The sequence below is a fragment of the Anaeromassilibacillus sp. SJQ-1 genome (assembly GCF_046693725.1).
Lineage (GTDB): Bacteria > Bacillota > Clostridia > Oscillospirales > Acutalibacteraceae > Anaeromassilibacillus.
The window spans coordinates 162,843-259,022 of the sequence record NZ_JBKEIV010000009.1; the positions used below are offsets into that span (position 1 = coordinate 162,843).

The following is a 96,180-nucleotide window of genomic DNA, read 5'->3' on the forward strand; positions in this document are numbered from 1 at the left end:
AACTAATGCGCCGACAATAGCAACCATAATTTCTGTATTCATTATGTCCCATCTCCTCATAACATAACCCCAGATAATGTTTGTACTATATCCTGTCCAACAAATCCTATCACTCAATTTTGTTTTGTAATAAACTATAGGACTTTGCCTTATTCGTTGTCCTGTAAACCCGCATATATCTGGGCATAGCAAAAGACCGCCGACAAAAGTCGACGGTCTCCTTACAGTGGTCCGAGTGACAGGAGTTGAACCTGCGGCCTCTTGAACCCCATTCAAGCGCGCTACCAAAACTGCGCTACACCCGGATTTATAACATTATTTATCATAGCATATATCCCATTAAAAAGCAAGAGTGAACTTGCGCATTTTGGATATTCTTAAGAATTTCAGGCGGTTTTCATCGCACAACTAAGTCTCTTCTCTGAGGTCCCGTTGGGAGGATCAACCGCCTCACATCGCAACATCCACGCCTTTTTCGGAACAAGTTCCCGAAACCATAGTAGTGACAGGGATACCCTGCAATTGGGTGGGGGCTGTCATTTGATATATCCCCATTACAAATAAACAAACGGATATTAGTAATAGGGATAACTGTGATCAAACGGCAGCTTTAAAATGGCGGATGATCCCTCTGCTAATTGACTAATGAATATTTTTAATAGGGACGTCGCCGCAAAAGGTAGGGTAACCCTACGAATACTCTCTTTGGTTTTCATTACTTTAATGGAGCCCCCGAAGCGTCGGTAAAGCTCCCACAAGCGATCATAATCAGGTCCACCAACCAACCGATTCCAAATACACCGCCGGTCAACAGATAGACGATACCGCTTCCAATCTTCCCCACATAAAACCGATGGACGCCCAGTCCACCCAGAAAAATGCACAGCAACAACGCCACCCATCTGCTTGACGCAGAGATCACTTCCACATAAGGGGGAACGTTTAGCGGAGCATCATACGGAGGCGGAGGTGAATTCCACTGTGACCCCTGATACGCATACGGAGGCGGCGCACTCTGTGGTCCCGGCGGGGGGCTATTCTGTTCGTAAGATGCCTGCTGTGGGGCGGTCTCCAAAGGCGCGCCACATTCCTTGCAAAAATGGGCTTCTATTGGATTATCAAACCCACATCTTGCACATTTCATATTTAAAACTCCTCACATCCAATCGATCATTATATTCATCATACCATGCTGTGTGAAAGTATGTCAATCAAACAAAACCAAGCAACTCTTTCCAGTTCAGCTGCTATCAAGTTCCTCGCTTATTTTTTTACGAGTCTATCCAATCCATATGTCCATGAGATACAAAGTTCTGCGATTCTCCTAAAACATCTCCCTTTGCCCCACACAAAACAAAAGGAGCGTCCCGGTTTCCCGAAACGCTCCCAAACCCCTGTGCAGGGTATCTATCTTATTTCTTGAGGTTTGCCTTGAGGGTATCCAGCTGATCGCGGAGTTCCTTCGGCAGCTTGTCGCCAAACTTCTTATAGAACTCTTCGATGCCCTCTGCCTCCTTGGACCACTGGTCGTTGTTGACTTCCAGGATGCTCTTGAGGGTGTCGATGCTGAAATCCAGTCCCTCCAGATTGATGTCCTCTGCATACGGTACATAGCCGATCGCCGTCTCCTGTGCGTCCACTTCACCCTCGCAGCGCTTGATGATCCACTCGAGAACACGGAGGTTGTCACCAAAGCCCGGCCAAATGAAGTTGCCGTTCTCGTCGAGACGGAACCAGTTGACGTTGAAGATCTTCGGAGCCTTGTCGCCCAGCTTCTGGCCCATTTCAATCCAGTGCTTGAAGTAGTCGCCCATATGATAACCGCAGAACGGCAGCATCGCCATCGGGTCACGACGCACAACGCCGACCGCACCGGTCGCAGCAGCGGTTGTCTCGGAAGCCATGATGGAACCAACAAACACGCCGTTGTTCCAATCGCGGGACTGATACACCAGCGGAGTGGTCTGTGCACGGCGGCCGCCAAACACGATCGCGGAGATCGGCACACCAGCGCCATTCTCAAACTCAGAGCTAATGCACGGGCAATTCTTTGCAGGTGCAGTAAAGCGGCTGTTCGGATGCGCGCCCTTCTCGGTAGAGGTCTTTCCGTTCCACGGCTCGCCCTTCCAGTTCTCTGCATGCTCCGGCGGATTCTTATCCAGGCCTTCCCACCAGACCGTGTTGTCGTCGAGGTTATGCACAACGTTGGTGAAGATGGTCCCCTGACGGGTGGTATGCAGCGCGTTCGGGTTGGACTTTTCGTTGGTGCCCGGCGCTACGCCGAAGAAGCCATTCTCCGGGTTGATCGCCCACAGGCGGCCATCCGGACCAATGCGCATCCAAGCAATGTCGTCGCCAACCGTCCAAACCTTGTAGCCCTTTGCTCTGTAGCCCTCCGGCGGAATCAGCATGGCCAGGTTGGTCTTGCCGCATGCGGACGGGAAAGCAGCGGTGATATATTTTACTTCGCCCTTCGGGTTCTCGAGACCCAGAATCAGCATATGCTCTGCCATCCAGCCCTCGGTCTTGCCCTGATAGGAAGCAATACGCAGTGCAAAGCACTTTTTGCCCAAGAGCACGTTCCCGCCGTAACCGGAATTCACGGAGATAATGGTATTGTCCTCCGGGAAGTGGCAAATATAGCGCTTCTCCTCATCGATGTTGCACTTGCAGTGCAAGCCGCGCACCCAGTCGTTGCTGTCGCCGAGAACTTCCCAAACCTTCTCACCTACGCGGGTCATGATGCTCATGTTCATGACAACATAGATGGAGTCGGTCAACTCTACGCCGATCTTTGCAAACGGAGAGCCGATCGGGCCCATGGAATACGGGATCACGTACATTGTGCGGCCCTTATAGCTGTCCTTCGCAATGTCGAACAGCATCTTATAAGCAGCCTGCGGCTCCATCCAGTTGTTGGTGGGGCCTGCGTCTTCTTCCTTGCGGGAGCAGATATACGTTCTGCCTTCTACACGAGCTACGTCGTTCACGGCGGTACGATGCAGATAGCAGCCCGGCAACTTTTCCTCGTTGAGCTTAATCATCTCACCCGTGGAGCAAGCCTCCGCGCGCAGCTGGTTGAGCTGTTCCTCAGAGCCGTCAATCCACATAACCTTGTCCGGATTGACAAGCTTTTTCATGTTTTCAATCCAATTCAAGACGGATTCATTTTTTGTCATAAATGTTCTCCTTCCGGCCCAATGGCCATATTACGTTACTGATTAAAGTATAGTACATCGTTTGAAAAATATCAATTAAAAATTTGTGAATACATGGCCTTTTTTGAAAATTCCTGCAAGTTTCCTAGGAATCCCCTTCATCTTCTTGGGTTCTGTTGGGCTTGCGGCCCCTGAATCGGCATTTCTGCGCAAGCATTCAGGTCCAATCCGGCGGTATGCCCCGCCAAATACTCATAGTATCCCTGCGCTCCCACCATGGCCGCATTGTCGCCGCAGAGGTTCAACGCCGGTTTATACAAATTCCAGCCAGACCGGCTGCACTCCTCTTCCAGCCGGCGGCGCAAGAGAGAGTTGGCCGAAACGCCTCCGGCGATCACCAGTTTTTTCGCGCCGCTCTCCTGCGCCGCCTTTACAAAGTTTTGCACCAGACAGTCCACTACCGCTTTACGGAACGAAGCCGCAAGATCCGGGATCGGCAGTTCCTCTCCTTTCTGCTTCGCATTGTGAATCAGGTTGATCACCGCCGTCTTCAGGCCGGAAAAACTGAAATCATAGGGTGCACCGTCCACTTTTGGATGGGGAAGCCGGAATGCTTCCGGGTTTCCCTCCTCCGCAATCCGATCCATCTCTACGCCCCCGGGATACGGCATTCCCATCGCGCGCGCCGCTTTGTCAAAGGCTTCGCCCGCTGCATCGTCTCGGGTACGCCCAATGACACGCAAATCCGTGTATCCCTTTACTTCGACTATGTGCGTGTGTCCCCCAGACACCACCAAACATAAGAAAGGCGGCTCCAGTTCCGGCGATGTGATGTAGTTGGCGGCGATATGCGAGCGAAGATGATGAACCGGGATCAACGGCTTCTTTGCCGAAAGCGACAGCCCCTTTGCAAAGTTGACCCCCACCAGGAGGGCCCCGATCAATCCGGGGCATAGGTCACTGCGATTGCATCGACCTCTTCGAGCGTCACCCCTGCGTCGTCCAGCGCCTTTTGCGTAACCGGAACCACCGCCTCGGAATGCCGGCGCGAGGCAATTTCCGGCACCACGCCCCCGTATAATTTATGTTCCTCTACCTGCGAGGCTATCACCGACGAAAGGACATGCCTTCCGTCCTCCACGACCGCTGCTGCAGTCTCATCGCAAGAGCTCTCCAATGCCAAAATTCTCATATACTTCCCCCTTTATTGAACTCCCATCGCCTGCCGGGTCAAAAGCAACGCATCTTCATGGTTATTCTCATAAAAGTTTTTGCGCACACCGGCCTTGGCAAACCCTAATTTTTCGTATAAAGCAATTGCGGGTGTATTGGACATCCGTACCTCCAGAGTGATAAACTCCCCACGGTGTTCCTCCATCCACGCAATCATCCGCTTTACCAACTGTTCTCCAATTCCCTGGCGGCGGGCGGATGGCCGCACTGCAACCAAATCCACATAACATTCTCCACAGACGGCGTGCATCCCGGCAAATCCCAGGCAATAGCCTTCTTCTCTCCGCCACCCAAAAGTGCGCGGTATCACAGGAAAGTTCCGCCGCCAGCCCTTCCCGGCTCCACGGCATTGCGAAACAGAGCTGGCTGATCTCCGCCAATTCGTCCAGGTGGCGCTCTTCCATTGATACAATTTGAATCGTACTCATGCAGTCACCCCCGCGGGACGCTGCACCGGACTGTTGGAGAGCAGGTCCCAGAGGTGCTTTGCAAGCAAAATCAGGTTGATGAACACTGCAACCGCCAGAAGCTGCTGTGGATAATATGCCAGCCCGAAGAGATAATTGGCGGTAGCACAGGCGGACGCCCCGCACATAATCGCCGCTGTATAGACCTTCCTCGGGAAATAAAATGCAAAGATCACACTGACAATGTCCGCCAGAAAATAATACCGTTCGTGCATGTGCGGCAGGATAAATGGCAGTAAAATTGCAAACAGCAGCCCCATTGTCACAAGAATCTCCGGTGTGATCACATACGGCTTTCGATACAACACATAGAGCAACATCAATACCACTCCGCCTGCAAAAATAACGCCGGCCTTTCCGAGCGGCTCAGAAGCGACATTCCCCAAAAAAGCATACAGGTTTGGAATGGACATACACAGGCTCGTGTAAAGCTTTGATTGGGATACATACACGGTCAGCAGATCCCAAAGATTCCTCCCCATAATTGCAGCTGGTATAATTGACAAAATATATACACCAGGGATAATCAGTAAGCTGTGAAATTTGACTTTTCTCTTCAAGAACAGCAGCAGCAAGAGCGGTGCAAAAAAGATCGCCTGTAGCTTTAATACAAACGAGATGGCAAACGCCAACACCGCACGGTTCGGGCGATCGATGAGAAAGTAATACAGGCACGCCACCAGCGCGCTGGTGAACATTGCATCGCACTGCGCCCATGCTGCGGAATTCAGCACCACTGTGGGCAAGAAGAGGACCACAGCGTAAGCCATCATCCCATGGGGCCTCCCAGGATACCGAAGCCATACAATCCGCATTACATAATAAGCCAAGACGAAATCGGCTGCACAGGATACCAATTTTATCAGATAGAGATCCTGCCACGGCAAATAGGTCAAGAGCGCTAAAATATAAAAGTAAGGCGGCATATAATCGCCAATATTCATCCCAATCGCCGCCAGGCCGCCATTTTCTTTCAATGCTGGCAAACCATCCCTGTAAAAACTGATGATAATCGTTTGATTCAATGGGAAAGAGATAGAACCGTGTCAGCAGTGCGGCAGCTGAAATCAAAAAAAGAAATAGCACATCTTCCCACTGGATTTCATTCCGTGTATGTGTTGCAGCGTTCAAGCGCACCCGCTCCCTTCGATCTGGATTCAAGGATTTCGCTGATAAACTAAGAAGTGGAATTCGATCTGTGTATCCAGCTGCTGCGTCTGGCGCAGATGTTCGCTTCCTCCGCTCCTGTCTTCCAATAGTATGGGGTCATAGCAAACAGGTTTTGAATCGTTTGATAATCCACGATGGTGATTTCTTTGTGACAACCGTCCTCTGTAAAAATGCAAATCCCGCATATTCTGTATCCTTATATGTATTCTCATACGGATGCTCATACAGAATTTCCTTGAGGCCATAGAGATGCTTCTCCCCGGGACCGCTAAAATCAGATGACCACCCGGTTTTATCACGCGTGCCAATTCCCCTGGAACGATTGGCGCAAACACGTTCACTACCAAATCAGCGCCTGCTTCTGCAAAAGGAATTCCGAAGCTGCTACCACCGCAAAACGCAATCCCCGGTATTTCTTTGCCGCAGCCCGTACCGCACATTTCGATATATCAAATCCAAATACCCGCGCGTATTCTCCAAGCGCTTCTGCCAGGCGTCCCGTATAATATCCTTCGCCACAACCCGCATCTAGCACGACAGGCGATTCGAAAGGTTCTGTGTACTGCAAAGCCAACCGGTTTAGTTCCTCGCTGAAAGGCTGATACAGTCCAGTCTCCAGAAAAGCGCGCCGGGCAGAAACCATCTGTTTGTTGTCCCCAGGGTCTTTGCAAATGCTTCTTTATTGGGCGCCAGAAGATAAACATATCCCTCTTTTGCCAAATCGTAACTGTGACCCTTTGGACAGGAATAGGTCCTTTCCCCTCTCTGTAACAAATCCCCGCATACAGGACAGATGAACAATTTCCTGCACCCTCCTCGCCTTGTGATTTTTTCTGACGGCTCGGCGCCGGCTGGGCGGCCAAGCGCCCAGCCTAGTCATCCCAGTTTGGCGTCGTACCAGGATTTACCGGTTCCCGCATCTGCAAGCAGCGGAACCGCCAGTTCCGCTGCACCGCGCATTTCTTCTGTCAGGAGCGCAGCCGCCTTCTCCGCCTCCTCTTCGGGTGCTTCTACAATCAATTCGTCGTGTACCTGCAAGATCAGCCGGGACTTCATCCCCTCTTTTTTCAGCCGGTCCTCCACACGAATCATGGCAATCTTAATGATATCCGCTGCGGTCCCTTGGATGGGCATATTCCGTGCGACGCGCTCGCCAAACGCGCGCATATTGAAATTGGAAGAGGCCAGCTCCGGCAAATAACGCCTACGTCCGAACATGGTCTCAACGTATCCCTGATCTTTGGCTTGTTCTACGATGCGCTTCATATAGTCGTCTACGCCGCTGTAATGTGCTAAGTAGTCATGAATGTACTGCTCTGCCTCCTTTCGCGTGACGCCAATATTCTTGGCCAAAGAAAACGCTCCAATGCCATACACGATGCCGAAGTTGACCGCCTTTGCACGGCTTCGCATCATTGGCGTAACCATCTGCTCCGGCATATGAAACACCTGCGCTGCGGTGATGCGATGAATATCGTCGTTGTTGAGAAACGCCTGAATCATATTGGAGTCATTTGCCACATGTGCCAACACACGCAGTTCAATCTGCGAATAGTCCGCATCCACCAGCACACATCCCTCTTTTGCTACAAAGAACCGGCGCATTTCGCGCCCCAACTCTGTGCGCACGGGGATGTTTTGTAAGTTGGGCTCGGTAGAACTGATTCGACCTGTGCGCGTCTCTGTCTGATTAAAGTTGGAATGGATTCTTCCATCACCCGCAATCACCTTAGACAGACCATCACAGTAGGTGGACTTCAGCTTTGTCAAGCTACGGTAGTTTAAAATCATCTCAACCGCGGGATGCTCATAGCGCAGATTTTCCAAAATCTCCGCTTTTGTGGAATACCCCGTCTTCGTCTTTTTTCCGTGGGGAAGACCAAGCTTCTCAAACAGAGCATCGCCCAGCTGTCTCGGGCTATTGATATTAAACGCATAACCCACCGATTGATAGATTTCCCCTTGAATGCGGTCAATCTCGGTTTGAAGCGTCTCCCCAAACGCCTCGATGCCCTTTGCATCCACCAAAAAACCAATCGATTCCATATGGGCCAGAACCCGAGCCAACGGCAGCTCAATGGTCTCCAACAGCTCTGTCTGATGATTCCGGGCGATCTGTTCTGCCAGTTTGTCCACTAATTCGGGGAATACCGTCGCCTGTGCGCGGAACAGCGCTTCGGTCTGCCGGCGCTTTCCCTCTACATCCCCGCGTTTGAGGGGTTCCTGTTCCGGTAGTTCCAACGGTAGGTTGTATTCCTGTGCCAATCGCGTCACGTCATACGCTGAAGCCGACGGGTTCAAGAGATAGGCAGCCAACATGGTGTCAAAGGCGCCGCCCGGGATCTCTTCCCCTCCTAATGCTGCATACAGGGGCTTAATATCATGGGTGTTGATTCGGACCGCCGGCAGCGCACAGACCTTGCGCAGAAAATCCGTTCCCTCAAGCTCATATACCCGCATCCCACAACAGAGATATACACGATATACCGCGCCATTCTCATACCAGACGAGACAATCTGCGCGCCCCGATGCACGGAGTTCGTCCAAAAGGGTGTCAGGCGCTCCCACTATGAGTTCATGAACGGGTTTCTCCACATGTTCTTCCTGTGTGACCGCCGGAAGGTTCAATCCCAACTTTTCGATCAAAGAGAACATCTCCAGTTTTACCAATAGGCGCGCTGCAGCTTCCCGGTCGCCCTCCGTTGGGATATAATCCGATAGTTCCGTATCGATCGGCGCATCCGTGCGGATGGTTCCCAAATGGCGGCTCAAATAGGCGTTTTCTTTATCCCGAATTAACTTCTGGCGCATGCCCTCCTTGATTTCCAGCGTGTCGATATTCGCATAGATTTGATCGAGGTCGTGATATTTTTGGATCAATTCCCCTGCACCTTTGGGGCCAATGCCTGCAACCCCGGGGATATTGTCCGAACTGTCCCCCTGAATGGCCTTGATGTCGATCAGTTGCGGAGGGGTTACTCCGTAGTCCTCCATAATCTTTGCCTCGTCATAGAGGGTCACTTGCGGTTGCCCCATCTTCGTCGCCGCCAGCCGCACGGTCACCTGTCTGTTGACGAGTTGCAGGCTATCGCGGTCCCCTGTCGCAATCACACAGGTATCCCCAGTCTCCGTACATTTTGCCGCCAGTGTTCCCAGGATGTCGTCCGCCTCAAATCCTTCACACTCTACCAGCCTGTACCCCAACAGACACAGCAGTTCTTTCAGGTTGGGCAGCTGTTGCGCCAATTCCTCCGGCATTCCCTTGCGCTGTGCCTTGTAGCCGGCATATTCTTTGTGCCGGAATGTCGGGGCGCGCATATCAAAGGCAATCGCCACGGCATCCGGCTCGGTTTCATTCTTTAACTTTTGCAGCATAGTCATAAAGCCATAAATGCCATTGGTATACAGGCCGTCCTTCGTGCTTAACAGTCGAATTCCATAAAAAGCACGGTTCAGGATACTGTTGCCGTCCAATACAAGCAGTTTCATGATTTCTCTCCCGTCTAATCAGTCAATTGTTTTATTATATCACTTTTCGCATGGGAATTTAAGTGTTATAATAACTTCTATCCAATTCTTGCGCGATTGCGCACAATCTTGCGGTAGAATCTGCTCTGTTGAGCCCCTGAGCAAGAGAAAGGCCAACAATCCTGCGGCCGATCTGCCAACCGGAAATGTATTCGGAATGCATGCAGCAGGCAGGAACACCCTTTGACAATCCTCCTTATTTACTCTTTGACAAAGGGAATTTGGTCAACGTATTTTGAACCATTTTTTCCAAAAGGAGGCTCAATTCGGCTCTTTCCTCCATCGTCAATCCGTCTGTAAGCAGCTCCATACACAGATCCCCCTGTTGAATCAGCGTTGGATAAACATCCCAAGCTTTTTTTGTAGGGAAGAGGTTAAACGCTCGTTTATCTTTTGCATTTTGTTCCCTGGTGATGTATCCGGCTGCAATCAGCTTCGCAATCGCCTTGGCAACTACACTTTTTTCATACGAAAGCCGTTTGACCATCTCGTTCTGGGAGATACCGCTGTTTTTACAGGTTTCTATGATGATCGAAACATGCGAGGAATTCAGCCCCAATGGAGCGGCATGTTCGCTCCTCCAGGCATTAATCTTTCGATAGAGCATCAAAATAGCAGCAATATCTTTATCCGGCAGCAGCATACAATCACCTTTTCTGTTTGAAATGTGTTTCGATTATAGCGAAAAGCCGTGGCAAAAGCAACTATTTATTGACAAACGACCTTTCTAAGCTATAATAAAAAGTGTCATTTGCCACTATCTACATGTGTATTCGTCGAAGTGGCTTGACTCTTTCTGTGAGTGGCCCAAATGCTTAGCCACCCGATTCCACAATAGGTAACAGCGCTGTCGTACAGATTCTGCCCTAAAACCGTGCATACGTACGGATAAATCCAAAAGAAACACGGAGTATTCTATGATGAAAATTGGTAATGTGAATCTACAGGGCCGTGCCGTATTGGCCCCCATGGCCGGCGTGACCGATCGGGCTTTCCGTGAAGTCTGTGCAGGCTTTGGCGCCTCCTATGTAGTAAGCGAGATGGTCAGTTCCAAGGGACTACAATACAACGACAAGCACACGAGCCGGCTGATGGAATTGGGCGACGCAGAGCGCCCGGTTGGGATTCAGCTTTTTGGGGATGATCCCGCTGTGCTGGCTTTCGCTGCCAAAAAAGCAATGGCGTATCACCCGGATGTCATCGACATCAATATGGGTTGTCCGGTGCCAAAAGTCGCTGGAAATGGTTCTGGAAGCGCGTTGATGAAGAATCCCGCTCTTTGTGGCGAGATTGTTGCCGCCGTCAAAGAGGCGGTATCCGCGCCCGTAACGGTGAAGATTCGCAAAGGATGGGACCGCCATTCGGTCAATGCTGTGGAGGTGGCAAAAATCTGCGAAGCCGCGGGTGCGGATGCAATTGCTGTGCATGGGCGGACGCGCGATCAGATGTATGAACCATCCGCAGATTGGGACATTATCCGGCAGGTCAAAGAGGCTGTACAGGTTCCTGTAATGGGTAATGGCGATGTGACCAACGCGCAGGAGGCCGCCCGGATGTTGCAAGAAACGGGCTGTGACCTGGTGATGGTAGGCCGTGGCGCCTTGGGAAATCCCTGGATTTTTCAGCAGATCAACGCCTATCTGACCAATTCATGCTGTATCATCCCGGGGCCGGGGCTCTTCGAGCGCCTGACCGTCATGGTAAAGCATATGGAACGGATGTGCCAATATAAGGGCGAAGCCTCTGCGATGCGTGAAGCGCGCAAGCATGTCGGCTGGTATCTCAAGGGCATGCGCGGCGCGGCAGAATTCCGGCGCCGGGCGGGAACCCTGGAGACACGCGAGGATTTGAAAGAACTTGTGAAATGTGTTCTTGAAGCCAATCTGGTAGATGGGGAGGTATCCAAATGAGGAGACGGCCGAGCCGTACCACACGCCGCGTATCATCCTGGTTGGTTGTCGCGGCCATTCTGATTTTTGCTTCGATCAGTGGAATCCGCCTGCATTTAAACGATTCGATTTCGGATGTGGTAGACACAGGGGTCATTCCGGACGGAGCTACGTCCATCTATTATATCGATGTCGGGCAGGGGGACTGCGAGCTAATCCGTACGCCGGATGACCAAACGATTTTGATCGACGCAGGCACAAATGCAACCGGAGATGCGCTTGTCCATTATCTGGAAAAGCTTGGTGTCACACAGATTGACACCCTGATCGCTACCCATCCGCATGAGGATCACATTGGCGGTATGGATGAAGTAATCCATGCGTTTCCCATAGGTGAAATCTATCTGCCAAAGATTGCAGATAGCCAGACGCCGACCACACGGACATATGAACGCCTCCTGGAAGCCATTGACGATCGGGGGCTTTCCATTACGCCGGGCCATGGGGGGATGACCATACTGGATGAAAATGGCATCAAGCTGGAATTTCTCGCACCCAATTCTGATTCCTATGCCGAGTTAAACAGCTATTCCATTGTGGCAAAGTTGACCTGTGGGCAGAAAAGTTTTCTTTTCACCGGCGATGCAGAGGCAGACAGCGAGGATGAAATGCTTGAAGCCGGTTATTCCCTTCGCAGCGATGTTCTCAAATGCGGCCACCACGGAAGCTCTACGTCCACCAGTTCTGCCTTTTTACAAGCTGTCCAGCCAACTTATGCGGTGATTTCTTGTGGTGTGGACAATGACTATGGCCATCCACACCGGGAAACACTGGATAAGCTCGAAAAAGCCAATGTCGAAATTTACCGCACCGACGAGCAGGACACAATTCTGGCTGTATGCGATGGTACAAACATCACCTTCGAAACCGGCCTTGGGTCCCTTGTCAAGTAAAGGAGCACAGCATGTTTTTAAAAAACTTTAAGATTGATACCTCTCGCGCTCGGGATTCTTGGCCGCGCCACGTCGACCGCTTAGAGGATCTTCCTGCGCCCTACCGTCCACACATTGCGGAATGGATGCAGCGGGGTATGCCCATTTCACAAGTTCTCTTTGTCCGTCAAACCAATCATTGGGTAACTGAAAAGCCGGAATACGTCGTCGCTTGGCAGGAAAACCGTATTCTCTATTTGCAAAAGCAACTATTGGGCGGGGTGGTTCCCACCGTTTTAGATGCAGAAACGGTTTCCTATGCGTTGTATTCTCATCGTCTTTTGGATAACCGCCTCACAATCTGCTATCTCTCCGACGGAGAAGCGCATAAGTTGATGTTGCATTTCAATGCGGCCACCGAAGAGCTCTTTTATCCCCTCTTTTCCATCCTGCTGCACCATACATTTACCCAACCTAGTCCTGCGCGGGATGAAAACCTTGCGTCCATTGTCGCTTCCCTACGGGAAAAAACCTTCCGGATGTGCAGTTATGTCGAGCTGATCTATCGCTTTGATGACACCATTCAAGCATACTATTGGGATAAGAATATCACACCGGAACAGCAGAAACGCAACGAAAAAAGCCTAAAACGCATCGAAGAAACGGAATATCTCGCTGCCTTGACCGGCCAGGGGATTGCATTGGAAAAAATCGCAGAAAATGCAATCGACGTGGGATACTTCTTCCACAACGCAATCTCGCAAGTTTCTCTGGTATTCTCTGGAGAAAACAGCCTCGCTCTTTGTCTTTCAAGTGTATCTGGGGAATCCTTTTACGTGCCGGTAAAACCAGAGAACCATTCCGCTGCGGAGGCATTCGCGCGCAGCTATAAAAAATAATCTGCGGTTATTTTTCCTCTGCCTGTTCCGGCGCCTGCGATTGGTAAAAAGCAGAGCTATAGGAAGGTCATTGTATGGCGGAACAACAAAATTGCCTCCTTCCGAGGAAAACAAACCTTTTGATCCAAGAAAGTTCCCTACAGATTGCAACCTATTGTGGGAAGCTATAAAATCCCCTCTATTTTTCCTTATGAAAGATATACGTAAGGGGCAGCAGTCATGAGGATGTGCCAAAAGGCATGAAATGACTTTTGGATACCTTCGTTTTTTAGAAACGCAGATATTTTTCCAAACAGAAAGAGGATGCTCCTTTCCTATGAATCCAAAGATTCGTAGTTTGGGCACACCCTCTTGAAACAAATATGTTCGTGGTTTTATTAATAGGGATAGCAGCTATCAATAGCCATTGTAAAGCAGTAGGGTGCCCCAAACGAACATAAAAACTCTGATTCAAAGAGTTCTTTAACACGACCGATAAGTCATCTTTCAAACGAAGGCGCATGGCAAAACCAATCAGATTTGCCATGCGCCTTCGTTTGCCTTTTTATGCCATTCCATGAAAGCTTCCATACCCCAACACAAGCTTCCTAACGTAAGAAGGGCCATGAACTGTTTCCAGCCCACGGCCCCTACCATCATTCATCTTTTGGATCATCAAAGAAGGAATCCCAATCAAAATTGCCATTCTCATCCTTTTGATCCTTCATGATTTCTACCTTAAATCCGTAAGGGCTCTCCCCTACATCCTTTCCGTTGCCCGAAGACGTTTCACCCGGCTTACCATCTTCAACGAACCGCACATCCGGCTGGACAATCTCAAATTTTTCCTGTACGGGAACATTTTCTGACAACGTCGCTGTGGTAGGCGTTTCCTCTTCGGTCACAACCTCCTCGGCGATTTCCTGTGATACAGGCGCTTCTTGAGATTCTTCTGGCTGCCCTGTTTGCTCAGACAGTTCCTCTTGCTCCTCATCCGATGAGAAGAGATAGTCCTCACGCTGCTGGACACCGCTGCTATCAGAACTGATGTCTGTAAATTCTTCAATCTCTCCGGTGTCGTCAAAAGCGCTCCGTCTCCGCGGTGCAAAGAACTGCGCATAGACAAAGAATGCTATTCCACCTAACCCCAGCACAATCAAGGCAATTCCCAACGGCAAAATCCAGGAGAAAGAACCCTGTTTTTCTTCAGAGTTTCCATCACCATTTCCCTGGGGAGTGTTTTCAAAGGGTTTTGCGTCAGGAGATTGGCTTACTTCCCCGCTGGTAAGTAACTCGCTCCAATCTTGGGAAGAGAGTAAATCCGGATCGCTGGTTGCTTCTGCTGCTCGAGAAGCATTCTGGTTGATTTCCGCATTGTCCGTGTTGACCGAAACGGCCGGCTTCTGGCTTGCTGGCGGCTGATATGGTTCCTCTTCCGGATCTTCTTCCGGGGTGGATACTTCAACCTCTGAGGACTCCGGCTGGCTCTCCGTCCCATCTGGAAGAGACGTTCCATCCGGATTGGACGACGCGTTGGGGTCCGAAGGATTTTCTGCCGGCGGTACTTCCTCACCCGGCGATGTCACCGGTGCACTGGGGTCAAACGGCGGAGAAATACCTGAGTCTGATGACACTGCCGGTGCATTTGGGTCTACCAACGTCCCCGTATTGGGGTCCGTGGCAGGCGGAATGGTTGGATCAACCTGTGTATTAGGATCGGCGTCCGGAATGATCGGATTGACCGTAGAATCCCCCGGAATCCCCGGATCGACTGTGGACTCCACTGGCGCTGCCGGATCGGGAACCGGCGTAATCTCCGTCGCAAAGGCTGTGACAGCAAATGTAGAGGCCACAAAGACCAACACGGAGGATAGGAGGGCTGCCCGGCGCAGCATTCCATTGCGTTTCGATCGTTTCATATTCGTTTATTCGCTCTCCTGTCTGTAATCAGGCGTACGAGCCCTGAAAGGAAATCGTCGCATTTTCCTTAACATCATATCACAAATACACCTAAAAATACAACTGGTAAATCGTCGGCCACTGAGAAAGTTCCCATTGTTTCAAAAAAGCAGCCCTTCTGTCGCTGCTGCGTGTTGTGGATGCCTACCATAAATCGAAGCCATTTACCTATCGAAGGTCCGCTACTGAATGGTCTTGTCATTTTCCTCCCCTATCGAATATGTATGAAAGGAACCGGTACTGCATGCTTCTAGCTGGATGCTCTTTTGTAAGAGAATGGCAACGCTTGGCGAAATAATAAACCACTCCAGTGAACCCCCGCGGAGTATTCCGTCGTGCACCGGTAGGCTGTATCCAATGGGGCGTGCCGGTTCTAATCGTAGCATACCCCTCTCAACTTTTCTTTCCACGGGCTTTGTTGTCCTCTCGTTCTATAAGCAAGCGATCCGTTTTAAGCATGATGGTAACTGTCAAAACCCATTTCCGAACGGAAAATACCACTTGTAGATCCTCCTTCTACGAACCATGCGCGGACCGCCGTATTGGAAGGACGTCCTCTTTTTCCGGCGTTTCATGTCTGCTGTCGCACAATCACCTTTACAATTTTTTATAATTCATCATAAAATTACAAATTGTATAGATCAATCGGTGTCCACTGTATAGAGAACTCCATTTGTGCAAAGAATCCTAAAAAATATGCTGGAAAAGCTTGCGGGCCCTACTGGAACGCGCTATAATGAAGGCGCGTAAGCACGCCTCCTTGGAGGAATTGCAGATGGTATCTGCTCGGTTTTCGGCGCAGATGCCCGGAAATTGATCCGGGCAAAATTTTTGTGATGGGAGAATTTTTATCATGTGTACAGGAGAACCGGCCAGTATTATGCTCGGTACGGTGGAGGATCTGCCGCAGATTTATGCGGATATGGAGCAGCAGTTTCCGCCCGACGAAATGTACAAGTATAAAAACCTGCTTCATCTTCTTCATGGGGATAAATATAAAATCCTGCTGTATAAGCGGGACTCCGATGGCGAACTGCTCGGTTATGCATTGGTTTATACCGTTGAGAACTGTAATATTCTTTGGTTGGATTACATCGCCATCTTAAAACAGCATCAATCCCACGGATATGGCAATCAGCTGTTCAACGCCCTATGGCACAAATATTGCGGGCCGTTTGACGGCATTCTTTTCTCTGTGGAGCACGTCTGTAAAGAGAATCCGAGCTTGGCCAAACGTCAAGAGCGCCGCATCCAGTTTTATGAACATCTGGGTGCATACCGGCTTCACGCAGATTTTCAGCTTCCATGCGAAAATGGCGCCCTTCCGATGTATCTGTATTTTAAGCCGCGGCGTGGCTTATGCACCATCAGCCGTACCGTACAGATTCAGGCCATCCGCCAGATGTATGAGTATTGTTTTTTCTATCTGCATCATTACAAGGATCTTCTCGCCCGTTTTAAGCCGACGATCTTGGACGAACGGCTTCTTCCAGCACGCCGTCCTGTATGGCCACACGCCGCTGCGCCTGCTGCGCAATCCGCTCGTCGTGTGTAATCAGCAGGATGGTTCTGCCCTCTTCATGCAATCCATGTAAAATATTCATCACCGCCGTTCCCGATTTGGTATCGAGGTTTCCGGTGGGTTCGTCCGCCAAAATGATGGGTGGCCTTGCCGCAATTGCGCGCGCAATGGCCACCCTTTGTTGTTGTCCGCCGCTCATTTGATTGGGACGGTGACGCATTCGCTCCGTCAATCCAACCCGGCACAGGGCGTCCTCGGCCAAGGCGCGCCGTTCCTCCCGCGGAATTCCCCGATAGGAAAGCGGCAATTCCACATTTTCCAGCGCAGTCAATCCTGGGACCAAATTAAATCCTCTGAAAAATAAACCCGATCTTTCGGTTACGAATATCGGACAGCTGGTCCTCCGATAGCGCATCGACATTTTCGCCGTCGAGAATATATTCACCGGAGGTAGGTGTGTCCAAACACCCCAGTACATTCATAAGCGTTGATTTTCCCGAACCGGACCGTCCGACGATAGCGACAAATTCACCCTTTCCCACCGTGAGCGAAACACCGTCAAGTGCATGAACTTCATTTTCTCCCTGCCGGTAGATTTGTATAAAGGTTGCGTTACGATCATAATTGGTTTCATCATTTCACCCCGCAATATCATACCCCGCAATCTCGCAAAGATACTGACTGCAAAAGCTTTTACAAATCTGACGGAATCCGGTATAATAAAGGTAGGATCGGCGCCTTTTTCCATGGAAAACCGTCCGAAAGGAAAAGGAATGGTATCTTTTCTTTGCTGCAGAGTACAGTCATCGGCCTCCTTTGGAATGGCCCATGGAAACTATGTGTGATTTCGTAGGCTCAAAAGGACTTACGGAAGAAACAGACGGATCAGAATTCGGAATCCAAAATCTGTGGCGCGCAGGGAACTGGCAAAGCAATGGGAAAAGGCCGCTTTTCAGGCCTTCCAAAGTTTCCCAGTCCCCTTTAAAGGCAGTCTTCCGAGCGCCAGGGATTTTTGACAAAAATAAAAGGAGAGCGAACCATGCTGAATACCTATTGGAAACAATTTAAGAGTGGCACCGACATTCGCGGAGTGGCCAGTGAAGGCGTTGCCGGACAAGAAATCAACCTGACCGATGAGGTGATCGAAAAGATGGCAGCCGGTTATGTCCTGTGGCTGTCCAACGCAGTCAAAAAGGCCCCATCCGCGCTGACCATTGCTGTCGGACACGATTCTCGCATCTCCGCGCAGCGCATCCAGGATGCCGTGACGCGCACCCTGGTGGGAGCAGGTGTGCGGGTGTTGGACTGCGGACTGGCTTCCACCCCCTCCATGTTCATGACAACCATCGATCTGGCATGCGATGGGTCGGTGCAAATCACTGCCAGCCATCATCCATTCAACCGCAATGGCCTCAAGTTTTTTACCAGGAACGGCGGTCTTGACGGTTCGGACATCGAACAGATTCTACTTTTTGCACAGGAAGGGCAGACGTTGCCTTCCGGAACGGGGCATGTGGAGACGGTCCATTATATGGCTGACTATGCAAAGCGTCTGCGTGAAATGATTCAAGAAGGCGTCCATGCGGCCGACTATGAACACCCACTCAAGGGATTTCACATTGTAGTGGATGCCGGAAATGGCGCTGGCGGATTTTATGCGCGCGATGTGTTGGCGCCGCTCGGTGCAGACATAGAAGGCAGCCAATTTTTGGAGCCGGATGGTATGTTTCCAAACCATATTCCGAACCCTGAAAACGAAGAGGCCATGCAATCCATCTGCCAGGCGGTTTTGGATGCAAAGGCAGACTTGGGCGTCATCTTCGACACAGACGTAGATCGCGGTGGAGCCGTGGATGCACGTGGGGAGGAAATCAATCGCAACCGCTTGGTAGCGATTGCCTCTGCGATTGCCTTGGAAGGAAATCCCGGCGGAACCGTTGTAACGGATTCCATCACCTCCAGCGGCCTAAAAGAATACATTGAACAGACCTTGGGCGGCGTTCATCATCGCTTTAAGCGTGGCTATAAAAATGTCATCAATGAAGCGTTACGGCTGAACCAGGAGGGCGTGAACTGTCCGCTGGCGATTGAGACATCCGGTCATGCGGCACTGCGTGAAAACTATTTTTTGGATGACGGCGCTTATCTGGTGACAAAAATCATCATTCAGATGGCACGGCTTCGCGCGGAAGGTAAGACGCTCGACTCCATGCTGGAATCGCTCAAGGAGCCGGTGGAGACCGCTGAACTGCGGTTCCCGATCCTCAAGGATGATTTCCGTTCCTATGGGGAGTCTGTTATCGCCGGCGTGAGCGCCTATGCCAAGACCCACAGCTGGAATGTGGCCCCCGACAACCGTGAGGGTATCCGCGTCTCATTTGGAAAAGGACGTGGGGATGGTTGGTTCCTGTTGCGGCTAAGTGTCCACGATCCTATTATGCCTTTGAACATCGAGAGCGACACCGCCGGAGGAACACGCCTGATCGCAGAACAGCTTAACGACTTCCTAATGGAATGTCAAGGCTTGGACCGCAAGGCAATGGACAAATTTTTGGCCTAAGCGTCAAACAGATAAAAACAAAGAGGGTGCCCAAAAGTCATGAAGTGACGGAAGGAGCCCCTCTTTTTTTAGAAATGCAGATATTTTTCCAAACAGAAAGAGGATGCCCCTTTCCTATGAATCGAACAATTTGTAGTTTGGGTCACCCTCTTCTATATTGATGATCTGACATTGCAGTATGATCTTCCTCGTAAGGAAACCAACCTGTTGCCAAGGCAATTGATCGATCCTGGTGCGAATTCACCCATACCGCATCGTCCAGTTTTCCACATCTAAAAAGGGATCTGTGGAAACTCTGTACAACTGGGCAAAACCATCATAATTCTATCGGGGAAGCCTCTATATGGTTTTTACGACCACAATGGCTACTGCTTTACAATGCAATCCCGCTGTACCGGATGATTGTATCATCCGGTTACCTTACGCAAGTCTTTTTAACAGAGTTCAAAATCCTAAATACCTCTATACCACTCAAAAAGAATTCCATGGGACTTTCATTCTTTACAGAGAGCGTTTTATTCTTAAATCGATCGTGCTTTGGAAAAATAACGGATAGTCGGAACTGGGCGGCGATGCATAAAGGCAATCCATAGAACCGCCATCCTCTTGACCTTCTGTTCATACATCTGGGCTATGATACCACCCGCCTTTTGTCTGTCGATCACGCGCCCCTTCGGCTGTAGAAAGGGTAGAACTTTATGCAAAAGGGAGTTGGCCCTGCCTATGGAGAAACCTCCTAGAAGAACAAATCGATGGACCGTCTAGGGACGGGGACAACCATCCATGCATATTCTTTAAGAAAAGGACTTCTGCCAAATCCTCCGACAATCGGTATAAAAAATAGCGCCTCTTCCAGCTGTACATCTGGGGGAGGCGCTATTTTGCAGGTTGTGATGATAAACGATTCGATCTTCTTATACCTTCACGATTCATCATGCGGTGCGGTACCTAGCCCGTTCCGTCGTTTTTTCGCACTTCCATTCCAATCGGAGCTTTTCCACGGGACGGATCAACACAAAAGGTGTCTGTTCCCGGAAATTATTAGCGGGGTTATCTCGAACCATTGCAGTTAATATTTCGTCTGGAATGCGAAGGCCCTCCGACTTTCCCAGAATTTCTACGCCATAATCGTTGGCATCAACAATCATACAGGCGATACCCAACCGACGGGAAATCTCCGTGCAAACTTCTTCAGAACGCACAGGAAGAAGAATCCCAAATTCACCGTATTCTGGAAAAGCATGACTGTAAAAACCATCCAAGCCACTGACCTCCGGGCCTGCAATCTCATAGAAAATGCCGCGCCTGCAAAACAGCTTGCCAATGGCTGCCATCGCAGCTGCATAAAGGATTTTTTTCCTCCCGCACAGTTGAATGGCAATCTGCATCTTGTATGGATTGTTCACGCCAATGCCCGCTGTACTACGAGAGGCAAACCGCGATAAAAATTTCGCCAACAGGCTAACCCGTACATCTTTTTTATAAATCACGCGCTTCTGACAGAGAGAGATAATCTTTTCGCTGATGGAAAGGATATCCCCAGGCCGATAGAGCGGCGCAACATAGCGCCGCACCAGATCGATGTAATCCTCCCCCACGCCAATCCGATGGGTGTGAATAGCGTGGCGCATATACCAATTTCCTTCCACGTCGATGCAGACCTGCTTCCCTTCGTTCGCATAAAACTCCATAGGAAATGCCTCCTTCTTTTCCGATGGATGTAGTATACGGCAAAACATACGGGCAGTTGGAAAGGCCATCTTATCAAAATCTTTCGATTTCCTTACGAAATAGGGTCATCTTTTGCCTGCCATCCAATCCGGTAAAAATTGTATAAAGCCGGGCGATTCGGCCAAAATAGCAGGTAGATATGATAAAAAGGATGTGAACGGATTTGGACATTAAAGTCACAAAAACCGAATACCAACAGATGGCTCAAAAGGCCTCTCCAAACTCAAAGGTCTTGCGCAACTGTGTTGTGGCGTTTTTAATCGGAGGCGCAATCTGTACGCTTGGACAAGCATTGACTACGCTTTTTTTGTCGTTTGAACTCCCAGAAAAAACAGCCAAGGCATTTGTTTCCATCACACTGATCGCTTTGAGCGCCATCCTCACCGGTCTGAAAGTATATGATAAGATCGCCAAGCACGGCGGCGCGGGCACTCTGGTTCCAATCACTGGATTCGCCAATGCGATTGTTTCCCCTGCAATGGAATTCAAAAGCGAAGGTTATGTCATGGGCATTGGTGCAAAAATGTTTTCCATCGCAGGGCCTGTACTGGTGTATGGAACGTGTGCCTCCATCATTTACGGGTTGATTATCTTCCTCTTTAAGATGTATTGAAAGGGGGTGCTTCCATGCCGACCAGAATTGGAAAGTATACTCTACAGATGGATAAGAGCCCAGGAATTCTCGGTTTTGCCTCTATTGCAGGGAAAAAGAGAAAGAGGGGCCCCTGGGCGCCTTTTTTGACGTCAGCCATACGGACAACACCTTGGGAGATGTAAGCTGGGAAAAGGCAGAAAGCCAGCTTCAAACCGAAGCGGTGGAAACCGCACTCAAAAAAGCCGCTTTAGAGGGGAAAGATGTGGACTACATCCTTGCAGGCGACCTATTAAACCAATGTATTTCCTCTACCTTTGGCCTGCGCAGCCTGGGGATTCCCTTCTTGGGACAATATGGCGCATGCTCTACAATGGCCCAAACGCTGGGGCTCGCATCGCTGTTTGTCGAAACAGGAATTGCACGGCGTGCTGTCGCTGTTACGTCCTCCCACTTCTGTTCTGCGGAACGGCAGTTCCGCTTCCCTCTAGAATACGGCGGCCAACGCACCCCGACCGCCCAGTGGACCGCTACGGCGGCGGGTTCCGTTGTAGTGGGGGCCCACGGCCGTGGAGAAGTCAAGGTTAACGCGGTGACCTTTGGGCGCATCGCTGATCTGGGCATTAAGGATGCCAACAACATGGGGGCTGCAATGGCCCCCGCTGCTGCACAAACTTTGCACGACTATTTGACCGACACCGGCACCTCTCCCTCGGACTACGATCTGATACTGACTGGAGATCTTGGTGCCGTGGGGTGTGAGTTGATGGACGAAATTTTGGAAAAGGACGGCATCGACATCCGCGAAATACACAATGATTGCGGCCTGATGATCTATGAACGTCAAGCGCAAGACGTCCACGCCGGTGGTTCCGGATGTGGATGTTCCGCGGCGGTCCTGTGCTCGATTATTTTACAACAGCTTTCCTCTGGGGAACTCAAGAAGGTACTATTTCTTGGCACCGGCGCTCTGATGTCCACCACATCCTCACAACAGGGTGAAAGTATTCCCGGCATTGCCCATCTGGTGTTTCTGGAATCTCAGGTAAAAGCAGACTAATTTGTTTATTTCCTTCATTCCGAAAGAGAGGGTATCCCTTCCAGGCATTTCATGCCTTTTGGGATACCCTCTCTTTTGTTTGAAACCATTGTGCGCCAGAAACCGCCGCCCGCCAAACGCATCTCCTATGCGTTTTCGCCGGAGACCCCTCTCCGGCCCGGGCGCATTTGCGCCCGGCGGGCGGCTGCCTATGGCTTCACTAAGGTGGCCTTCACCCTCGGCCGTGATACTTGCGCAACGCGTTCATCCAAGCGCTGCTGTCCCACCGTATCCATAAAAAGCTTGTTCAAGCTGTTTTGATTTTCCCTGCCGCCCACCAGGGAGAACAATACCTCGAGCGACGCCTCCACACTTGGCAATTCGTCAAAACGAATCAGCATCTTCTCCGGGCTATACAGAATAAACTTGAGAACCCGGACGCTCGGCGTCTCTGTAAAACAGACAAATACTTTCAAAACCGGCCGGTCATCCTCATCCGTCGTCAAGCGGGCTGTGCTGCCGATGGCATACACCTCCCCATTGAGCGTGATGCATCCTTTGCGCGGGATTCCATCCATGCCCGCCACAATGAGATTTGTCTCCGCGCCATCCTCTACGATCAGGCGGCATTCTCCCGGTGAAAATTCCATACCAATCCTGGAAATGTTTGCTCCAAAATTGTTGGTCGTCCCCTGCAAGATCAGCGGCATCAAAGCCGCAGAACTATTCTCCAGCTGATACTGACAGCCGTTCCATTTGCGCAGTTCCGGAGGAACCGTAGGAACCTCCTGCTTTTCCGGAAACACACGCCTCCACATACGTGTCAAGGTGGATACGTGTTTCGGCTTTGGAGCCGTTTCCCGGATCGCATACAAATTTCCCAGTGCGCTGCGCAAAGAACGCAGCGCGCGGATGTCGTTGGGCAACGGACCATCCGAAAGTTCTTTCGCTCCATCGCCAAAATATTTCTCCACAATGTGGCATGTCTCGTCTGCAAAAAGGCTTGGGCTTCCGCTGGTGAGAGCCAACACCATATCCCGTTCCGGCAAAACAATCACATATTGCCCCAACATCCCGTTGAACTGATAGGCGCCTTTTGCCCCAAAACTCCAAATTTGGTAACCATAGCCGGTGGAATAATCCCCTTCCCGGGTGGGGGTATCCATCTTGGTAGATTCGGCAATCCAGCTTTCTGGCAGAAGTTGCTTTTCAGCACCATCCACTGTCCAACGGCCGCGCTGCAAATAGAGCTGTCCCAGTTTTGCCATATCCACAATCCGCAGCCAGAGTCCCCAACCACCTTTTTCAATTCCCAAGGGGCATACGTCCCAACTTACATGGTGAATCCCCAATGGATCGAACAGGCGCGGCGTCAGATATTCCACCAATCCCATGCCCGTCTTCCTGTAAAGAATGGCACTGAGCAGGTACGTATTCAAACTGTTATAACTGAATTCCGTTCCTGGCTCAAAGGAACAGTCCGACTGTAGAATTGCACGAACCCAGTCCTTTTCCACTGCAGAGTTCACTTCATTGAATTTTAGGCCCGAGGTCATGTTCAGCAGGTGGCGTATGGTAATACCGCTGATCCGTGCACTGCGAAACAGTACATTTTTATCCGGGAAGAAACTCGCTGCTGGATCGTCCAAGCTCAAAAGTCCCTCTTGCACGGCAAACCCCACCGCCATACTCACCACACTTTTGGAGAGGGAAAACATCATATGAGGATAACTGCCGGAATACGGCTTCCAGCTTCCCTCTGCGATGATTTTCCCGTGACGGAGTACCATCGCACTGTGCACATGAATGGACGGACAGGCATCCAACTCCTCAAAAAAACGCTGTATCTGGCCGCTTGGAATACCCTCGCGCTCCGGGATGGAACGCAAAAGTCCGCCCGAATCGGCGTTTGGAATGTTCTTGTGCTTCTGCGGCACAAACGGATAGGGGTTGATGTGCTGCATATCGCCGCGGAACAGCTTCATCAACAAGTCCACAACCTTCATCTGGGAACGCAAATCCATCATCGACCATCACCTCGAAAAGAAGGGCTCGATCAACGCCTCGTAGTCAACTTCCTTTGGAGGAGGCACTGGTGTGAGCCCAAATTTCTCTGCCAGGCGCCTCTGGGTGCCGGGCAGTTGAATCCGCAGCTCTTCCGGCAGGTCTGGCAGCAAAACGATCGCTTGGGTCCGGCTTTCCAGCAGATATCCACATGCATCAAAGCCAGTCAGGCGGCGTACATGTTCGGGCTCTCCGTGTTCATCCAAAGGGACGTGCAAAGCACGGAATACAGGCTCTGCACAGAGCAACCGACCGCCTTCCACTGCGCTTACCAAATAGAGCAACGGATATTTCTTTAAAAAGGAAGCCAACGCGCGGCACAACCCCTCATACCGTGCACTTGCGTTGACACCCTGCACTGTAACCCGCAGATTTGCTGCCGCTTTACGCACCTCCAGTTCACACAGAGAGGTGCGGTGCGCTTGAAAAAACAACAGCCCAGCATCCATATCTTCTTCCCTCCATTTCTTTGAAACAAGTTGGAACGCGGCTTACACCGCGTTCCCCTCCACCGGCATCCCTGCTAAATACCGCCGCACCATATCCAATGCATAATGCGCCGCACGGTCGCGCACCCAAGACCGGTTCTTGACACGGCCTGGCGGGTCCATCCGCCGCACCCAGGTATGCACCCCATCGCTCAGCGCCATATAGACCAGACCGACCGGCTTTTCGGGGGTGCCGCCGCCAGGTCCGGCGAGGCCCGTGATACCCAGTCCCAAATCTGCCCCGGCCTTTTTTCGTACGCCCTCTGCCATGGCGCGCGCCACTGGCTCGCTGACCGCGCCGTAAGCGGGAAACAGGTCCTCCGGCACTTGCAACAACATACTTTTGACCGTATTGGCATAGGTCACCGCTCCCATTTCAAAAACCTCCGACGCCCCTGGGACGTCTGTCAGCCTCTTTGCAACAAGTCCACCGGTACAGGATTCTGCGGTTGCCAGATGCAACCCTTTCTCCCGCAGGCTGTTCACCACTACTTCTTCGAGGCTTTCCACATCAATTCCATAGACGAAGTCTCCCAATCGCGCACAGACTTCCCGCACCACGGGCGCGCATAGAGCGGTAGCAACCTCCACCGATCCAGCCTTTGCCGTCACACGGACAAACATCTCATTCTCTTTTGCATACGTCGCCACGGTCGGATTGGCCCCTTGGGTCAGATCCCGTATTTTTTCCTCCGCGGCGCCCTCTCCAATTCCAAAGACCCGTACCATCTGCGAGACGATGACCGCCTGTTCCCGTTGGGCCAGATAGGGCACTGCATAACGCTGAAGCATCCGTTCCATCTCGGCCGGCGGGCCGGGCAGCATAATTACCACCTTGCCTGTATCCGTCTCCAAACCACAGCCGGGCGCTGTGCCCGCATCATTGGGAAACACCGTGCACCCCTTGGGAAGCATCGCCTGTTTATATTGATTTTCTCCGCAGTAACGTCCCTTAAAATAGGTCTCAATCCGCTGGCGGCTCTCCTCATGCAATTCAAGCTCTACCCCGGCCGCCTCCGCAATCGTCTCCTTTGTCAGATCATCCCCCGTAGGACCAAGGCCACCGGTGGTAATCACGACATCACTGCGCGAAAGTGCTTCCCGCAAGGCCGCACGCAGGCGTTCCGCATTGTCGCCCACCGTACAGGCAAAAAGCAGGTCAATGCCCAGGGCGGACAGCTCCCGCGCGATCAAGGTGGTGTCTGTATTAACCGTGTGTCCTAAAAGTAGTTCCGTGCCTACAGAGATAATTTCCGCATTCATTCCGATGTAAGCCTCCTCATGGCAAAACTTCCGATACTCCGCGCATCCATCTGCGCCCCATAAAAAGGGACTCCCAACGCCTCTTATGAGGAAACACATCCACCAGGTGATCTCCCCTTCTCAGGTACCGTTCCAAAGGTCAACGGTACGGCGTTATCTTTCGGAAGGTCGTACGCTTTACACAATCTTCCAAGAGCGCCTCTTTATCCAGCGCCGCCTCTGCCTCCAACAGTTTTTCCATCTCCGGACGGGTACGCGGGTGCTTGGGCGTAAAAACAGTACAACAGTCTTCATATGGCTGAATGGACAAATCGTACGTATCAATCCTGCGCGCCATGGCGACGATCTCGCTCTTGTCCGTACCGATCAGCGGACGGAATACCGGCATCATCGCAGCTGCATCCGTACAGACAATGGCTTGTAGGGTCTGACTGGCCACCTGTCCCAGGCTTTCGCCGGTAATCAGGGCTGAGCATCCTTCCTTGCGCGCAATACGCTCCGCCGCCCGCATCATAAAGCGGCGCATAATCAGTGTAAAATATTCTTCCGGGCACTTATCACGAATCTCCTCCTGAATCTTGGTGAACGGCACGGTGAACATAAAGATTCTGCCGGCATATTCGCTGACCTTTTGCAGAAGATCTACCACCTTTTGTTCTGCGCGTTCACTGGTATAGGGAGGGCTGGCAAAGTGTACCGCTGTCAATTCCAGACCGCGCCGAGCCATCTGCCAGGCAGCTACGGGGCTGTCAATCCCACCGCTGATGAGAATCGCCGCCTTACCGCCCGTCCCTACAGGAATGCCGCCTGCCCCGGGCAAAGCCTTCCCATGGATATAAGCGCCGAAATCGCGGACTTCCACCCGTACTTCCAAATCCGGGTTGTGCACATCGACATGCAGATTGGGGAACTGTTGCAACAAATATTCCCCCACTGCCGCAGAAATCTCCGGCGACTTGAGCGGAAAGTGCTTGTCAGAGCGCTTACTCTCCACCTTGAAACTCGAAATGGTACGAAGCTCGTCGCGCAAATAGTCCACTGTTGTTTTCAAAATGCTGTCCATATTCTTCTCTGCCATACAGGCGCGGGAAAAGGCGATCACACCGAACACCTTTCCGACCCGTTCTGCCGCAGCTTCCAGGTCAATCCCCTCTTGTAACGGCTCCACATAGATGGTCGACTGCGCCTCACGGATGTCAAATTTCCCCAATGGTTCCAGACGCCGCCGGAGATTGCGAATCAGGGCGAATTCAAAACTTTGGCGATTCAACCCCTTTAATACAATTTCACCCAATTTGATTAAAATAATCTCTTTCATCTTACAAATCCTTACATTTATTTTTTAACAGCCAAACTGGCCAAGCCTTCCCGCACGCCTTCCACCAAGGCATCCACATCTTCCAGCGTATTCAAGTGGGAAAAACTAACCCGCAAGGCTGCTTGAATCCGTTCCCTTGGAAGCCCCATCGCTTCCAAGACGGGGCTCTGTTTCCCCTTCGAACAGGCAGACCCGGACGAGACATAAACGCCACGTGCTGCAAGGAAATGCAGCATGGTTTCCGCCCGGACAGCGCCTACGCTGAAATTGACTATATAGGGCAATGCATCTTCTGGCGAATTGAACTCCACGCCGGGCAATGCCAGCAACTTTTCCCGGCAAATAGCCGCGAGCTCTTCAGCCTGCCGTAATCCTTCGTTCACAGGGGGAAGCGCTTTCACCGCCGCGCCAAAACCGCCGATGGCCGGCAGCCCCTCCGTGCCAGGCCGCATTCCGTGCTCCTGTCCGCCGCCAAAAGTGCGAGGTGCAATACGGACGCCTTTGCGTACATATAGAGCGCCAACCCCTTTGGGGCCGTGAATCTTATGCGCGCTGATACTCAGTAGATCAATTTTTCTCCGCTCCGGCCTTAAATCGAGCTTCCCGAATCCCTGCACTGCATCGACATGGAGTAATGCGGGCGCCTTCTTCGCTGCAATGGCCTGTGCCGCCGCATCCAGAGGCAGGATCGTCCCAACCTCATTGTTAACCGCCATCATTGTGACCAGCGTCGTATCAGGACGAACCGCCTCCTGTACAGCTTCGGGCAAAATGTGGCCTTCCCGGTCAGGTTGAAGCCAAGTGACCTCCCAGCCCTCCTTTTCAAGTTGGCGTACAGCATTTGTCACAGACGGGTGCTCAATCTGCGTGGTGACAATATGCATCCCCATGCGTTTTCGTGCATATGCTGCTCCAAAAATCGCAAGATTGTTGCTTTCCGTCCCTCCAGAAGTAAAAAACACCTCGTCCTCTTTGGCGCCCAAGGCTGCGGCGATATTGCGGCGCGCCTCGGTCAGCGCCTGCTCGGCGCGGAAGCCCAGGGTATGAAGGGATGAAGGGTTTCCATAGTTTTCCGTCATCAGCTCCATCACCTTTGCAGCAGCTGGCTCGCACACGCGGGTGGTGGAGGAATTGTCAAGATACGCTTCTTTCAAAGGACAGGACCTCCGATATATGAATTCATGAATCCATATTATACACCATCCTGGCAGCCAGAGCAACGCGCGCCATTGCATTTTTGCATTTTCCGTTTATAATAAGAATCAATCTAGGAAGAGGTTTTCGGGGACGCCCGCCCGGCAGAAGCCGGGCACTCCGGCATAAGGCCGGATATGTGGCGCAACATTTGCGCCACAGGCGTCCCCTCCCGGAATTTCCTCCGGTTGAAAGGAGTGCCGCCATGAAAAATACCAAACAGCGCGAGGCCATGCTGTGCGTTCTGCGTCAGAGCACAGAGCCATTGAGCGCCGAGGACATCTTTGCACAGATGAAGGCGGCGTTTCCCTCCCTGGCGTTGTCCACCATCTACCGCAATCTGGAACGCTTCGCTGCCAGCGCACTTGTTGAGCGCAACGACTTTGGCGACGGTATTGTACGGTATTCGTTGGCCCGGGAACAGCACGGCCATTACTTGGTCTGCACCGGATGCCATGCAAAAATAAAGCTCTGTGATTGTCCGCTCTCCGGGATGGAGCGCACCATTGCGGAAGAAACCGGCTTTACGGTGGAGAGCCATACCCTGACGATCTACGGGAAATGTCCCAAATGCGCAAAAAAAGAGGAACAGGAGGAAACTGTCCATGGAATTTGAACTGCGCCCCTGGCGGATGGAAGATGTGGAAGCCGTCGCCCGGTATGCCAACAACCCGAAAGTTGCCGCCAATCTACGCGACATATTTCCCTATCCATACACGCGGCAGGACGCCGAGGAGTTTCTTCAAAGCTGTATCCATGCAGACCCCTCCCGGCAATGTTTCCGCGCTATTGTGATTCAAGGGGAAGCGGCGGGCAGCATCAGTCTTTCGTTTGGAAGCGATATTGCACGTAGGTCGGCAGAATTGGGATATTGGCTGGCCGAGCCTTTCTGGGGCCAGGGGATTATGACTGCGGCTGTCCGGCAGTTCTGCGAGTACGGCTTTGCGTCGTATGATCTTGTTCGGATCCATGCGGAACCGTTCGTCTACAATCTCGCTTCGTGCCGTGTCCTGGAAAAGGCGGGATTTCAAAAGGAGGGCACTATGCGATGCAGTGTCTATAAACGCGGCGTTCTGTGGGATTCCTATCTATATGCACGGCTCAAAACCGGCTGCGTTTCCGGCGGCCCTCATTCGTGAGGTCTTGGTTCATACAAAACAGCGCCCTATGTAAACCTTATTTTTGGTTTAGATATTTTGCGAATGACACTGTATAAATATTCTTGTATTCAACTATTTTTAATAGAAAAGTGCCTTGTTGGAAGCCGCGACACATTTTCCTGTCATGCGAAGCTCCCTCCATTGCAGTAAATTCATGGTAAAATCATTTTTTAAATGTTAAGCAAACCTGATATAAAAATCCGATTATCTGCGTAAATACAGCGTTTAAGGACTATTCATCAACTAAAAAATCAACTATTTTACCACGAATTTACTATGATTGAATGAGCTTTGATATGACAGAAAAAGAGCAGGGCGATTGCACAAAAAGCGTGTATTTCCCTTGCTCTTTTATTGTTTTCTAAATTATTCCCAATCCATAGCCACACACGCATATGCCGCAGTTTCGATTGGCAAAACTTGTTCATTGAAGCATACTTTCGGATTATGATGCGCGTAAATAGTGTCTGAATCCTCTTTAGCTCCAATTACAAAGTAAGAAGACGGTATTTTATTTGCAAATATTGCAAAATCATCAGACGCAGTTATATGTAGTCCAGATACTATATTAAATTCTGGATTCATAGATTCTAACGCTTTGACGATTTCCTGGTTTCTTTTTTCATCACAACAGAGGACAGGTGTATCGGTTAAAGTATCTATTTTGCTTTCTGCGTGAAAGGCACTAGAGATATTTTTTACGATTTCATTAATCCTTGTAATTAAATATTGTTTTATTTCACTGTTAAATGTACGAAGTGTTCCCTGCAAAACAGCCGTTTCTGGAATAATGTTGCCTACTGTTCCAGAACTGAATTGCCCTATTGTCAATGTTACTTCCTTATCAGGAGCGCATTCACGCGCAATTAGCTCCTGCAATGCCTGATAAATGTGAACTCCAACATTGATAGGGTCTACTCCATTCTGAGGCATGGCACCATGCGTACCTTTTCCCGTTATCGTTATTTTAAAGCCCCAAATAGAAGCAGCCGTCAAAGTGCCATAAGCGATTGTTCCTACGGGAATAACGGACGCTACATGGGTTGCAAAAGCTGAATCTACCTTAGGATTTTCCAGTACTCCTTCAGACATAACAGCCTGTGCGCCTCCAAATGTTTCCTCCCCAGGCTGAAACAATAATTTTATTTTTCCTTTTAATTCCTTTTCGTGCTTTTTCAATATCTTGGCGGCTCCTAACAAAGCAGTCGTATGTATATCATGCCCACAAGCGTGCATATTGCCATTTTGTGAAGCAAAAGACAGATGACTTTCTTCACGCATAGACAATCCGTCCATATCTGCTCTAAGAAGTAAACATCTATCTCCTGAACCCACATAACCAATAACACAATTTCCGTTGACCTTTGTCTCAAATGGAATACCAAATTCTGTCAACTTTTTTCTCACAAAAGAAACAGTTTGAGGAAGTTCAAGTCCCAATTCAGGTATTTTGTGAAGTTCTCTGCGCCATTCTATAAGCTCATTATACATCACTGTACTTTCAGTATAAATTGAAGAATACATATTCTCACTCTCTTTCTTGAAATTTTTACAATAATTATTTTATCTCTTTTTTATATGTTTGTCTTAAAGTATAATTTTATATCAGTTATAACATATACATTATAACTGAAAGGAAATTAAAATTATGGAAATACATCATTTAAAACAACTCATTGCTATTTCTCAATGTGGTTCCATTAACAAAGCTTCACAAAGGCTGTATATTTCTCAACCCTCATTAAATAACATTGTAAAACGATGTGAGAAAGAATTAGGATTTACAATTTTTATGAGGACACCAAAAGGTGTGAAATTAACTGAAAAAGGAGAGGAATTTATCAAAATAGCTCAAAATATTATTGCAGAATATAAAAAAATAGAAGACCTGTCCTCCACTAATAATAAAACAGTTTCTATTTCATTTATTTATTTATCATATATTCTTGAAGCACTTCTTAAATTTCAAGATCAGGGCTTTTTAGTTTCTGATATGCTCCGCAGGACAGAGCCATCTGAAACAATAAATGACGTTGTATCTCAAAAGGTTCGTATAGGAATTATGCCAGTATATCAAGCAGATTTAAACGAATTTGCAGAGGAAATAAGGCAATATAGTTTGCAGTATCTTATGCTTTTTGAAGCCGTACAAATATACGCTATTGTTAGCCAGACTCATTCCCTTGCTGGTAAAAAAAGTATTTCTATCAGTGAAACCCTTGAATATCCTTTAACTTATTATACAGCAGTGCCTGAAAAATCTGTGCTTAGAAATATATATGACTCTAAGCGTTCTCTAAAAGTACAGAATAGAGATGAATTATTTTTAGTACTGAAAAATAATAAACATATTTCTCTTTTAACCCTTACATCTCATTCAAAAAATCCAGAATTTTATTATATTCCGGTAATAGGTAATGAGTTCAAGATGAATATATGTGCGATTTTTCTTTCTGATACTATACCTACTAAACAAGAAATTGAGATGATTAAATTTTTAAAAAGCACCATACATTTCATATAATTTGTTTTTATATAAACTTTAAAAAACTGTATTTTGCAATAATTTATTTTTAATATCCAACGCAAGGATAAATGTATCTATAATTTCCCAAAAAAGAAGAGGGTATCCCAAAAGTCATGAAGTGACTTGAAAGATACCCTCGCTTTTTTAAACGCAAATATTTTTCCGGAAAGAGGATGCCCCTTTCCTATGACTCGAAAAATTCATAGTTTTGGGCCACCCTCTTTTCCATGTTCCGCGGGTTCACCCGCTGTTTTCCATATGTAATCAGGAAACCACACCGATTTTCCCTCGACAAGGCAACCTCCTTGTCCATAACGTTTTTATTTTTTCTTGGTGGACGAATCCTTGCCGGTACTATTCACGCCTTTATAGATCATATAGACGATAAAGGCCAGCAAAAATACATCCAGACCGATCATCGGGGCGTTTCCATCTTTGATCTCAAACAGCATCAGGACCAGGACGGCAACCCCTAAAATACCGTAGCCAAACAGGCTGATTCGAAATTTTGGTTTCAAATTGACTCCCTCTTCCCATTCGTTAGTTTCTGTAGCAACAACAGGATATTTTTACAACAATCCGACTTGTCAAACGCTTTGCAAGCAGCGCGCATATCCGCCAAACGGCGTGGGTCCTGTAAAAGGGACCGCACCGCAAACGCACAGCTCGCACCGCTCTTGAGCCGAATCCCCATACTGTGCGCCTGCAAAAATTGTGCATTGTCCTCCTCCTGCCCCGGAATCGCATCAAATACAGCCATAGGTAACCCGCTGGCCAACGCTTCTGAAACCGTCAGCCCGCCGGGCTTCGTAATGAGCAGGTCGGACGCATGCATATACGTTTGTACTTCTGTTGTAAATTCGACCAAGTGGGTCGGTTTCGGACTGTTCGGCAGTTCCCTGCGAAATGCCTCATAAAGTTTCCGATTCTTGCCGGTAATGACAATCACCTGGAAATCCGTACCAAGCGTGGAAATATCGCGGTATACGCCTAGAATATTTTTCACTCCAAAGCTTCCCGCCATAATCAACACCGTGGGCAGATCCGGCGAAAGGTTCATTCCGCGCAAAAGCTCGGCCCGATCCTCCTCCCGATAAAAGGACTCGAATACCGGGATTCCAAACGGATAAATTCTCTCCTGGGGCGCGCCCATCTGTACAAAGTCATCGCGCAGGGACTCTGTCGCTACCACATAGGCATCCACCTCCGGCGCAAGCCACGCCATGTGGGGTCCATAGTCGGTCACAACGTTTACCAGAGGCGCCGAAACCCGGCCCTGCTCCTTTAAGCGGGAAACCATCTGCCCGGCAAAATGATACGTATCCAGGATCACATCCGGTTGGAATTCCTCGATCAATGGCAAGAGCTTCCGGGCCAACATTCCATTGACGCGCGGCAACAAACCGGCAAATTTGGTATCGCGGTTGGTGCTGTGGTACAGGGAGCCGAAGATTTGTGGAGCATGTTTTGCGGAAAATTTATATCCATCGCAACAGAGCGCGTTCACCGCGCGTCCCACATGCTGAAGCGCGTCCTCCACTCGGACCTGCGCACCCGGCAGATGCTCCTGAAAATAGGCCTCCATCGCCTGTGCAGCACGTTTATGTCCGCCCCCCGCAGCGGCATACAAAAGTAAGATTTTCATGGGGCGTTCTCCTTTCCGGTGAGTGAACGGATCAACCAGAGAATGTTTTTCCCGGATTGGGACTTATCAAAACGCTCGCAGGAGGAGCGCATATCCTCTAGCCGCCGGTTGTCCGCCAAAACAATGCGGATGGTCTTTCCGCAGCTCTCCCCTGCTTGAATACGCACCGCCATATTGTGGGAAAGCAGAAATTGCGCATTATCCTCCTCCTGGCCCGGGATAGCATCAAATACCGCCAGAGGGATGTCGCACGCCAACGCCTCTGAGACGGTCAGCCCGCCAGGCTTTGTCACCAAAAGATCTGCTGCATGCATATACTTGTCCACTTCATCGGTAAAGTAGACCAGCTTTGTCCGGCGTTTGCTCTTGGCCAATTCCTCCGCAAATGCCTCGTAGAGCTTTTGGTTTCTTCCTGTGATGACGATAATCTGAAAAACAATGTCCTGTGCGGCAATTTCGCGGTAAATATCCATGATTCCGGACACCCCAAAGCTTCCCGCCATGAACAGGATCGTCGGCACATCCGGCTCCAGTCCCATCTCCTGGAGCAGCGCCGCCTTGTTCTCCTTGCTGAAGAACACATCGTTTACCGGAATACCAAACGGATAGATAATATCGCGCGGCGCCCCCATCTCCACCATCTCCGGCACCATATCTTCATTGCTCACCACATAGGCATCCACTTGCCGCGCAATCCAGGCGCGATGCGGCCCATAGTCCGTCATCAAACAAATCAAAGGCGCCTGTACAAGGCCCTTCTCCTTCAAATGGGAGATCATTTCTGTGGCAAACGGGTGTGTGGATAAAATGAGATCCGGCGCCTGTTCACGGAGCATCGGCAACAACCGCAGGCCGAGCAGGCCGCTGAAATGCGTCATCAGTGTATTGAGAACGCTCTCCTCGTTTGTTGCACGATATAGTTGTCCAAAGACCTTTGGCGTTTTTGTTGCCAAGAAGCGGTAGCCATCGCAGCATGTCTTATCCAATAGGGACCCTACACATTTGAGTGCGTCCACCACTTCGACACGCCATTGCGGTTCGTTTTCCCGCAGGCATGTCTGAACGGCCTGCGCGGCGCGCAGATGCCCACCTCCTGTAGCGGCGGATAGAATCAATATTTTCACAATGACCCTCCTTCGGACAGCGAAACCCATTTTCTTTCGCGATTTTATTCCGCCCTGGATGATTTCGACAACTCTTTTGATTCCTTTATTATATCATATATTCAAGGCGATTCAACACGAACCAGGAAATCTTCTCAATATGGGGACTTTGGGAACTGTTTCCGTGCAATAGCTCGCCGGAATATTCCTGAGCCTTATTCATTTTTTCTCTGGATCTCCATCTTTTTCCTGCAAAAATGGAATGGTAAGTATTCCGCCAGGAATTGGCGTGATTAATGATAAAGCTGTAACTTTACTTTTTTTCAAAAAAGTTATATCATACTATTAAATCCGCAGGGACTTCCGTTGGCGCGCCAAAACGCGGCCGCGGACAGCTGATACAAGAGAGGGAGGCACCGAATGGGCGGTAGAAGATATTACAGAGGCCAAAAAGACAGTGGACGCGACATTTACTCCGGTGCGTCCCATCTAGACCGCAAAAAATGGTGGATTATCGGCGGCTGTGTTCTTGCAGCGGTCCTAGTGATCTGCGTGATCGGCGCCGGCATTCAGATGCTCGGCAGTCCACAGGATTCCTCCACTGAGCCAGGTGAAGGGCAAATCACTGAGCGAACCACATTCCCAAAGGGGATTGTAGTCGAAGGCATTGATCTCAACGGAATGACCTTGGAAGAAGCTACCGCGGCGGTCAAGGCCGTAGAACCTTCGCTGGCTATCTGCGACATCACTCTCACATATGGCGAGAAAAGTTGGGCTCTCACCGGGTCCGATCTTTCCTTTACGTATAACACAGATGCTGTGCTTCAGGAAGCTTTTGGGTTTGTTAAGCAGGCGGATGCAGCCACGCTCTCCGACTTGGAAACACAGCCTAAATCCTATGAAATTACAGCGACACCCGATACCACCTCCTTGAAAGAAACTCTGACTACACTCACGCAGGAGGTCAACCAACCGGCCAAGGATGCGACCGTTCAGTCGTTTGATCCGGCCAGCGAAACCTTTACCTTCGAGGAAGGACAGAATGGCGTTTCCGTAGACATCGATGCACTCACCGCACAGGTGGAGGCTCTCCTTCAAAAAGAGGAAGCCGGGACCGTCGCCATTCCTGTGGCAGAAACCTCCTATCAAGTTTCAGCGGCCGATCTCAAAGCCAATATGAAAAAACTGGGGACCTACAGTACCGTATCGACCAACACCAGTGATGGAAATATTAATATGAAGCTTGCATTAGAAGCTGTGAACGGCACTTGCATCCCCGCGGGGGGATCCTTTGATTATTGGCAGGTGGTTGGAAATACAACGCCAGAAAAAGGATACAAAAAGGCGAATGCGATTGTCAACGGCAAGTTTGTTCCATCCTATGGCGGCGGCGTCTGCCAGACGAGCACCACGATTTATGGAGCCGCTCTTCGGTCAGCTATGGAGATTGTTCAGCGCTCGTCCCATTCGATTAAGGCGACGTATTGCCCAATCGGCCAGGACGCTGCTGTTAGTTATCCAGATTTAAACTTTGTGTTTAAAAACCCAACAAATTACCCTTTGTATATTTCTGCAGGTATGAGTGGGAAAACATTGACCGTCACCATGTATGGATATCAATCTCCGGATTATGATAATATCGAGATTACATCCCAGTTGACAGAAACCATTCCGCCTGTATCCGAACCGAAGTATACCGTGGATAAATCCATGGCCAAGGGAACCAAGCATTACGATGCGAAACCGCGCGAAGGATACCGCGCCAGTGCGCAGCGTATTTATTACAAAAACGGCCAGGTAGTCAAGACCGAAAAGCTCCCGAATTCTTATTATCGTCCGGCGCCGGCTTACTACTCGATCGGGCCGGACACCGATCCTAAGACTGCGGTTCTGGTGGATTATACGGGCAAGCCAGTAAACGGCACGCCATCCAACAGCCAGTCGCCGAGTTCGTCGGCCCCGGAATCCACTGCGCCGCCAGCTTCTTCTACACCGGGGGCAACTACTCCACCGGCGACTTCCACTCCGCCAGCGGCGAGCAGTGAGCCCGCCGTTACGACGCCACCGACAACGGAACAGCCCCCTGCGGCGACAGATGGTACCGTTGTGCCCGCCGTTCCAGAAACGGGGACCTCTTCCGCAGCGGATGTACAACCGGACCCGGAGGCGTCAATCACCCCCGTCGGATAATCCCGTACGGAAGTAACCCGAGATCAAAGAAAGGAGGCCTGTCTAAAGATGGAAGCAAAAGCGCCCACGGTCAGCATTATTATTCCTGTTTATAACGTGGAAAAATTTCTGCGCAAATGCCTTACCAGCCTTGTAGAACAGACCTTTCAGGATCGTGAAATCATTGCTGTAAACGATGGTTCCACCGATCGTTCCCTGGACATTTTGCGCGAGTTTGAGCAAAAATATGAGTTTGTCACGGTGGTCGATCAGGAAAACCGGGGCATGTCCAAGGCGCGCAACCGCGGTTTAAGCCTTGCGCGTGGAGAATACATCTGTTTTATTGACAGCGACGACTATGTGGCGCCGAACTTTCTAGAGCGTCTTTACGGTGCTTGCGTTGAAAACGATGCGCAGATTGCCTGCTGTTATTACTATTATCAATATGCCAGTTCGGGGTTCACGATGGAATATCCCTTTCGATGCAGAGGGGTTTTGACCCGCGAAGAGGCGATGAATAAACTTTTGCGCGATCTACAGATTCAGAGCCTTGTGTGGAATAAGATGTACAAGCGTTCTCTGTTTACCGACTATAACATCCAATTTCCCAGCATTGCCTTTGAAGATATGGCTACTGCAAATCGTGTCTTTGCACATGCCGAACGCGTTGTCGTTTTGGATGAGCCGCTTTACTATTATGTACAGCGCAGCGGAAGCACGCTCGCCACCATCAATGCCAGTAAGATCAATGATTTTATCCGAGCTGTCGCAATGGTCCGCGTCTCTCTGGAAAAGAGCGGCCAGTTCGAAAAGTACCGCAAAAGCTATCTGGCATTGACGCGAAAGACTTCTCTATGTTGTTACTGGTATGTCCTTCGCATGCACAACGAAAAGAAATCCATCCGTGGATGTATTGCAAACATGCGGCGTATCAACCGCGCAATGCGGCACTACACTGCGGAAACTTTTGATCCTGTATCCCCGCAGTTGCCGGACGTTGTGTGTACACCAACGGATAAAAAATTGGAAAAGGACTATTCCGTCCGCTGATACGGACGTCATCGGCGATGCAGGCGTCTGCATCGCCTTTTTCTTGCGTAAAACACTGGAAAACAGTCCCGGTTATTCTATATTTTTCCAAGGGGATTCGCCTTCGGTACCCTGAACAAAAGGTCCTCTGTTGTTTTTCAACCGGACCGGATATAGGCGGTTTTCTTTCTTCTGAATGGAAATGCTAATCTATATTTCATGAATCTCAGGAAATTGGAACGAGAAAGGATGTCTATTATGAAAAATGACGGTTTCCTTCGAGTTGCAGCAGCTACTCCGCACATTCGTGTGGCTGATTGTGATTTTAACAAGGAGGCAATATCGGCGCTTTTGCATACCGCTGCCGAACAGCATGTTGGCGCCATTGTATTTCCGGAACTTTGCCTGACCGGATATACGTGTGGTGATCTCTTTCACGATACGACCCTGCTCCAGGCAGCTGAACAAGCGCTTGGTGAATTGTTGGAGGAGAGCAAAGCATACCCGCTGCTCGCCGTCGTAGGGCTTCCCGCCGCATTCGGCTCCTCTCTCTACAATGTCGCTGCGGTGTTCTGCCAGGGAAAACTTTTGGGCCTTACTGCCAAAAGCCATATTCCGAACTACAGTGAATTCTATGAGGCGCGTCACTTTGCTCCTGCGCCCCATACCCTGGTTCCGGTCACATTTTGCGGGCAAGAGACCGTTTTGGGATGTGAACTCGTCTACACTTGTATGGAAACGCCGGAATTCACCGTGGGAGTTGAGATTTGTGAGGATCTTTGGGTGCCAGAACCGCCTTGCGCCCATATGGCCCAGGCAGGTGCAACGCTGTTGCTGAACACCTCTGCCAGCGATGAAGTCATCGGCAAGGCAAATTACCGCCGCGGCCTGGTGCGCGATCAATCCGCACGCCTCTTCTGCGCCTATGCCTATGCGGATGCCGGGGAGGGGGAATCCACCACCGATCTGGTCTTTGCCGGTCACAATCTAATCGCAGAGAACGGCGGCATCCTTGCGGAGAGCCAGCCATTCACCACAGGGCTAACCTGCGCAGAAATCGATCTACAGCGTCTGATGCAGGAGCGCCGGCGCGCCAATACTTGGAACAACCGTTTCGATGGACCGGCTCCCATTCCTTTCTCGTTGGAACTTCCGGACTTTCCCATAACACGCTCATTTGCGCGTTTGCCATTTGTCCCACAGGATGCACAGGACCTCTTTGGGCGCTGTGAAATGATCCTGCACCTGCAAGCGGCGGGATTAAAAACCCGCCTGGAACACACGGGTGTTCGCCACGCAGTGGTAGGCCTTTCCGGAGGATCGGATTCTACTCTGGCCTTATTGGTAACGGTGCGGGCCTTTGACGCGCTCCAGCTTCCGCGCAAGGGCATCCTGGCTGTCACGATGCCCGGTTTTGGGACAACCGGGCGCACAAAAGGCAATGCAGAACAGCTCGCCGGTCTCCTGGGAGTGGCCTTCGACACAGTATCCATCCACGATGCTGTGCAGCGGGCATTTTCGCGACATCGGCCACGACCCGTCTGTGCACGATGTAACCTATGAAAACGCACAGGCGCGCGAGCGCACGCAGATCTTGATGGATTTGGCCAATCAAAACGGCGGCCTGGTCATCGGTACGGGGGACCTCTCAGAATTGGCACTCGGTTGGGCGACCTACAACGGGGACCACATGTCCATGTATGCGGTCAATGCATCCATCCCCAAAACTTTGGTACGCCATCTGGTGCACTATGCGGCCCAGCAAGCGGGCGGAGCGCTCTGTGATGTATTGGAAGATATTCTGGACACGCCTGTCAGTCCGGAACTGCTTCCCCCTGTGGATGGCGTAATCTCACAAAAGACGGAGAACCTTGTCGGTCCTTATGAGCTGCACGACTTTTTCCTTTACCACATGCTTCGCTTTGGATTTTCACCGGCAAAAATCTATCGCATGGCGCTTCGCACATTTGCCGGCACTTATGATGCAGAAACGATCCAAAAATGGCTGCTTATTTTTTACCGGCGTTTCTTTGCGCAGCAGTTTAAGCGCTCTTGTTTGCCGGATGGACCAAAGGTGGGCAGCGTAGCGCTCTCTCCACGCGGCGATTGGCGCATGCCCAGCGATGCAAGCGCAAAGCTGTGGTTACAACAAATCGAGGCACTTTCCAATCGCACACCAGAAAGGGTATCAAATTAGTCTATCAGGGGGAATCTTGTATGAAAAAAGTACGGATTACCGTATTAAAAACCACGTTGGACAAAGAATTGGCAAACGAGTATGGAATAGAAGGTCTGACTGCCTGTCCCATGCTGAAGGCAGGGCAGGTATTCTATGCGGATTATGCCAAGCCGGAAGGGCTCTGCGACGAAGCTTGGAAAGCCATTTACCAGTACGTATTCGCTCTAGCACATGGCGCTGGAGAGGGCCTCTTTTACTATGGCGACTGGATTCGCAAGCCGGGGGTAGCCATTTGTAGCTGCAACGACGGCCTACGCCCAGTCATCTTTAAATTGGAGGCAACGGAAGAAGAGGCCGTTATCGACTACATACCTGTGCGGTAATTTCCGCTACTTTCGACCGCCCGCTTTCCTGGCGCTACCAAAGGCAAGCCCCATAGAGCAGAGCCCTCCCGTCAAAAACCTACTACCGGTACACAAACGATGCCCTGCGGAATTTCCCGCTGGGCGTCTTTTTTATTTCCATTCTTCCACCACTCCGCCTTTTTGGGAACGACATCCTGTTTTCCTTTTTAATTTGCTAGCCGTTTTCCTTTCCGATTCCTTTTTGGTCTCCCCTTTCCCCGATCTCCCGAAGGCCACTTTTCACCGCCTTTCCCCTCCGTTCGTCCAGTCGGTTTCTTTGCGATGTTTTCCGGCCGCCCTTTTGCACTTTGTATTCCATTTTGAAAACCTTTGTATTGTTTCCTGAATGAATTACTTACTGTTTCTTTGTGGGAACCCTGCATAAAGCCGAAAGGGGCGGAGCCGTATGGCCCCGCCCCTCCCGGTTTGGATAAGGAAGAATTTATGAAAAAGAGTCTTGTAAGCAATTATTGGCCACTGGCCTGTACCAGTGTCACTTCTGCAGTGAAAGTCTTACCGGTTAAATCGTTGACGACTGTCAGGGTTACCTTATCACCTGGCTTTTTCTTGCTGACATAGGAGGTGATGGTCGTACTGTTGGTAACTTCCGTATCGTCAATCTTGGTGATGATGCATCCCTGAGTGATCCCCGCATTCGCAACGGACTCATTGTTGATGGATGCCACATACATGCCCGGCGTCAAACCGTAGAAACGGGCCGACATGCTGTCCAGATATTGGCCAGTAATCCCGAGCACCGCTCTGTCTTTGACATAACCGTACTCCTTCAGGTTGCTGATGACAGATTGGGCATCGTCAATCGGGATAGCAAATCCCAATCCCTCAAAGCCCTCTGCCACGATCTTACTCGAGTTAATGCCGACCACTTGGCCGTACATGTTCACCAGAGCACCGCCGGAATTTCCGGGATTGATCGCTGTATCCGTCTGAATGCAGTCCATGGTGTAACCTGAATCGCTGCTGGTGATCTGGCGGTTCAACGCTGAAACAATTCCTTGCGTTACGCTGGAACTCAGTTCCAGACCGCCTGGATTGCCAATTGCCATCACAGTATCGCCAACCTCCAAATCGCTGGAAGAACCAAATTCAGCGGCTTGCAAACCGGTGGCCTCTATTTTGATGACGGCCAAGTCTGTGATATTATCGCTGCCAACCAGCTTTGCCTCATAACTTTTGCCGTCAGACATAATCACTTTCAGAGAAGAGGCTCCTTCTACCACATGCGCATTGGTGATGATATATCCATCGCTTGTGGCAATGATTCCAGAACCTTCGCTTGCCGGGGATACTTCATCGCCGGCCTGCCCATTCTGCGGTACCCCATTAAAGAAGTACAGAATGTTGCTATTGTTGGTGTTTTGATAGTTTTGGATACACACGACGGAAGGAATGACTTTCTTCGCCACCTCCTGGGGTGTGAGTTCCCCCGAAACCGTGCTAGTCGGTTGACTGTTTCCCACCAATTTATTGATGGTAAACGCGGGTTCCGTAGAACTGCCAGAGTTATTGACGGAAATGTATCCGTTGTTGATGAGGGCAACAAAGCCGCCGATCGAACCAACCGAAACCATCAAACACGCCATAACCCCTGCAAGAACCTTCAAGGCGGTTTTTTTACCCTTGGACATCGGCTTCTTTTCTCTCTTAGGTTTTTGCGGCTTTGGCGCGGCCTGTGCATATGGGTTTTGGTAGCTGTGGTAGTAGTCGCCCTGCCACATCACCTGATTCTGATGGCCGCTGTACTCATGCTGCCCGTTTGCATTGGGATAGGCGCCATAAGTGTTTTGATAGGGTCCATTCCCCGGTTGATTGTTGTAAGCATTGTACGGCTGCTGGCCATAGTTTGCCTGATAACTGGTATAGCTGGCTGGATTCGTATAAGCAGAATGATAAGACGGCGCCTGCGGCTGTCCGGCAGGCATTTCGTTTGAGGCCGGTTTTGTATGGCCTTCCTGACCCTGTACAGCTTCCGGAGCTGTCTGTACCGGCTCGTTCTTTTCTTCCGCCACAGCCTTTTCAGCGGCATTCTGCTCTGTGGAAGCGGCGTCCGCCTCCAACTTGTTTTCCTGCGGGATGTTTAACCCTTCGTTTTGAGTATTGTCCATTTCATTCGGATTATACATAAGCTCATTTCCTTTCCCAGAGAACCTTTATCGCAAGTCGATTGTTTTCTTCATGCACCCTTGGGTTTCTTTCGTTCCCCTCGGTGTGCTTTTATTATGCCAATACAATGTGACCGCTGTGTGAAGGCTATTTTATGTTTTTCTGATAACTTGCGGAAGAGTCTCTGTCGAAAGAACTTCTTCACTCCATTGTTTCCAGACACTCTCTTCACTTATGATACCTATTATAAAAGCTATTTTACGGCTACTTTTGAAAAGGACGCCTTACCAATTTCTTAAATTTTAAGGGAGAATTGTATTTCCTACCAAATTGTGCTATTCTAAATTTTGTTGGACCACTGTGACAATCGGCAGTGTATCCGAAATGGAACCCATACAAACGAAAAGGTTTTGTTTCTATGAAGGAGGTAAAACAGAATGTCTGTAAAGCAGAGTTCCCGGTTCGTTTCCCTAATGCTTATATTGACCCTAGTATTCGGTACATTTTGTGGTACGGCCGCTTTTGCTGCGAGTTCCACAACCGTGACGATCTATCATACCAACGACATCCACGGAAAAGTGAACAGCACTTATGCGGAGGACGGGACGCTCACACAGATCGGTATGGATGTATTGAAAAACGTCAAGGCCAACACGCCGAACTCCCTGCTGATCGACGCGGGCGACGCCACCCAAGGCGTTGCCTTGGCTACCTACAGCCAAGGCGCAGACATCATCAAACTGATGAATGCGGCTGGTTACGACGGTATGACATTGGGCAACCATGAATTCGATTATGGCCGCGATGCGGCACTGTCGAACGCCAAGTTGGCCGGTTTCCCCGTTGTGGCTGCAAATGCAATGGACAACGGCCAGACTCTTCTAAAAGGGGTCAACAGCGCCAAGACAAAGGGTTCGGGAGACCTCTATGATGAAAATGGCGGCTGGTTTATAAAAACTGTCGCAGGTAAGAAAATCGGTTTCTTTGGTATCTCTACCACAGAGACCGCTTATAAAACCAATCCGAACAACCTAAAGGGTGTAACATTCGCCGACGAAATTGCAACTGCAAAAGCCCAAGTTTCGGCCTTACAGGCGCAGAAAGCAGATGCAATCATCGGCATCATGCATGTGGGAATCGACGGGGCCAGCAAGCCCACCAGCCATGAAATCGCGCAACAGGTGGCAGGAATTGACGCGATTATCGATGGGCATAGCCACAGCACCGAAAGCACCAAAGTCGGCAATACGGTCATCCAGCAGACGGGTACCGGCGCCGCCAACCTTGGAAAGATGGTGCTCTCCTTTGATTCGTCCGGCAATCTGACGATTACGGCGTCGAACCTCACCCCCGCCGAGGTGGGAAAACAGTTCCAGGCAGACGCAACCGTCACCGCCCTGTATGATCGTATGGCTGAGGCTCTGGCTCCCACGCTGGAGCAGGAGGTCGGTTTTACCGATACCAGCTTGTATGGAGGCACCTACCATGGAATGAACATTTGCCGTGTGGGTGAGACAAACCTTGGTAGCCTCATTGCGGATGCAATGATCTATGGAGGAAAAGAGCTGATTGCCGGTCAAACGCAGTATGAAAACCTGCCGATGGTCTCCCTGGAAAATGGTGGCGGCGTGCGTACGACCATTCCCGCCGGAAAGATTACCGTCGGTGATGTCATCAATGTCCTTCCTTTGGCAACTCCTTGTCTGTGAAGGAAGTGACGCCCGATAAACTCTATGCTGCTTTGGAAAATGGCGTAAAAAATGAGGCAAAAGATGGCGCATTTACCTCTGCCGAGGGTTCGTTCCCGCAGGTCGGCGGCATGCGCTTTACCTTTGACATCGCCAAGCCAGTCGGAAGCCGTGTGACCGAAATTGTGTTGTTGGATTCCAATGGAAAGGACACCCAAAAATTGAACCGTAACGACACAACCACAAAACTCCTACTTGTCTCCAACGATTTTGAGGTTGCCGGAGGCGATGGTTATACCATGCTGGCCGGTCTGCCCTATGTGGCGGAAGGTTCTGCGTTGGACCTTGTCACGGCAGATTATATCCGCCAACTTACCGAGCAGGGTGGTGGAAGTTTTACCTATGCGTTACAAAAGCGCATCCGTATGGTGAACAACGGTCAGATCCCCGCCAATTATGAAACAACCATTCAAGTGATGGACGGTTCCAGCCCGCTGGGCAATGCTACCATTTCTGTACAGGTAGATGGCGGAAAATCCGTCCAGGCCAAGACCAATTCTGTGGGCAAGATTCTGGTCAAGAACCTTTCTTCCGGTGGCCACAACATTTCTGTGACATACAATGGTAAATATGGGGATGCGTTCGTCAGTGACGCCGCACAGCTCACAGAGGGCCAGGCGAACCTCAGCCGCCGTGAATTCACCTGCTAAACAGATAAAGGCCGTTAGCGACACTACTGCTCCGGTTTCTTTGCCAAAAAATGCGGCCTACACTTTGAAAGTAACGGTACCACAGGGAACTACCCCGCATTTTTCGGTTGGCAACGGTGAAGTGCTGGGCGCAACCATCGTTCGCCGCTCCGGTAATGATTACTACTACCAGATTCACGCGGTTGGCAACCCCGGAGAAAAGACCGGCGTCTATTGTACATTCGACGGGCAGGCTGCTCAATTGCTTTGCTATGCGTCAGTCGCATAATCTAAATTCTTTGCCGGCCTTCCAACCACTTGTTGGAAATCTAAATTGGCTAACCGTATTTGCCTATTAGGATATAGGCAAATACAAGTCATAACGGATTTGACGATCGGACTCGCTTGCCTACATTCCGATATAGGAAAACCTGACACGCCATCGTGATAGTCTGTCTTGCTTGCCTCTATAGGCAAATTTATCCAACTACCATGATCGCATCATAAACACAAGATATTGTAAAGGGCGCCTTCCTTCGCTTTTAAGCGGTTGGAGGGCGTCTTTTTTGTATATATTTTTTGCAGGCGTATTGGCAGAAATTCGTCGCACCAGTTGCGTTCCCTTCCAAGGGTAAAGAATTTCCTTTTACTGAACCACATCCAACCAAACCCCGCCACGAACGTCCATTGTTCAGAAAAATGGAAACCTCCCCTTAGTATTTTGGGCTTCGATCCAGGAGCAGCCGGCGGCATATCGAAGGAAGTGGGAAACCCCCATTCTACGGCTATGGGAGGACCGCTCCATGCCTCTCTGGCACAGTACAACTTCAAAACCGAATCGTTTTTGTGGAAATATTTTCCCGATAGGAACTGCCTTTACACACAAGTGGTTTTGAAAATCATCTGTATGCCGGTTGTTGCGTCTGACCGTACACCCTTGTATAAACCCGCTCTTTATCTTATAATTAATAAAAGCAATTCCGTTGGATGATCCCGAAAGGGTTTCCCTCCGGCCACAGCGAATGCTTCTCCATAGGAGGATTTTGTCATCCTATGAAAAGTTTGGGCCGGATCGCTTGTATTATCATTAGAGGAGAGGAGGACGCAAGGTGGAACATAAGGAGCAGGCGGAATTCGCCGAGCTGCTGCAAAAATATTCCGCTATGGTACTGCGCATCGCTTTCTCCAATGTAAAGAATTTACAGGACGCTCAGGACATTGCTCAGGACGTCTTTATGAGTGTATTGACAAAGCAGCCTCATTTTGACAGCGAAGAGCATGAAAAGGCATGGCTCATACGTGTCACCATCAATCGTTGCAAAAACCATGTTAAGAGCTTTTGGAACCGCCGTACCGAGGGCCTTTCTGAGGATCTTAGTTACATGCCCAAGGAAGAAACTGGGGTGATGGAGGCGGTCCTTGCTTTGCCACAAAATTACCGCAACGTAATTTATCTTCACTATTACGAAGGTTACAGCATCAATGAGATTTCAGAAATTCTACATAAAAAGCCCGCTACAGTGGGCACTTGGCTTGCACGCGGCCGTGCAGCCTTAAAAAACACATTGAAAGGAGGGTTTGACGAATGAAGCCGGAAGAAAATCATCGTTCTCGAGAAAACATAGATCGGTATCGGGCTGCAATGGATCATCTCCGATTGCCGGAGGACTTTGAACAGCGCACTTTGGAGCTGGCAAAACAGCATATGGAATGTACTAAGGGAAAACAATCCTCTCGTGACATCTGGCGCGCCAAGCCCTTCTATCGCCGGCCGGCCGCACAGGTGTGCTTTGTTCTACTGTTATTCCTGGTGATCGGCATATTTCCGGTATTGCACTTCACACAGCCTTTTCTGGCCACACGTAGTAACGATTCCGCCGCCGTTACACAGTATGACGGTGGGGAAAACGGTGCTTTATGCGGCGGCGTTCCCTCCGGCCCTGTAAGCGGCGAAATCGAGAGAACCGATGGCACCGCAGAGGCCGCGAACGCCAGCGAGATTCCCACAGAAAACAGCGCTTCGAGCGCTAATTCCCCAGAGACTGCCTCTGCGCCAGCAGCCGGCGCTGGAATCGAAAGAGCAAGCGTTTCTGGCTGATCCGGATGAACCTGCGGAAAAACGCTCTCGGAACACAATTCCCGGCGACGGAACAATGGATACGGACACGGGGCTGCCGTCTGACGAATCTGTACCATCTCCGTCACAACCGCAACTATTTCAGGAAAATGGCGCTGCGTCCGCCCAATCAGGGCAAAATACCGGCGAGGACAGCGCGCAAACACCTGCTCCCAGCGCATTGCTTCGTTCCGCCCCAGAGAATGCTTATGAAGAACCTGGATTACCATTGGTTGCTTCCGACGGAGAAAAGCTGTATTTTCAGCCGTATCCATCCCAGAAGAACGGCGGTTCTTTGATGGTATGGGATGGGACGGCTCTATCTTCCACAGGAATTTCGCATGCGGACAGCCTGATCGCTGTCAATGGCGGATATTCTTATACCATCGAGAATAAACTGTATCATGGATCGTCGCTGGTGCGCGACTTTTCCGACGAGGCGCTTCTTGGGACTCACGCTTTCTCACTGCGAGTATTTGGCTCCGACAGTTCTTATTTTTATCTTTATGCGAACGCTGCCGACTCGGTTTCCGGGGAGGTTTCCCCTATGCCATCCTGCGCGTATCGCTCGATGGTCAAGCGGAACAGCTTTTGTTTGGCGCCGATGGTCTTTCTACCGGCGGACGGATCTCGCAGGCCATTCTGGCGGAAAACACGGTGTATTATTCTTTATCAGCGGGCAACAGCGGCATTTATGCATTGGACTCTGCCGGTGGGCAGCCACGGCAGCTTTCCTCCATGAGTGTGTCTGGTTCCTTCTGCTATTGGAATGGCGAGTTGATCTTTACCGATACAGGTACAAACTTGTGTGCTATGCAGTCGGAGAGCGGCAGCAATCGACAGCTCGTAGAGGGCGGCGTTCTATCTCCGCCGGTAGTCCGCGGCGGAACGGTCTATTACAGTGCAAAATCTCCGAACGCCGCCACAGGTGCAATCTATGCATACGACCTGGCGGGGGGAGAATCCCGTCGATTGCTGGAAGAACAAGGCACGGCCGGTGGCTTTTGCCAGCTTCTCCCCGCATCCGACGGCCTATTCCTGGTAAACGCCTCCGGAGATGTATTCCACTATCATATACAGACAGGGATTCTCACCGAAATTACCTGATGGGAGGCCATTATGGAAAAGGGATTGATACACATCTACTGCGGCGACGGCAAAGGGAAAACCACCGCAGCCGTTGGCTTATGTGTGCGTGCCTGTGGATGCGGCAAGAAAGTCCTGCTCGCACAGTTTTTGAAGGACGATTCCTCGGGGGAACTTGTTTCTCTTGGCTTGCTTCCTGGCTTCTCCAGGATACCAGCGCCCAAAAGAGTCAAATTTACCTTTCAGATGAACGAGGAAGAACGCCGGGAATCGGCCAAACGGTGTGCACAAATGTTGCAAGATGCACGCCGTGCCGCAGAAGCGGGCGCGTGTGACCTGTTGGTTTTGGATGAATGTTTTGGCGCGCTCTCCACTGGCATGTTGAATATGGAAGCGCTGCTGGATTTTGTCGAGCATAAGCCGCCAAAGCTCGAGCTGATTCTGACTGGACGCAATCCACCGGAGGAGTTTATGGCCCTTGCAGATTATGTATCCGAGGTCCGCAAGGTCAAGCATCCCTATGATGTTGGGACTCCGGCACGGCGCGGAATCGAATACTAAATGAGCAGGAAATAAGGGAAGCCCTTTGGGGCGAATGGGGAGAGCGAACCGACATGCAAATGGATATGCGGGGTGCCGCTTGGCGCAGATGGGCCATCGCGGTACCCATCCTTGTTTTTGCCGTCGTCGTGACGGCATTTCTTGTTGTAACCCTTGTCAACAGCCACCAACCAGAACCACAGGATGGTGTATATCCGGAGGAAGTTTTTGGTATCCCAGTACATACAGAATTGATTCCGGAAACCTTGCCAGCCCGCCCCTGTGAAAAGCGGACCATCAAATATGTGGTTATCCACGAGACTGGGAATACCGCGGAGGGGTCGAACGCCGCAGGCCACAGCGCCTATCTACTGAGTGGAAAGAGCGGCGATACCTCTTGGCATTATACGGTGGACGACCACGAAATCTATCATCACATTCCCGACGATGAAATCGCTTGGCATGCGGGGGACCGGCGTACACGTGACGGCGGTAATCTCTGCGGAATTGGGGTAGAACTCTGTGTCAATGCGGACGGCGATTTTGAAAAGACCTTCGACAATGCGGCACGTTTGACGGCATATTTGCTTCAAACCTACGGCCTCAAGCTGGGAGCCGTAAAACAACACGCCGACTTTATGGACAAAAACTGCCCGCAGACCATACGGGACAATGACCGTTGGCCAGAGTTTCTGGAAAAGGTTCACGAATACAAAAATCTACTATACGATACGGAATCACAGGATGTTGCCAAAGCAAAGCAACCGTCATCCCCTGAATGAAAGGGGTAATCCCCCCGGGCGCCTGGAACCTGGCCAGCTGGCCGGATTCCAGGCGCCTTTTTTGCAAAGACTGTACTAGGAATATTAAACAGCCGCTCCTTCTAAACGGATAAGCCCCCAACAGATGAACGCGGTACAAAGCCCTTTTGTAGGACTTATTTCCAAGTCAATGTCTGGAATAGGTTGACAAATCCGTTTTCTTAGAGCGAATCGATCATACGATAACTCACCTGATTTCCCGACTTAATACCCAGCCAATTTTCCTGTGGATTTATCAAAACGTCCGCAGCTGGTACATAGACCAGCTGCGGACATCCTCTTTATTTTACTCCTGCACTCCTTAAAAAAGATGTTCCAATTCCTTTTGGCTTTTTTAGCCCCAGCTTTTTTAGGAGCGCAGTCTTTTGATTGGCAATCGTTTTTTGCGAGGACTGTAGATGTACATCTCCCCCCAGCATGATGGAAAAGACCGATCGTTCGGCTGGCGACAGGTCGGCCTGTATCAGTGAAAAAATCAGCATCTCCTGTGGTGTAGGCCCTTCTGCGGTCTTTCGCACCGTTTCCGTAAGAATGCTAAATTGACTTTTAAACACATATGCGGAAGCAAAGGAACGTTTACAAGCATCGGTCACAATATGTTGCGACTCAAACGCCGTCACCAAAATCACTTTTGCATAGGTAGTCAACCGAATCTTGCGGGCTGCTTCAATGCCATCCAATTCAGCCAAGGAAAGATTTAGGTCCATCAGGACAATGTCCGGTTCCCATTTCTTGGCAAGTGCAACCGCCTCTTCCCCATTGGCAGTAGTGCCCAATATCCGCATGCCGGGTTCTCTTCCGAGCGTATTGCGGATTAAATAACAGAAATCCTCGTCATCCTCAACCACTAGAACTCCAATTGTTCCATCCTTCATCCTCATATCCCCCACTTTGCCCTTTCAGTTCCTTTTTACAATACTGAGAAGCTTTTCACATTCTCTTCTCCCACCTATTTCTGTTCTTGGATTGTAAAAAGTTATAAGCCGGGAAATCGCAGAACAAAAGTCGTCCCGCGCCCCTTATTTTGCTTTGCCTCAATGCTTCCGCCATGTTTAAGCATCACATTACGGCAATAATAAAGCCCCAATCCCATGTGATGGTTGCTAGTCTTTGTTGTGTAGTATGGCGAAAAGAGCTGTCCCCATTCTTCCTTTGGAATTCCGTCGCCTGTGTCCGATACACAGATCGCATAGCCAGTTTTCCCAAACCGTTTCCCCTCTATAACAATGCTACCCTGTCCGTGCATAGCTTCATCGGCGTTGCTCAAAAGGTTATTCATCACTTCTGTCAAGTGCGCACGGTCACAAAGCAGTTCATCCGTTTCATCGCAGAGGATTTCGACCTCTATGTCAGGCGACAGCTTGTGAAAATCCGACACGCAATCCCGCAAAAGCGGCGCGGCCAAATACACCTGCCGGTCCAGAACAATGTCCTTCGAATAATCCAATGCCTTGGTAGCCAAACCTTTGAGACGGGCAGTTGACCGCAGAATGATGCCGGCAAAGTCTGCGGATTCTCCATAGGCGGATTCCTGAATATTTTTCGCGCACCACTCCACTTTAATCACTTCATTTTTCAGCATATGCTGTAAAAACTGCGCGCTCTGATTGACCAGCTTTCCATCCTTATCCCAATCATAGGCCTCATGCTTGAAGCGCGCCCCCATAAAACCACCCTTAAAGGCATTGTATAGATAGAAGATAATCAAAATCAATATGATTAAAAGGTTTCCCTGCCATGCCTTGAAAAAATCTTTTAACCCCAACAGGTGAATCAAAAAGGCGCTAATCAATTCATACCAAATCGGCACCAAAACCAGGACCGATACCATCATCTTCTGCCGGTAGACAGGGGTCCCCCTTTCCCTCCAAAGGGTTCCCAACAAAAGGACCGTCAATAGAACCCCATATATCCAGTTGTAAATCGCTGCACAGAGATAATACGTCCGGTCATACAACTGATAATAGCGCGTATCCCAGTATGGATACAGGATGCCGAATACAAGAGCTGGCACAAACACCAAGACGCGCGCCCAGCGAAATAGGATTGGCCGGCGTTCCTCCATATGGCTGAAATAGAAACCAAAAACCAGCGCGGCCGGCATTGCAAAATAATATAGAACCGCTGTGAGTATGGAATAAATCCGCACAGAGAGCGCCTCGGTCATCCAACCAGGCCATACCTGCATGATATAGGGAAACAACGTGAAATAGAGGTATTCCTTGAATACCCCCATACTGAAACACATCCCACTGATAAAACACCAGCGATTCAATTTGTTTTGCCGGTTTCCCAGATAGATCAGGAAAAACAGTACCCAAATGAGAACAGCAAACAGCAATAGGAATTCGCCCGGTAATCCCTTCGAAGTTCCAATCAACATTCCCAACACCCTCAAATGGTTTTCTTTCATTATACACGATTTTTCAAACTTCCGGGTCCGGGGGATGTAAAAAAGAGGGACTGGTATTCCCAAAGTTTTTAGGAAGACAGAAATAAAAAGATATGCTATAATGAAGTCCGCTAAATGGACAACATGTTTCGACACTTTTCAACGTCTCCGGTACTGTAAAAAGCGTATGACCAAACATTATTCACATTTTTTCGGTTGAAATTCCTATCTTTATCCGATATGATGAAGTGTACAGGAAATGAATGATACGATTTGATGTAGAAGGTGAAACACAGGATATGAACAACAAGTGGATGCTTCTCCCATTGGCGGCGGCCCTTCTTTTGACTTCCTGCCAAAGCGCCAGTGGCGCTGTAATCTACCACAACCAATCGCTCGCGCTTGCAGAACGGGTGGAACAAACAGTCCGCAAATCGACCGAAATTCAGCTATCTGCCAACCTGGGGACCGGCAATCCGGATGCACCCGAACAGGAGGCTTTTTCTTCGTGTCTGCACTTTGTGGAAGCCAACCGTGAACGCTACTTGCTTTATCAAGAGGCGCATCCCGATTTAAATGAATGGGATATTGTCACGCAGGTGAATATCGGTTTGGACCATCCTTATTATACAAACGTCCAGACGGTCAGTGACCCCAACAGCCTGCTGGTGTTGTGCAACAAATACTGGAAATTGCCGGATGGATACGAACCCTCGGACCTGCGCAAGCTTTCTTCCAAAGTTGCTGTGGGGTCGGCTAACCAGATGCGAGCAGAGGCGGCTGACGCATTCGAGCGACTCTGTGCGGATGCTAAAAAAGAGGGATATACCATCTTCGCACAGTCCGCCTACCGCAGTTATTCCCGGCAAGTCTCCCTGTATAATCAATATGCTGCCCGGGATGGCATTGAAGGAGCGGACACTTACAGTTCGCGTGCAGGCCACTCCGATCATCAGACAGGTTTGGTGGTGGATGTCAAGAATGCAAGCCTGCCTTACAACCGCTTTGGTGAGACCGCAGAATATCAGTGGGCCAAGGACAACATACACAAGTACGGTTTTATCATCCACTATCCCCCTGGGAAAGAGGGAATCACCGGCTATCAGACCGAAGAATGGCATTGGCGTTATGTGGGCCAAAAGGCTGCAACGGAAATCTACAACCTGGGGTTGACGTTGGATGAATACTGCGCAATCTTTTTGGCCAATTCATCCGACGAGATTCCTTCCCTGCTTTCAGATACACCGGATGCCCTCACCCTTTCACAGGGAAGTTCCTATACGTTTTCTTTCCAGCCGGCCGGTGCATTGGCTGTTCCCACTTTCACCACCGGCGATGGAACCATCGTAACTACGTCTGGTTTTCAATATCGCAGCGGCTCTTACTTGCTCTCGGTTCAGGGATTGGCCCCAGGAAGCACCAATCTATATGCTACTTTTGATGGACAAGCTCCTATCCGGCTTTGTTCCATCACGGTAAGAGCATGAGCCTCTTGAATAGGGTGCGTTTTTTGTCTGGAATTCTTGTTTTTACGCAGAAGATCTGCAAATACAACTTTTTAAATAGGCGGTATAGCCATGCGGCTGTACCGCCTATTGGTTTCCTGGAAAAGGGATCGTACTGTAGTTGATCAAATGCGAAGCCTTTTCTACGCCCTTGACAAAACCGCATTTTTCGCAAATAATAGAGGCATACCCCCAACCGTATAGGAGGTGTTAAGGATGAGACAATGTATGGATGCTGACAATTTGCATCGCCGCCTGAAAAAAATTATTGGGCAGGTGCAGGCCATTGATCGAATGGTCGACGAGGACGTCCCGTGCGAGGATATTCTTTCGCAAATCAACGCAGCAAAATCAGCGCTGCACAGGGTTGGCCAAGTCGTTTTGGAGGGGCATATCCAGCACTGTGTGCGCGATGGAATTGAGCATGGAGATGCGGATAAGACCATTGAAAACTTCACGAAAGCTGTTGAACGTTTTTCAAATATGACTTAATAAGCATATATTCGCTAAACTGACCGTTTTTAATCGGTCAGTTTTTTGTTTATATAGAAATTTAATCATTGGCCGTTCATCAATATCATATACTCCTTGGTACAAATGCAAGAATCTTTATAGAAATACGTTTGTTTCTTGACAACCCATACCCGTATAAGTATAATATACATATACCCCCATAGGTATAGAAAGGATGACGTACATATGCATACGTTAGAGCGCTTTTTGGAATGGGGCGGAACCAAAAAGGATGTCACCTGTCTGGTGATCTCCGGGCTTGCACTAATCGTCAGCATCTTGGATCGATTCCCCCTGCCCTTTGATGCAGCCTGGATCGCAATTATCTTATGCGGCATCCCTATTCTCTTGGAAGCCTTTATCGGTCTGGTGACCGCCTTTGACATTAAAGCAGATGTTTTGGTTTCCATCGCCCTGATTGCTTCGATAGGTATTGGGGAGGCCTTCGCTGCTGGGGAAATTGCATTTATCATGCAGCTGGGCGCTCTCTTGGAAGATTTAACCGTGGCAAAAGCACGGGCTGGTATTGAAAAACTGGTACACTTGACCCCGCAGACAGCCCGCCGGATAATCGGTGGCACAGAGCAGGTCATCCCTGCCGAGGATGTCCATGTAGGAGATTTCCTCCGAGTACTTCCCGGGGAGACCATTCCGGTCGATGGAGAAATTCTTTCGGGTGAAACCTCTATCAATCAGGCGGTGATGACGGGAGAATCCCTCCCCGTGGATAAACATGCCGGAGATTCGGTTTCCAGCGGTACAGTCAATCAGTTTGGTTCCTTCGATATGAAGGCGACCAAGGTAGGAGAGGACAGTTCCATTCAGCGGATGATTCGTCTGGTGCAATCTGCCGATGCTGGAAAAGCAAAAATTGTCGGTATTGCGGACCGATGGGCTACTTGGATTGTAGTCATTGCCCTAAGTACAGCTGCTCTTACCTGGTTGATTACTGGGCAGATCATTCGGGCCGTAACCATTTTGGTTGTCTTTTGCCCGTGCGCTCTGGTTCTCGCCACCCCAACCGCCATTATGGCCGCTATTGGGAATGCCACCAAACACAGTTTTTTAGTGCGGGAAGGAGATGCTCTTGAGCGTTTGGCAACGGTTTCAAACATTGCCTTTGATAAGACAGGGACGCTCACCTATGGAAAACCGGAAGTCACCGCCATCCAAAACGATTCTAACGAACTTTCTGACGAGGATTTATTCTTTTATGTGGCCAGTGTTGAATCTCACTCGGAGCATCCGCTGGGAAAAGCCATCGTCGCCAGTTTTCGTGACTCCCAACACCGAGGACTTGCTGCTGTAGAGCACTTCCAATTGCTCCCAGGACGCGGGGTGAAAGGCTTTGTCCATGGAAAGGAAGTTCTGGCAGGAAACCTGGAGATGATGGCAGAAGAGGCAATTCCTGTTTGTTCTGCGGATCTCGCTAAAGTTACCCCATACCTCAACCAGGGGTGTACCGTTATTTATTTAGCCGTCAATCGTATTTTGGTTGGATTCGTCGCACTTGCCGATACACTGCGGGAAGATTCCAAGGAGACAATTCATGCGGTCAAAGAAACGGGAGTAACACCTGTGCTTTTGACTGGCGACCATGAAAATGCAGCGAAACACATTGCTGAACAACTGCAGATTAGCGATGTACATGCAGGTTGTTTGCCTGAAGATAAATTGAAGTGGATCGACATCTATCAGAAGGAGCAAAAATATGTCTGTATGATCGGCGATGGAATCAACGATGCCCCCGCACTGAAAAAAGCTTACGTGGGCATTGCCATGGGTGGTGTTGGAAGTGACATTGCGGTGGACGCAGCAGACATCGTTCTCGTAAACGACGATATTAAGGAGCTTCCCCATTTACTCCGCCTCGCAAAACGGATGATGATTACGATCAAATGCAACCTGACCTTCTCCATGACACTCAACTTCATTGCCATTATCTTGGCAATGACAGGGATTTTAAATCCCGTAGTGGGGGCGTTGGTTCATAACGCCGGTTCCGTATTGGTAATCGTCCATTCCTCCCTGTTGCTAAAGTGGGGAAAAAGACGTAAACGGTACGGGGACAGCCAATTGGCACAGCTTTAAAGGGACGAGCAGCTGTTGCAAGATTTTCGATGGATTGGCGGGACAAAAACAATTTCACGATACAATTGTAAGATGAGGGTATCCCAAAACTCCAAATTTTTAGATTCATAGGAAGGGGGCGCCCCCTTCTATCTGCAAAAATATCTGAGTTTCTAAAAAGCGAGGGGCTCCTTCGTCCATTCATGGCTCTTGGGACACCCTCACCTTTTCTACATTATGCAGATAAAATCCGCCGGTGATTCCAGCTTTTTTGCGTTCCTGTTTTCAAGTTGCGCTATCAAAAACACAGTCCTTTCTACCCGTCATAGTTTTTCCCTCTGGCACGGTGTCCAGATCCCCATTTCTGAGTTTCCAATCCTATTCCTTCTGCAACGGCCAGTCCATCTCGTGTTTCATGGTTTGAAATCCGTACCGTTCGTAAAGGGGGCGTCCCATCTCCGTTGCCTCCAAAGATATAGCTGCTATTCCTCTTTTACTGACCTCCTGCATCAAGAGATCCAACGTATGCAGGGCGATGCCTTTTCTGCGGTAGGCTAGGGCAGTGTACATATTCATAATATAAGCTTTCTTCCCTGAGGGGTTCCGATAAGTCGGCATCACTTGATAAAAGCTGACTCCGCCTGTCCCCACAACGGTATTCGAATCCCAGACCAAAAGTGCAATATGCTGACCGTTTTGAAGCGATTCCTTATAGTACCTGCGTGTATGTTCCTCCACTTCTTGTAATCCAACAGAGGAGTCCAATCGATTGGCTGCCCGAAGGACTTCTATTCGTGTCTTTACCAGAAGTTCCAGTTCCTCAATGGCCGCTCTTTTGTAGAGAAAATGCATTGTCTTTTCTCCTTTCTTTTCATTTAGAATAAATCATACATATGGATATTGCTTGTACGGATGGATAACCAACCCGGCATCCGTATCGTTCTTCCGCTTTTCAGCCACCGCTGAATCGCTTCAAATTGTAACGAAAGGTTGCGGCAATTTTTTTGTGCTATACAAAGATACGATTCGTAATCCCTTTTTAAATGGGTGTCCAAGCGGTCATACAACCGCAAGAGCCTTTGTCAAAAAACGATTCCCTATAAAAAATCCCCTGCTGCAATCATGCAGCAGGGGATTTCACCTGTTGTATCATAAAGGGATATGCCTGGAAATTGCACGAAATTATTCTGCGATCTCGCCCTTGGAGAGCTTCTCCAAGTGCTCGTAATTCTCTTTTGCAACCTTCTCTGCTTCCGTGAACAGCTTCTCAGCACGCTCCGGGAAAGCACGAGTCAAGGAGTTGTAACGAACTTCACCCATGATGAAGTCACGATAGCTGGCGGTTGGCGCCTTGCTGTCGAGATGGAACGGGTTCTTGCCCTCTTCCTTGAGTCTCGGATCATAGCGGAAGTTCTGCCAATAACCGGCCTCAACCGCCTTCTTCTCTTCTCTCTGTGCAATGCTCATGCCACCCTTAATACCGTGGTTGATGCAGGGAGCATATGCGATGATGAGGGACGGGCCGTCGTAGCTTTCTGCCTCTGCAAACGCCTTGATGCACTGGTTGTAGTCAGCACCCATAGCGACGTGTGCAACGTAGACATAACCGTAGCTCATTGCGATGGCCGGGAGGTCCTTCTTCTTGGTCGCCTTACCGGTCGCTGCAAACTGTGCAACAGAACCGATCGGAGTGGACTTGGAAGCCTGGCCGCCGGTGTTGGAATAAACCTCGGTGTCGAACACCAGGATATTGACGTTTTCGCCGGAAGCGATCACGTGATCCAAGCCGCCGAAACCGATGTCATATGCCCAACCGTCGCCGCCGAAGATCCACATGGACTTCTTCGCAAGGAAATCCTTATCTTTCAAAGCCTTCTGAGACAGCTCACAGCCAGCCGCAGCAGCCTTTTCCAGCTCCGGAATCAGAGCGTCGGTTGCCGCGCGGTTCAGCTTGCTGTCGCTGAAAGTATCCAGATAGTTCTTGCAGGCTTCCTTGAGCTCTGCGGAGGACTTATCGGAAGCAGCGATCTCTTCGACATACTCGGCCAGTCTGCCGCGGATTGCCTTCTGGGCAAGCGTCATACCATAGCCGAACTCTGCGTTATCCTCAAACAGGGAGTTGGACCATGCCGGGCCGTGACCCTTTTCGTTGCGGGTGTACGGAGTAGCCGGTGCGGAACCGCCCCAGATGGAGGAGCAACCGGTTGCGTTGGCAATATACATTCTATCGCCAAAGAGCTGAGTGACCAGCTTTGCATACGGCGTCTCACCGCAGCCTGCGCAGGCACCGGAGAACTCAAGCAGCGGCTGCTTGAACTGGCTGCCCTTGACGGTAGTCTCCTTGAACTTGTCGATGACTTCCTGCTTCGGGCCAATCTTGCGGCCATAATCGAAGCCCTCCTGGCTCTGCAGCTGGGTCTCCATCGGCTTCATGACGAGAGCCTTCTCACCCTTCATGCCCGGGCAAACCTGTGCGCAGGAACCGCAGCCGGAGCAGTCCATCGCGGAAATGGTCATCGCGAACTTCATGCCCGGCATACCCGTCATGTCCTTATACTTCTGACTTGCCGGTGCGTTAGCAGCCTCTTCCTCGGTCAAAGCAACCGGGCGGATAACTGCGTGCGGGCAGACATAGGAGCAGAAGTTACACTGGATGCAGTTCTGCGGATTCCATTCCGGAATATCGATTGCAATGCAGCGCTTCTCATATGCAGAAGAGCCAGCCGGAGCAGTGCCGTCCTCCATGCCGAGGTCGACAAACGCGGAAACCGGCAGATCATTGCCCTTATACTTATTGCAGGGATTCAGGAAATTCTTGACATATGCCACTGTATCGGCATTGCCCTCGAGAGCGACGTCGGCCTTTGCCTCGTCCACAGCGTTCTTCCAGGACTCCGGCACATTGACCTTGTGGTACTCGTTTGCACCACGCTCAATCGCCTCGTGGTTCATGGCGACAATCTTTTCGCCCTTCTTGCTGTAGGACTTGGTGGCGGCATCCTTCATGTACTGGATGGCCTGGTCCTTCGGGATAATGTTTGCAATGCTGAAGAAAGCGGACTGTAGAATGGTGTTGATGCGGCCGCCCAGACCGATCTCCTTGCCCAGCTTCACGCCGTCGATGGTATAGAAGTTGATGTTGTTGTCCGCAATATACTTCTTCATCTTGGCCGGCAGATGCTGGTCAAGCTCTTCATCGCTCCAGAGGCAGTTCAAAAGGAAGCTGCCGCCCGGCTTGACATCCTGAACCATGTCGTACTCGTTGACATAGGACGGCTTATGGCAAGCTACGAAGTCTGCCTGGCTGATATAATAGGTGGACTTGATCGGCTTGTCGCCAAAACGCAGGTGAGAAACCGTCAGGCCGCCGGATTTTTTGGAGTCATAAGCAAAGTAGCCCTGTGCGTACATTTCGGTATGGTCGCCGATGATCTTGATGGAGTTCTTGTTTGCGCCGACCGTGCCGTCTGCGCCCAGGCCCCAGAATTTGCAGGAAGTGATCCCCTTCGGCGTTGTGTCCGGATTCTCCTTGATCTCAAGAGAGAGGTTGGTCACATCGTCGACAATGCCGATGGTGAAGCGCTTCTTCGGGGACTCGGACTCCATGTTGCGGTATACAGCAACGATCTGGCCCGGGGTGGTGTCCTTGGAGCCGAGACCATAGCGGCCGGTATAAACCTTTACCGTGCCAAACTTCGTCCCGGACAGAGCTGCCAGCACATCCAGATACAACGGCTCGCCGATAGAACCGGGCTCTCTGGTGCGGTCGAGCACGGAGATAGCCTTCACAGTCTCCGGCAACACGCCTGTGAGGAAGTCCGCCACGAACGGACGATACAGGTGAACCTTTACAAGGCCGACCTTGTCGCCAGCAGCGTTCAAATAGTCGACCACCTCTTCTGCGCATTCGCAGACAGAACCCATCGCAACGATCACGCGCTCTGCGTCCGGTGCACCATAGTAGTTAAAGGGCTTGTAATCGGTGCCGATCTTCGCGTTGACCTGATTCATGTAGTCAACCACAACTGCCGGCAGATCATCATAGTATTTGTTGCCAGCTTCGCTCGCCTGGAAGAACGTGTCGTCGTTCTGTGCCGTGCCGCGGGTAACCGGATGCTCTGGATTCAGAGAACGGCGGCGGAACGCATCAACCGCATCCCAGTCCAGCATATCGGCCAGGTCCTTGTAATCCCATACTTCAATCTTCTGAACCTCGTGGGATGTACGGAAACCGTCGAAGAAATGGAGGAACGGCACGCGGCCCTTAATGGCAGCAAGGTGCGCCACAGCGCCCAGGTCCATAGCCTCTTGAGGGCTGTTGGAGCAGAGCATCGCATAGCCAGTCTGACGGCATGCATACACGTCGGAATGATCGCCGAAGATGCACAGCGCATGTGTCGACAGCGAACGTGCGGAACAATGAATGACACTCGGAAGGAATTCACCCGCCATCTTATACATGTTCGGGATCATCAGGAGCAGGCCCTGGGAAGCGGTGTATGTGGTGGTCAATGCGCCAGCTGCAAGGGAGCCATGCACTGCGCCGGCTGCGCCCGCCTCGGACTGCATCTCGGTAACCTGTACTTCTCTTCCGAAAAGATTCTTTCTGTTTGCAGCAGCATACTTGTCCGTCTCATCCGCCATCGGGGAAGACGGGGTGATCGGATAGATCGCAGCAACATCCGTAAACGCATACGATACATGCGCGGTGGCGGTGTTGCCGTCCATAGTTTTTCTTTGTCTTGCCATTATGATATTTTCCTCCTTTTAAGGATCTTGATATTTCTCCCGGTACAATACACCCACACTGTACCAATCTAAATTTTAGCATCTTTTATGGCGCATGTAAAGGAAAAAACCGCATTTATCCAGAGAAATAAACAGAATATCGTCCATATCAGAGGGAAAGATTTTCCTAAACCATCTGTCAACTGCAAGCTTCCTGTTCGCGCTGCTGCCAGGGGATGATTCCTTCGCAAAATAGGTCTCTCACACATTCTACAGGGCCGTATGACGATTGACAGCAACCCATCGTATAGGATAAAATAAGAATTACCATAATAACATTATACTATGCAGGTTCTGCCTGCCGAAAGGGGAAAATTTATGCCTCCGGAACCCGTAGGCCATTTATGGCCGCTGTCTACAAGCGTGCAAACGGCTTCGGCCCAAACGTCCTTCTCTGCCTTTTCCATTGTGCTCCTGATTGTTCTCATTTTAATCAACGCTTTCTTCGCGGCTTCTGAGATTGCGATTATCACATTGAACGACAATAAGGTGCGTAAAATGGCGGAGGATGGCGACAAACGCGCCAAACGTGTCCTCAAGCTCACCAAGGATTCCAGCCGGTTTTTGGCCACCATTCAGGTGGGCGTCACGTTGGCGGGCTTTTTGACCTCAGCAGCGGCTTCCCAGACGTTTGCCGGAAAACTGGCAGACGCCTTTGCGTTTTTGCCAATTCCATATGATGTGCTCTTCGGTATATCCACGGTATTGGTCACTTTGTTCCTGTCCTATTTCTCACTGGTCTTTGGCGAGCTGGTTCCGAAGAAGATTGCCATGCAGCGTGCAGAGGCGCTGTCCTTTAAATTTGCAGGCATCTTGAACGGCATCTCCTCCTTCTTCCACCCGTTCATTTCCTTTTTGACGGTTTCTACCAACCTGGTCCTCAAACTGATGGGATACGACCCACACCAAAATGAGCAGACTGTCACCGAGGAGGAAATCCTGATGATGGTCGATCAAGGGGAAGAAAAAGGTGTGATCGGCGAGAGCGCCAAAGATATGATTTCCAATATTTTTGATTTCAGCGATGCAACGGTCGATGAAGCCATGACCCATCGCACCGACGTCACGGCGGTCGAGGATACGGCGACGATTCAGGATGTGGTAAACCTTTCCTTGGAAGAAGGCTTTTCCCGCATCCCCGTGTATCACGAAGACCTCGACAATATCGTTGGAATCCTCTATGTGAAAGATCTCCTGAAATATGTAGGAAAGCAAACAGACGATCACATTCCGTTGACCAGTTTGATGCGGAGTGTTTACTTCGTCCCGGAAACGAAACAGTGCAGCCAACTCTTAGCGGAAATGATCGAGCGCAAGCTGCAAATCGCCATCATTGTGGATGAATACGGCGGTACCGAGGGTTTGATTACCATGGAAGACCTGTTGGAATCCATTGTAGGCAATATCCAGGATGAGTATGACCACGAAGAGGAGGACATCTACCAGGTTGGGGAAAACAAGTTCACCGTGGACGGCACCACGCCGATCGATGAGATTTCCGACCTGGTGGGCGTAGAGCTTCCGGAAGGGGAATACGACACGGTCGCCGGCCTGATTGTAGAAAATCTGGGCATATTCCGAAACCGGAGGAGCATCCGAGCATCGACATCGACTGTCTGACTTTGACGGTTCTCGCGGTGGAAGACCGCCGGATTGCAAAAGTTTTGATTGAAAAGCATGTCCCGTTAAGGACTGGGGATGAGGAAGAACGCTGATGGGAGATCCCTTTCCTCACATCAAAATCAACCCCGTTTTTGATTCGATCTGAAATTCCCTGAAAAGAAATGCCGGACACAGAGCATTCTGTGCCTGGCGTTTTTTCTTTGGACACTTTTGCGCAAGTTTCAGCTTGGGTACATTCCCCCTTTTATACTCAATTTGCTCTTTCCATGGAAAGGCAATGTTTACCGGCTTTTTCTGCAAAATCCTTAATGAAATCTTTATACATATCTTGCTTTTCTCTACGAATTGTAGTACATTAAAGGGACTGCTCAGGGTATTTTCTACTGGGCTGAGCAGGGTCAGTCGCAAGCTCCTGACCTAAAAGAAAACTACGGAGGAATCACAAATGAAAAAACAAACTCGCAGCGCGGTCTTCTTGGCGCAGGGCGCCATGATTGCCGCCATCTACACGGTACTGACGCTTCTAGCCGCTACCATGAACCTCGCCTATGGACCGGTACAATTTCGGTTTTCTGAGGCGCTCACGATCCTGCCGATGTTTACTCCGGCAGCGGTCCCCGGCCTGACGATCGGGTGCCTGCTGAGTAATATCTTCAGCGGATACGGGGCGGCTGATATGATCTTTGGAACGCTTGCCACCTTATTGGCGGCGATTTCCACACGGATGTTGCGAACTGTCCGGATAAAGGATATTCCCTGGCTTGCTCCACTGCCGCCGGTGCTGTTCAACGCCGTAATCATCGGGGCGGAAATCGCGTTTTTTGCCCCGGAAGGCTTCCTTTGGACTGGATTTGCAGCTTCCGCCCTCTCGGTTGGCCTGGGAGAACTGGCCGTCTGTTATGTGTTGGGGCTTCCACTTGCGATTTTCTTGGAACGTTCGGGCCTCAGCCGCTATCTCTCCGAAGGCCCTTTACGCCTCTCCAATCGTTGACTTTTCCGCAAATGCTTTTAATTTTATGAATAACATCGCTGTCCGCTCAGGAATGTGTGGGCTGTGTATTTCGGGGTGATCGAATTGCAGGAGGGCTTTCCTTTAACGAAACGTCTAAAAAACATGCCGCCTGTCCGTCTCATCGTCTCCAGCTTTTTTGCCGTCATTCTCTTGGGCGCTGTTCTGCTTACGCTTCCGATCATGAGTCGGAGCGGTAACGCAACATCCATGATTGATGCCCTGTTTACGGCGACATCGGCGACCTGTGTGACTGGTTTGGTTCCTTTTGACTCCTGGACGCACTGGAACGGTTTGGGGCAGGTTGTCATCCTGTTTCTCATTCAGATTGGGGGCCTGGGCGTTATCACGTTTACCACCGGTTTTACGCTGCTTTCGCGCCGGAAGCTTGGCCTGCGGGAATTACAGCTTGCAACGGAAAATACCGCGGGCAATGCTATGGATATTTACCATTTGGTAAAGATCATTTTGACTTTTACCCTCAGCAGCGAACTGATCGGAGCGGCTATTCTTGCCCTTCGTTTTGTCCCGAAGTTTGGGCTTCATGGAATTTGGATTTCCATCTTCACCGCTGTTTCGTCCTACTGCAACGCCGGATTCGACATCCTTGGATTTGAAAAACCGGACAACAGCCTCATCGGGTATGCCAACGATCCGTTGGTCTGTATCCCGGTGGCCCTGTTAATTATTGTGGGCGGCCTTGGCTTTATTGTCATCAGCAATATTTATTTTGCCAAGCTTTCCCCGCTTTTTCACAAGAAAAAGCCCACCTCCTTGAACCTACATTCCAGCATTGTTCTTCGTATGACCCTGATCCTTTTGGTAATCGGTACCATTGGCTTTTTGTTCTTTGAATGGGATAATACCTTAGAAGGTAAGAATATCTTTCAGAAAATTTTGACAGCTTTTTTCAATCCACCAGCGCCCGTACCGCCGGCTTTGCCTCGGTTGACATTGCCAGCGAACACGACATCACCAAACTGTTTACGGTCTTTCTGATGTTTATTGGCGCCGCGCCTGCCGGTACCGGCGGCGGTGTCAAAGTGACTACCTTTGTTGTTTTGATCGCAACGGTAATCAGCGTTATGGCTGGTAAAGAAGATACAACCTTACACCATCGCCGTGTGGAAAAAGGGACGGTATACCGTTCCCTTGCCATTGTAACGGTCGCGATTCTGGTTGTCGTCTGCACAACCGGCGTCATTCTTTCCACCAATGCGCATCCCATCAGCGCCATTGACGCGCTATTTGAAGCAACTTCTGCATTTGGAACCGTGGGACTGACGGCTGGATTAACCCCCTCTTTGAGTGCTATCTCAAAATTTGTACTTTGTTTAACCATGTTTATCGGGCGTGTAGGGCCGATCTCCTTGGCGCTGGCCATAGCAATCAAACGTGCACACAACAAGGGCGCTGTCCTTCCCGAAGGAAAAATTATTGTCGGATAGACATTTGATGTTGTTTCCCGTCGTGTATCCTTACCGTTTATTGGGCTTTTAAGATGGGACTCGACACAATCGTTTCCGTAAGATCGATCTACAGGCGTCATGGAGGAAACATTTGAGCATGGATTTCTTTTTTGGGTGTATGGCAAGTCCTGTCTTTGCAAAACCAGAAGAAGCCGTTTGACAGATTCGGATATGTATTGCCTTTTATAGTTAAAATCATACGACAAGAGGGTGTCCCAAAAGTCATTTCATGACTTTTGGGACACCCTCGCTTTTTTAGAAACTCAGATATTTTCCAAACAGGTAGAGGTTGCCGCCTTTCTATAAATCGAAAAATTTGTCGTTTTAGGGCATCCTCTTTATTCACGCCTGAAAATTTCCTGGATAAAGGCCCTTTTTCTTTCAGCCCCCGGCACTTTCAGCATTTTTTACCATCTTCTGCCGGTGCTTACCGCGATATTAAGCAAGTGTATTGCCGGATACCTGTCCAATATAGATTTCTTCTGCCTTTCCAGTATTCTGCACTTCTACTTCTGCGGTACAATCCTTTGCCGGATCACTCAACATGCCCGCCAGGCCGCCTACATAGATCTTTCCTGCTGTACCCGTGCTTTGATTGGTTACCTTTCCCTCTACATGGGAATCGGTAGCCGTTCCAAGCAGCCATCCAGCCAAACCGCCTACAGCGATGGTCTTGCCTTCCTTCGTACTGCCTGTCATCTGAACATTTCCAGTAAATGTGCAACTGTCAATGGTTCCAGAGTAAAGCTCTCCAACCAGACCACCCACATTTACGGTCGATTTCGCCGTTCCTATAGCCGTCACTTCTGCGGAAACAGAACAGTTCTTTGCAATTGAATCCGAACCGATGAGATCTCCTACTAAGCCGCCCAGTTTACAAGAACCTTTTGTATCGTCCCACACGATTGTACCACCATTTACCGTGCAGTTCTCTATACGGGTATTATTTGCACACCCTACCAAAGCGCCGCCAAATTCACTTGTTTTTACCTGAGGCGCTTCGATAACAATATTCTTCAACTCTGCACCATCACAATAGGCAAACAACCCCGCATATTTCGGCGCGCCCGATTGGCCGCTCGTTTTAACGCTCCGTCCAGTTTGCTCGTCCTGCCCAATATTCAATCCTGTAATCTGATACCCACATCCATCGAAACCGCCGGTAAAGGTTTCATCCGTTTTTTCTCCGCCAATCGGTTCCCAGTTATAATCGGAAAGGTCAATATCCCCTCCAAGACGGTAGAATTGATCCAAGCCATTGCCGATACTCATCAGTTCTTCTGCGGAACGAACCCAAATAGCCTCTTCCGCAGAGCTGCCATCCCCATCTTCTTGAAGCTTCACCTCAAAGGAAACCGTCTTATCCGTCTTGGACACCACTTTCGAGGCATTCGGATCTACCAGTTCATATCCTGCGCCGAGCTTGCTCAAATCCGGCGTCAAAGTCATCGTGGTTTCGCCCTCAGGGAACAGCACCAGATAGGAGCCGATCACCTTTCCGTCCATGACCCACTGTACCGTCGCCATATCCGCTGCGCCCGCACCTTCATCGGTCTGGAAAGCATTTACCACAACATTTCCATGGAAGTGCTTTCCCTGATATGCGTTGCCCGCGGTATCCGGCAAATAGGCACCGATCACATAGGTCTGTGTGCCGCTCGCCGCTGGAAGTACCATGGCCGGCGTATAGGGTTTTCCGTTGGAATCGGGGTTCAAGTTATCTGATACGACTGTCCACGAGCCATTGACCTTTTCAAACAGCACCAACTTCAACACATCGGCCAAGCCGTTTGTACAAGCAACGCGCACATTCGAATGGTCCGGGCTATAAGCCTGCTTGATCGTCTCTCTGCCCTGGGCATCCTTGACAATCTCGATCTTCTTCTCCCCATTCTCCGGGCATTCTACATCTTTCATATCCAGAGCTTCCACCGAAAGCTCTATGTAAACCGGAAGAGTCCCTGCGTTGTTAACAACCACTGGCTGGAAATAAACCGGTTTCGGATCATAGCCATCTACAGATACATTGCCATTGCCCGCTTGATTGATCTCTGCCAGAAACTTTTCGTATTCCATGGGACGCAAATTGTCAAAGCTCAAAGGTGTCTCCGCATCTTTGCCCGGCTCTACCGTAATGTCTAAAACACCTGCTGTGAAGTCCGCATTTACCTTTTCCGTATCCGTAAACCATGCCATGGTTCCACCTGCTAGCAAGCAGAGCATCAACAGAATGGATACTCCCGATAACAGCAACCTTCTCTTTTTCATGTCTAGTCCTCCTCTTTCAATCATTGTTTCTACAGCAAATGGAGCTGTAGTTTGAAAAAACTGCATTACATATTCGCTAATAAATATGCATGTAAATTTATAGGGATATTTTACCATTCCATAGACAGTCTGTCAATCCTGCAAATTTTTTGTATGTTTAGGGTGTATATTTTTGTTTTATTATATAATATTTATAAAATATTTTTAAATACCACTGGAAAAACAGCGAAAAAAATAAACAAACGAAAGGGCACATGTGCATTTTTATGCACATGTGCCCTTTTGGGCGTTTATCTGCGTTCCCGTAAAATCTTTAAGAGTTGTTTTTGACTCTTGCCTTCACACACCGCGACTATTTCATCATTCGCATGAATCACTGTATTGCCGTTTGGAATCATCATAGACTCCCCACGAAGAATGGAGATAACCAGTGAACTATCCGGTAAATCAATATCCTTCAGCATCACACCCTCCAAGGCTGTATCCGCTGGAAGCGTCATCGCACAGATTCCCGCGCGCCCTTTGTTCAGGGTTGCCAAAAGATGCATTTCCGCCACATCAACTTCTTGCTCAATCAAATTTGTGATGATTTCTGTGCTGCTGTACGGCAATGTCCGCCCCCAAAATACGCAACGCATCCATGTTTCTCGGGTCGTTTGCGCGGGCAATCACCTTTACTGCCTTAAACTGCCTTTTCGCCAACTGTGCTGCTACTAGATTGTCTTGGTCTTGACCGGTAACTGCGATAAAACAATCTGCGTTCTGCGTACCCGCCTCTTCCAGCGTTTCGATTTCTGTTCCATCGCCACAGATCACTTCTACGTCCAGTTCATTTGCCAATCGCATACAACGGAGTTTATTTTTTTCGATCAAACGAACGTCGTGTTTGCTCTCCAACATATTCGTAGCCAGATGATACCCTAGCTTTCCGCCTCCAACGATCACAATTCGCATCGTTTTTCCTCCCGAATTATACGGTTTGTATATTTTATTTATTTAATACAATTCATTAATTCCCTATAAAAATCAGGCCGTTTTCCCCGAGGGCCCTTTTATCAAACATGCGCTTACCTTTTATACATTTGCGCACAGCAAAGTTTTCCACACATTCTCTGCGATAAAAGTTATACGAGGAAGTCTTTCCTCATTGTCAATCAATAATGTTGGAGAAGACCAAACGGTCATTTTCTCCGATCAGCTGATCGTGTCGCCCCGTATTGAGCACCATTGTGCCGTCCGCATGAACCAATCCAAAGAGCTGTTCCCCATCTTTTACAGGGAATTGGCTGAGCGAAAGTCCATACCAAGAGCGGTCTGCCTCCTTCACATGGAAAGCCACCGTTGCCGTTCCGATGGTCAGCTCCTTGGAATCCCAAGGCTGTGTCAATGCCGTAAACATTGCGTCTCCCGCCAATTTTGTATGGCACACCGTCTTGAGGCCAAAGCGCTTAAAGACCTTTTCGCGCGCGGGGTCCGAAATGCGGGCCACTACATTGCGCACACCAAAAAACTCCTTCGCAATCTGCGAAATGGTGATGTTTAAATTGTCATCCGGCGTACAGACTGCCACCGCATCGCAGCTTTCAATCCCTGCATTCTTCAACACTTTGGTATCCATTGGAAAACCGGTAACGGTCATCCCATTAAAATCCTTCTCCAACATGCGAAATGCATCCGCATCCGAATCGACTACAGCGACATCATGTCCATGGTGATCCAGCAGTTCTGCCAGACGCCTCCCCAGCCGACCACATCCAATTACTAAAACGTTCACCCAGAATCTCCTCCCGGTATTAAAATAATCCTTTTCTTCCATACCGCGGTATAAAAGCGGATGCTTCCACACCGCCTATTCTCTGATGAAATTCTCTAAAAATGCCCCGATTGCAATGATTCCTCAAAGCGGGCCAACCAAGGCCCCCATGTTAAAACGTTTCCCCTCAAAAAGTTCCACACAATAAAAATACCCTCTCCTACCAAGGGAAAGGGTTTCCAACATGGCGCAATACGCCATCCTCTATACAAAATTGGCTCAACCGGTTGCACACGGAGCAACCGCTCTCATCTGCTTTTTTCTCCTTTGCGCAATACAAGGCTACGTCCTCCATTCCTTGTACACGGCAGTTTCCTTTTTCCAACGGCTTTTTCCGTTGAATCAACAAACGTCCGGAGAAATATCCTCGTGCTACAACCGCCAAACCCAATGAAATCTCTATATTCGCGGCCCTGCACAATCTCCCGTTTCCAAGAATACCGTCCCCTTCTCGCCTGAATCCTTTCAGATTCAGGCCGCCCATAAAGAGGGCAAAGAAGGAGCACGCTGTGTGAAACTTCACACACATATGGCCCGCCCGGAGGGATTCGAACCCCCGGCCTTCAGAATCGGAATCTGCTGCGATATCCAGCTTCGCTACGGGCGGATATGAAAACTGATAGTAATTATAACACGCTGTAGCATAAATTTCAATCATTGTTTGGAGAAACCATCCGATTTTTCCATTCTTTTGCCCAAGCGCCAAATAAAGAGTAGCAGAAGCCATTCAACCTCGGAAAACCGATGCTGCTGCCTTCTGCCGTTCTTTTATAAAAATGGGTTAAGGAAGATGAAAAAGAAAAGGAATAAGTAAATTGATTTGATGCTCCCTTTTCCTGGTTGCCGCCCGGAAAATCCGGGCGGCCCCAAGAGAAAAGCAGCTTTGCTGGGCAGTAGATTTCTGTTGCCGATCAACCGCGCCCAGCCTAGAGAAGTCCTTACGCTGCAATGGTTACTACACAGTGCTGCTGTGCGGCCTGACCTGTCAACGTGGTGTACACGCCGGTGGACTCGCCCACATCACCGATTGCCCAAATGCGGAAGTAGTAGTCATTGCCAATCTGCGTTACAAACTGAGTCTTAAATACGCTGCCATCGCCAACGGTGAAGAGCGGCAAAATATTGCTGCCATTCACCAGTGTCATCTTGAAGCAGATGCCTGGCCCTGCTTGACTGTAAACGGAAGCGTCGTGTCAGATTTCACATATGGACCAGTGACCGTTGTACCAGTACCCGTTCCTGGTGTTGTTGGCACACCGCTTCCGTCTTCACCATAGGTACTATCCGCAGGCACATAAAACAGTCGTGGAACCGCCGCCAGAAGAGGAAGAACTGCTTCTCGGAACCAACGCCTTGATGGCGTCGTTGATCGCCTGTACGGCAGCATCCACTGTGGGCTGTGTTGCTGTAGACGGCAGGGCCTTTGCTGCTGCAACCGCCTCTTGCAATTTTGCCCAAGAGTCGCTGGTATACTTGCTGGAAGAGCGGGATTCCGCATCCTGAATAGCTTCATTCAGATCTGTGAAGTCTGCATCGAAGATCTGATACGGATAGTAGACGATGTTCGCTCTGCCGTAAGAGGCATAGCTTGCATCTCTTCTTGGATAGACGGTGGGTTCAATGCTGCCGTCGATGATGCCTTCTGCACAATTCATCAAGTCATCGAGGTATTCCTCTGTGAACGGCTCCAGGTTTTCCGCGTGGCCGGTACGTAGCATCATTTGGCGGCCGTTTACCTTATCGATAAAGTGCTGCAAAGACTTGGTGTAGGTCTGAATCGAACACATGCCGATCTGCATCCATAGGTCTCCGGAACCCACAGCGTCGCCGGTAAATACGTCCTCATCGCCATAGAACAGAACAATGGAGCCTGCCGTGTGGCCGGGAACTGCGACAACCTCTAGGTTTTCACCGTTACCAATACTGATAAAATCACCATCTTTGACAATGGAAACTTTATCGGCATCCGGTCCCATCTTCTTAATGATTGCGTCCTTATCTCCCTCTGCGACATAAACGTTCTTCACCTGGTCCTTGCCGACAAAGTCGTCCAGACATCCGATGTGGTCACCATGGTTGTGTGTCAGAACCACATTCATGTTCGCATTTTTGTTTTCCAGGACATTGTTGACAATGTAATCAAACAGATCACCTGCGCCCATACCGGTATCGATTACCGTGGCGCCATCCTTGTTTTCGAGCACCCAAATCTGGCCGAGTTCATAGTCGCGCACAACCGTCATACCCGGTTTGATTGTCTCCTTGGTGTACTCCAAGGACGGATTCTGTGTATGATTCTTCGAACGGCTCAACGACTGCTGGAACAGCCAGTTGTACGGTGTGCCATTGCGGTCGCTGTACACATACTTCCAAACCTGATGCGGGTCCGGAGTGGTAGAGCCGGCACTGTACTCTTCATACTTGATACACTGGCTACCAACTGCCTTTCAGAGCCTCCACCACTTTGCGGGTATTTTCCACCGGAACAGTGCTGTCATCCGCATTGTGGAAGGTCCAGATTGCCATATTTTTGATCTTCTGGAACGCTTCGTTGTTGTTTGCATAGTAGCTATCGTCCACGCCACCGCACATCGGCATTGCTGCTGCAAAGATTTCCGGATGGTCGAGGATGATCTTCCAGGTGCCGTAACCGCCCATAGACAGGCCCTGGATGTAGATGCGATCTGTGTCGATGGTGGCTGCATGCTCTGCGATGAACTCATCGAGCATCTGCATGACAAGCGCTTCGTTGTCCTCCTGAACCCAGCCTTCGGCCATGCTCGGGCACTGCGGCGCCAGCACATAGCACGGGTTCATGTCCACACGGTCTGCCGAAACGACGGCGCCCTTGTTCGCGATGATATGGGACAAATTATTGTCGCCGGATTCACCCGCTCCGTGCAGGAAGATTACCACCGGATACTTGCCGTCTGCATCCTTACCAGCGGACTGGATCGGGTCGTAGTAACGATATGGGATCGTCTTGCCCGCTTTGTTCGTAACTTCTGCCTCCTGGAAGTCGTCCACGGTCAGGTTCGTAATCGAAGTATTTGCATAGGTCCCGCCTGCTGCTACAGTCTCGCCGTTGGCCAGCTCGACATCGCGCAGCTGGGTAACCTCATAGGAAAGGTCAAACATGAAGGTCTGGAACGCATCGTAATCGAAATAACTGGTGCCTGCGATCGTCTCGGTGGGGTCGAGGGAGATCGTAACCTGATTCCCATCCACCTGCAGCACACCGGTGATAGTCCGCATGCCGACGTTGTTAAAGGTTGGGTTATCCGCTGTCTGCTCCGCACGTACCTGATAGGTCGCTGTAGAGATAGAATCCGGATTGACATCTTCTGGGTAGGTGACAACCGCTTCGATTACCTTCTGGCCGTCGTCCATCACCTTCGTGACGAGTTCCACCTCACAGGTGTCGGTCACCTTCGCAGGATCATAAACGATGGAAGCCGTGCCATAGGTTGCGATCTTCGCATCGCGGACATTGCCGCGGATATACTGCTCACCTTCGATAGATCCATCCACAATTCCCTTCGCACATTCGAGAATATCGCGGACATATTGGTCGGTCATTGTGCCGCGATACTGCGTGTGGCCGCCATAAACGGTCAGGTCACGGTCGCCGATGGAATCGTTGAGGTGCTGCAGGGAGTTCACATATTCTTCAATGGAGCGCATGCCGATCTGCATCCAGACATACCCGGAACCAATCGCATCACCAGTGAAGAGCTTGTCTTCGATCATGTAGCCAACGGAACCAGCCGTATGTCCCACAATATCGATGACCTGGAAATACTTGTCGCCGAACGGGATCTTATCGCCGTCGTTGACCGCTGTAAGCTTCTCAGTGCTGACGCCCTGACGCTCCATCATCGATTTCACTGTGGCTTCGTCCGCTGCGCCGATGTAGATATGTTCCACATCTTCTTTATCTGCGAACTGATAGGCCTGAGCAGTGTGGTCTCCGTGGCTGTGGGTCAGTAGGACATCAATCTTGGTCACTGTTTCGGGCAACATGGCCTTGAGCTCGTCATAGAGATTGCCCTGGCCCATGCCGGTATCGATCAGAACCGCGCGGTCACCATTGACCATCACATACATCGGATCGACATCGTAATCCCAAATGGCCTGTACACCGTCGCCATAGTCCTTGACCGTGTAAAGGGTCTTCGGGTTGATCGTGCCATTCTCGGTTCTGGACTTATTCTGTTCGAACAGCCAGTTATAAATTTCTTCATCTTCATACACGGCCTTCCAGCTGTGATGATGATTCGGCCAAATGGATTCCGGCAAATATTTATAATATTTTACAGAAGTGTTGCCGTGTGCCTGTAAGGCTGCAACTGCATCGTCCGAGCCCTGAACGTTGACGGACGGGTCATCCTCTGCATGGGCAACCCAAATCGGCATATTTGCCAATGCGTCAAACTTCTTGCCGCCATCTTCATAATAGCTGGTAGAAACACGCCCGCAAATCGGGATTGCTGCTGCGAAGAGGTCCGGGTGTTCCAGGATCATTTCCCAAGTGCCCATGCCTCCCATCGACATACCCTCGATGTAGATGCGGTCCGTATCCACCTGCGGATGTTCCTGGATAAATTCCTCCAGAATTTGAACCACCAGGTCCTGGTTTTCCTTGTTGATCCACCCAGAGGGTTCGGTCGGACACTGCGGCGCCAATACATAGACCGGATTGCGCGCAACGCGGTCCGGCTCTACCCAAGCGACGGCGCCCTTGTTTGCGATCAAGTGGGACAAATTGTTGTCGCCCTTTTCTCCGCCGCCGTGCAGGAACAGGATCAGCGGATATTTGCCATCCTCACTCACACCATTGACCTTGATCGGGTCATAATAGCGATAGTTGAGGGATCTTCCGTTGACATTGCCGCCCGTTGCACTCTGGAAGTCATCTACAATGCGGTTGGTGATGGAGGTATCCTTGTATTTTGCGGGTTCAACAGTCCCCTCCGCTGTTTCGATTTCTCCCTTTTGTGTTACAAGATACGAAATATCGTACGGGGTCGTCAAAGAACTATAGAAGCTTGTCACGGCTGTTTCATCCTCGGGATCGAGTTCAATGGTCACAACATTGCCATTGACATCGATGTCCGTGATGGTGCGGTAACCTTCCAGATCGTTGGAACCGTCTCCATAGGTAAGGGTTGCCTTGATCTTGTAATCATCCTTGGAAACGCTGTCCTCATCGACTGCACTGTCGTAAGTCAAGTTGATTTCGACTACGCGCTGCCCATCGTCCAGTACTTCTGTGACGATTTCTGTGGGAATGTCGCCATAGGGGATATTATACGACATCTGCAAATCGTCCTCGGTCAGGTCGAAGGAATCCAGGTTTGCCGCCATCATCAGGCGGTCGCGCGCCGGATAATCGGATTTTGTTGTGCAGACAGCCGCTACGCCGTCCTCCACGTCCTTAAAGTGCATGAATGCACCGTTCGTATCCGAGGTACATTCTTCCCAAACCGGGAGGCCCTCCCCATTTGGATCGCCGGTCTTGACAAAGTTTGCCCAGTAGGTGGACATCATATCGCCCAACTCGTGATCCGCATCGGTCCAGTTGCGTTGGCCTTCAATGTCGTCCCGCATGGAGTTGAACATATACCACAGCTCACTGGAATGGAAGGAACCGTAGAAATCCTCATCACGGTTGCCTACGATCTCCGGATCGTGTGGCGCCGAGTCGTGATCGAAATAGTAAACATAAGCGTTGTGATCTTCGTTGTGCGTCTTGCCGTATTCAGCGGAGATCCGGTACTTCGCCAAACTGCTGTCGCTGGTGGAACGCAGGTTCATGCGATAAGCCTGTTTCTCGTTGAGCGCATTGTAGATGGAGCGATTGTACAGCTCTCCGTACTGATTTTCCATCTTTTCCTGGAATGCTTCGACATCCATCGTGCCATCCGGCGTACCGGACAGGGAGGTATACTCATCCGCCGTACCGCCGATCATGATGTCGATGCCGTCGAGCGCACCCTCAAGGGTCAAATCGATGGATTCCTCTGTAAAGACATAGTTATCCAACGTATTGTTGCCGGCCGCACTCTTGAGGGAACTGTAAACGTCATCCGCCAGGAAATCTTTCGCATCCTTTGCGCGAAGCTCTTCCAGGGTGACGCCCTCTCCGAATGCTTTTTCAATAGCGTTTTGGCAAGTTTCTTCCTTCTCCTCCAAGGATTTATAGCTGCCAGGTGCTGCATAACCGCCAAAACCACTCTGGATAATCGCACGGTTAAACAGCCCGTCCGTCATATCTGTGGAAAGCAGCGCTGTTACAGACATGGCGCCTGCGGACTGGCCGCAGATGGTGACGTTCTCTGGATCGCCACCGAATCCTGCAATATTCTCATTCACCCATTCCAGCGCCTTGATCTGATCCAATGTACCGTAGTTACCGGAAACGCCTTCCTCATTTTCTGCGCTGAGTTCCGGCAGAGCCAGGAAACCAAATACATTGACACGGTACTGGATACATACCACGATGATCCCCTGCGCTGCCAATTTGGAAGCATTGAACTCCATTTCGGATGCATGGCCATGGTCGTAACCGCCGCCATGAATCCAAACCATGACCGGAAGCTGCTCGTCTTCCGCATGTTCCGGTGCATAGACGTTCAAATACAGGCAATCTTCGCTGATTTCGGGATTGTAATCTTCGTCAAAATAGAACTCGTCGCCCCAGAATTCGCCAACGGGGTTCAAGTTTTCTGGCTGCATCGCCTGGTTGCCCCATTTGTCGCAAACGCGCACATCATCCCACGTCTCTGTGAGATCCTGCGGCGCTTTCCAGCGCAATTCTCCCACCGGGGGCTCCGCAAATGGAACACCCTTGTAGACGGTGACACCCTCCGTATCGGATGGGACGCCCTGAATCTTACCATTTACATTGTCGCCACTGCGAATGGTGACAATGCCCGGTTCTTTCATCTCCGGTTCTTCCGCGCGCGAGGTTGCTGCAAATGCGCTGGTACACGTGCCCAGCAGCATTGTAAAGGTCAGAACCAATGCCCAAATAGATCGATGGATCTTTTTCATTCTGCTTTTCTCTCCTTTTCCTAAAATGTAACCGTTAACTCTGGTCCGCTCGTATGTCCTGCATGGGCATCCCTCCATTCTAAAAAAATGTGTAAAAGAAAGCCTGCCAAAGATTTGCTTTTGACAAGCATGGGTGCGCGTATATAATGCTATCCATAAATGGCCTTTCGGCCCGATCCTTCGTCTTTCATCCAGCGAATGACGCCGCTGTAAAACGGTACTTCTACTTTCTACGATGAACGTCGCTCTGCCAACCAGTGGTCTAATTGTTTTTGCTTCTCTGCAAGGATTTTGTCAATACCCGCTGCTCTGAGTTCTTGGTTCATACGCGGCAATGTGACTGCCGGGTCGAGAGAACCACATTCCAGGGCATTACGATATTCGTCCAACACCGCATTGCAGGCGCTGACCTCTCCAAGCACCTCGGTGTTATCCCATACAAATCCGCGTGCTGGGGATGGGTGTGCCTCTTGATTAAAGGTCTCCACCTGCTGCCAAACATCCGGCGGATCTTTCTGCCATACATGGGCGATTAACTCATTAGGCCATGACCAAATAATAAACCCATAGGGTACATTGTCACTGTCAATCCCCTTTGGAAATCCGACAATATTTTGCTCATGGTCCAGTATTTGATAGGTTTTCCCCTCAATTCCATAGGTGAGCAGGTTTGCCAGTTCTGGATTGGTGTACATCTCGTTGAGTACCCGCATGGCTTTGTCGGGCTGCTCGCTGGTATGACCGATGCTCCACATCGAAGAAACCAATGTGGTCTCGCTATACGGCGGGACAATTGAAAAAATCCCAATTTCATATCCCACACTCCGGATGACCTCACCATATTTATCGGGTTTTACATTGGCAAAGTGCCCAAATCCCTTTCCTGCCCGCATCAGTGAAAACTCGTTGTCCGTATTGGACGCGCCGTCCGGCATCAGCAGACCTTTCTGCGCCCAATCCCACTGGAGCTCCACCATCTGCCGGTAGGAATCCGTCTCAAACAGATTGACAACCTCCGTGGAATCCGTAAAGCTGTTCTCCAGCACACCTAAGTCGTCTCCCAACCGGTCATATGGCATTGGGAGCCTTGCCAAGCCACTGCTGGTAACGACCGGATACATGTCCGGATATGCATCCCGTACTTTTAGCAGAAGATCTTCAAGATCCTGTATGGTCTGCAAATCCTCTTCCTGATACCCCAACGCCTCTGCTAAATCTTTCCGGTAAACAAACCCGCGCCCGGTCGCTTTCTCCCGGTTCATCGGTACGCCACAGATCATTCCATTGAACGTGACGCACTGCCAGTCCTCCGGTGAAATGTCCTCTTGAATCTCCGGGCCACACAAAGACAGATAATCGTTTAAGGGGGTAACCAGGCCATAGTTCACCATAACAGCCACGCCCGTTTCAAAAGTCGGGAAAAGGTCCACTTTTTTTCCGGTGGAAACCGCCAGTTTCACCTGTTGGAGGCAATTTTCCTTTGTCCCCTGATAGGTCAAACGGATCTTGGCCTCGCAAGATTCTTGAAGGATGGCGTTTGCACGCTCTTCGATTTCTTTTCTCAGCGGTTCAGAAGCCCTTCCCAACGCATACACATCCACCGTATAAAAATCCTCAGAAGAACTCTGCGAAGAAGGTGTTTGCTCTGTCCCAGTTGTTCCATTTGTACAGGCTGTCAAATTCCACAGTAGAACTCCCGCCAGCAACATCGCCAGCCATCCTGTCCGCTTCATGATTGGCCCCCTTGCTCTCTTTTTATCGGGGCAACTCTCCAAAATACTATCGGAATTCCTTTTTGAAGCCTCGCAAGGTTTCAGCCGTTTGTTTTGCAATCCCCCTTTTTTCATTTGATCTTTTTGATTCATTGTATTTATATTATACTCGGTTGATTTTTTGATTTCTGCCAAAATCCTGACCTCCACTATCAAAAAACTGACAACTTTTCTATAATTTTCTGCCTTCGAACCATTCATTATCAAAAATCCGACCTCGTCTTATCACAAATCAGACCTACTATGTTTGTGATTGGGATCTCCTCCCGTTTCACCGTGTCTATCATATCCTGGCGGTTCCCATTACAATGATTTATTACTCGATAAGCAATAGGAGCCGCTTCCCGTTTTATAGCCGTCCTTTGATGACGGTTGCCTTAGTCACATCTGCCCGTTTGCCCATCTGCGACAGGGATATGAGGCAATAGTAGGGCTCATCCGATTGCGAATATACTTCGACAGTTTTATTTTAATGCAAAAGAGGGACAAATTGAATAACTTTTTCAAAAGCAAAATCTAGGAAAAAGGTTCCATATGAAGAAGGGCCGTTTTAACAATATCCACGGAGACAACAAAAAGCCCACCTTCCAGCATTTTACTGGAAGGTGGGCTTTGAAATTTCATGGGACAGTGTACTCAATTAAGAAGCATAAGCATCCTGCAAGATCGAACGTACTACGAACTCGCCCGGTGCATTTGTGGGACCCTCGACAAAAGTCTTTTCTGCGGAAACACGGTGCTTCTCCAAAATATAACGCAGGATGCTCCATCCAGCATCCAAAACACAGATTGCGTATACGTGGCCGCTGCATTTATCGCGGATACATTCCGCAATGGATGCGACATCCCCTTTGTGCTCGCCATCGCGAATCTGCGGAATGACCACATGATATTTGTCCTCCAACTCTTTGAGGTCCGAAATTTTTGTCCAATCGCCTGGATATACCATCAGGACGGTCGGTCCGTCCGCCTTTCCAATCTCAACAAAGTTCATATGATAACGCTCCCTTTTCGTCGATCCGGTTCTATCACCGGTATGATTTGATTGGATCTCGATTCGTCGATCCATTTTTACATTCCCACACAGCGGGCGGACTGTCCCTCAAACAAGTGGACATTTCCGCTCAAACAATACTGCTGTAGTACGGACCACAGCTTTTCTATATCGTGTTTTTCCATCGCACACAGCGGTGGCCTACACGGTCCTACGTCCATTCCCATCATGCAGAGCGCCTGCTTTACAGGGATGGGATTGACGTCCATAAACAAAGCCTGCATCAGATTCGTATATTGCAGCTGCAATTCACGACTGCGGGCAACATCTCCGTCAAAGAAACTCTGGCAGATCGAATGCATCACACTCGGCGCCAAATTCGATAACACAGAGATGATTCCCTTTGCCCCCAGCGCCAAGGCGGGAAGCGTCTGATCGTCGTTTCCAGAATAAATGTCCAGACGGTCACCACACAGGGCAGCAATGGTTGCCATTTGCGAAAAGTTCCCGCTGGCCTCCTTCACTCCCACAATGCGGTCATTTTCACAGAGCGCCAAATACGTTTCTGGCTGGATATTGACGCCTGTACGCGATGGAATATTGTATAGGATGACCGGCAGATCGGTTGCGTTTGCACATGCATTGAAGTGCTGCACCAGCCCCCGCTGCGATGCCTTGTTGTAATAAGGCGTCACATGCAGAAGCGCATCTGCACCCGCTCGGGCCGCCCCCTTTGAAAGCTCCACCGCATGTGACGTGTTGTTGGAGCCTACGCCGGCGATCACCGGAATCCGGTGGTTGACACGGCGTACAGTGTGTTCTACCACTTCACAGTGTTCTTCATCGGTAAGCGTGGACCCTTCTCCCGACGTACCGACCACCACAATGGCGTCCGTATGTCCGGTGAGCTGGCGGTCAATCATTTGATCCAGCATGCTGTAGTTGATGCGAAGGTCCGGGTACATCGGGGTGACCAGCGCCACTCCCGCGCCTTGGAAGACCGTTTTTCCCATCTGTGCTGACATCCTTTCTAGGGTGGCCACAGTTTTTCTCTGTCTGGGGAGGCGTTCTTTCATACAGCGGCTATGGAAAGCCCCAATCGCCCTCAAATCTTCCCCAATGAAGATTGAGGCTGTCACCGCCATCCCGCCAGATCTTTCTGGCCATGCCCTGACAAAGCTTTTTGGCTTTCTTTCCTAAGGGAAACCCCTCAGAAATTGCCCCTATTATACGTCCGTCCTTCCAAAAAGGGAATCAAGAACACATTAAGAACCCTTCTTCTTCATAAAGACTTCATTAAAATTTGCTGGCCTTTCCGTTCTTCTGATAGGTCTGTCTGTTTCTTCCAAATTATTATCCAATTCCTTGTTCGTTTCCCATAAAAGGACTGGTGAATGACGTGATTCATGTGTACCCAAAAGAATTTTTTAACCCGCTTGCCCTTTGCCTAAAAAGCTTCTATTGGACAAATCGTCATGAATACAAAACGCTTCGATAGATTTGAAACAATAAACATTGAGCTATATTTTATGAAATCTGAAGCGGTGGAACTACAAGGCCGATCAAACGTCTTGGGCACCCATAAGACTGCTTCAAGACACAGGGCCCTTATAATCGTGATACAAATCGTATCCGGCTTTCCAAACTACCCCGAAAGGTTATAAACCATTATTAAAGTGTTATAATGGCGCGGCGAGACCCCACCCTTGCGATCCTTGTCTATAGGCCATCCTTTGGTGTCCTGGATGTGTTACACCACCAAACATTTCTTTCATAAACAAAAACGTAGTATCTTATCTAGGGTTTCGGTGTGTCTATCAATTCTTTATTTCCATCCCCCTTTCCCTATCATGCAACAGGGTTCGGTAGCTAAATGGGATGATCCAAAGCCTCATAAAAAGATTCCATTTCGTCCTGTGTTGTACGATATGTGATTCCATTCTGAGCGGCAAAGAATCCCATCAAATTGCCTCCATCGACTTTTACAAAACCAATCTCTACGAAATAGAAACGCAATAAAAACAGGGCAGGAAGTACGAGCAAAAGGCTTGATTTTGTGCATTTTCCAACATGTTCCATACATATGGATAAATATTACTCTGGTCGTGTTTTTCTCTTCAAACAATAAAAATTGCGCTGCGAAAACCGCAGCGCAATTTTTATTGTTTCATTCATTTTATCAGACGATAAAAGCCATCACTTCTGATTTTTCGTAAAGTTCCAGGAATCCCGGCACATATCGTCCAACGTATATTTGGCTTCCCAACCGAGCTCCTTCTTTGCTTTCGAAGCATCCGCATAACACTCCGCGATGTCACCCGGACGGCGCGGTGCAATCTTGTAATTGATCTTTACACCGGAGGCCTTTTCAAAGGCTTTTACGACATCCAGAACCGAGCTGCCTTTTCCAGTGCCCAAATTGTAGATTTCCGCCCCCTGGACGCTGTCCAATTTTTCCAGTGCCTTGATGTGGCCGACTGCCAGGTCGCACACATGGATGTAATCGCGTACACCGGTGCCATCTGGGGTTGGATAGTCATCTCCATAAACCGAGAGGCACGGCAGCTTACCAGCCGCTACACGCGCAATATACGGCATAAGATTGTTCGGAATGCCGTTTGGATTCTCACCAATCAGCCCGGACGGATGGGCGCCAATCGGGTTAAAGTAGCGCAACAGCGCAACCTTCAGGTCCTTATCCGCAACACAGACATCCTGCATGATCTGTTCGATAAAGAACTTCGTGGTGCCGTATGGATTCGTGGTGCCGCCTGCCGGCATATCCTCCTTAAACGGAACCTTGTTGTTCATCCCGTAGACGGTCGCAGAAGAACTGAATACGATCTTCTTGACCTGATATTTGCGCATGAGATCGAGCAGGTGCAATGTTCCCGTGATATTGTTGTGGTAATATTCCAACGGCTTCTGGACAGATTCGCCCACCGCTTTAAGTCCTGCAAAATGGATCACTGCGTCGATCTTGTGCTCTTTGAAAATCTTTTCAAAGTTGTCGTAATCGAGCATATCACATTCATAGCTGGGGAAGGTCTTCCCTGTGATCTTCTCTACGGCACGCAGTGCGTCGGGAGAGGAGTTCACATCAGTTATCCATCACAACAATGTCAAAACCATTGTTGAGCAGCTTGCCACACAGGTGTGGGAACCGATAAATCCGGCGCCGCCGGTCACCAGTACTGTCATAATCAATCATCCTTTCTGGTATCCGGCCGTCATTGGACGCCCGACACACTTTTGCGCCAGGGGCGGCAACCGCCGGTAATCTGATCTTGATGGACCATACAGCGCATTGCTTTCAGCCAACCATTTTTACACGCCAGCTGCCCTACAAGCGCCATCTTACAATTTTATTCGCCCTTTTTGCTTTCCATAAACTTCGCGTACGCTGCGCGGAGTTCCTTGGAAGTTTCCTCTGGGCAGGTCGGGTTGCAGTGAGCCCATGCGCCCGTCTCGCTGGAAGCGTTAAACTTCTGCTTGTCAGCACTGCGCATTGGTGGGAAGAACTCAATGTGGAAATGGAAATCCTTGGAGTAATCGCCCGAATTGACCGGCGCATTGTGCATGCACATCATATAGGGGAAACGGTAGTCAAATAGGCTGTCGAGCATCCCCACGGTGTCGCGGATAGTAACACCAAGGCTGTACTTTTCTTCCTCCGTAAGGTCTGTAATATACTGCACATGGCGGTTTGCCATGATATAGACGCCATAGGGATATTCGCAATAGAACGGGAGATAAACCGTGAAGTGCTCATTCTGGAAGATGATGCGCTTTTCTGCCTCGAGTTCATGTTTCAACGTATCACAGAACAGGCAGTTGCCGGTTTTTTCCAAATATTCCTTTGCGGACGCGGTTTCCAGCGCAAGCTTCTTCGGAATAAAAGAATAACCATACATCTGGCCGTGCGGATGGGGCATGGTCACACCCACCACTTCGCCGCGATTTTCAAAGGGGAACACATATTTGATCTTTTCGTCGGAACGCATTACATTGAACCGTTCACACCACAGGTCCACCAGCTTCTTCATGTGGTCATAGGACAGCTCCGGCATGGTCACCGTATGGCCGGGAGAATACAGGATGACTTCACACTTGCCGTAGGACGGTTTTACCTTGAAAAAGTCGTTTGCAATCCCCTCGTCCGGCTCCGGCGGATTTTGGGAAAGCGCCGGGAAGTCGTTGTCGTACTCCAACACTTCATAATCCGGTACATTGCCAAAGCTGGGGCAAAACGGGCAGTAGTCCTTGGGCATCTGGGGGCGTCCCTGCCGGTTCGACGCAATCATCACCCAGTCCTGAATCAACGGATGCCATCTCAATTCTGCCATAATTCATTTCCTCCTATATCCCTATGTATTTGAAAATATAAATTTGATACAAAAAGCAGGTCTGTATTACAGGATACGCGTGCCGCCTACCGGGCGGATGCGCAGGTTGTGGCAGCTCCCCTCTCCGGTGACCGCCTCCATTGCTTTCACAAACTCTGGCAGATAATCCACCGGAACAAAGGTCTGCACGGTGCCGGCAAAACCGCCGCCGTGTACACGGTAAGCACCGCCGCGCTTTTCCAACAGGCGCTGGGCAAGCGCCAGGACAATCGACACACCCTGCTGCTGCGGATGGCTCGCCGAGAACACATTCTGCAAATACATGTAGCTGGAATAGCCGGATTCGACAATCAGCTTTTTAAACGTATCAAAATCATTTGCCTTCAGAGCCGCGGCTTCGTCGAGCACACGGGCGTTGTCCGCAAAGAAGTGCATCGCACGCAGCACGCAACGGTCGCCCATCTTCTGGCGAAGCGCTGCAATATTGGCATAAAACTCCTCTTCATCGACTTCGCGCAGAACCTCTTTGCCAAAGAATGCCGCAACTTCTTTCATCTCTGCCGGCACCGCCGCGTAATCGGGCGTCAGGTCGGAGTGGCTGCCCTTGGTGTCAATGATGCAGAGTGCATAACCGCACTTTGTGAAGTCAAAATCCACTTTCTGCGCTTCTGGATGGTCTTTATCTTTGAAATCAATCTGGACAAAGCCGCCCACCGAACTGGCCGCCTGGTCCATCAGCCCACAGGGCTTTCCAAAGTATACGTTTTCTGCGTACTGGCCGATCTGAGCAATGGAAAGCGCGCTTTCCTTTCCCTCGCAGAACAATTCATTGACGATGGTCCCTACAAGCACTTCAAAAGCCGCGGAAGAAGAAAGACCGGAACCCGTCAGAACATTGGACGTCGTGTAAGCGTCAAAGCCGCCCACTGTATAACCCAACTGCTGATAGCGTGCACAGATCCCACGAATCAAAGCACGGGACGTATTCATCTCAGAGGGATTGACCTCCTGGTTTTTGGCGTCGATTTCATCCCCTCTGTGACCCTCGGACTTGATACGCACCTTGGTGTCCGGGTTCAACGCTACAATAGCGATGACATCCAAGTTGACGCTCGCCGCCAGCACGCGCCCGCGCTGATGGTCGGTATGATTCCCGCCAATTTCGGTGCGTCCAGGTGCGCTGAAGATCGAGATATCGCGGTCTGCGCCATCGAGTTCTTCAAACGTCTCAATCGCATGTACGAATCTCTCACGATAGCCAGCGACATCCGCCGTGCTGCAAGCGTAGATGTAAGCCATCTTTTCATCCAGCCCACCGCTGGAGATCATTTTTCTACTTCTGCTGAAAGCATGATTGGTACCTCCCGTTTTCATATGTTTTTCCAGAGCGGAACGCGCGATCCGCCATCCGGTTTATTTCCCTTTGTCTTGCTTTCATTGTATCCCCATTGGGACGCGCAAACAAGGGCAATCCGTATCAATTTTATGGATATTTGATGCAGGATTCCAGTTTTTCCCCGATATGCACCATTCCCTCCTACAAAGGGACGCACTTTTTGAAAAAATGCTATATTTATTAAATTATACCATAATTTCCACAGATTACCACTGCTTTTTAGAAAAACATCTCATCCTTTCCCGTAAAATGGTCGATTCTTCCCAGAACCACTGTATTGATCTATCCAAATTTTTATCTGTACTTTTTCCCTATATTTTTTTGTATATTCTGCGATAAATCGGTAAAGAACTTGCTTCGTTGTCAATTTATGATAAAATAATAGAAATCGGTAGAATAACAGGAGAGGAAACGGCACGTGCGCTATGAAAATTCACATTTCCTCCAAAAAGCAAATTATTCAGGTTTTGATGCTCTTTGTTGTGCCCCTGGTTTTGTTCCTGGTCGGTTACAATTTTTATACGATGCAGGCCATGAACGAGCGCGTGGCGGAGAGCAACCGCAGCACGGTATACCTATATAAGAGTTCTCTGGAAAAAGACCTACAGGATATTGATCTCTTCCTTGCCAACCTTGTGGTAGGCGATACCAATTTTCAACGTTTGCGCAGTCCCATGGACCCGCTGGAAGCACACCTCTGTTCCAAGCAAATCATCAACCGGTATCAGGAAATGATCGCTACCAAGCGGATCATCGGAGGTATGTTCCTTTTCACAGAGCCGAACGGACTGCATCGGGAAGCCTATGGCGGTTCCTACACCTACACCGTCAAAGAGCAGCTGCGCTCCTATCTGGAAGAACTCACTGGCTCCGGAGAGATAGACCGCAGCCGTTGGCAGATCTATTCCATGGGAGACGAGGCCTTTTTGCTGCGAATTCTCGGCAGCGGTGGGGTCTATTCCGTCTGTGCTGTGGATCTAAATCGGTCGCTGCGGCCGCAGGATTCCACGGACCCACAGAATGGCGTATTGTTGTATGCGGCTCCGGATGGGCAGCTGTTGACTTCACAGGAATGGGCAAAGCAGGAGGAGGTTCAAATTCAGTGGACTTCGGATTCCTTCTATCAGGCTGGAAATGGCCAATATCTCGCTGTGCAACAGTACTCCGAGGTGGCAGGGGTCTGGTTCGTCTATCTGACCCCCTATCGAGATCTTCTTCACCATATGGATTTCGCTCAGCTTTTGCTGTTGATGGCTTCGATCGCCCTGCTGGTACTTCTTCCATCTGTTACTATATTTTAAAACGGCTGTTCTTTAAGCCTATGGAACAGTTGGTACAAACCATGAACGCTATTAAATGTGGCGACTTGGATGCTAAAATGGAAACCGACTATCGTGTGGTGGAATTTAAGCAGTTGAGCGATACCTTCAATGGCATGATGGAGGAGATTAAATCCCTCAAAATTGCCGTCTACGAAAAAGAATTGGAGCTACAGAAGGCACAACTACAATATTTGCAGATTCAGATACGCCCGCACTTCTTCTTGAACTGTCTAAAAAATCTGTATGCACTCGCGCAGGAGAGGCGTTTTGAACAGATTCAACAGATGATTCTGGCCCTGTCCGACTATCTGCGCTATCTATTTTCTGATAATATGACACTGGTCCCTCTGCGGGACGAGCTACAAAGTGTCAGGCGCTATCTGCTTTTACAACAGATGAGCGCCTCCTGCCCTCCACCTGCGACATCGACGCGGATGAACAACTTTTTGATTTTCAAGTGCCTCCGATGTCCATTTTGACCTTTGTGGAGAATTCTGTTAAGCATGCCTCTCTACCTGGCGAACCCCTCGCAATCTATATAAAGGTCATGGCTGTAGATTTGTAGGTAAAATACAAAACTAGGAAAATAGGCGTGAAAACCCGTGATAACTGTTGATAAACCGAAAAATGGCTTTAGACCGGCGTTTTTGGGGCGTTAGAATTGGTGACATCTTGGAAAATGTCGTATTTTTTGTATTTTATATGCAAAGTTTTATAGCCTGTTTTGCGTCGAATCCAGGCGAGTATATCACGCAGTATCGAATTTTAAACAATCTTTTTAAAATGTTTAAAATCGCTTAAAATCAGCAGGAATGAATTTAACACGAAGGCTCATAAACCGCATAAAACTGCGGCATGTGGGCCTTTTTTGTTTTTATAAAGTTGATTTAAATAATTAGAATAGTATGGCCTATATCTTACTTGGAGGCGCTCTTGTACTCTCCGTTTTAATGGGAAATAGGGGAAGTCCATATAAGGCTTAATGGGAAGTGCTTCCCATTAAGTATTCATGCGGGTTTGTCACGTATTGATTCTAATTATGAATAAAATTGTTGGCAGTTTTAAAAATGTATATTTTTTGAATAATATGTATAAATATTCTTTAGCGTTTTGCTTGTCTTAGTTTGTGAATAAAATTTACTTTGTTCTAATATTTAATAATATTTTATATATGTTTATTTTTGATAATAATATATATATTAGGAAATAAAAGGGTGTATATATTGCATAAATTGTCAAGGCTAAAAGTGTCCCTAAATTGAAAAAATTGTCGTTATTAATATATAGGATTTGGCCATATCCTTACTACATATTGAAAGGGTAAGGGTTATGAAAAAGGTAATGAGTACAGATCGTTTCCGGCGGATTATGCGCTTACGCATCCATGGAAATGTGGTCCGCATTGATTTTAGAGACGGGAAAAGCTGTATCGAGGATCAGCGCGGCAGACTGCAGCATACCAACCTGGACGGGAGTAATATCGTCATCCTCGCTAATCCCTCGATACAGCAGAAATCTTGTAAATAGCCTAATCTCAGCATCTGTGAATTTGTCGAAAATATCGCCCTCTGCCTCTGCTACTGTTGGGGTAGAGGGCATTTGTTTGTCTAAAATTGTACTCTCAACATCAGCGTGCAAGGCATCGATCAAAAAATCTTTTTCTGAGTCACTACCATTTGCAATAGCGCGATGCAATTCGGTCACGATGTCAAAAATCAACTTTTGTTGCCTAGAATTGCACTTGGCTATAGCATCAGACAGATTTTTTAATACAGGTGGAAGGGATTGGCGCACGGCCTCCATTGATTCCGTATCGTCCCATTTGAAAGGGGGATCTCGTTGGTCGCTCTCCCCTCTTAAATAAGCACCTGACACACCAAAATAATCTTCCAGCGCGGCCATTGCCTTTGAGTTTGGCTCTCGTTTTCCGTTTTCATACCCGATAATAGTGCTATATGCAATCCCAGTCTTTTCAGAAAGTTGTTTTTGTGTAATCCCTTTTTCTGCTCTCAATGTTTTTAGACGTAGAGCTACTGATGATAAACCATTGTCCATTTTTGTATCTCCTTTTTGAAAGATTATATCATTCAACTTGTTCAAATGCAAAACAAAACGCAACTTTACCGCTTGACTTATGCATACGAATAAGATATAATTGTTATACAGCTTAGTCGAACGAACAAGAAAAGGAGGATAAACATTGTTTGTAATCCCCAGAATTAATGAAATTGAAAAACGCCGTAAAGAACACGGATGGTCACAACATAAGCTCTCCTTACGTGCAGGATTAGCTGGTTGTGCAATTTGCCGCATTGAAAACGGCAAAACAAAGAGAATCAACCACCTGCGCGCCAGGGAAATTGCTAAAGCTCTGGATTGCCAGGTAGAAGATATATTTGTCAAATCGAAAGGAGTTTAATCATGGATGAAATGCAAGTATTTAAGAACAGCGAATTTGGAGAGCTCGGAGTACTGGAAATTGACGGTAAGCCCTATTTCCCGGCCACAGCGTGTGCAAAGTCCCTTGGATATAAACGCCCTGCTGATGCGATCACCGCCCATTGTAAGGGGTCGGTAAAATACCGAGTCCTTACAAATGGAGGAGAACAGGAGCTGAAGTTCATCCCGGAGGGCGATTTGTACCGATTGATTACCCATAGCAAACTCCCAGCCGCCAAGCGGTTTGAGATGTGGGTGTTTGACGAGGTGCTCCCGACAATCCGCAGGCAAGGCGCGTATGTGCCAAACCTAAATGAGGCCATCTCCAAGACGGCTACCGCTGTTGTAACGGAGGTTATGAGGCAGCTAATCCCGATCATAAAAGATGTCGTAAATCATGGGACCAGACAGAGCTACTGCGGACCGGACGCTACCGGACTGTGTGATCTGAGTAACCGCTGTAAGCTGGAGACCTTCCCGCCGGACGTTGTTGGACAGGTAGATGCAATGCTTGAAGAAATGCTCCAGCAACAAAGCCTCAATTTTAGTCTGATCGCGCGGTACTGCACGGTTAATGGATACGCCATATCGTCTCCGTCAGTAAAAACCTACTTTAAGCGCCGTTTCGGTCAGAATTAAGGAGGTCTATCATGGCAAGAACATTTGAGATCACTACAGAAGGAAACGCCGCCAAGATCGTTGTTGACGGCAACGAAATCAGCGACGTTATTGAGTGTAATCTCCGCAAAAACAACGAAGGAACCATACTGGAGATTAAGATTGCAATTACTGGAGATGTATCATACAACCATAAACCAATTAAAATCCCTTGTGCGCAGACCTATGGTACAACTTCAGAGGAGATCAGAAGAGCCATTTTAGACTGGAGAAAGGGATGCTTACATGAAAACGGGTAATCATGGACTTATCTCTCCTATATCAATATCTCTTTCGAGCAGTGCAAGCCGAAACGCCCGAAAGGGCGTCCACTAAGGGATGGCCTCCTAGTGCTGATGATGGCAGGCCGGAAGACAGGTGACAATATGATCAAATTATCCACGAGAGAGCTTGCAGAGCTTAAGGGATGCACGCAGCGCAATATCAAGCTCTTAGCGCAAAGTGGTAAACTTTGCGGAGAAATTGCTAAAAACGAAAAGAATAGACCCGCATATCAATTTGCGCTGGATGCCCTTGAGCCAGAACTGCAAATTAAATATTACCGGCAACACGGTATGGAGCTCCCAAAGGAGCTATGCAAACCAAAAAAGCCGCAGCCGGTTAAGGAGTCCAAACCACTAGACGCATACACCGCTGCCCAGCGAGAGGAGATCAGCCGCTGGATCAATATCCTCAAGGACTGGCAGAGTTATCGTGCCAATCGCAAGGACAAAGAGTCTGTGGACGCGGAGTACATAGCACAGTGCCGGGATAAATATCCGGACGTGCATATCTCCCGTGACATTCTATACAGCCGCCAGCGCGCGTATAAGGCCAACGACTACGATGGGCTTGTGGACAAGCGAGGTATTGGACGCAAGGATAAGTCCTCTTTCCCGGATGAGATTAAGGATCTATTTTTGTACCTATATTTGGACGAGAGGGCACTCCCGATCTCCAAATGCTATGAGGCAACAAAGCTGGCGATTGGTCAGCAGAGACCAGAGTTGTTAGGGCGTATGCCCAGTTACGACACCATGTATCGCTGGGCAAACGAGTACAGCAAGCCAGTAGCCTGTCTCGCTCGTGAGGGCGACAAAGCCTTTAATGATCGGTACGGTATCTTTGTCGACCGATTTTATGATCATATGGACAGCAATGATTACTGGATTGCCGATGGCCACACGATCGATGTCATCAGTAAGGCGGATGATGGTAGTGACCGGCACCACCGCATGACGCTGTCGGCGTTTTTGGATGCTCGCAGCGGCATCTATGTAGGTTGGGTTGTGACGGATCATCCAAGTAGTGATGCTACCATTTTTGCGCTGCGTAAGGCAATCCAGCGATATGGTATCCCTAATCATATCTATGTAGATAATGGCCGGGAGTATCTCAATATCGATATTGGAGGGACCGGGCACCGGCGAGCAAGCAAGGTCAAGATCGACTTGCCGACTCCGATCTTACAGCGGCTAGGGATCCAGATGACCAATGCGTTACCACGTAATGCGCAAGCAAAAATCATTGAAAGAGAATTTCGAAATTTTACATTTTTGAGCCGTCTATTTGACGGCTATTGCGGAAGCAACGTCGTCGCAAAGCCGGAAAAACTCAAACATAAACTCAAGGCGGGCAATATTCCCACGGACGGGGAGCTGACACAGGTCATCAATGAGATGATCGACGGATATTTTAATGCGCAACCTTACAATGGCAAGGTTGTAGCGGACCGCGGAAAGACCAAATTGCAGGTGTATATGGATCACCTGCCACAAACCGTACGCCGTGCCGCACCTGACGATCTATATCTGCTGATGATGCGTAGTACCCGCGCGCAGACGGTTGGCAAAAATGGTGTATATCTCACGGTATGTGGTGAGCGGCTCTATTATCATAGCGACGAGCTGCTCATCAATTGGACCGGGAAAAAGGTCTATCTGCGATACGACCCAGAGGATCTCCGGAGTGTCCGCGTATACGACGCGGACGAGAAGTACATCATGACGGTGCCTCTCATCAGCGAGCTAATGCTCGACTATGGGGCCTCCAAAGACGAGGTACGCACCGCAATGCAGCAAAAACGACGCTGGCGCAACCAGGCAAAACACCTCGCCGATATCCAGCGTGAGCAGGCTGTAGCACAGTATGGACCACTCAACGTCTTGGATATCTTTGTTCGGGCAGCTCACGTCAATAACGAAGGACTGCTGTTGCCATCCGATGACAATACAAACAATATTACAGAGATTACACCAGTGCCACAATCTGAGCGTACCCGTGTAGCAGCCGGGGACGGCGGCGTGGTAATCGACATAGAGCGGATGATCCGCAACAGACTCAAAAGAGAGGGGCAAACAAGATGAGCAAACAATACGATCCGGAGCTCCAGCAACGCCTGGAGGATTACATCAAGGAGGTTGGCAGCCAAAGTGAGGCCGCCCGAAGGATTGGAGTGAGCGTTGCGGTAGTAAGCACTTACCGCAACAGCAAATATGCAGGCGATGTAGCGGGGTTCGAGACCCGACTCCGCCAATTTTTGGCCACCAAGGAGGCGGCAGACGAGCTATCCAATAGTGTTGTGGAGTATGTACCGACATCTATAAGCGAGTCGGTCTATCATACAATCCGCATATGCCATCTAAAAGGCGGCCTCGCAAATGAGTGTGGGGACGCCGGAATTGGCAAAACCAAGGCGGCGTTGAAATATGTGTCGGATTACCCGAGTCAGGCAATCCTGATTACAGCTAATCCGTGTATCAGCAGTGTGACAGCCTTTTTTAAGGCGCTTTGCAGGCGCCTTAAAATATCAGCTGCTCGTAAGGACGATATGTGGATAGAGGTGGACGAGCATCTGCGAGGCGGACGCAAAGTCCTCATCGTGGATGAGGCTCAGCATCTCCCGATCAAGACTGTGGAGGCTATCCGAGCTCTCACAGACAGCAATCCGGAGCTGGGATGCTGCATGATCGGCAATCCTGAGACAATTAATGTCGGTACACGCCGCCCGGCGTTTGCCCAGATCCGCAACCGGACAAAGATTGTGCAGATCAGGCACACTGGGGAGATAACCAAAGCAGATATCGCCTTGCTCTTCCCGGCTTTGGCAAGTCAAGACAAAGAGCTTGAATTGCTATGGGCTGTCGCCCGTAGCGAGCAGGGAGTCCGCGGGGCTGTAAATCTCTATAGCAACGCGGAAGATAACGAGGATATATCGTATCAGGGGCTGATGTCAATGGCCAAATACATGAAAATCGTTGCCTATTGAGGAGGATGGTAATGCGTAAAATCATCTATTACATAGGACCGTGGGCCTTGGGATTACTGTGCGGCATCGCCGCAATGCAGCTGAGGGACGGAGAATATCTACTTGCTGCTACCTGGACATTGCCGGTTATTGGTTTGGGAGGGGTTTTGCTTGCAGGATTAAGCGAGAATGAGGACCCTCCTACCTCTACAATGGGCGGTTAAACCGCCCATATCCTTAATGCAGCCGCCCATAAGGGTGACGGTCACAAGCCCGCAAATGCAGAGTGGGGATAATAAGGAGGTGATGATATGCGATATCCCAAAAAACTTGAGCAACACGCTGATGCTATCTTATCATCCCGCCGCCGGGAGGCGATCAGAGAACAAGAAGAGGTCCAAAATTGGCTACGCACAACGCATCCGGCTATTCTGGGCTGTCAAAATAAGCTTTCTCGCTTGCTTGCGCGGTTGGGGATAGCCAAAATACGGAGATCATCATGCGACAAAGAGATTGAGGCACAAATTGACGCTACGCGCAAAGAACTGCACGATCTGATGACCGATGCACAGATGTCTGAGGATGATCTATTGCCAAAATACACGTGTCCTGAGTGCCAGGATCGTGGATACATAGACGGCAGACCATGCCCCTGTAGGCAGACGATCCTCAACCGGCTGGTGTATGAGCAGCTATGCGACGTCTCCCCAGCGCAGAGCTGCTCTTTTGACAATTTTGATCTGCACTATTATGTGGACCACCGTCAAGACATGGCCAAAACCCTTAAAAGCTGCGAGAGATACGCGAAGGATTTTAGCAAAAACAGCAAAAATCTACTGTTTTATGGGGATCCGGGTCTTGGCAAGACCCACTTGTCATTGGCAATCGCCGGAGAGGTAGCACGCTCCGGCCATCTTGTAATGTATGCGTCCGCGCCTCATTTGATGGCGCAGTTAGAGGACGCAAAATTTAGGCAATCTGAGGCTGGGATGGAGTACCGGGAAATTATCTATGGCTGTGATCTATTGGTGATCGACGATCTCGGAGCAGAGTTGGTCACACGATACACACAATCAGAGGTGTATGACCTGATTAACACCCGCCTCAATATTGGTATCCCGACCATCATCAATACCAATCTGACAATGAACGGGATTTATAAGCTGTATACCAACCGTGTGGCCTCGCGGATTGCCGGGACATACACGGAGGTACAGTTCCAGGGCCGGGATATCCGGCTCCAAAAAAGAGTAGAGGAGATGGAGGCGCATGAGCAAAAAGCACAGACATCGCACATATGGAGAGCAGCAACGTCATATCCTTGCGGTAAAAATCCGCAAGATGACGGACGAGCAGTTATGTGAGTTTGTCAACCAGACTGTCCCGTCATTTGGTGTAAGCCAATACTTGGATAGACTAGAGGAGCTGTCTGGTACCGGAAACGGCATCGGATCCGGGATGGTGGACAAGCTACGCAACATTGCACTAAAGGAGGGATATATATATGCAGATTGACAATTTGCCAGATTGCCCCTGTTGTGGAGGAGAGGCCGAGTATATAGAGACGATGTACGGAGCGGGGATGCTATTGTCGGCATCCATACGATGCCGTGATTGTGATCTCCACATTGAGCACAGAGGTGTAGCGGGTAAAATTGCAGATACCCGCGCTAAGGTTATCGCGGCATGGTCGTGCCGTGTGCCAAAAAACAAGCTTTGCCTGATTGTATCGCAATACTACTACAGCAGGTACTGCTTTTTGGCGGTTTACAATCCGGACACATTCCGCGCGCAAGCGATGGCCTGCGTTGCCGCTTTGGAGGATTATAAGCGGCCGCAGGGTGATCCCAGGTCAATTAATTACGGAGACCTCAGTGATGAGTGGTACCGTAAAGGCGCAAGGAGATACAACGTCAACGACTCCGGAGACATCTATTTTGTCATGGGAGATAGCGTAGATGAGCTTTTGCCTGAGATACGGGACTATTATCAATCTGCCGAGCGAGAGAGACATCTTGACCGGCGTAAAGGTACGGCCAAAAAAATAGCCCTGCACCATCAAGCAAGTGTTGTATATGGGATTGTAAAATCAATTTTTAATCTGATTTAGGAGGATAACATGGCACACAAAAAATTGACGTCAAAATGTGGTGTGACAATACCCAAAGATATCCGCGCTCAGGTCGGTTGGACACCGGGTATGGCGGTGGACATTGAGGAGGCCGGAGATCACAGTGTTATCATCCGTCCACATGTACCAGTTTGCCGGTTTTGCGGTACGGTAGAGCATGTGATCGAGGTGTCCGGTATTAGCTTATGCCGGGATTGTGCGGAGGCGCTGAGAGAGGAGCTGGACAAATATGGACTCGCGTAAAATAGACCGTCTTGTCCAGATCAAGGATGAGATTGCAGCATTAAAGTCCGAGCAGGATCGCTTAGAAAACGAGTTTCTCCTGCAGGCCAAACAAGACCTGCAGGATACAAAATATAAGACCACCGCTTATGTAAGCGGCAGTGGAAATAAGGTAGTAGCGACTACCGCAAGGTCTGTCAAGATTACATATCCCTCCCGCTTGCGCCTTATTTTTGGCAGCACCTATCCGGATGCGGTAACGGAGCAGACAACATACAAGTTATCTGCTCCAGCCGGTCGGATGCTGGCCGGATTATGGTCCGGTGAGTATGTCGAGCAGACGCTGGCAGCTGCTATACAGTCTTTGCCTGTTGAAGATAAAGCAAAAAAACTCTTGACAAAAAAGCTCCACGGGATCAATTATGACGGAGATGTCCGTAACCTCCAGGTGATTGGCGGCATGGATGAGCAGCAGGCCCAAGAGTGGGCATATCTATTACAGGAGGCTGCTGTATGGGATGATTTTAGGCAGCTGCTGATGGGCGCACCATCTGGCTGCAACGACCCGGAACACATCCTCGATCTGATACACGGAGCAATGGTGGTCGAGGAGACTACCAAAATCCAGGTTGTACCAATACAAAAATAATGGCAAGCGGGTGCATAATGGGATACTGTCCCCTTTGCGGTGACATCGTTTGGGAGGATGAGTGGGACCTTGTTGAGGACAAAATTGTCCATGATCACTGCAAAACAGAATATATTAAACGTAAATATCATTTATCCGATGCACAATTTTTTCGTATGCAACAATTACAACAACTAGAAGAAAATTTGTTGGGCTTAGAGACTAAAATAGATGACATAAAAAATGATGTTGACC

82 protein-coding genes, 2 tRNA genes, 1 other RNA gene and 6 pseudogenes (1 of these 91 cut by a window edge) are annotated in these 96,180 nt (G+C 49.6%); 42 read left to right on the forward strand and 49 right to left on the reverse strand.

The genetic code is table 11. The annotated features are described in order from the left end of the window. The 11 genes and pseudogenes from ACGCCZ_RS02530 to ACGCCZ_RS02580 all read right to left on the reverse strand — a co-directional run. On the reverse strand, nt 1–42 hold the 5' end (the start) of the coding sequence (locus ACGCCZ_RS02530) for a hypothetical protein (protein ID WP_411655201.1). It extends 384 nt beyond the left edge of the window; the window shows 42 of its 426 coding nt (coding positions 1–42); the start codon lies at nt 40–42; its stop codon lies beyond the left edge, outside the window. Between the two features lie 185 nt (nt 43–227). Next, nucleotides 228–305, reverse strand: a tRNA-Pro gene (locus tag ACGCCZ_RS02535). A 410-nt stretch (nt 306–715) separates the two neighbouring features. Then, the gene (locus ACGCCZ_RS02540) at nt 716–1,144 is read right to left on the reverse strand and encodes a TM2 domain-containing protein (protein WP_082402072.1); all 429 of its coding nucleotides are present in this window, start codon (nt 1,142–1,144) and stop codon (nt 716–718) included. Nucleotides 1,145–1,412: 268 nt separating this feature from the next. Further along, nucleotides 1,413–3,179 (reverse strand): phosphoenolpyruvate carboxykinase (GTP), encoded by a 1,767-nt coding sequence (locus ACGCCZ_RS02545; RefSeq protein WP_054323241.1) that lies wholly within the window; start codon nt 3,177–3,179, stop codon nt 1,413–1,415. A 137-nt stretch (nt 3,180–3,316) separates the two neighbouring features. Then, nucleotides 3,317–4,350: pseudogene (gene tsaD, locus ACGCCZ_RS02550) on the reverse strand (tRNA (adenosine(37)-N6)-threonylcarbamoyltransferase complex transferase subunit TsaD). Nucleotides 4,351–4,362: 12 nt separating this feature from the next. Next, nucleotides 4,363–4,803: a ribosomal protein S18-alanine N-acetyltransferase gene (rimI, locus tag ACGCCZ_RS02555; protein ID WP_411655202.1), complete on the reverse strand. Its 441-nt coding sequence runs from the start codon at nt 4,801–4,803 to the stop codon at nt 4,363–4,365. 12 nt (nt 4,804–4,815) lie between these two features. Further along, a complete protein-coding gene (locus ACGCCZ_RS02560; RefSeq protein ID WP_411655203.1) occupies nt 4,816–5,883 on the reverse strand; it encodes a DUF2029 domain-containing protein in 1,068 nt (355 codons plus the stop codon). Nucleotides 5,884–6,368: 485 nt separating this feature from the next. Then, a complete protein-coding gene (locus ACGCCZ_RS02565) occupies nt 6,369–6,671 on the reverse strand; it encodes a methyltransferase domain-containing protein (protein WP_411655204.1) in 303 nt (100 codons plus the stop codon). Next, nucleotides 6,608–6,829, reverse strand: coding sequence for a putative RNA methyltransferase (locus ACGCCZ_RS02570; protein ID WP_411655205.1), 222 nt, complete (start codon nt 6,827–6,829; stop codon nt 6,608–6,610). The genes ACGCCZ_RS02565 and ACGCCZ_RS02570 overlap by 64 nt, the downstream gene beginning before the upstream one ends. Before the next feature lie 75 nt (nt 6,830–6,904). Then, nucleotides 6,905–9,517, reverse strand: coding sequence for a DNA polymerase I (gene polA / locus ACGCCZ_RS02575; protein WP_411655206.1), 2,613 nt, complete (start codon nt 9,515–9,517; stop codon nt 6,905–6,907). A gap of 235 nt (nt 9,518–9,752) precedes the next feature. Then, nucleotides 9,753–10,199: a MarR family winged helix-turn-helix transcriptional regulator gene (locus ACGCCZ_RS02580; protein ID WP_411655207.1), complete on the reverse strand. Its 447-nt coding sequence runs from the start codon at nt 10,197–10,199 to the stop codon at nt 9,753–9,755. A gap of 277 nt (nt 10,200–10,476) precedes the next feature. On the opposite strand from ACGCCZ_RS02580, the gene dusB reads away from it, so the two are divergent. The 3 genes from dusB to ACGCCZ_RS02595 are packed head-to-tail and all read left to right on the forward strand — an operon-like array spanning nt 10,477 to nt 13,276. Next, nucleotides 10,477–11,466, forward strand: coding sequence for a tRNA dihydrouridine synthase DusB (gene dusB / locus ACGCCZ_RS02585; protein WP_054323248.1), 990 nt, complete (start codon nt 10,477–10,479; stop codon nt 11,464–11,466). Beyond that, on the forward strand, nt 11,463–12,398 hold the full coding sequence (locus ACGCCZ_RS02590; protein WP_411655208.1) for a ComEC/Rec2 family competence protein: 936 nt from the start codon (nt 11,463–11,465) through the stop codon (nt 12,396–12,398). The genes dusB and ACGCCZ_RS02590 overlap by 4 nt, the downstream gene beginning before the upstream one ends. Before the next feature lie 11 nt (nt 12,399–12,409). After that, nucleotides 12,410–13,276, forward strand: coding sequence for a hypothetical protein (locus tag ACGCCZ_RS02595; protein WP_085534059.1), 867 nt, complete (start codon nt 12,410–12,412; stop codon nt 13,274–13,276). Between the two features lie 635 nt (nt 13,277–13,911). On the opposite strand, the gene ACGCCZ_RS02600 is transcribed toward ACGCCZ_RS02595, so the two are convergent. Continuing rightward, nucleotides 13,912–15,174, reverse strand: coding sequence for a hypothetical protein (locus ACGCCZ_RS02600; protein WP_054323251.1), 1,263 nt, complete (start codon nt 15,172–15,174; stop codon nt 13,912–13,914). Between the two features lie 893 nt (nt 15,175–16,067). Between ACGCCZ_RS02600 and ACGCCZ_RS02605 the strand changes: the two genes are divergently transcribed. Further along, nucleotides 16,068–16,769, forward strand: a complete 702-nt coding sequence (locus ACGCCZ_RS02605) for a GNAT family N-acetyltransferase (RefSeq protein ID WP_054323252.1) — start codon at nt 16,068–16,070, stop codon at nt 16,767–16,769. Here ACGCCZ_RS02605 and ACGCCZ_RS02610 read toward each other — a convergent pair. Then, nucleotides 16,672–17,338: pseudogene (locus ACGCCZ_RS02610) on the reverse strand (ABC transporter ATP-binding protein). The gene ACGCCZ_RS02605 and the pseudogene ACGCCZ_RS02610 overlap by 98 nt on opposite strands. Before the next feature lie 437 nt (nt 17,339–17,775). Here ACGCCZ_RS02610 and ACGCCZ_RS02615 point away from each other — a divergent pair. Beyond that, entirely contained in the window at nt 17,776–19,296 is a 1,521-nt protein-coding gene (locus ACGCCZ_RS02615; RefSeq protein ID WP_085534063.1) for a phosphomannomutase/phosphoglucomutase, read from the forward strand. Nucleotides 19,297–19,817: 521 nt separating this feature from the next. Here the strand turns inward: ACGCCZ_RS02615 and ACGCCZ_RS02620 are convergent. Beyond that, nucleotides 19,818–20,000, reverse strand: a complete 183-nt coding sequence (locus tag ACGCCZ_RS02620; protein ID WP_054323253.1) for a hypothetical protein — start codon at nt 19,998–20,000, stop codon at nt 19,818–19,820. 228 nt (nt 20,001–20,228) lie between these two features. Further along, entirely contained in the window at nt 20,229–20,987 is a 759-nt protein-coding gene (locus ACGCCZ_RS02625; protein ID WP_054323254.1) for a F420-0--gamma-glutamyl ligase, read from the reverse strand. A gap of 239 nt (nt 20,988–21,226) precedes the next feature. Here ACGCCZ_RS02625 and spoVAC point away from each other — a divergent pair, with 239 nt between their 5' ends. Next, nucleotides 21,227–21,640, forward strand: a complete 414-nt coding sequence (gene spoVAC / locus ACGCCZ_RS02630) for a stage V sporulation protein AC (protein WP_411655259.1) — start codon at nt 21,227–21,229, stop codon at nt 21,638–21,640. A 151-nt stretch (nt 21,641–21,791) separates the two neighbouring features. Further along, nucleotides 21,792–22,679: a stage V sporulation protein AD gene (locus ACGCCZ_RS02635; protein ID WP_411655209.1), complete on the forward strand. Its 888-nt coding sequence runs from the start codon at nt 21,792–21,794 to the stop codon at nt 22,677–22,679. 188 nt (nt 22,680–22,867) lie between these two features. Here ACGCCZ_RS02635 and ACGCCZ_RS02640 read toward each other — a convergent pair whose 3' ends face one another. The 5 genes from ACGCCZ_RS02640 to ACGCCZ_RS02660 form a co-directional block, all read right to left on the reverse strand. Continuing rightward, nucleotides 22,868–24,685 (reverse strand): serine hydrolase domain-containing protein, encoded by a 1,818-nt coding sequence (locus ACGCCZ_RS02640; RefSeq protein ID WP_411655210.1) that lies wholly within the window; start codon nt 24,683–24,685, stop codon nt 22,868–22,870. A gap of 6 nt (nt 24,686–24,691) precedes the next feature. Then, entirely contained in the window at nt 24,692–25,171 is a 480-nt protein-coding gene (locus tag ACGCCZ_RS02645) for a hypothetical protein (RefSeq protein WP_054323258.1), read from the reverse strand. 42 nt (nt 25,172–25,213) lie between these two features. Beyond that, nucleotides 25,214–26,473 carry a competence/damage-inducible protein A gene (locus ACGCCZ_RS02650; protein ID WP_054323259.1) on the reverse strand — a complete coding sequence of 420 codons (1,260 nt, stop codon included), beginning with the start codon at nt 26,471–26,473 and terminating at the stop codon, nt 25,214–25,216. 139 nt (nt 26,474–26,612) lie between these two features. Further along, entirely contained in the window at nt 26,613–27,791 is a 1,179-nt protein-coding gene (gene thiI / locus ACGCCZ_RS02655) for a tRNA uracil 4-sulfurtransferase ThiI (protein ID WP_054323260.1), read from the reverse strand. A 17-nt stretch (nt 27,792–27,808) separates the two neighbouring features. Then, nucleotides 27,809–28,945 carry a cysteine desulfurase family protein gene (locus tag ACGCCZ_RS02660; protein ID WP_054323261.1) on the reverse strand — a complete coding sequence of 379 codons (1,137 nt, stop codon included), beginning with the start codon at nt 28,943–28,945 and terminating at the stop codon, nt 27,809–27,811. A 245-nt stretch (nt 28,946–29,190) separates the two neighbouring features. On the opposite strand from ACGCCZ_RS02660, the gene ACGCCZ_RS02665 reads away from it, so the two are divergent. Both ACGCCZ_RS02665 and ACGCCZ_RS02670 read left to right on the forward strand, forming a co-directional pair. Beyond that, the gene (locus ACGCCZ_RS02665) at nt 29,191–29,601 is read left to right on the forward strand and encodes a Fur family transcriptional regulator (protein ID WP_054323262.1); all 411 of its coding nucleotides are present in this window, start codon (nt 29,191–29,193) and stop codon (nt 29,599–29,601) included. Beyond that, the gene (locus ACGCCZ_RS02670; protein WP_054323263.1) at nt 29,591–30,124 is read left to right on the forward strand and encodes a GNAT family N-acetyltransferase; all 534 of its coding nucleotides are present in this window, start codon (nt 29,591–29,593) and stop codon (nt 30,122–30,124) included. Before ACGCCZ_RS02665 ends, ACGCCZ_RS02670 begins: the two co-directional genes overlap by 11 nt. A 387-nt stretch (nt 30,125–30,511) precedes the next feature. Here the strand turns inward: ACGCCZ_RS02670 and ACGCCZ_RS02675 are convergent, their stop codons facing one another. Further along, the gene (locus tag ACGCCZ_RS02675) at nt 30,512–31,636 is read right to left on the reverse strand and encodes a M20 metallopeptidase family protein (protein ID WP_411655211.1); all 1,125 of its coding nucleotides are present in this window, start codon (nt 31,634–31,636) and stop codon (nt 30,512–30,514) included. Between the two features lie 157 nt (nt 31,637–31,793). On the opposite strand from ACGCCZ_RS02675, the gene ACGCCZ_RS02680 reads away from it, so the two are divergent. After that, the gene (locus ACGCCZ_RS02680; protein WP_054323265.1) at nt 31,794–32,669 is read left to right on the forward strand and encodes a LysR family transcriptional regulator; all 876 of its coding nucleotides are present in this window, start codon (nt 31,794–31,796) and stop codon (nt 32,667–32,669) included. A gap of 323 nt (nt 32,670–32,992) precedes the next feature. Here the strand turns inward: ACGCCZ_RS02680 and ACGCCZ_RS02685 are convergent, their stop codons facing one another. The 3 genes from ACGCCZ_RS02685 to ACGCCZ_RS02695 are packed head-to-tail and all read right to left on the reverse strand — an operon-like array spanning nt 32,993 to nt 35,441. Continuing rightward, nucleotides 32,993–33,190: a hypothetical protein gene (locus tag ACGCCZ_RS02685; RefSeq protein ID WP_054323266.1), complete on the reverse strand. Its 198-nt coding sequence runs from the start codon at nt 33,188–33,190 to the stop codon at nt 32,993–32,995. Further along, on the reverse strand, nt 33,187–34,317 hold the full coding sequence (locus tag ACGCCZ_RS02690) for an MGDG synthase family glycosyltransferase (RefSeq protein ID WP_054323267.1): 1,131 nt from the start codon (nt 34,315–34,317) through the stop codon (nt 33,187–33,189). Before ACGCCZ_RS02690 ends, ACGCCZ_RS02685 begins: the two co-directional genes overlap by 4 nt. Beyond that, nucleotides 34,314–35,441, reverse strand: a complete 1,128-nt coding sequence (locus tag ACGCCZ_RS02695; RefSeq protein ID WP_054323268.1) for an MGDG synthase family glycosyltransferase — start codon at nt 35,439–35,441, stop codon at nt 34,314–34,316. The genes ACGCCZ_RS02690 and ACGCCZ_RS02695 overlap by 4 nt, the downstream gene beginning before the upstream one ends. 399 nt (nt 35,442–35,840) lie before the next feature. Between ACGCCZ_RS02695 and ACGCCZ_RS02700 the strand changes: the two genes are divergently transcribed. The 4 genes and pseudogenes from ACGCCZ_RS02700 (at nt 35,841) to ACGCCZ_RS02715 (ending at nt 41,180) form a co-directional block, all read left to right on the forward strand. Beyond that, entirely contained in the window at nt 35,841–37,610 is a 1,770-nt protein-coding gene (locus ACGCCZ_RS02700; RefSeq protein ID WP_411655212.1) for a VanW family protein, read from the forward strand. Between the two features lie 48 nt (nt 37,611–37,658). Then, nucleotides 37,659–38,639, forward strand: coding sequence for a glycosyltransferase (locus ACGCCZ_RS02705; RefSeq protein ID WP_411655213.1), 981 nt, complete (start codon nt 37,659–37,661; stop codon nt 38,637–38,639). Nucleotides 38,640–38,876: 237 nt separating this feature from the next. After that, nucleotides 38,877–40,815: pseudogene (locus ACGCCZ_RS02710) on the forward strand (NAD(+) synthase). 20 nt (nt 40,816–40,835) lie between these two features. Beyond that, nucleotides 40,836–41,180, forward strand: a complete 345-nt coding sequence (locus tag ACGCCZ_RS02715) for a TIGR04076 family protein (protein ID WP_054323271.1) — start codon at nt 40,836–40,838, stop codon at nt 41,178–41,180. 488 nt (nt 41,181–41,668) lie between these two features. On the opposite strand, the gene ACGCCZ_RS02720 is transcribed toward ACGCCZ_RS02715, so the two are convergent. Continuing rightward, complete coding sequence (locus ACGCCZ_RS02720; RefSeq protein WP_411655214.1) at nt 41,669–43,327, reverse strand: S1C family serine protease; 1,659 nt, start codon at nt 43,325–43,327, stop codon at nt 41,669–41,671. 471 nt (nt 43,328–43,798) lie between these two features. Between ACGCCZ_RS02720 and ACGCCZ_RS02725 the strand changes: the two are divergent. The 7 genes and pseudogenes from ACGCCZ_RS02725 (at nt 43,799) to ACGCCZ_RS02755 (ending at nt 50,226) form a co-directional block, all read left to right on the forward strand. Then, nucleotides 43,799–45,723, forward strand: a pseudogene (locus tag ACGCCZ_RS02725) (bifunctional metallophosphatase/5'-nucleotidase). A gap of 64 nt (nt 45,724–45,787) precedes the next feature. Then, entirely contained in the window at nt 45,788–45,991 is a 204-nt protein-coding gene (locus ACGCCZ_RS02730) for a hypothetical protein (protein ID WP_411655215.1), read from the forward strand. 820 nt (nt 45,992–46,811) lie between these two features. Further along, on the forward strand, nt 46,812–47,291 hold the full coding sequence (locus tag ACGCCZ_RS02735; RefSeq protein ID WP_082402076.1) for an RNA polymerase sigma factor: 480 nt from the start codon (nt 46,812–46,814) through the stop codon (nt 47,289–47,291). After that, nucleotides 47,288–47,800, forward strand: coding sequence for a hypothetical protein (locus ACGCCZ_RS02740; protein ID WP_411655216.1), 513 nt, complete (start codon nt 47,288–47,290; stop codon nt 47,798–47,800). The genes ACGCCZ_RS02735 and ACGCCZ_RS02740 overlap by 4 nt, the downstream gene beginning before the upstream one ends. Before the next feature lie 609 nt (nt 47,801–48,409). After that, nucleotides 48,410–48,925: a TolB family protein gene (locus ACGCCZ_RS02745; protein ID WP_411655217.1), complete on the forward strand. Its 516-nt coding sequence runs from the start codon at nt 48,410–48,412 to the stop codon at nt 48,923–48,925. 12 nt (nt 48,926–48,937) lie between these two features. Beyond that, nucleotides 48,938–49,465 (forward strand): cob(I)yrinic acid a,c-diamide adenosyltransferase, encoded by a 528-nt coding sequence (locus tag ACGCCZ_RS02750; protein WP_054323277.1) that lies wholly within the window; start codon nt 48,938–48,940, stop codon nt 49,463–49,465. A gap of 59 nt (nt 49,466–49,524) precedes the next feature. Next, complete coding sequence (locus ACGCCZ_RS02755; RefSeq protein ID WP_411655218.1) at nt 49,525–50,226, forward strand: peptidoglycan recognition protein family protein; 702 nt, start codon at nt 49,525–49,527, stop codon at nt 50,224–50,226. Nucleotides 50,227–50,546: 320 nt separating this feature from the next. Here the strand turns inward: ACGCCZ_RS02755 and ACGCCZ_RS02760 are convergent, their stop codons facing one another. Next, nucleotides 50,547–51,140, reverse strand: coding sequence for a response regulator transcription factor (locus ACGCCZ_RS02760; protein WP_411655219.1), 594 nt, complete (start codon nt 51,138–51,140; stop codon nt 50,547–50,549). Nucleotides 51,141–51,241: 101 nt separating this feature from the next. Beyond that, entirely contained in the window at nt 51,242–52,648 is a 1,407-nt protein-coding gene (locus ACGCCZ_RS02765; RefSeq protein WP_411655220.1) for a sensor histidine kinase, read from the reverse strand. 272 nt (nt 52,649–52,920) lie between these two features. On the opposite strand from ACGCCZ_RS02765, the gene ACGCCZ_RS02770 reads away from it, so the two are divergent. The 3 genes from ACGCCZ_RS02770 (at nt 52,921) to ACGCCZ_RS02780 (ending at nt 56,766) form a co-directional block, all read left to right on the forward strand. Continuing rightward, nucleotides 52,921–54,144: a M15 family metallopeptidase gene (locus ACGCCZ_RS02770; protein WP_054323281.1), complete on the forward strand. Its 1,224-nt coding sequence runs from the start codon at nt 52,921–52,923 to the stop codon at nt 54,142–54,144. 234 nt (nt 54,145–54,378) lie between these two features. Next, nucleotides 54,379–54,654 carry a metal-sensing transcriptional repressor gene (locus ACGCCZ_RS02775; RefSeq protein ID WP_085534107.1) on the forward strand — a complete coding sequence of 92 codons (276 nt, stop codon included), beginning with the start codon at nt 54,379–54,381 and terminating at the stop codon, nt 54,652–54,654. Between the two features lie 207 nt (nt 54,655–54,861). Further along, entirely contained in the window at nt 54,862–56,766 is a 1,905-nt protein-coding gene (locus ACGCCZ_RS02780; protein WP_411655221.1) for a heavy metal translocating P-type ATPase, read from the forward strand. A 357-nt stretch (nt 56,767–57,123) separates the two neighbouring features. On the opposite strand, the gene ACGCCZ_RS02785 is transcribed toward ACGCCZ_RS02780, so the two are convergent. The 3 genes from ACGCCZ_RS02785 to ACGCCZ_RS02795 all read right to left on the reverse strand — a co-directional run bounded on the left by ACGCCZ_RS02785 (nt 57,124) and on the right by ACGCCZ_RS02795 (nt 61,804). Further along, nucleotides 57,124–57,597, reverse strand: coding sequence for a GNAT family N-acetyltransferase (locus ACGCCZ_RS02785; RefSeq protein ID WP_411655222.1), 474 nt, complete (start codon nt 57,595–57,597; stop codon nt 57,124–57,126). A gap of 330 nt (nt 57,598–57,927) precedes the next feature. Continuing rightward, complete coding sequence (gene nifJ / locus ACGCCZ_RS02790; protein WP_085534114.1) at nt 57,928–61,494, reverse strand: pyruvate:ferredoxin (flavodoxin) oxidoreductase; 3,567 nt, start codon at nt 61,492–61,494, stop codon at nt 57,928–57,930. Nucleotides 61,495–61,672: 178 nt separating this feature from the next. Beyond that, nucleotides 61,673–61,804, reverse strand: coding sequence for a hypothetical protein (locus ACGCCZ_RS02795; protein WP_411655223.1), 132 nt, complete (start codon nt 61,802–61,804; stop codon nt 61,673–61,675). Nucleotides 61,805–61,851: 47 nt separating this feature from the next. Here ACGCCZ_RS02795 and ACGCCZ_RS02800 point away from each other — a divergent pair. Then, a pseudogene (locus tag ACGCCZ_RS02800) lies at nt 61,852–63,149 on the forward strand (hemolysin family protein); the annotation flags it as partial. 115 nt (nt 63,150–63,264) lie between these two features. Here ACGCCZ_RS02800 and ACGCCZ_RS02805 read toward each other — a convergent pair. Beyond that, nucleotides 63,265–63,564: a hypothetical protein gene (locus ACGCCZ_RS02805; RefSeq protein WP_411655224.1), complete on the reverse strand. Its 300-nt coding sequence runs from the start codon at nt 63,562–63,564 to the stop codon at nt 63,265–63,267. A 37-nt stretch (nt 63,565–63,601) separates the two neighbouring features. On the opposite strand from ACGCCZ_RS02805, the gene ACGCCZ_RS02810 reads away from it, so the two are divergent. The 3 genes from ACGCCZ_RS02810 to ACGCCZ_RS02820 all read left to right on the forward strand — a co-directional run bounded on the left by ACGCCZ_RS02810 (nt 63,602) and on the right by ACGCCZ_RS02820 (nt 65,613). Then, nucleotides 63,602–64,147, forward strand: a complete 546-nt coding sequence (locus ACGCCZ_RS02810) for a QueT transporter family protein (protein ID WP_054323284.1) — start codon at nt 63,602–63,604, stop codon at nt 64,145–64,147. 123 nt (nt 64,148–64,270) lie between these two features. Then, nucleotides 64,271–65,164: a potassium transporter TrkG gene (locus tag ACGCCZ_RS02815; protein WP_411655225.1), complete on the forward strand. Its 894-nt coding sequence runs from the start codon at nt 64,271–64,273 to the stop codon at nt 65,162–65,164. After that, a complete protein-coding gene (locus tag ACGCCZ_RS02820; RefSeq protein WP_411655260.1) occupies nt 65,119–65,613 on the forward strand; it encodes a potassium transporter TrkG in 495 nt (164 codons plus the stop codon). Before ACGCCZ_RS02815 ends, ACGCCZ_RS02820 begins: the two co-directional genes overlap by 46 nt. 459 nt (nt 65,614–66,072) lie before the next feature. On the opposite strand, the gene ACGCCZ_RS02825 is transcribed toward ACGCCZ_RS02820, so the two are convergent. The 17 genes and pseudogenes from ACGCCZ_RS02825 to ACGCCZ_RS02905 form a co-directional block, all read right to left on the reverse strand. Next, on the reverse strand, nt 66,073–67,902 hold the full coding sequence (locus ACGCCZ_RS02825; protein WP_054323286.1) for a TasA family protein: 1,830 nt from the start codon (nt 67,900–67,902) through the stop codon (nt 66,073–66,075). 290 nt (nt 67,903–68,192) lie between these two features. Then, the gene (locus tag ACGCCZ_RS02830; RefSeq protein WP_411655226.1) at nt 68,193–68,513 is read right to left on the reverse strand and encodes a TrkA C-terminal domain-containing protein; all 321 of its coding nucleotides are present in this window, start codon (nt 68,511–68,513) and stop codon (nt 68,193–68,195) included. Beyond that, on the reverse strand, nt 68,473–68,856 hold the full coding sequence (locus tag ACGCCZ_RS02835; protein WP_411655227.1) for a potassium channel family protein: 384 nt from the start codon (nt 68,854–68,856) through the stop codon (nt 68,473–68,475). The genes ACGCCZ_RS02830 and ACGCCZ_RS02835 overlap by 41 nt, the downstream gene beginning before the upstream one ends. A 196-nt stretch (nt 68,857–69,052) precedes the next feature. After that, complete coding sequence (locus ACGCCZ_RS02840) at nt 69,053–69,676, reverse strand: potassium channel family protein (protein ID WP_411655228.1); 624 nt, start codon at nt 69,674–69,676, stop codon at nt 69,053–69,055. Between the two features lie 199 nt (nt 69,677–69,875). Next, entirely contained in the window at nt 69,876–70,100 is a 225-nt protein-coding gene (locus tag ACGCCZ_RS02845) for a hypothetical protein (RefSeq protein WP_411655229.1), read from the reverse strand. Between the two features lie 145 nt (nt 70,101–70,245). Continuing rightward, nucleotides 70,246–70,322: transfer RNA gene (locus ACGCCZ_RS02850), tRNA-Arg, on the reverse strand. A gap of 331 nt (nt 70,323–70,653) precedes the next feature. After that, a complete protein-coding gene (locus ACGCCZ_RS02855; protein WP_411655230.1) occupies nt 70,654–70,860 on the reverse strand; it encodes a hypothetical protein in 207 nt (68 codons plus the stop codon). Between the two features lie 135 nt (nt 70,861–70,995). Next, nucleotides 70,996–72,078 carry an MBL fold metallo-hydrolase gene (locus ACGCCZ_RS02860; protein WP_411655231.1) on the reverse strand — a complete coding sequence of 361 codons (1,083 nt, stop codon included), beginning with the start codon at nt 72,076–72,078 and terminating at the stop codon, nt 70,996–70,998. A gap of 70 nt (nt 72,079–72,148) precedes the next feature. Continuing rightward, entirely contained in the window at nt 72,149–76,771 is a 4,623-nt protein-coding gene (locus ACGCCZ_RS02865; protein WP_411655232.1) for a carboxylesterase family protein, read from the reverse strand. Nucleotides 76,772–77,001: 230 nt separating this feature from the next. Next, entirely contained in the window at nt 77,002–78,504 is a 1,503-nt protein-coding gene (locus ACGCCZ_RS02870; RefSeq protein ID WP_411655233.1) for an ABC transporter substrate-binding protein, read from the reverse strand. A gap of 679 nt (nt 78,505–79,183) precedes the next feature. After that, nucleotides 79,184–79,537 carry a hypothetical protein gene (locus ACGCCZ_RS02875; RefSeq protein WP_054323289.1) on the reverse strand — a complete coding sequence of 118 codons (354 nt, stop codon included), beginning with the start codon at nt 79,535–79,537 and terminating at the stop codon, nt 79,184–79,186. Between the two features lie 77 nt (nt 79,538–79,614). Then, nucleotides 79,615–80,562 (reverse strand): 4-hydroxy-tetrahydrodipicolinate synthase, encoded by a 948-nt coding sequence (gene dapA, locus ACGCCZ_RS02880; protein ID WP_411655234.1) that lies wholly within the window; start codon nt 80,560–80,562, stop codon nt 79,615–79,617. 844 nt (nt 80,563–81,406) lie between these two features. Beyond that, nucleotides 81,407–81,580, reverse strand: a complete 174-nt coding sequence (locus ACGCCZ_RS02885; protein WP_411655235.1) for a hypothetical protein — start codon at nt 81,578–81,580, stop codon at nt 81,407–81,409. A gap of 153 nt (nt 81,581–81,733) precedes the next feature. Beyond that, a pseudogene (gene galE / locus ACGCCZ_RS02890) lies at nt 81,734–82,738 on the reverse strand (UDP-glucose 4-epimerase GalE). Nucleotides 82,739–82,767: 29 nt separating this feature from the next. Further along, nucleotides 82,768–82,893, reverse strand: coding sequence for a hypothetical protein (locus tag ACGCCZ_RS02895; protein WP_411655236.1), 126 nt, complete (start codon nt 82,891–82,893; stop codon nt 82,768–82,770). Nucleotides 82,894–82,902: 9 nt separating this feature from the next. Continuing rightward, nucleotides 82,903–83,883: a galactose-1-phosphate uridylyltransferase gene (gene galT, locus ACGCCZ_RS02900; RefSeq protein WP_085534137.1), complete on the reverse strand. Its 981-nt coding sequence runs from the start codon at nt 83,881–83,883 to the stop codon at nt 82,903–82,905. 66 nt (nt 83,884–83,949) lie between these two features. Next, nucleotides 83,950–85,257 carry a galactokinase gene (locus ACGCCZ_RS02905; RefSeq protein WP_411655237.1) on the reverse strand — a complete coding sequence of 436 codons (1,308 nt, stop codon included), beginning with the start codon at nt 85,255–85,257 and terminating at the stop codon, nt 83,950–83,952. 447 nt (nt 85,258–85,704) lie between these two features. Here ACGCCZ_RS02905 and ACGCCZ_RS02910 point away from each other — a divergent pair, with 447 nt between their 5' ends. Together ACGCCZ_RS02910 and ACGCCZ_RS02915 are read left to right on the forward strand one after the other, a co-directional pair. Further along, nucleotides 85,705–86,580 carry a hypothetical protein gene (locus tag ACGCCZ_RS02910; RefSeq protein ID WP_411655238.1) on the forward strand — a complete coding sequence of 292 codons (876 nt, stop codon included), beginning with the start codon at nt 85,705–85,707 and terminating at the stop codon, nt 86,578–86,580. A 5-nt stretch (nt 86,581–86,585) separates the two neighbouring features. Continuing rightward, entirely contained in the window at nt 86,586–87,080 is a 495-nt protein-coding gene (locus ACGCCZ_RS02915; RefSeq protein ID WP_411655261.1) for a sensor histidine kinase, read from the forward strand. A gap of 895 nt (nt 87,081–87,975) precedes the next feature. Here the strand turns inward: ACGCCZ_RS02915 and ACGCCZ_RS02920 are convergent. Next, nucleotides 87,976–88,701 (reverse strand): helix-turn-helix domain-containing protein, encoded by a 726-nt coding sequence (locus ACGCCZ_RS02920; protein WP_411655239.1) that lies wholly within the window; start codon nt 88,699–88,701, stop codon nt 87,976–87,978. Between the two features lie 100 nt (nt 88,702–88,801). Here ACGCCZ_RS02920 and ACGCCZ_RS02925 point away from each other — a divergent pair, with 100 nt between their 5' ends. From ACGCCZ_RS02925 to ACGCCZ_RS02980, 12 genes are all read left to right on the forward strand, one after another. Next, on the forward strand, nt 88,802–89,020 hold the full coding sequence (locus tag ACGCCZ_RS02925) for a helix-turn-helix transcriptional regulator (RefSeq protein ID WP_411655240.1): 219 nt from the start codon (nt 88,802–88,804) through the stop codon (nt 89,018–89,020). A gap of 2 nt (nt 89,021–89,022) precedes the next feature. Beyond that, nucleotides 89,023–89,679: a BRO-N domain-containing protein gene (locus tag ACGCCZ_RS02930; RefSeq protein WP_411655241.1), complete on the forward strand. Its 657-nt coding sequence runs from the start codon at nt 89,023–89,025 to the stop codon at nt 89,677–89,679. 11 nt (nt 89,680–89,690) lie between these two features. Next, nucleotides 89,691–89,957 (forward strand): hypothetical protein, encoded by a 267-nt coding sequence (locus tag ACGCCZ_RS02935; protein ID WP_411655242.1) that lies wholly within the window; start codon nt 89,691–89,693, stop codon nt 89,955–89,957. A gap of 46 nt (nt 89,958–90,003) precedes the next feature. Beyond that, an RNA gene (locus tag ACGCCZ_RS02940) (hammerhead ribozyme type II) lies at nt 90,004–90,069 on the forward strand. Nucleotides 90,070–90,083: 14 nt separating this feature from the next. Further along, on the forward strand, nt 90,084–92,063 hold the full coding sequence (locus tag ACGCCZ_RS02945) for a Mu transposase C-terminal domain-containing protein (protein WP_411655243.1): 1,980 nt from the start codon (nt 90,084–90,086) through the stop codon (nt 92,061–92,063). Next, nucleotides 92,060–92,965 carry an AAA family ATPase gene (locus ACGCCZ_RS02950; protein WP_411655244.1) on the forward strand — a complete coding sequence of 302 codons (906 nt, stop codon included), beginning with the start codon at nt 92,060–92,062 and terminating at the stop codon, nt 92,963–92,965. Before ACGCCZ_RS02945 ends, ACGCCZ_RS02950 begins: the two co-directional genes overlap by 4 nt. An 11-nt stretch (nt 92,966–92,976) precedes the next feature. After that, nucleotides 92,977–93,168, forward strand: a complete 192-nt coding sequence (locus ACGCCZ_RS02955) for a hypothetical protein (RefSeq protein WP_411655245.1) — start codon at nt 92,977–92,979, stop codon at nt 93,166–93,168. Between the two features lie 87 nt (nt 93,169–93,255). Next, complete coding sequence (locus ACGCCZ_RS02960; RefSeq protein WP_411655246.1) at nt 93,256–94,308, forward strand: ATP-binding protein; 1,053 nt, start codon at nt 93,256–93,258, stop codon at nt 94,306–94,308. Nucleotides 94,309–94,448: 140 nt separating this feature from the next. Then, a complete protein-coding gene (locus ACGCCZ_RS02965) occupies nt 94,449–95,054 on the forward strand; it encodes a Lar family restriction alleviation protein (RefSeq protein WP_411655247.1) in 606 nt (201 codons plus the stop codon). Nucleotides 95,055–95,063: 9 nt separating this feature from the next. Further along, nucleotides 95,064–95,318: an AbrB/MazE/SpoVT family DNA-binding domain-containing protein gene (locus ACGCCZ_RS02970; RefSeq protein WP_411655248.1), complete on the forward strand. Its 255-nt coding sequence runs from the start codon at nt 95,064–95,066 to the stop codon at nt 95,316–95,318. Next, complete coding sequence (locus tag ACGCCZ_RS02975; RefSeq protein WP_411655249.1) at nt 95,305–95,946, forward strand: hypothetical protein; 642 nt, start codon at nt 95,305–95,307, stop codon at nt 95,944–95,946. The genes ACGCCZ_RS02970 and ACGCCZ_RS02975 overlap by 14 nt, the downstream gene beginning before the upstream one ends. Before the next feature lie 17 nt (nt 95,947–95,963). Further along, on the forward strand, nt 95,964–96,180 hold a 217-nt coding region (locus ACGCCZ_RS02980; RefSeq protein ID WP_411655250.1), incomplete at its 3' end, for a hypothetical protein.

Coding starts and splice junctions, on each gene's coding strand:
- ACGCCZ_RS02540 (WP_082402072.1), bottom strand. CDS start 1,144: ATGAAATGTGCAAGATGTGGGTTTGATAATCCAATAGAAGCCCATTTT.
- ACGCCZ_RS02545 (WP_054323241.1), bottom strand. CDS start 3,179: ATGACAAAAAATGAATCCGTCTTGAATTGGATTGAAAACATGAAAAAG.
- ACGCCZ_RS02565 (WP_411655204.1), bottom strand. CDS start 6,671: ATGGTTTCTGCCCGGCGCGCTTTTCTGGAGACTGGACTGTATCAGCCT.
- polA (WP_411655206.1), bottom strand. CDS start 9,517: ATGAAACTGCTTGTATTGGACGGCAACAGTATCCTGAACCGTGCTTTT.
- ACGCCZ_RS02580 (WP_411655207.1), bottom strand. CDS start 10,199: ATGCTGCTGCCGGATAAAGATATTGCTGCTATTTTGATGCTCTATCGA.
- dusB (WP_054323248.1), top strand. CDS start 10,477: ATGAAAATTGGTAATGTGAATCTACAGGGCCGTGCCGTATTGGCCCCC.
- ACGCCZ_RS02590 (WP_411655208.1), top strand. CDS start 11,463: ATGAGGAGACGGCCGAGCCGTACCACACGCCGCGTATCATCCTGGTTG.
- ACGCCZ_RS02595 (WP_085534059.1), top strand. CDS start 12,410: ATGTTTTTAAAAAACTTTAAGATTGATACCTCTCGCGCTCGGGATTCT.
- ACGCCZ_RS02600 (WP_054323251.1), bottom strand. CDS start 15,174: ATGAAACGATCGAAACGCAATGGAATGCTGCGCCGGGCAGCCCTCCTA.
- ACGCCZ_RS02605 (WP_054323252.1), top strand. CDS start 16,068: ATGTGTACAGGAGAACCGGCCAGTATTATGCTCGGTACGGTGGAGGAT.
- ACGCCZ_RS02615 (WP_085534063.1), top strand. CDS start 17,776: ATGCTGAATACCTATTGGAAACAATTTAAGAGTGGCACCGACATTCGC.
- ACGCCZ_RS02625 (WP_054323254.1), bottom strand. CDS start 20,987: ATGGAGTTTTATGCGAACGAAGGGAAGCAGGTCTGCATCGACGTGGAA.
- spoVAC (WP_411655259.1), top strand. CDS start 21,227: ATGGCTCAAAAGGCCTCTCCAAACTCAAAGGTCTTGCGCAACTGTGTT.
- ACGCCZ_RS02640 (WP_411655210.1), bottom strand. CDS start 24,685: ATGATGGATTTGCGTTCCCAGATGAAGGTTGTGGACTTGTTGATGAAG.
- ACGCCZ_RS02645 (WP_054323258.1), bottom strand. CDS start 25,171: ATGGATGCTGGGCTGTTGTTTTTTCAAGCGCACCGCACCTCTCTGTGT.
- ACGCCZ_RS02650 (WP_054323259.1), bottom strand. CDS start 26,473: ATGAATGCGGAAATTATCTCTGTAGGCACGGAACTACTTTTAGGACAC.
- thiI (WP_054323260.1), bottom strand. CDS start 27,791: ATGAAAGAGATTATTTTAATCAAATTGGGTGAAATTGTATTAAAGGGG.
- ACGCCZ_RS02665 (WP_054323262.1), top strand. CDS start 29,191: ATGAAAAATACCAAACAGCGCGAGGCCATGCTGTGCGTTCTGCGTCAG.
- ACGCCZ_RS02670 (WP_054323263.1), top strand. CDS start 29,591: ATGGAATTTGAACTGCGCCCCTGGCGGATGGAAGATGTGGAAGCCGTC.
- ACGCCZ_RS02675 (WP_411655211.1), bottom strand. CDS start 31,636: ATGTATAATGAGCTTATAGAATGGCGCAGAGAACTTCACAAAATACCT.
- ACGCCZ_RS02680 (WP_054323265.1), top strand. CDS start 31,794: ATGGAAATACATCATTTAAAACAACTCATTGCTATTTCTCAATGTGGT.
- ACGCCZ_RS02690 (WP_054323267.1), bottom strand. CDS start 34,317: ATGAAAATCTTACTTTTGTATGCCGCTGCGGGGGGCGGACATAAACGT.
- ACGCCZ_RS02700 (WP_411655212.1), top strand. CDS start 35,841: ATGGGCGGTAGAAGATATTACAGAGGCCAAAAAGACAGTGGACGCGAC.
- ACGCCZ_RS02705 (WP_411655213.1), top strand. CDS start 37,659: ATGGAAGCAAAAGCGCCCACGGTCAGCATTATTATTCCTGTTTATAAC.
- ACGCCZ_RS02715 (WP_054323271.1), top strand. CDS start 40,836: ATGAAAAAAGTACGGATTACCGTATTAAAAACCACGTTGGACAAAGAA.
- ACGCCZ_RS02720 (WP_411655214.1), bottom strand. CDS start 43,327: ATGGACAATACTCAAAACGAAGGGTTAAACATCCCGCAGGAAAACAAG.
- ACGCCZ_RS02740 (WP_411655216.1), top strand. CDS start 47,288: ATGAAGCCGGAAGAAAATCATCGTTCTCGAGAAAACATAGATCGGTAT.
- ACGCCZ_RS02750 (WP_054323277.1), top strand. CDS start 48,938: ATGGAAAAGGGATTGATACACATCTACTGCGGCGACGGCAAAGGGAAA.
- ACGCCZ_RS02755 (WP_411655218.1), top strand. CDS start 49,525: ATGGATATGCGGGGTGCCGCTTGGCGCAGATGGGCCATCGCGGTACCC.
- ACGCCZ_RS02760 (WP_411655219.1), bottom strand. CDS start 51,140: ATGAAGGATGGAACAATTGGAGTTCTAGTGGTTGAGGATGACGAGGAT.
- ACGCCZ_RS02765 (WP_411655220.1), bottom strand. CDS start 52,648: ATGTTGATTGGAACTTCGAAGGGATTACCGGGCGAATTCCTATTGCTG.
- ACGCCZ_RS02770 (WP_054323281.1), top strand. CDS start 52,921: ATGATACGATTTGATGTAGAAGGTGAAACACAGGATATGAACAACAAG.
- ACGCCZ_RS02775 (WP_085534107.1), top strand. CDS start 54,379: ATGAGACAATGTATGGATGCTGACAATTTGCATCGCCGCCTGAAAAAA.
- ACGCCZ_RS02780 (WP_411655221.1), top strand. CDS start 54,862: ATGCATACGTTAGAGCGCTTTTTGGAATGGGGCGGAACCAAAAAGGAT.
- ACGCCZ_RS02785 (WP_411655222.1), bottom strand. CDS start 57,597: ATGCATTTTCTCTACAAAAGAGCGGCCATTGAGGAACTGGAACTTCTG.
- nifJ (WP_085534114.1), bottom strand. CDS start 61,494: ATGGCAAGACAAAGAAAAACTATGGACGGCAACACCGCCACCGCGCAT.
- ACGCCZ_RS02795 (WP_411655223.1), bottom strand. CDS start 61,804: ATGGTAATTCTTATTTTATCCTATACGATGGGTTGCTGTCAATCGTCA.
- ACGCCZ_RS02810 (WP_054323284.1), top strand. CDS start 63,602: ATGAAAAAACAAACTCGCAGCGCGGTCTTCTTGGCGCAGGGCGCCATG.
- ACGCCZ_RS02815 (WP_411655225.1), top strand. CDS start 64,271: ATGCCGCCTGTCCGTCTCATCGTCTCCAGCTTTTTTGCCGTCATTCTC.
- ACGCCZ_RS02825 (WP_054323286.1), bottom strand. CDS start 67,902: ATGAAAAAGAGAAGGTTGCTGTTATCGGGAGTATCCATTCTGTTGATG.
- ACGCCZ_RS02835 (WP_411655227.1), bottom strand. CDS start 68,856: ATGCGAATTGTGATCGTTGGAGGCGGAAAGCTAGGGTATCATCTGGCT.
- ACGCCZ_RS02855 (WP_411655230.1), bottom strand. CDS start 70,860: ATGACACTGGTGAATGGCAGCAATATTTTGCCGCTCTTCACCGTTGGC.
- ACGCCZ_RS02865 (WP_411655232.1), bottom strand. CDS start 76,771: ATGAAAAAGATCCATCGATCTATTTGGGCATTGGTTCTGACCTTTACA.
- ACGCCZ_RS02870 (WP_411655233.1), bottom strand. CDS start 78,504: ATGAAGCGGACAGGATGGCTGGCGATGTTGCTGGCGGGAGTTCTACTG.
- ACGCCZ_RS02875 (WP_054323289.1), bottom strand. CDS start 79,537: ATGAACTTTGTTGAGATTGGAAAGGCGGACGGACCGACCGTCCTGATG.
- dapA (WP_411655234.1), bottom strand. CDS start 80,562: ATGTCAGCACAGATGGGAAAAACGGTCTTCCAAGGCGCGGGAGTGGCG.
- ACGCCZ_RS02895 (WP_411655236.1), bottom strand. CDS start 82,893: ATGGCGCTTGTAGGGCAGCTGGCGTGTAAAAATGGTTGGCTGAAAGCA.
- galT (WP_085534137.1), bottom strand. CDS start 83,883: ATGGCAGAATTGAGATGGCATCCGTTGATTCAGGACTGGGTGATGATT.
- ACGCCZ_RS02905 (WP_411655237.1), bottom strand. CDS start 85,257: ATGAAAACGGGAGGTACCAATCATGCTTTCAGCAGAAGTAGAAAAATG.
- ACGCCZ_RS02910 (WP_411655238.1), top strand. CDS start 85,705: ATGAAAATTCACATTTCCTCCAAAAAGCAAATTATTCAGGTTTTGATG.
- ACGCCZ_RS02930 (WP_411655241.1), top strand. CDS start 89,023: ATGGATGAAATGCAAGTATTTAAGAACAGCGAATTTGGAGAGCTCGGA.
- ACGCCZ_RS02935 (WP_411655242.1), top strand. CDS start 89,691: ATGGCAAGAACATTTGAGATCACTACAGAAGGAAACGCCGCCAAGATC.
- ACGCCZ_RS02945 (WP_411655243.1), top strand. CDS start 90,084: ATGATCAAATTATCCACGAGAGAGCTTGCAGAGCTTAAGGGATGCACG.
- ACGCCZ_RS02950 (WP_411655244.1), top strand. CDS start 92,060: ATGAGCAAACAATACGATCCGGAGCTCCAGCAACGCCTGGAGGATTAC.
- ACGCCZ_RS02955 (WP_411655245.1), top strand. CDS start 92,977: ATGCGTAAAATCATCTATTACATAGGACCGTGGGCCTTGGGATTACTG.
- ACGCCZ_RS02960 (WP_411655246.1), top strand. CDS start 93,256: ATGCGATATCCCAAAAAACTTGAGCAACACGCTGATGCTATCTTATCA.
- ACGCCZ_RS02965 (WP_411655247.1), top strand. CDS start 94,449: ATGCAGATTGACAATTTGCCAGATTGCCCCTGTTGTGGAGGAGAGGCC.
- ACGCCZ_RS02970 (WP_411655248.1), top strand. CDS start 95,064: ATGGCACACAAAAAATTGACGTCAAAATGTGGTGTGACAATACCCAAA.
- ACGCCZ_RS02975 (WP_411655249.1), top strand. CDS start 95,305: ATGGACTCGCGTAAAATAGACCGTCTTGTCCAGATCAAGGATGAGATT.